Source organism: Streptomyces sp. NPDC020489 (assembly GCF_044386545.1).
Taxonomy (GTDB): Bacteria; Actinomycetota; Actinomycetes; order Streptomycetales; family Streptomycetaceae; genus Streptomyces.
The window spans coordinates 686,648-774,613 of sequence record NZ_JBIRUZ010000002.1 but is presented as its reverse complement, the minus strand read 5'-3'; the positions used below and the strand labels follow the sequence as shown (position 1 = coordinate 774,613).

Below are 87,966 nucleotides of genomic sequence, written 5' to 3'. Positions count from 1 at the left end.
ACGAACCAGTCGAAGTCCTCGATCGTGCCCAGATCCGGGTGCACCGCGTCATGACCGCCCTCGGGCGAACCGATCGCCCACGGCACCCCGGGATCCTCCGGACCCGCCGACAGCGTGTTGTTCGGCCCCTTGCGAAACGTCGTCCCGATCGGATGGATGGGCGGCAGATACACCACGTCGAAACCCATCGCCGCGATCGCCTCGAACCGCCGCGCCGCCGTCCGGAACGTCCCGTGCGCACGCTCCGGCGTGCCCTCCGAGCGGGGGAAGAACTCGTACCACGCCCCCACCAGCGCCCGCTCCCGCTCCACCAGCAGCGGCAACACCTCCGAAGCGGTCACCAGCTCCCGCAACGGATACCGGGCCAGCACCGCCTCCACCTCCGGGGACAGCGCCCCCGCGAGCCGTGCGGAGACCACCAGCAGGTCGTCGCGCAATGCGTCCGCGGCGGCCAGGACCAGGTCGCGCCCCGCGTCCTCGGGCACCCCGGCCGCCGCCCGGAGGTACAGGTCGGCGCCCTCCTCCAGCACGAGGCCGACGTCGATGCCGGCCGGGATCTTGATGCCGGCGTGGTGGCGCCAGGTGGCGATCGGGTGGCTCCAGGCCTCCACGTGATACGTCCACCGGCCCACGGCGTCGGGGGTGACGTCGGCGCCCCAGCGGTCGGAGCCGGGGGCCAGTTCACGCATCGGGGTCCAGGGGCCGGGGCGGCCCTCCGGATCCGTGAGTACGACATTGGCGGCGACCGCGTCATGGCCCTCGCGGAACACGGTGGCCGTGACCTGGAACGTCTCCCCAGGGACCGCCTTGGCCGGGCTGCTGCCGCCGTCGACGAGCGGCCGAACGTCCCGTACCGGGATGCGGCCGATGGTGGTGTTCGCGCTCATGGGTCTCACCTCCGCCGTGCTCGAGGCCGGGCCCGTGGCCCGGCCGGGGATCGAAGCTGCGCCGGAAGGGTCTACCTCCCCGCGGGGGTACGCACCGGCGTCACCGGCGGGCCCCGTCGGACCTCGGTGGTCGCGCAGAACTGTTCGTCCTGCTCGCGCAGATAGGTGACGGGACTCGTCCGCAGATAGCGTTCGGCGGCGTCGGCTGCCTCGCGCGCGCAGCGTTTCCCCATGAGTACGCACAGGGTGTAGCCCGCGTCCTCGAAGGTGGCCCGTGCCCCGCGGTCGGCGGGGGAGGCGAGCATCACGCGTTCGCAGGCGCGGTAACGCCGAAGTTGCCGGGCGACTTCGGCCTTGGCCGGTAGCAGCATGGCGCCGTTCACCTTCCATGGAGAGTTTCACTCATGGTGCACGGGTGACGACGTAGCGTCTTGTTGGATCTTCAACCACCTCGGTGGCCCCACCGCTCGCTCGTGTTGCACGAATGGCGTAGCACTCTCACTCTTGAGGTGACTCAGGAGCGATCACTGCTCACGCTGCGCGTTCGCCCCGCCGGGGCGAGGAGCGGCAGAGCTTCGCCGGTGAGGAGCCAACGACGATGAACACCGCAGTGCCCCGCTACTACCACCTCGACGTGGACGTCACCCCGGAACGGGTCGATCAGGTCAGCCGCATCCTGGCGGCTCACCTGCGGTACTGGGACCTCGACAACCTGGTCGAACCCGTCTGCCGCGGTGCCGAGTTGCTGCTGAAGGCCATCGACGAGCACGCGACCGACAAGTTCACCTCGATCGAGATGTGGTGGAACGGCCAGCACCTCATCACGGCCGTCGGCGACGACGACCGTGACCTGCGCCCGGACCAGGACCTGCGCGGCTGCCTGGAGCACATCGCCGCGATGAGCGACGGCTGGGGCTGCTGCGCCACGGAGACCGGCAGCAAGGTCATCTGGTTCTCGCAGCGTGCCCGCGCCGGTGAGCGCGTCCCGCTGGTGCCCACCGCGCCCGTGCCGAGCGAGCGCGAGGTGCTGCAAGTGCCGCGCGAGGAACCGGTCGTCGGCCGCGTCCTGGAGGACGCCCGGTGACCGCGGAACGCCGTCGCACGGCAGGGGTGCCCGTCTGGAGCGGGCACCCCTACCCGTTGGGCGCCTCCTACGACGGACAGGGCACCAACTTCGCGCTCTTCAGCGAGGTCGCCGAGTGCGTCGAACTCGTCCTCGTCGACGACGACGGCGGCCACCGCAGCGTCCCCCTCGCCGAGGTGGACGGCTTCGTATGGCACTGCTACCTGCCCGGCATCGGCCCCGGACAGCGTTACGGCTACCGGGTGCACGGGCCCTGGGACCCCGGGTTCGGCCACCGCTGCAACTCCGCGAAGCTGCTGCTCGACCCGTACAGCAGGGCCGTGGACGGACAGGTGGACCACGATCCCGCGCTCTACGACCCCGCCGCCGACAGCGCCGGACACACCATGCTCGGCGTGGTCACCGACCCGTTCTTCGACTGGGGCGACGACCGCCCGCCCCGCCGGCCCTACGCGGACACCGTCATCTACGAGGCCCACGTCCGCGGCATGAGCCAGACCCACCCCGACGTGCCGGCCGAACTCCGCGGCACGTACGCCGGGTTGGCCCACCCGGCCGTCGTCGAGCACCTGACGTCCCTCGGGGTGACCGCGGTGGAGCTGATGCCGGTGCACCAGTTCGTGCACGACGGGGTGCTGCGCGGGCGCGGACTGTCCAACTACTGGGGCTACAACACGATCGGCTTCTTCGCCCCGCACAACGACTACGCCGCCCACGGCACCCGCGGTCAGCAGGTCACCGAGTTCAAGTCGATGGTGCGCACCCTGCACGCGGCCGGCCTCGAGGTGATCCTGGACGTCGTCTACAACCACACCGCCGAGGGCAACGAGAAGGGGCCCACCCTCTCCTTCCGGGGCATCGACAACGCGTCGTACTACCGGCTGGTGGACGGCGACTGGGCGCACTACTACGACACCACCGGCACCGGGAACAGCCTGCTGATGCGGCACCCCTACGTGCTCCAGCTCATCATGGACTCGCTGCGGTACTGGGTCACCGAGATGCATGTCGACGGCTTCCGCTTCGACCTCGCGGCGACCCTGGCCCGGCAGTTCCACGAGGTGGACCGGCTGTCGGCGTTCTTCGACCTGATCCAGCAGGACCCGGTGATCAGCCGCGTCAAGCTGATCGCCGAGCCGTGGGACGTCGGCGAGGGCGGCTACCAGGTGGGCAACTTCCCGCCGCTGTGGTCGGAGTGGAACGGCAAGTACCGGGACACCGTGCGGGACTTCTGGCGCGGCGGCGAGCACACCCTCGGCGACTTCGCCTCCCGGCTGACCGGCTCCTCCGACCTGTACCAGCACAGTCGGCGCCGACCGCGGGCCAGCGTCAACTTCGTGACCGCGCACGACGGTTTCACCCTGCGCGACCTGGTCTCCTACAACGACAAGCACAACGAGGCCAACGGCGAGGACAACAACGACGGCGAGAGCGTCAACCGGTCCTGGAACTGCGGGGTGGAGGGCGAGACCGACGACCCCGCCGTGCTCGAACTGCGCGCCCGCCAGCAGCGCAACTTCCTGGCCACCCTGCTGCTGTCGCAGGGCATCCCGATGCTGTGCCACGGCGACGAACTCGGCCGCACCCAGGGCGGCAACAACAACGCCTACTGCCAGGACAACGACGTCTCCTGGATCGACTGGCGGCTGACCGAGGACCAGCGCGACCTCGCCGACTTCACGCGGTACGTCGTGGGCCTGCGCGCCGCCCACCCCGTGCTGCGGCGTCGGCGCTTCTTCCGCGGCGAGACCGTGACCCACGCCGGCCAGCCCCTGCCCGACCTCGTGTGGTTCGCGCCGGACGCGCGGGAGATGACCGACGAGGACTGGCTGCGCTCGGACGCCCACTCCGTCGCCGTGTTCCTGAACGGTGACGCCATCGCCGAACCGGACCCGTGCGGCCGGCCGGTGGTGGACGACTCCTTCCTGCTGCTGCTGAACAGCTACTGGGAGCCGGTCGACTTCCGGCTGCCGGACCCGGACTACGGCGAACGCTGGACGACGCTGATCGACACCGCCGAGCCGAAGGGCGCCCCGGACGAGACGGAGCACAAGGCGCAGTCGGTGCTGAGCGTCGAGCCGCGCAGCCTGGTCCTGCTGTCACGGCCCTCGAAGACGGCGTCCCCGCTCAGCGGGCCCGGCGCGCCGTCACGGTGAACCTGGCCCCGTCGGGATCGCGCAGCACGGCCTCGTCCTCGCCCTTGGACAGGACGCTCCCGCCGTGCTGCTCGGCGGCCAGGGCACAGGCGCCGACGTCCGAGACGGCGAAGTGCACCTGCCAGTGCGGCCGAATGGTGGGATCGGGCGCCGCTCCCAGTGCCCCCGACTCGATCCGGGCCACGACGTCCCCCTGGCTGCGCAGGACGACCTCGCCGCCCTCGTAGCGGACCTCGCAGCAGCCGGGCCGGTTGGAGGCCCAGTCCAGGACCTCGCCGTAGAAGATGGCCGCGTCGAAGGCGTCGCGGGTGTGCAGGCGGATGAAGGTGGGGGCGGCGCGGCGCCAGCTGCCCCAGTTGGAGACGAGCTCGCCCTCCCAGATCCCGAAGGTCGCCCCGTCCCGGTCGGCCAGCAGTGCCGCCCGTCCGGGCGGGAAGGACAGCGGCCCGACGGCGGCGGTGCCGCCCCGCTCCTGGGCCCGCGCCACGGCCTCGTCGGCGCTGGGCACGGCGAAGTACGGCGTCCACGCGACCGCCATCTGCCACATCGTGGCGACCGCGGCGATCCCGGCCACCGGGGTCCCGTCCGCCACCGCCATCCGGAACCGGTCGCCGAGCCTGGCCGGGCGCCACTCCCAGCCCAGTACGGCGGTGTAGAAGGCCTCGGCGGCCTCCTGGTCCCGGGTGGTGAGGCTCACCCAGCAGGGGGCGCCGAACACGGAGTGGGTGGAGACGACGTCCGTCGTACCACCGGGTCGTCTGATGTCGTGGTTCATGGCAGTCGCGTCCTGATCTCGCCGGTCGGCGGCTCCTGGTCTGCTGACAGTGTCCGACCGGAACCGTTCCCAGCGCCTGTCGAGTACCCGGCGGACATGACCGAAACGAGCGGGACGCACCCGGTGGCACTGGGCCGGTGGAGTGACGAGGATGGTGGGGTGACCACGGAACGGGACGAACCCGGCGACGAGACGGACCGTGTCTTCGCGCTCCAGGCGGAAGTGGAGCAGCTGAAGGAGGCGGTGACCGCGCATGCCGTCGTGGACCAGGCGATCGGCATGGTCGTCGCGCTCGGACGCGTCACCCCGGACGAGGGCTGGGCGGTGCTCAAGGAGGTCTCCCAGCACACCAACATCAAGCTCCGCAACGTCGCCGAGCTGATCCTGATCTGGGGGCGGAGCGGACAGATGCCGCCGGAGATCCGGGTCGCGCTCGAGGAGGCGCTCGACCGCCACGGCCCGACCCAGATCCCCGGCTCGACCACGGAGTGACCCGCCGGCATCACCGGACCTCGGCGAGCAGTTCCTCACGGATCTGGGCGAAGCAGCCGCTGAGCAGCCGGGAGACGTGCATCTGCGAGATGCCCAGTTCCTCGGCTATGCCGCTCTGCGTCATGCCCTGGAAGAACCGCAGGTAGAGGATGGTCCGCTCGCGCTCCGGAAGGGCCCGCAGACAGGGCCCGACGGCGACGCGGTCCACCACGATGTCGTAGCGCGGGTCGGGGCCGCCGATGGCGTCGCCGAGCGCGTACCCGTCGGTGCCGGGCATCTCCGCCTCCAGGGACAGCGCGGAGAAGCACTCCAGGGCCTCCATGCCGCTGCGCACCTCGTCCTCGCTGAGCTGGGCGAACTCGGCGATCTCGGCCACGGTGGGGGCCCGCCCCTGGGTCGTCTGCGACAGCTCCTTGAGGGCCGCGCGGACCCGGTTGCGCAGGTCCTGCACCCGTCGGGGCACGTGCAGCGTCCACAGATGGTCGCGGAAGTGCCGCTTGATCTCCCCGGTCACGGTCGGTACGGCGTACGCCTCGAAGGCGTAACCGCGCGCGGGATCGTAGTGGTCGACGGCCTTCACCAGGCCCAGTGCGGCCACCTGGTAGAGGTCCTCCAGGGACTCCCCGCGGCCCTTGAAGCGGACCGCGATGCGCTCGGACATCGGCAGCCAGACCGCTATGAGCTCGTCGCGGAGCGCCTTGCGTTCCGGGCCGTCGGGAAGGGAGGCGAGTCGTTCGAAGGACGCCGCGGTGTCGGGGGCGTCGTCGTGCGGGTGCTGCCTGGTTCTGGTGGTGACGCGCATCGCGCGCACCTCCCTCAGCGGATGCTGGGATGGGAAACAACCACGGGAGGCGCGCTCGGAATCCGAACGGAGGACACCGGGGACGGACTCCCACGGACGTGCCTCCTGTCCGAAGCACATAGCTGCGCATTCCCGGTGGCGCGCGAGTCAAAACAATCCGGGACATTTCGTTCAAAACGATGTACGCGCCGACACCCCCCGCACGCGGTGCGTGAGCGACCTCGACCTGCCCTGGGGGCGGCTGCCTCCGCTGCCCAGGGAATGGTCGGCAGCGACCCCCGCGCCCTCGGCAGGCGTCGTCGTCCCGGCTGCCAAGTCGGCGCCCCGCGCGGCCTCCTTCTCGGCATGCCCGCCCCTCTCGCACCCGACTTCGGGGTACTGTTCGGCGCCCCCACGCTCGGCATCGTGGCGGCCTCGTCACCGCTGGGTCGGCTCGCGCGCTGATCTTGGGCGGGACGTGATGTGCGGCACGCCCGCGGGGTGGTGCGCCCCCCGGTGTCGGGGAGTTCTTCCTGCGCACGGCTTGATCACTGATCAAAGGGGGTGAACCCGCTGGCCACAGCGCATTCTGCTCATTTGACAGTGCGCTGAGCACACAGATAGGAAGCAGCTCTCTGAGGGACAAGAGGTGGATTGTGTACGAGCCGAACGTGGTCGGGGACTGGCAGGAGTACGACGAGCGTGCCGGTCTGCGTGTCCGCGTCCACCGGCTGGAAGCCTCCGAGCCGCCACGCGGCCGGGACGACGCCGCCGAGGGCCTCACCTACTTCAGCGTCCGCGTGACCGTCGAGAACCGCGGCGACCGGCACTCCACCATCCACCTGGAGGACGGCCAGATCGACGTCCGGATCGGTCCCGACGGCGAGGCCGCGTTCATCGACTGGCGCAACTCGCAGTTCATCGAGGGCTTCGACGTCTACCCGCTGCGCCGCGCCACCGCCGTGCTGTACGCGGCGGGCCCGGAGGCGTCCCTGAGCCAGGTCGACGTGCAGATCCAGCTGCGGGTCGACGAGGAGTGGGCCGACCGCAGGCTGTGGGCGGGCGGCATCGGCCTCCAGGAGGGCGCCGTGAGCTGCGCCGCCGGACGGGACGGCCTGGCCCACCAGATCAGCACCTTCCTGCGGGACCAGGCCGAAGAGGGCAGCGCCTGACGGTCGTTGCCGGCCGCGGGCTCAGTGCGGGATGCCGTCGATGATCTCCCGGGCGCCCTGACGCAGCAGCGCCACCGCGACCGAGGTGCCGAGCGTGGCCGGGTCGAGCCGGCCCGCCCACTCGTGGGCGTTCAGGCGGGTCTTGCCGTCCGGGGTGAACACACAGGCCCGCAGCGACAGTTCGCCCCCGTGGTCCACGCGCGCGTACCCGGCGATCGGGCTGTTGCAGTGCCCCTGGAGCACATGCAGGAACATCCGCTCCGCCGTGGCCTCCCGGTGGGTGTCCGGATCGCCGAGCCCGCTGACCGCGTCGATCAGCTCGGTGTCGCCCTCGCGGCACTGGAGCGCCAGGATGCCCGCGCCGATCGGCGGCATCATGGTCTCCGGGGAGAGGACCTCGCTGATCACGTCCTCGCGGCCGATGCGTTCCAGGCCGGACACCGCGAGCAGCAGCGCGTCCGCCTCTCCGGCCGCCAGCTTCGCGAGCCGCCGGTTGGCGTTGCCGCGGAACGGCACGCACTCCAACTCGGGATGCGTGGCCGCCAGTTGTGCGACCCGGCGGACCGAGGAGGTGCCGATCCTGGTGCCGGCCGGCAGCTCGTCCAGGGTGAGCCCGCCCGGGTGGACCAGGGCGTCCCGGATGTCGTCCCGCTTCAGGAACGCGGCGAAAGTGGTCCCCGCCGGGAGCGGCCGGTCGGCGGGCACGTCCTTGACGCAGTGCACCGCGAGGTCGGCCTGTCCGGCCAGCAGCGCGGCGTCGACCTCCTTGGTGAAGGCGCCCTTGCCCTCGACCTTGGACAGGTCGCCCATCCACTTGTCGCCGGTCGTCCTCACCGGTACGACCTCGGTGCGCACACCCGGGTGCAGTACGGCCAACTCGGCGCGGACACGCTCCACTTGGGCGAGCGCCATGGGCGAGTCGCGGGAGACGATACGGATCAGCTCGGGCACGGACATGCGGGACACGATAGACCCTCGCGACCGAGCGGCGGTCCGGTACCGCTCTCCTCACGCGCGTCGCTCGGAGGAGTGGGAACCCCCGCGCCCGAGAGCGCGGCCGGGTCCGCCGGAAGTGCGCACCAGGCAGCGATGGCGCGGGAGTTCGCGCCGCGGCACCCGCTATCCGGCGAGCGGATCGCTCATCTCGACCGAGCGCAGCGCCGCCGCGAGCGCCAGGTCGTCACCGACGTCGAGGGCTGTGTCGGTGAGCTTGATGACGTGTTCGTCACCGTGGGCCAGGGCGCGTTCCAGGACCTCTTCGGGGGTGAGGCGGGCCGGTGGCGTGTACGTGACCCCGTCCGCGGGGCCGTACATCGCGGTGACCGCGGCGGAGGCGTTCCAGGCCGCGTGCAGGCTCGGCGCCCACAGGGTGCGGGGCAGCGCGTCCAGGGTGCGCAGGACGGCGTTGGGGGCGGTGGCCGCGTGGACGAGCATGGTCGGCTCGCCGTGGCCGTGGGTGGCGTAGCGGTGGGTGGCGGCGTGGACGAGCTCGGTGAGCCGGGCGCGGGCCGTGGCCGGGTCGCTCACGTCGTCGGCCCATGTGGGCAGGTGGCGGACGGCGCCGAGACGGTTCCGGAAGCCCAGGTGGCCCGGTTCGATAGCGGGCACGGCGTCCAGGGACTCGCGCGCGCTCGGCGCACCCGGCAGCGCGGTGAGGCCGGTCACCGGCTGGTGCCGGGCGGCCCAATAGCCCAGCGCGTGCGCGAGTTCGGTGACCCGGGGCGCGTTCTCGCCGGCCTCCAGGGCGCGGACGGCGTGGCCGACCCGGATCACGGTGTGGGTGGCACCGCCGTACAGGCCGGGCAGCAGTCGTGGCCACCACGCGGCGAGGACGGTTCGCCACGGGCGTTCGGCGAGGGCGCGGGCATAGAGGTCGGTCCAGTCGGTGACACGGCGTGGATCGCCCAGCGCCTCCCGCCAGTTGGCCTCCGTGACGGGCGCGACGCGGTCGGGGAAGTCCTCCAGCTTGTCCCGGTACTGGTCCAGCCAGCGGTGCACGGCGTTCGCCTGTCCGTGGGCGGCGAGCGCCTCGACGACCATGGGGGCGTGGTTGCTGAGCCAGCCCTCCCGCTCGGGGCCGAAGGCGTGGACGCGTTCGAGGGCCTCTTCCAGGTGTCCGCTTGTGTTCATGACAGGGACGGTATGCCGCCCGTCGGGGGGCGGGGATCGGGCGCGGGACCCAGACCCGTGCGTGCCTGGGTCCTAGGTCTCGCGCCCGATGCGGTCACCGGGTCACGCGTTGGGGTCGAAGGCGATCCCCGACGGCTTCGCGGATGCCAGATGGTTGGTGAAGTTGCCGTCCTTCAGACCGAAGTTGGCGCTGCCGAAGTCGTACGCGCTCAGCTTGTCTCGGACTCCCGAGGGGTAGCCGTTCCATCCGACGAGCGGCGGGTACTGCCAGGTGCCCTTTGCGTTCTCCGGCGGCTCGTCGTTGGAGTTGGCGAGCCGGAAGCAGTGGGTGCGGATGCCGTCCTTGTGGTAGACGACCTTCGCGTGGCTGCCCTCGAAGCGGACGCCGGAGGCGGCCGTGATGGTGAACGAGCCGTGGTTGGACGTCGAGACGTACTGGACCGCGCCGTTCTGCACCCAGATCACGACGTGCTCCCAGTCGTGCCGGTGCCCGCCGATGCTGCTGCCCGCGACGGCCTGGTCCTTCTCGAAGTACAGGCCGTACATATAGGCGCACCAGCCGTTGTTGCACTTGGAGCGCGAGTACGAGTTGGTGTTGTTCAGGTCCGCGAGGTCGTGGCAGTCGCCGCTGAGCGAACCGGTCGGCTTCAGACCGGCATTGACGGTCCCGTCGGGGCCGATCGCGGGCGTCGGGTAGCAGCCGTCGGTGTCGTAGTCGAATGCCGGCTGGTAGGTGTACTCGGCCGACTCGGCGTTGGTCGGCAGGGCGGTGGGCGGGGCGGCGAAGGCGACGCTGGGGAAGGCGACGACCAGGGCGGCGGCGCCGGCCAGACCGGTGAACCATCTCGCGCGGTGCCTCTTGAACGACGGTGACGACACTGCGTCCTCCTCCTGGTACGGGCGCAGCCGAACGGCTGTGGGGGAAAGGGAGGTTCAGCTTCCCCTTTTTTCATGTCCGCGCCAAGACTGTGCAAGCGACTCTCTGGTAAAGGCCGTTGGAACCTTGGGGTCCCTTGGATCCTGTGCGGGTTCTCAGCCGAGGTCGTCCGGCAGGTCGGCCGCCGACTCCTCCGGCGCGAGGTCCGGACGCAGTCGCAGCCAGGACGGCTGGCGCAGCAGACCCGCCCGGGTGCGGGTGGAGTAGCGGACCTCGCCGACGAGTCGGGGCAGGACCCAGTGGGCGCCCGCGACCGGGGGCGCGGGGGAGAAGGGGCACGCGTCCGTGGCGGCGGCGCGCAGGAGCGCGGCGAGCTGGGCGCGTTCGGTCTCGCTCCAGCCGGTGCCCACGCTGCCGACGTACCGGAGCCGTCCGGCGGCGCGCTGGCCGACCAGCACCGCGCCCGGCAGGCCGGTGAGCCGCCCCTTGCCGGGCAGCCAGCCGCCGACGACGACGTCCTTGCTGCGCATGTTCCGGATCTTGATCCAGGCCCGGGAGCGCACCCCGGGCTCGTACACCGAGTCCAGCCGCTTGCACACCAGGCCTTCGAGGCCGTGGTCGAGGGTGGCCTGGAGCGCCTGCCGGCCGTGGCCGACGAGGGCGCCGGGGGTCGACCAGTAGGGGCCGTCCAGGCCGAGTTCCTGGAGCCGGTCGCGCCGGCGGACGTACGGGAGCGCGGTCAGGGTGCGGTCGGCCAGGTGCAGCACGTCGAACAGCACCAGGTGGACGGGGACTTCGGCGGCCTTCCGGGCGGCCTTGCCGGGGGAGTGGGCCAGCCCCATGCGGGACTGGAGGAGCTGGAAGTCGGCACGCCCCTGCGCGTCGAGCGCCAGCACCTCGCCGTCCAGTACGGCGGGCAGGGAGCCGAGTGCGCTGCCCAGCGCCGCCAGTTCGGGATAGGCGCCGGTGATGTCGTCCCCGGAGCGGGCGCGCAGCAGCACGCTGCCGTCACCGGCGAGGTAGACCACCACACGCTGGCCGTCCTGCTTGGTCTCGTAGGCCCAGCGCGCGTCCTGTGCGGGGGGTGGCAGGGTGCCGGAGGTGGCGAGCATGGGCGGGATCAGGGGGAGCTTCACGGGTGAGGTGTCGACGGGCCCCGCCCTCGGCACGCGCGCGTGAGGGCGGTTTCGCCTGAACGGCGCTGCACGTACGGGCGGGGGTGGGGCCGCCCGCGAGGGCGTGACCGGGCCCGGGGGTGGGTGCGGCGCCGGGGTCGGTATGGCGCGGGGTGGGCCTCGCGCGATCGCCTCAGATGATCCCGCCGTTGGCCCGCAGCACCTGCCCGTTGACCCAGTGCCCGGCCGGGCCGACCAGGAACGCGACCACCGAGGCGATGTCCTGCGGCGTGCCCAGGCGCTCCAGCGGCGGCTGCGCGGCCAAGCGGGCCACGGTCTCCTCGTCCTTGCCGTCCAGGAACAGGTCGGTCGCGGTCGGGCCGGGGGCCACGGCGTTGACCGTCACGTCACGGCCGCGCAGCTCACGGGCGAGGATCAGTGTCAGCGCCTCGACCGCGCCCTTGCTCGCGGCGTAGGCGCCGTAGCCGGGGAAGGACAGGCCGACGACGGAGCTGGAGAAGTTCACCAGCGCACCGCCCGGACGCAGCCGTCGGGCGGCCTGCTGGTCGACGACGAAGGTGCCGCGGATGTTGGTGCGGTACAGGGCGTCGAGCTCGTCGAGGTCCAGCTCCGCGATCGGAGCCAGGGGCATGCGGCCGGCGGCGTGCACGACCGCGTCCACCCCGCCGTACGTCGTCTCCGCGAGGTCGAAGAGCGCGGCCACCTCGGTCTCGTCGCCGACGTCCGCGCGGGCGGCCACGGCCGAGCCACCGGCCGCCTCGATGCCGCGCACGACCTCGTCGGCCGCGTCCTTGTCGCCCGCGTAGTTGACGACGACGGCGAACCCGTCGGCGGCCAGCTGCCGGGCGGTCTGGCGTCCGATGCCGCGCGATCCTCCGGTGACGATCGCGACGCGCTGCTCTGTGCTCATGTCCGCTCCTCGTGTGCCTTGCGAGCTGGTGGGCTGTTTCCTTGTTAGCGGCGCTACGTACGTCGCGTAACGACGATAACACAGCTTCGTAGCGTTGCTATTCCCAACTCGTATCAGCGCTACGGATGGCGTACCGTGCGGAGCATGGACGCGAGGGAAAAGATCCTGGAAGCCGCCGCGGCGCTGCTCGCCGTGGCGCCCGCCGCCGATGTCTCCACCCGGGCCGTGTGCGAGGCGGCCGGAGTGGGCGCGCCGATGCTCTACCGGCTGTTCGGCGACAAGGCAGGGCTGCTGGCCGCCGTGGTGGACCGGGGCTTCGAGCAGTACCTCGCCTCCAAGCGGGCCGCCCTGCCCGGCGAGGACCCCGTCGCCGACGTCAAGAACGGCTGGGACAACCACATGCGGTTCGCGCTGGAGCACCCCCACCACTACCGGCTGATGTACTCGCCCGAGCTGACGGCCCCGCCCGGCGCCGTGCGCGAGGCCCATGACCTGCTGCACGCCATCCTCGAACGCTGCGCGGCGGCCGGCCGGCTGAGCGTCCCGCCCGCTCTGGCCACGCAGGTGATCATGTCCGCCAACGTGGGGGCGGCCCTGTCGATGCTCACCCGGCCCGAGCAGTACCCGGACCCGGGCTTCTCGACCCGTCTGCGCGACGCGGTGATCGACTCCCTGACCCGGCCGGCGGGCCCCGCGCAGGCGGGCGGCGTCCCCGTGGCGGCCGCCACCCTCGCCGCCCGGCTGCGCGCCGAACCGCCCGCGTCCTTCACGCCCGCCGAGTCGGGCCTGCTGCATCAGTGGCTGGGGGCGCTCGCCGGGAACTGAACCCCTCGGGGGTCGGGTGCGAGGGCCGCCCGGTTCGCGGACCACCGAAGCACCCCCGCTTTACTTGCGTTACGCAACGATAGGGTAAAGTGGCGGGCATGGCCCCTCCCTCAGTCCCCGAGCTGCCCGACGGCCCCGCGTCCCCCGAGGTGGCGGAGATCGAGCGGGCGCTGACGCGCATCACCTACCTCAGCACCCGCGCCCGGCAGCACGAGCGGCTGATGGCCCTGGCCGGGGTCCCGCTGGACCGGGCCGCCGTGGCACTGCTGCGGCAGATCGCCGACTCCGAGCCCCTGCGCCCGGGGGAGCTGGCCAACCGGCTGGGCGTGGAGGCCTCGCACGTGACCCGCACCGTGCAGCAGCTGCACAAGTCGGGCTACGTCACCCGGGTCCCCGACCCCGACGACCGGCGCGCCCAGCGCATCGAGCTCACCGAGGCGGGCCAGGAGGCCGTCCACCGGGTCCGTGAGGCCGGCGTGCGGGGCATGCAACTGGCTCTGGCCGACTGGGCGCCCGAGGAGCTGGGCCGACTCGCCACCCTCTTCCACCGCATGGTCGACGACTTCCTGGCCTACGCCGTCGACGACGACTCGGACCCGGCGACCACCGCCTGAGCCGTGGCGCCGGGCTCTCGCCCGGTCGGCACCCCGGCACCTCGGCAGCCCACGGCGCGGTCAGGGCGATGAGCGGCGACAGCGCGATCCGCGGGGACGTGGCGAGCACGTGCGACGCGATCGAGGCGAGCACATGCGACGCGACCGGGGTGAGCACGCGCGGCACGACCGTGCCGGCCGCCTGCTCGCCGCCGGCGCCCTCTCCGGCGTACGGCGAGCCGAAGGCGCTCAGCCGCACGAAAAACGATCGACGGGCGGACGAGCGCCCCCGCACGACCGGCAGGGGCGAGGCACTCGCGGATCTACCGTCCAGTAATATCCGGCGGCAGGCCCCCCATAGGAGGAACCGTGCCCCGGTCCGAACGTTCACCCCTGCTGCTCGCCGCCCTGCTGGCCGGCGTGGGGGTCACCCACTTCGCCTCGCCCCGCTCGTTCGACGCGACCATCCCGCGGTCCCTGCCGGGCTCGCCCCGGACCTGGACCTACGCCAGCGGCGTCGCCGAGTTCGCGCTGGCGGCCGGGCTCGTGGCGCCGCGCACCCGCAGGGCCGCCGCGCTGGCCTCCGCCGCCTTCTTCGTGGGTGTCTTCCCCGCCAACGTCAAGATGGCCGTGGACTGGCGCCACCGCCCCACCCCGCAGAAGGCCCTCGCGTTCGGCCGGCTGCCGCTCCAGGTGCCCCTGGTCCTGTGGGCCCGCAGCGTCGCACGGAACACGGAGGGCCGGTCATGAGCGCACGCGTCGGCGTCGGCGACAAGATCGACGACTTCGAGCTGCCCGACGAGACCGGCACCCCGCGCAGCCTGACCTCGCTGCTCGCCGACGGGCCGATCGTCCTGTTCTTCTACCCGGCCGCGATGACGGCCGGCTGCACCGCCGAGGCCTGCCACTTCCGTGACCTCGCGGCCGAGTTCGCGGCCGTCGGCGCCCGTCCCGTCGGCATCAGCGGCGACTCCGTGGAGCGCCAGCAGGAGTTCGCCGGCAAGCACACCCTCGGCATGCCGCTGCTGTCCGACGCCGACGGGACGATCCGGGAGCGTTTCGGCGTGAACCGCGGCTTCTCGCTGGCGCCGACCCGGCGGGTCACCTTCGTCATAGCCGAGGACCGCACCGTCCTGGAGGTCGTGCGCAGCGAGCTGCGGATGAACACCCACGCCGACCGGGCCCTCGCCGCGCTGCGCGCCCACCGCGCGTGACGGCGGAGTCCCGGATGCCGTACCGAGGTTGTTGCGGTGCGGTAATGGGACCATCCTGGACGATATGGAGCATGCCTCCGCCGCGGCGGTCATCGACGTCCACGGCACGGTGACGGGGTGGAGCGACGGTGCCCGGCGACTGACCGGATACCCGGCCGAGGAGGCCGTGGGACTCGCGGCCCGTGAGCTGCTCGCCGAGGACCCGCCGCCCGACGTCGTGGCGGCCCGGACCGGCACCGTCGTCCTGCGGCACCGGGACGGCACCCCGCTCGCCCTCCCGCTGCGGGCGTGCGAGGTGCTGGGCCCGGACGGCTCGCCCGGCGGGTTCGTGATCACCGCGGAGCAGCCCGGCGGGGCGGAGCCGACCCTCGCCGGGCAGGCCTTCCAGCAGGCCTCCATGTCCATGTCGGTCTTCGATCCCGGGCAGCGCTACCTACGGCTCAACAAGGCCGCCTGCCAGGTGATGGGCGTCCCGGAGGAGGCCCTGCTGGGCCGGTTCTTCCCCGAGACCGTGGAGGAGGCCGAGCACAGCCACGGCTTCCACTGGCATCTGCGCCGGGTCGCCGAGACCGGCGAGCCCCTGCGCTACGAGAGCTACACCCGCGCCCCGTCCGGCAGCCGCTACCACGCCTGGAACATCGAGATGTGGCCGGTGCGCAACGGCGTCGACGACGTCGTCGGGGTGGCCCTGGCCGCGTTCGACAGCACCGAGCAGCACTGGGCCCGGCAGCGCCTGGCGCTGCTCAACGAGGCCGCGGACGCCATCGGCACCACCCTCGACGTGGTCCGCACCGCGGAGGAACTGGTCTCGCTGGTGGTCCCGCGGTTCGCCGACTTCACCAGCGTCGACCTCCTCGAATGGGTCCTCGGGAGCGAGGAACCGCCGAGCGCCATGTCCCAGGACGTCGTCCTGCGCCGCGTCGCCCACGGCTCCGCCCACGAGGGCACCCCGGAGGCCGCAGTCCACCTCGGCGCGCTGGACGTCTACCCGCCCTACTCCCCGCCCGCCCGGGCCCTGCGCGAGGGCCGGGCCGTGCTCAGCCGGGCCGGCGAGCCCTCCTTCGACCGCTGGGTGCGCGAACGCAACGCCCGCGCACCCCAGGGACGCTCCTACCGCGAGGGCACCCACTCGATGCTGGCGGTCCCGCTGCGGGCCCGCGGGATCACCCTGGGCGTCGCCGTCGCCGTCCGCATCGGCCCCACCGACCCCTACGTGCCCGACGACGTCGCCCTCGCCGAGGAGCTGGCCAGCCGGGCCGCGGTCTGCGTCGACAACTCCCGCCGATTCGCCCGGGAGCGGACCACCGCGCTGGCCCTCCAGCACAGCCTGCTGCCCCGGGGCCTGCCGGGACAGGCCGCCGTCGAGGTCGCCCACCGCTATCTCCCCTCGGGGTCCCTCGCGGGCATCGGCGGCGACTGGTTCGACGTCATCCCGCTCTCCGGCAGCAGGGTCGCCCTGGTCGTCGGCGACGTCGTCGGACACGGCATCACCTCCTCGGCGACGATGGGCCGCCTGTGCACGGCCGTGCGCACCCTCGCCGACGTGGACCTGCCCCCCGACGAACTCCTCACCCACCTCGACGACCTGGTCACCCACCTGGCGGCCTACGACAGCGACGACGACATCGCGGAACTCGGCGCGACCTGCCTCTACGCCGTCTACGACCCGGTCTCGCGCCGCCTCGCCCTCGCCGCCGCCGGACATCCGCCCGCCGTCCTGGTTCTGCCCGACGGCACCTCCGCGCTCGTCCCCATGAACGCGGGGCCCCCGCTCGGCGTCGGCGGGCTGCCCTTCGAGGCCACCGAGGTGGAGGTGCCCGAGGGCGCCATCGTCGCCCTGTACACCGACGGCCTCATCGAGGACCGCGACCGCGACATCGACCACGCCAGCGGCGAACTGTGCCGCGCGCTCACCGCCCGCGCCAGCAGCCTCGACGCGCTGTGCGACTCGGTCCTCAAGGCCGTGCTGCCGGAGGAGCCGAGCGACGACGTGGCCCTCCTGCTGGCCCGCACCCGCGCGCTCGGCGCGGACCGCGTCGCCACCTGGGACGTGACGCCCGACCCCGTCCACGTGGCCGCCGCCCGACAGGCCGCCACCGAGCAGCTCACCGCGTGGGGCCTGGACGAGGCCGCCTTCGTCACCGAGCTCGTCGTCAGCGAACTGGTCACCAACGCCATCCGCTACGGCGCCCCGCCCGTGCAGCTCAGGCTGATCCGGGACCGCACCCTCATCTGCGAGGTCTCCGACGGCAGTTCGACCTCACCGCACCTGCGCCGCGCCCACGCCTACGACGAAGGAGGGCGTGGTCTGCTGCTGGTTGCCCAGCTCACGCAGCGCTGGGGCAGCCGACAGACCGGTGCCGGCAAGACGATCTGGGCCGAACAGCCGCTGCCCTGAGGCGCCTTGAGATGCCCCGGAGTGCGCTGGCTGCCCGGGGGGCCGATCACTGGAACGGGCACCCCGGGTTGGGCGCGTCCTCGGAGAACGGCGCCCCGTGCGGCAGCACGTACAGCACGTCCAGCACCAGCGGGGTGTCGCCCAGGTTGCGCCCGATGTGCACGTTCCCCGACCCTGCCGGCTCCTGGACGAAGTCGCCCTTGGCGTACACCCCGTCCGACGCGCAGGTGGAGTCGAAGTGGCTGAGCGTGCCCTGCTGGACGAAGGCGTACAGCGGGCCGTCGTGGTAGTGCCAGCCGGTCGCCTGACCCGGCGGGATCGTGATCTCTCTCAGGACGTAGTCCGTCTCACCCACGGTCCGTTGGCTGATGAGCTTCGCGGTGACGCCGGGTCCCGGCGGGGTCGCCTGAGCGGTGCCGCAGGTGAGGACGGTGGCCGCGGCCACCGCCCCGGCGATGCCGACACGGAACGAGGTGCGCATACGGGGCCTCCAGAGGCTTGAGCGGCCGATCGGACGCTTCGGCGGACGATCGAGGACGTGCCGCTGCGAACATAGAGGCACAGCTGGGGAGTTGGAACCGCATTCAACAGATCCGAGGGCCCCGGACGCGCCTCCTGCGGGCTCCGACCCGTCTCAGAACTCCTCGTGCACCTCCGGGTCCCCGCCCCTGCGCCGGTGCGCCCGGTCGCCGACGGCCGCCAGCTGGGCCGGGTCCAGCGTGAAGCCGAAGACGTCCAGGTTCAGGCGCTGCCGTTCCGGGTCCGAGGACTTCGGGATGGGCACCGCGCCGAGCTGCGTGTGCCAGCGCACGATCACCTGCCCCGGTGTCACCCCGTGGGCCTCGGCGACCCCGGCGACGACCGGGTCGTCCAGCAGGTCCGTGCCGGGGGCCAGCGGGCTCCAGCTCTCGGTGCGGATGCCCTTGGCGGTGTGGAAGGCGCGCAGCTCGTCCTGCGGGAACAGGGGGTGCAGCTCGATCTGGTTGACGCTCGGCAGGACGCCGGTCTCCTTCTCCAGCCGCTCGATGTGCTCCACCGTGAAGTTGGAGACGCCGATCGACCGCACCAGGCCCTCCTCGCGCAGCTTGATCATGGCCCGCCAGGAGTCGACATAGCGGTCCACGCGGGGCAGCGGCCAGTGGATGAGGTACAGGTCCACGTAATCCAGGCCGAGGCGGCGGCGGGACTCCTCGAAGGAGGCGAGGGTCTCCTCGTAGCCGTGGTGCCGTCCCGGGAGCTTCGTCGTCACCACGACCTCCTCGCGGGGGACGCCGCTGCGGGTGACGCCGAGGCCCACGCCGACCTCGTTGCCGTAGTTCGTGGCCGTGTCCACCAGGCGGTAGCCCACCTCCAGGGCCCGGGCCACCGCCCGTTCCGCCTCCGCGTCGTCCATGGGCCAGGTGCCCAGGCCGATCGCGGGGAGCCTCGTACCGTCGTTGAGCGTGTGTACCGGGGTGCTGATCACTGCCGGACCTTTCTCCTTGACCGTGTCGTCCTCCCAGCCTCACGGATAGGCTGAGCCGTGATCAAGCGGACGGGCGGGGGATGAGGGCGGCGGACGGCATGGGCGGCACCGAGGAGAAGCAGCGCGCGGGCGGGCGCCCCACGTCGAAGGACGTCGCCCGGCTCGCCGGGGTCTCCCACACCGCGGTCTCCTTCGTGTTCAACGGACGCGCCGAGGGCAACCTCTCGCCCGCCACCCAGGAGCGCATCCGGCAGGCCGCCGCCCAGCTCGGCTACCGGCCCGACCCCGTCGCCCGGGGACTGCGCAGCCGCCGTACGGCCGTGATCGGCCTGGTCACCGACGAGATCGCCTCCTCGCCGTTCGCGGGCCGGCTGCTGCGCGGCGCCATGGACACCGCCTGGGGCAGCGAGCACCTGGTGCTGACCGTCGACTCCGGCGGTGACCGGGCCAAGGAGGACGCGGCGGTCGCCGAGCTCCTCGACCGGCGGGTGGACGGCATCATCTACGCGGCGATGTCCCTGCGCCGGGTGCGGGTCCCCGAGGGCCTGCACCGCACCCATTCGGTCCTCGCCAACTGTGTGCCCGAGGACGACTCGCTGCCCGCCGTCGTCCCCGCCGAGCGCGCCGGCGGCCGCACCGCGGCCCGGCTGCTGCTGGACGAGGGGCACCGCCGGGTCGCCATGGTGGGCGGTCAGGACGACATGGCCTCCGTCGACCGGCTGCGCGGCTTCCGCGACGCCCTGCGCGCCGAGGGCGTCACCGTGCCCAGGGAGTGGGTGGTGCGCAGCGGGGGCGAGATCTCCGGCGGGTACGAGGGCGCGCTGCGCGTCCTCGACGGCGTCCCCGCCGACCGGCGCCCCACCGGGATCTTCTGCTACAACGACCGGGTCGCGGCAGGCGTCCTGCACGCCGCGACCCGGCTCGGCCTCGCCGTCCCACAGGATCTGTCGGTGGTCGGCTACGACGACCAGGAGCACATGGCCGCCTACCTCACCCCGGCCCTCACCACGGTCGCGCTGCCGCACCGGGCGATGGGCGAGGCCGCCGCCCGGCTCGTCCTCGACTCGATCGACACCGGCCGGACGCCGTCCGCGACGGTACGGCGCCTGGCCTGCCAGGTGATCACTCGTGCGTCGGTGGGACCAGCTCCCAGCCGGTGACCGCGGCCCCGGCCCCGGTGACGAGGAGTTCGGGCACGTCGTCGGGGAGCGGGTAGACCCGCTCGGTGACCGTGGCCCGGTCGCCGACGAACAGCTCCAGGAGTGAACCGTCCACGAGGATCCGCACCTCGTCGGCCGGTGCCCGGACCACGATCGGCGCCGACCCGTCGGGCCGTGCGCGCGTCCAGGCGGTCCGGTCGAGCGTGACCGTGCCCGCCCCCGGGTCGAGCAGGACGGTCAGTGCGGCGCCGGAGGCGGACCGCAGCAGACTCACCGTGGTACGGCCGGCCGCGGTGACGGTCAGGTCGTACGCCGACGGCAGCGGGGTTGGCCCGCCCGGCGCCGTGACGAACGGTTCGGCCGCCCGCAGCAGCGCGAGTTCCGGAGCCGGTACGACGCGCAGGGCACCGTCGGGATGGACGTCCACCACCCGTGGCGCCGTCAGGACACCGGCCCACCCGGCGCGGTCCACCTCGTCCTGCTCCCGGGCCTCCCACGACCAGCCCCACATGAGCGCCCGGTCGGGCTCCTGGAGGACCGCGGGCGCGTAGAAGTCGCGGCCCTGGTCCAGGCGCCCGGCGGCACGGGCCTCGAAGCGCAACCCGGCTTCCCCGCAAGGTTGGAGACGGCCCGTCAGATAACCGGTGGAGCACGGGTCCCCGTCCCACAGCGACACCGCCAGCACCCACTCGCCGCTCGCCGTCGTGTACAGCTGCGGGCACTCCCAGCCGACCGCCTTGTCCCCGAACGCGTCGACCGCGACTGGGTCGTTGCCGTCCAGCACCACCCCGGCGAACCGCCAGTCGGTCAGGTCCTCGCAGTCGTAGACGAGCACCGAGGGGGTGCCGTCGGCGTGGCCCGCGCCGACCAGGGCCCAACGGCGGCCGGCGGCGCGGAAGACGAACGGGTCGCGGAACATCACCACGTCCAGTCCGGCGGGCGGGCCGGTCACGACGGGGGCGGGCAACGGCCGCCAGTCGGTCAGCGTCTCGTCCTCCGGCACCAGGGCACGTGCCAGGCAGATGGAGCCGACGCCGGTGTGATGACGGTCGACGCCGGTGTAGACGGCGGTCGGCACGCCGTCGTCGTCGACCACGCACCCTGACCAGCAGCCCGCCTCGTCGGGACCGCCCGGGGTCGGGGCGAGCGCGATCGGATGGTGTTCCCAGTGCGCGAGGTCGGGGCTGGAGACATGGCCCCAGTGGACGTTCGCGTGGACCGGTGCCTCTGGGTTGTGCTGGAAGAACAGGTGATAGCGGTTCCGCCAACGGAACGGCCCGTTCGGGTCGTTGAGCCAGTTCGCGGGCGGACGGACCCGGAACCGGGGGGCGTTGGGCGTGTGGCTCAACGGTTGACTCCTGCGGAGGTGATGCCCTCGCGAAGAGGGCGCTGGCCGACGAGGAACACGGCGACGGCGGGGAGCATGGAGAGCACGACACCGGCCAGCACCACCGAGATGGAGCCGGTGCCGAGGTTGCCCTGGAGCGAGACCAGGCCCAGCGGCAGGGTGTAGTTCTGGCCCGAGGTCTCCAGGATCAGCGGCCGGAAGAACTCGTTCCAGTGGTAGTTGAAGGCCAGCACGCCGACGATCGCGAGGCCGGGCGCGGCCAGCGGCGCGTACACCGACCGGAAGGTCCGCCAGGGCCCGCAGCCGTCCAGCATCGCCGCCTCACCCAGGTCCTTGGGCATGCCGAGGAAGTACTGGCGCATCAGGAAGGTGCCGAACGCGGTCGGGAAGGCCGGGATGATCAGACCGAGCAGGGTGTCGGTCAGACTCATCGACTTGAGGACCAGGAACACCGGCACGATGGTGACCTGCAACGGCACCATCATGGTCGCCAGCACCAGGCCGAACAGCGGCTTCTTGAACCGGAACTCCAGGCGCGCGAAGGCGTAGCCCGCGAGACCGGCGGTGATCATCTGGCCGACGGCGATCAGCGCGGTCACCAGCGTGGAGTTGAGGGCCAGCAGCCAGACGTCGATCTGGTCGAACACCCCCCGGTAGGACTCGGCCGTGGGGTTCGTCGGGATGATCCTCGGGGGCAGGTCGAAGGACTCGGCCGGGGTGCGCAGGGAGGTGGAGACGGTCCAGATGACCGGGCCGAGGGTCAGCAGCGCGCACACCGCGAGGGCGGTGATCCGGGCCCAGGGCGCCAGGGAGTGGCGGGCTCGGCTCAGGTTCAGGGTCGCTTGGCTCATAGGGGGCTCACCCGGCTCACTGGTAGTGGACGAAACGCCGGCTGAGCCGGAACTGGAGGGCGGTGACGGCCATGATCAGCACGAACAGCAGCACGCCCACCGCGGAGGCCTCACCGAAGCGGAGCTGCTCGAAGGCGCTCTCGTAGATCACCATCACCACGGTCCGGGTGGCGTCCCCCGGCCCGCCGTTGGTGAGGACGTAGGGCTGCTCGAAGACCTGGAGCGCGTTGATGATCCCGACGACCGAGGCGACCAGCAGGGTCGGTGACAACAGCGGCAGGGTGATGTTCAGGTGCTTGCGCAGACCGGTGGCGCCGTCGAGCGAGGAGGCCTCGTGGATCTCCTTGGGGATGTTGTTCAGACCGCCGACGAACAGCAGGAACGAGAAGCCGAACTGCTGCCAGACGTAGACCAGGACGACCGTCGCCATCGCGGCGTTCTCGGAGGTCAGCCACGGCACGGGGGCGATCCCGACCGTGCCGAGCAGCCAGTTCACCACCCCGAAGTCCTGGTTGAACAGGTACTTCATCACCACCGAGATGGACGCGGCGGACAGCACCAGCGGGAAGAAGAACGCCGAGCGGAACACCGACCGCAGCCACACCGGCATCCGCCCGTTGACCGCGAGGGCCAGCACCAGGGCGATCAGCAGTTGGAGCGCGACGGCGAGCACCATGAACAGCAGCGTGTTGCGGAAGGAGACCAGCACGGTCGAATCCCCGAACACCTCACGGTAGTTGGCGGCCCCGGCGAAGCTCGGGTCGTCGATGACGTTCCAGTGGAAGAGGCTCAGCACCACCGAGCCGACGATCGGCACCACCGTGAAGACGACGATGCCGACGATCGTGGGTGCCAGGAAGAGGGCGGCCAGCAGCCGGGTTCCGCGGTCACGGGCCGCAGGCCGCGCGGGGACCGAGGGCGGCGCGAACGTCTTCGCGAGTGCCGGGATCTGAGTGTCCGTCATACCTCACGCTCCATGGCCTTCTCCAGGTCGACCTGCATCCGCCGCAGCGCGGGGGCCACCGCGCGCCGGGACGACAGCGCGGTGCCGGTGTGCTTGAGCAGCACCTGCTCGACCTCGGCCACCTGCGGCGGGGCGGGGATCGGCCCGGTGTCGGGGAACGCGTCGAGGGTGTCGTAGAAGACCCGCCAGTGGCGCGGGCCGATCTCCCGGTAGCGGTCGGCGGTGAGCATCGAACGGCGGGCCGGGGTGGTCTGGTTGGTCCGGAACAGCCGCATCAGGGTGTCCCGGCGGGCGGCGTACTTGATGAACTCCCAGGCCTCGTCCTGCCGTGTGGAGGTACGCAGCAGCGCGTAGCCCGCGGCGCCGAACTGCATGCGCTGGGTGCGCCAGCGCGGGAAGTACTGCACGTCGAAACTGTCGGTGTCCATGCCGGCCAGATGCAGACCGCCGGCCCAGAAGCCGCCGGCGGGTGTGACGCCGACCCGGCCGGTGGAGAACACGCCGATCAGGTTCTGGCCGTTGCCGCCCTCGGGGCGGGTGCACAGGTCCTCCTGGATGAGGGAGGCGAGATAGTCGTACGCCTCCTCCACCCGCTCATGGGTGGCCTGCGGGGTGGTCCACCGGAACCCGCCGCCGCGCCCCTGCCGCTGGGCGGCCGGGTAGAAGGAGTCCCACAGCCACCTGCCGCCGGGCGCCTTGGACTCGGCGAGGAGGTTGGTGTCGTTGGCGAACAGCCACGGCACCACGCCGCCCCAGAGGCGGTTGGTCCAGAAGTACGGCGTGAACTGCGAGCCGCTGGACCTCTTCATGTCCCGCAGGAGGGCGGTGAAGTCGTCCCGGGTCCAGTCGGCCGCCGGGAAGCCCGCGCCCGCCCGCTCGAGGACCTGGTCGTTGAGGTACATGTCGGCCGCGTTGAACTCGACCGGCAGCTGGTAGAGGCTCCCCTCGTACATCATCGACTCCACCAGCGAGGGATGGACGTCGGCGAAGTACTCGCGCAGCTCCTCGGCGTCCCGCTTCACCCAGTGGTCCAGCGGGACCCCGAGGCGCTGCGCGAACAACTGGACGCCCTCGGTGGCGACGTACACCAGGTCGGGGGCCGTGCCCGCCGCGATCTGGGTGAGGATCTTCGCGAAGAAGTCGGACCAGTCGACGGCCTGTACGGCGTTGATCCGCAGCTTGATGTCGGGGTGGAGCTCCTTGAAGCCCTCGGTGAGGGTGCGTACGGCCTCCGGGCCGTAGGCGGGGCCGAGCGTGGCGACGACGAGCGAGCCGTCGTCTCGGCCGGGGATGTCGGCTCCGGTGAGCCGTTCCCAGCTGGCGGCGGTGCCGGCGAGGGCGGCTGCGCCCGCGCCGTAGGCGCCGTACCGCAGCAGGGTGCGGCGGGTGAGGTGCGAGTGGGTCATCCAAGCGCCTAACTCGTGTTAGTCCAGCCTTGACGCCCCAGATGATGGGAAACGCGGGATGTCCGTGTCAAGAGTCGTGCACCCCTTGACCTTTAACGAGTTAGGTCCCACGATCCTGGACCCATGAGCCGCAGTACTCACGAGAGGGGCGTCGCGTGACGCACGGGGTGACCAGAAGAGCGTTGCTGGCCGGGGCTGCCGTCGGGACAGCGGCCGTGGCGGTGCCGGCGGGACCGGCCTCGGCACGGCCGGGGCGTCCGGCGCGGGCGGGCGCGAGCTACCGCGCCGGGTACCACCTCACCGTCCCCGACGGCTGGAAGAACGACCCGCAGCGGCCGGTCTGGATAGACGGCGAGTACCACTACTACTACCTGTACAACGCGGACTACCTCACCGGAGCCGTGGGCACGGCCTGGCGCCTGGCCACCAGCACCGACCTGGTCTCCTTCACCGACCGAGGGGTCGCCGTCCCGAAGGACACCACCCCCAACGGCGATGTCTGGTCGGGCTGCGCGGTGGTGGACACCGAGGGCACGGCGGGCTTCGGCGCGGGCGCGGTCGTGGTGCTCGCGACCATGGCGCCCGGCGACGGCCCCACCTCCCAGGCGCAGTACCTGTACTACTCCACCGACGGCGGCCGCACCTTCCGCGACCACGGCACCGAACCGGTGCTGCCCAACCCCGGTGTGCGCGACTTCCGTGACCCCAAGGTGATCCGCGACGAGGAGCGCGACCGGTGGGTCATGGCCCTCGCCGAAGGCACCAAGGTCGGCTTCTACCACTCCACGGACCTCAAGCGCTGGACCTACGCCGGCGGCTTCTTCAAAGAGGGGATCGGGACCCTGGAGTGCCCGGACCTGTTCCGCATCACGGCGACCGACGGCACGCGGACCTGGGTGCTGGGCGTGAGCGCGAACGGCAAGGGAGCCGGCCTGCCCAACACCTACGCCTACTGGACCGGCTCCTTCGACGGCGCCTCCTTCACCGCCGACACCGCCGACCCGCAGTGGCTGGACCACGGCTTCGACTGGTACGGCGCCGTCACCTTCGACAAGCACCGTGCCGACGGCTCCGTCGACCCCGGCACCCGGTACGCGATCGGCTGGCTGAACAACTGGGACTACGCCCACTTCACGCCGACGATCGACGGCGACGGCTTCAACGGCACCGACTCCGTCGTCCGCGAGATCGTCCTGCAGCGGGCCGCCTCCGGAACGCTGTACCTTGCCTCCCGGCCGGTCACCGCCCTGGACGACCACGTCTCCCGCACCGTCGACCTCGGCGACCTGGAGGTCGACGGCACCCGCGTCCTGGACTACCACGGCACCGCCTACGAACTGACCTGCACGATCACCTGGGAGCAACTCACCGGGGCCGGTGTGCAGGTGCGCCGCTCGGCGGACGGGAACCGGCACATCGACGCCGGCGTCTACCGCGACTTCGCCTTCGTCAACCGGCGCGGCGCCGCGAACCCGGACGGCTCGGGCCGATGGCAGGAGAGCCACACGCCCTTCGACCCGGCCGCGCGCCGGGTCCGGCTGCGGATCCTGGTCGACCGTACGTCGGTGGAGACGTTCGTGGACGACGGCCGTTACGTGCACTCCCTGGCCGCGTTCCCGTACCTGGCCGACACCGGGCTGGCGCTGTTCACGATCGACGGCAGGGCGGTGTTCCGGGACGTCGTGCTACGGGAGTTCACCATGTGACCGCGGAACCCGCCCCGACGGCAGGGGAGTCGGGGTGGTCGGTCGTGCGAGCGCGGTCGCTCTGCCGCGGCTCTGGTGGAGGCCGCCCCGGTGGCGCTGTCGCCAGGAGCCGGGATCGCTGTCACGATCTTCGTGGAGAACGGCGGACGACCAACGGAGCACGGATGAGCACGCACACGGGTACGGCGCAGGCGGAGCACCTCCCGGGGATCGAGGTGAGACCTGTCGCCGGGCACATCGGGGCGGAGATCACGGGCGTCGACCTGGCTGGGGAGCTCGACGACGCCGTGGTCGCCGCGATCCGGTCGGCGGTGCTGCGCTGGAAGGTGGTGTTCTTCCGGGAGCAGCGGCTGGACCACGCCGGGCACGTGGCGTTCGCGCGCCGGTTCGGCACCCCGGTGGTGCTGCGCAAGCGGGGCGGCGCCTCGCCGCCGGACTTCCCCGAGGTGGAGACGACCGCCGACCGGCTGGAGCTGGGCGGCAGGTTCGGGATGGAGCACGACGAGTGGCTCCGGCGCCGCCGGCACACCCTGCTGCGCGGCTGGCACTGCGACCACGGCGCCCGCGTCGACCCGCCGGCCGCCACGATCCTGCGAGCCGAGACCGTCCCGCCGTACGGCGGCGACACCACCTGGTCCAACCTGGCCGCCGCGTACGCCGGACTCTCCGCGCCGGTGCGGGAGTTCGTGGCAGGACTGCGGGCGGAGCACCGGCTCGGGGTCGGCTACCAGCCCCGCCCCGGCGACGACGCCTACGTCCGGCACCTGCTGGACCACCAGGTCGCCTCGCTGCACCCGCTGGTACGCGTCCACCCGGAGACGGGTGAGCGGATCCTCTACGTCAACGGCTACTACGTCGAGCAGATCGCCGGCCTCTCCCGCCCCGAGAGCACGGCGATCCTGGACATGCTTTTGGAGCAGGCGGTGCGGCCCGAGTACACGGTCCGCTTCCGCTGGGAGCCCGGCAGCGTCGCCTTCTGGGACAACCGCGCCACCATCCACCTGGCCCCGAGCGACAACGCCCACCTCGACTTCCCCCGGACCATGCACCGGGTCATGCTCACCGGCGACGTCCCGGTCGGTGTGGACGGCAGGCCGTCGGAGCCCGTGGTCGGCACGGAGGTGGGACGCTGGTGAGGCGGGGCCGACCCGCCCCTGCGCCCGCGACTCGGTGACCGGCGGTGCCGCACCCGCCGCCCGTTCCTCAGGCGGACGGCTGCCGGCCCAGGGCCGGGCCCAGCTTCGTCGCCATGTCGGTCAGGATCTGCACGTAGTCCTCGTGCTCGAAGGTGAACGGCAGCGCGAAGGCCACCTCGTCCACCTCGCGGAACGCGGCGTGTGCGTGCAGCCGCTCGGCGATCTCCGCCGAGGTGCCGACGAGGTCGGGGGCGAACATCAGCCGGGCCGGCCCCTGCGGGGACGCGGTACGAGGGGTGCGCTGGGCGGCGTACTCCTCGTACCGGGCCCGCTGTGCGGGGGTGGCCGAGTCGGTGGGGATGACGACGAGGCCCTGGGAGACGCGGGCGGCCTCGCCCTCGGGGTGGGCGGCGCGGAAGGCGCGGATGTGGGAGAGCTGGATCTCGGCGAAGTCGGTGGTCACGTCCGGGTTCTCGGCCTTGACGACACTGCTGGTCAGGAAGTTCATGCCGTGCTCGCCCGCCCAGCGCGCCGAGCTCAGGCTGCCGCCGCCGTACCACATCCGCCCGCCCAGGCCGGGGGAGTGGGGCTGCACCCGGTCCGAGAACACCTCGAAGCCCTCGACGCCGCTGAAGTCCGTGGCCGGCTTGCCGCGCACGAGGTCGAGCAGCCGCCGCACCCGCTCGTAGGAGAAGTCCTCGGCGTCGGCGGTGTCCGGGTACAGCGCGCCCTTGACCTGGTCGTAGTGCATCGGCGGGCCCACGCTCACGCCCGCGTTGACCCGGCCGCCCGAGAGGATGTCCACCGTCGCCAGGTCCTCGGCCAGGCGCAGCGGGTTCTCCCAGCCGAGCGGGATGACCGCGGTGCCGAGCTCGATGCGGCTGGTGCGCTGGGAGGCCGCGGCCATGACCGCGACCGGGGAGGAGATGCCGTACTGCAGGTGCCGGTGGCGCAGCCAGGCGCTGTCGAAGCCGAGCCGTTCGCCCAGCTCGATGATCTCCAGGGTGGACTCGTGTCCGCGGCCCGGGTCCGCCTCGTCGAAGAGGCCGATGGTGAGGAAACCCAGCTTGCGCAACGGGCGAGGGGTGGGGGGCACCGGCTCCTCCAGGTGAGCACCGATCGACGTCGTACGGCAGTGGCAACCCGATCGCGGTCCGTGGTGTTCCCGGGCCGCCGCGAACGGGACGCCGTCTCAGACCAGGGGGATCGTGACCTCGTCCTCGACCGGCGGGTCCAGCTCCTGCGCGCGGTTGCCGGTGGCCGCGTGACAGCGCAGCCGGATCGACTCCGGGGTGACGTCCAGGCGCAGGAAGCACTTGAAGAACGGCGGGCTGTACGTGGCCGAGCTCGGAGAGAAGAGCTGCGTGTAGATCTTGCGCACCGGGAGCCGGAACCGTGAGGTGCGGTCGGGTCGGCCGCCGGCGCCCAGGAGACTGGCGACCACACGCGTGCGGAACGTGACGCGTGCCGGCGCGCCCGGGGTGCGGGTCCGTGGGATGCCGAGGCGCTCGGCGATGACCGCCGCGGCCTGCGCCTCGGTGAGGGTGAAGAAACGACGCAGCCGCAGCCGGCGCCCGTAGAGCGTGCTGTAGAAGGCGAGGGAGTCGCCGCGCAGCGGGTAGCAGCGGAAGTCCCGCTCCGTGACGTTTGCGACCGAGACGCGCGGGATGGTGTGGGTGGCGTGCATGAAGGCCCCGCCGCCGCCCGAGACGACGTAGTGGATGGTGCGGCCGTCCACGTCGACCGGATAGCGCTGGTAGTTGTGGATGTCGCCGCCTATCGCCGCGACGTAGTGGTGCTCGGGGGCGCGGACGATGTCGTCGACGGTGCCGCCGCCCTCGATGGGACAGGGGTGGTGCTCGCCGTCGACGTACAGGGGCGATCCGGTGATGAGGATCTTCGGTCGCGGTCCCTGTGACACCTCGCGCAGCCACGCGCCCTGTTCGGCGTCGACCGTCCCCAGGAGGCCGGTGTCGATGCCTATGATCCGCACCGGTCCGGCGTCGATGGCCCAGTACGGGCCGGGTTGGGCGGCCTGTTGGTCCGGGGCGGAACGCAACCGCCGTGCCGCGTCGAGGCGTTGGCCGTCACGCGGGCTCGGCCGGTGCCACAGCAGGGAGCGCAGCCAGGCCCGGCCGAGCGGGCGGGGTCGCGGCTCGGGAGGCAGTGGCGGGGTGTCGTCGCAGAAGACGCGCATGAAGGCGCCGAGGTCCTCGTACCAGTCGTGGTTGCCCGGTATCGCGTAGATGGGCGCCCGGTAGTCCTGGTAGGGGCGGAAGAACTTGGTGTCGTAGTCGTCGGCGCTGCCGACCGGGTAGATCACGTCGCTGGCGAGGACCGCGAAGCGGGTGTCCTGACCAACCTTCAGAAAGCCCGGCACGACGGCGTACTGGGGTGCGTCGCCCTCGCCGGTGTCACCGATCACCATGAAGGAGAAGCGGTCCGGGTCGTCCCGCCGGATCACCTTGTCGGCGGGTGCGCCGGCCGCCGCTCGCTGCGCCACCCAGCGGGCGCGGGTCCGACCCGTGGGGTCCCCGAACCAGGAGGCGAGTACGCCGTTGCGGGCGGCCCACAGGGTCCTGGGGGCGAGCCAGGAGAGCTTGTGGACCGTGGACGGCATCAACCGCCGGTACGCGCCGCGTTCTGCGGCGCCCCAGCCGGCGCCCTCGGGGGTATCGCGTGAGGAGTCAGACACCGGTGCACCGTAACAACGCGCTGGTGGAGGTGGTACGGGGGGAGGGGGCCGCAACTCGTGTACGTGGCCTGGGCGCAGGGTCGTCGACGGTCGGGTCCGGTCACCAGTCGCCGGGGTGCTGCCGGGCGTGCGCAGGTGTCGCGGAGGCGTCGAAGACCGAGCTGTGGCGCGGTGCGGGCGACTCCTCGACGGGGGCGGTGCGGCGGCGCGAGGCGGTGCGGTTCTCGTGGCCGTCGCCGTCGCTTTCGCCGAGCACGAGCAGCGGGTCGAACATCACGACCACACCGGCCAGGACCAGGAAGATGATCGGCCCCAGCAGCATAGGCAGGAGCAGCGAGGAGGCCGAGTCGCCGGCCCAGGTGCCTCCGGTGGTGCCGTGCACATGGACACTGACGGCGGCCATCCCCGTGTAGTGCATGCCGGAGACGGCCACGCCCATGACCAGACTGGCGCCGAGGCTCGCCAGGAAGCCGCGGATGGTGACGGCCGCCCACAGGGCCGCGGTGGCGGCGACGATCGCGATCAGGATGGACAGGGCGACGGTGAACGGGTCATAGCGGATGGCGCCGTTGAGGCGCATCGCGTACATGCCCAGGTAGTGCATGGCGGCCACGCCGAGTCCGGTGACGACGCCGGCCAGGGCCAGGTTGCCGGTGGTGGCGCCACGGTAGCCGACGATGAAGACGCCGACGCCGACCACGACGACCGCCACGGCGAGGCTGAGGAGCGTGAGGCCCGCGTCGTAGCGGATCCGGGTCTCCTCGACCTGGAAGCCGATCATGGCGATGAAGTGCATGGTCCAGATGCCGCAGCCGATGGACGCGGCGCCGAGCGCCAGCCAACCGGGCTTCCACGACTGGTCGTTGAGCAGGGACCGGACGATGCAGCGCAGCCCCAGCGCCCCTCCCAGGCAGGCCATGAGATAGGCCGCCACCGGCGTCACGGCGCCGTAGCGGAACCCGTCAACGGTGCCGTCCATAAGCCAACTCCCCCCAGAGTCACGGCTGCTGATGGAGCAGGTCTACGGGTAATGACCGGGTAAAGCAAGCGCCTACCGGCGGTAACCAGCTAACTCTGAACCGTCATGGCTTCACTTTCGTCCCGAATCGAAAAGATTCAGCCATAAACCACTTGAGGACTCGCCAAGGGGCCGGCGACGGCACGGCGGGTAAGGACGCACCCGGGTTTCGGCGTGCGGTCCGCGGCGCCGCGGGGCGTGCCCCCTAGGCTCGCTCCCGGTACCCCGACGACCCGAGGAGCGCGCATGGAAGTCCCGTACCCCGATGGTCCGGAGCCCGGCGAAGGTCCTGTTCCGCACGCGCTGCTCGGGCCCGTCGCTTGGCTGCTGGGCGCGTGGCACGGGCGGGGGCAGGGCGAGTATCCGACGCTTGCCGAAGGCTTCACGTACGCGCAGGACGTCAGCTTCCGTCATGACGGGCGGCCCTTCCTCCGGTACGAGGCCCGGGCCTGGCTGATCGACGCCGAGGGCGTGCCGTTGCGGCCCGCCGCGCGGGAGAGCGGCTGGTGGCGACTTCAGCCGGACGGCCGGGTGGAGGCGCTGATCACCCAGCCGACCGGCATCGCGGAGATCGCGGTCGGGCATGCGGCGGACGGCGCCGTAGAGCTGTCCACCCACGACGTGGCCCTCACCCCCACCGCCAAGGACGTCACCGCCACCCGCCGCCGCTACACCCTGACCGACGACGACACACTCACTTTCGTCCACGACCTCGCGGCGGTCGGCCAGCCCCTCCCACACCATCTGTCGGCCACCTTGCGACGGACGCGATAGCCTCACCGCCGTTCGTGTGACCTGCACAGCCGAAGAACCGGATAGCAGCAAACCGGCGGACGGCGCCCCTGAACGCCGGGCACGACAACGCCCCAAGGGGCGCGGGGAACTGCGCGACCAGCCACGACGGCGCCGCAGCCGAAACACGACCCCGCGGCCGGCCGCAGACCTAGCCGCACCCGCCGGACGGGCGCTCCGCGCCCAAGGGGCGCGGGGAACTGCGCGACCAGCCCCCACGGCGCCGCAGCCGCAACGTGACCCCGCACGATCCCGTTGCCGGCCGCAGGCCCAACCGCACCCGCCGGACGGGTACTCCGCGCCCGAGGGGCGCCCCGCGCGGACTCAGTGCACCGACAGCCCGCCGTCGACGAACAGCGACTGCCCGGTGACGTACGCGGACGCGCCACTCGCCAGGAACACCGCCGCACCCGCGAAGTCCTCGGCCAGACCGTTGCGCCCGACCATCGTGCGCGCGGCCAGCTCCGCCACCTTCTCGGGGTCGGAGGCCAGGCGCGCGTTGAGCGGTGTCAGCACGAAACCCGGCACGAGCGTGTTGCAGGTGACGCCGTACGGCGACCAGGCCTCGGCCTGCGAGCGGGCCAGCGACTCCAGCGCGCCCTTGGACACGCCGTAGGCGCCGCTCTGGACGAACGCCCGGTGTGCCTGCTGGGAGGTGACGTGGATGATCCGCCCGAAGCCCCGCTCGGCCATGCCGGGCCCGAACCGCTGACCCAGCAGGAACGGCGCCTCCAGGTTCACCGCCATGGTGGTGTCCCAGACGTCCTCGCCCAGTTCCCCCATCGGCGGCCGCAGATTGATCCCGGCGCAGTTCACGAGGATGTCGGGCTCACCGAACGCCTCCACCGCCCGCTCCGCCGCCGCGCGCACCCCCGCGCGGGTGCTCAGATCGCCGCTCACCCAGGCGGCCCGGCCGCCCTCCGCGGTCAACTCGTCCACGGTCGCGGCCAGTTCGGCCTCCCTGCGGGCGACGACCACGACGCTCGCCCCCGCGCGGGCCAGCGCTCCGGCGATCGCCCGTCCGATGCCGGAGCTGCCACCGGTCACCAGCGCGACCCGGCCGTCGAGGGAGAACAGTGCGGAGAGGTACGTCTGCGAGCTCATGCCCCGCACCCTAAAGCCCCGCACGCCACAGGCCCCGCGCCCTGGGCGCCGTGATCGATGCGAGCGGGCGTCCGAGGTGCGGGGCGAAGGGCGCGGTCAGCTGAACGGGTCGAGCGTGAGATACGCCTGCTGCGGATTCCCGTCGTGCACCAGCGACTCGTGGTGCCCGACGTCGTCGAACGCGAACGCGTACGCCTTGCCGTCGGCCATCTGTGCGTGGATGAGCCGGGCGTAGTGGTTGGTCACCGCGTCCTTGTAGAAGCCCGCCGACGACGTGTCCGGCTGGTTGGGGTTGGTCAGGAGCGTGGAACGGTTGAAGCCCGCGCACAGGGTGCGGGAGATCGGGCCGCGCACCAGGTCGTTGGGGGCGTCGAGGAGCCGGTGGCAGCCGAAGACGCTGCTCGCGTCCGGCTTCTGGAAGCTGGTGACGGTCGCGCCGGAGGAGTTGGTGAAGTTCATGACCCCGCCGGAGACCCGGCCGTAGTACCTGGTGCCGGGCTGGTCGGCGAACGGCGTCACGGTGAGCGTGGTCGTGGCGTACTTCTGCCAGACGCGGTTGATGTAGTCGTCCAGGACGGAGGCCGGCAGCGCCCCGGTCTCCAGCCCGTACGCCGGGGACAGGGCGCGCAGCACCGTGCCGTCCGGTCGGGTCTGGATCAGGCCGCCCCAGCCGCCCGACTGTCCGCGCAGACCGTTGAACACGGCGTTGTAGCCACCGGACTTGAGGTGTCCGGTGTTGGCGACACTGCCGTCGGCACGCTGGACGCCCACCGCGTAGGGGGCCGAGAACATGTCGACCTGGGTGCTGTTGAGCCACAGGCCCGAGTCGTTGAGCGTGTACTCCGACCAGTTGAACAGGATGTTGCGGTTCGGGTCGCTCGGGTTCTGCACGGCGGGCTGCACCAGGCCGCCGGTCGTCAGCCGGAACACCAGCTTCTGGCCGTACGAGAAGTAGATGCGGCTGGAGAACTTCGGGATCCGGATCGTCGTGGACTGGCCCGCGGCCGGGCCGGGGATGGAGGCGTCCGGGGCCGGGGTGGGCGGGTTGCCGCCCGCGGGCCAGGCGTGGAAGGTGCCGCTGGCGTCGGCCCAGCCCTGCTGGCCGGTGGCGAGATTGGTGCCGAGGTTGTAGACGTAGACCGCGTCCGCGCGGCCGGAGTTGTTGGTCAGCTTCAGGGGGATCGTGGCGGGCACCGCGCCGCTCGCGGGAGACGGCGTCGCGAGTGTGAGCAGTGCGCCGAGCAGGGCCGACGCCCCGGCGGCGGCCAGGAGTTGGCGTTTGAGTCGTGCGAGCACGCTCCACCTCCGTGGGGGGAAGCAGGGAGTTGGGGAGTAGGGGAGCTGGGGAGTAGGGGGAAGATTGGTCCGTACCAGTTCTGAGAGCGCTCTCAGGGTTGCGCCACGACGGGGGCATGTCAATGCTGTGCGCAGAACTGAGGGCGGCGCCCACGGAGTTCCGCGGGCGCCGCCCGGTGGTTCACAAAACGCGCTTCAGAACGTCCGCGTCAGAACGTCCGCTTCAGCAGATCCAGCAGCGCCGCCCAGTGCCGCTCGTCGCCCTCGCGGTGGTACGCGGCGGTGTCGGCCTGGGTGAAGCCGTGGTGCGCGCCCGGGTAGACCTCGCAGCGGTGCCGTACGCCCGCCTCGGTCAGGGTGTCCTCCAGGAGCCGGATCTGCTCGGGGGGCAGCGAGGGGTCCTCGTCGGCGTGGCCGAAGTACAGCTCGGCGGTGACGTGTTCGGCCACCCGGTGCGGACTGTCCGGGGCGTCGGTCGCCAGGCGCCCGCCGTGGAAGCCGGCCGCGGCGGCGACCCGGTCCGGGTACGTGCCCGCGGTGAGCAGGGAGAGCCGGGCGCCCATGCAGTAACCCGTCAGTCCCACCGGTCCGTCGGTCACGAGCGGGCTCCCGGCCAGCCAGGCGAGACAGGCCCCCGCGTCACGCATCGCGAGTTCGGGGGTGAGCGACTGCATGACCGGGACGATCGCGTCCCACAGGTCGGGCCGGGTGTCGGTGTCGATGAACTCGGGCAGCTCGAAGACCGGCGCGCGTCCGTGGCGGTAGAAGAGGTTGGGCACCAGGACGGTGTAACCGGCCCCGGCGAGCCGGTCGGCCATCGACCTCAGATGCGGGCGCAGCCCGAAGGCGTCCTGGTAGAGGAGGACGCCCGGGCGGGGGAGCCCGTCACCGGGGTGGGCGAGGTAGGCGTCGGCGACGCCGTCCTCGGTGGGGATGTCCACGGCCGTGCCCTGTGCGGAGGTCATGGGGGTGCCTCTCTGTGCGGTAGACGGCGATCGTTCGCCGGCCCGGGGAGCGCGGGCCGCGCATATGGTTTCATGCACCATCCACCTGGCTCGCGACACCCCCGCGACCCCGCGGGCGCCGGTCCTACTCGAAGCGTGAGGTGTCGCCCGCCCCGTGCCGGACGACCTCCGCCTCGCCGTTGGAGAAGTCGATGACCGTCGTCGGCTCGGTGCCGCACTCGCCGGAGTCGACGACCGCGTCCAGCACATGGTCGAGGACGTCCTTGATCTCCCAGCCCTGGGTCATCGGCTCCTCCTCGTCGGGCAGGAGGAGGGTGCTGGACAGCAGCGGCTCCCCGAGCTCGGCGAGCAGCGCCTGGGTGACGACGTGGTCGGGGATGCGCACACCCACCGTCTTCTTCTTGGGGTGCTGGAGCATGCGCGGCACCTCCCTCGTCGCGGGGAGGATGAAGGTGTAACTGCCCGGCGTCGACGCCTTGATCGCGCGGAACACGTCGTTGTCGACCCGTACGAACTGGCCGAGCTGCGCGAAGTCCTGGCAGACGAGGGTGAAGTGGTGCCGGTCGTCCAGCTTGCGGATCGTCCGGATCCGGTCGATGCCGTCACGGCTGCCCAGCCGGCAGCCGAGGGCGTAGCAGGAGTCCGTCGGATACGCGATGAGGGCTCCCGCGCGGACACTGTCGGCGACCTGCGAGATGGTGCGCGGCTGGGGGTTGTCGGGGTGCACGTCGAAGTACTTCGCCATCCGTCGAGCTTATGCCGTCCCGGGGCCGTCGCCACGCAGGCCCCGTTCGCACCGGGCCGCGTTCCACCGTCCCGCGCGGGGGGACCCGACGCGGGGGTGGGGTAACGTCCCGGACCGTTGTGCCGAGGTCGAGACGACGAACGAGGAGAAGGGTGCCGTGACGGGCGGAGGGGACGACCGGGTGAAGGACGTCGGCGCGGCGTGGGCGCGGGAGCTGCTGGACCACCTGCGGCCCACCGGACGGGACGTCCGCCGGGTCGTCGCCTGGCTCGCGGCCGGTGTGCACGGCACGGCCGCCCTCCACGACGCCGGCGGTGCCCTCCTCGCCGGAACCCGGATCGCGCTCGACGAGAACCTGGTCGCCGACATCACCACCGGCCGGATCGCCTCCGCCGCCTGGGAGGGCGAGGGCCGCCACCAGCGCCTGGTCAGGGTGGAGCAACCGCACTCCGCCGCGGCCTGCGTCCTGGCCGTGTGCCGCGAGGCGCCCTTCGACCGGCGGTCCGCCCAGATGGTGACGCACACCGCCCAGGTCGTCGAACTCCTGCTCGCAGCGGACGAGAGGACCGCCGCCGGGCGCCGCCTGGAACGGGCCACCGCCGACCTGCGGCTGGCGATACTGCAACTGCTGATGGTGCAGGACATCGTCTCGGCGCGCCGGGTCGCCGCGGGCCTGTGGCCCGGGCTGCTCGACACGGACTCCGCGTGCGTCTACGTCGTGGAGGGCACCGCCGAGGAGCGCGACCGGCTGGCCGAGGAGCTGGTGACGGCCACCGAGGAACAGGCCCTGGTCGTGCGCTGCCCCGCGGTGGACCAGCACGTCATCGTCGTGGTCCCCGACGAGAGCGTCGCTCGGGAGCTGCGGGCCGTGACCGAAGGACGCTCCGGCACCTTCGTCGGAGGCAGCTCCCGGCAGAGCCTGGCCCGGACCGCCACCGCCTACGGACAAGCCGTCAGTGCCCTCGCCGTCGCGCACTTCCGGCCCGACAACGCCGCGGTCTACGCCGAGCGCACCCACCCCGAACGCCTCATGGACCCGGCGCTGCTGCACCGCTGGAGCGCCGGTCTGCTGCGCCCGCTGGACGCCCTGGCCCACCACACCCACGGCGAACTCCTCGCCACCACCCGGCTCGGACTGGAGTTCACGGCCGTCAACGCGGCCAAGGTGATGGGCGTCAGCCGCAACACCGTGCGGGCCCGGATGGAGCGCGTGGAGCACCTGCTGGGCACGGACTTCTCCGACCTCACCGTCCGGGCCCTGGTCCATCTGGCACTGAACACCCAGGTCGGCATGGAACAGGGACCCGGTGGGACGGAGCCGGAGCCGGTCCCGCTGGGCACTCTGCTCACCGGGCCCGCGCTGCGCACCTGGGCCCTGGACCTGCTCGGGCGTCTCGACCCGGACGCCCGCGACCTGCGCCGCACCCTGCGCACCTGGATCGTGGCCGGGGGGAACGCCGAACGGGCCGCGCAGACCCTCGGCGTCCACGCGCAGACGGTGCGTGAGCACGTGCGCAGTGCGGAGCCGGTCCTCGAACGCCAGCTGCTGGCCGGGGGCAGCGATCTCTACGAGGTCGTCCTGGCCCATCTGGCGACGGGCGAGCTGCGACCGCCCTCGCTGACCGCGTAGAAAACGCGCCATTCGGACTCACTTGTGCACAGGTGAGCCCTCGGAACCGCACAACGGGCATGAACGCGGTTCACAACCGCACTGTTGTTCACGTAAGTTCGACGGGTCACGGGGGCACGACCGGAACGGGGGACCGGTCGCGCCCCCTTTCCGTGCTGTCAGCCGCGCGGCCGCACCGGCACCTCCTGCCAGCCGAACGCGATGAACGACGGAACCTGCCGCAGTTCCTCCGCGGGGACGGCGAGCCGCAGGTCGGGGAAGCGCTCGAAGAGGGCGGGCAGCGCCGTGAGCGCCTCCGCCCGGGCCAGCGGGGCGCCGATGCACCGGTGCACGCCGATCCCGAACGCCAGATGGTCGTCCGCGCCGCGCGAGGCGTCGAAGGCGTGCGCGTGCGCACCGTAGTGAGCGGGATCGAGCCCGGCCGCGGCATACGTGGTGATGATGGCGTCGCCCGCCGGGATGGTGACGCCGCCGACCTCGATGTCCTCGACGGCGAACCGCAACGGCAGCGCGGCGATGGACGGCTCGACCCGCAGCGTCTCGTCGATCACGGCGTCCCAGCCGATCTCCCCGGCGCGCACGGCGGCCAGCTGCTCGGGGTGCCGCAGCAGGGCGACGGCCGCGTTGCCGATGAGGTTGACGGTCGTCTCGAAGCCGGCGCCGATGACCAGCAGCAGCGTGTAGAGCAGCTCCTCGTCGCTGAGCCGGTCGCCGTCCTCGTCGCGGACCCTGATCAGCTCGGTGGTCAGGTCGTCGCCGGGGTGCTCGGTGCGGTGCGCGATCAGTGCGGGCAGCACCGTGCCGATCTGCCGCTGCACCGAGGCGGCGTGCTCCGGCGAGGGGTCGGAGGTGTCCATGATGGCCGCTATCAGACGTGCGGTGTCGGGCACCAACTCTGCCGGGACACCGAAGAGTTCGCAGATGATCCGCATGGGCAGCGGGTGCGCGAGGGCGGCCCGCAGATCGACGACCTCGGCCTCCTCCGCCGCCACCGCGTCGAGCAGCTCCGCCGTGATCGCTTCGACCCGGTGCCGCATCGCCTCGGTGCGCCGGTGGGTGAAGCTCGGTGCCACCAGTTTGCGCAGCCGGGTGTGGTCGGCGCCGTAGGTGGAGAGCATGTTGACCACGCCGATCCAGCCCAGCACCCAGCCCCAGGAGGGGTGTTCGGCCAGTTCGGGCCAGAGCCGCCAGTGCAGCCGGGGGTCCCTGCTGACCCGGGGGTCGAGGATGAGCTCCTTGAGCGTGTCGTAGCCCGTGGGCGCCCAGGCGGGGATGCCGCCGGGCAGGTCGACGGGGACGATCGGACCGAGAGCGCGCAACCGGGCGCACTCGGCGGCGATGTCGGCGCCGAACGGGTCGAGGGCGATGCGGTCGGTGACGGTCACGACATGACTCCTGGCTGGTCGGGGGAGCGGGGGCTGAACCGGACGGGCAGGGCGGTCAGCGAACGGTGGAACGGGCCGGGCCGCCAGGTCAGTCGCTCACGGGGCAGGACGGGCGCGAGGTCGGGCAGCCACTGGGTGAGGCGTTCGATCGCCTCGGTCGCGATGAGCAGCGTGTGCTGCTTGACCGGGCAGGCGTGCGGGCCTGCCGACCAGGACAGATGCGAGGCGTCCTTGGGATGGCGGCCGGTGACCGGCTGCTGCTCGGCGACGGGCGCGCCCTCCGTGCCGTTCGGGCTCTGGGCGAGCGCGAGCGCCCCGTAGGAGATCACCACCGGCACCGCCGCCCTGATCCACGCCCCGTGGAAGGTGACCGGCCGGCGCGCGTAGTGGATGCCGTAGTTCGCCAACGGGGTCTCGTGGTGCAGCACTTCGACCACCGCGTCCATCACCGGGCGGGCACCGCTGGTGAGGGTGGAGTAGTAGGCCGGGTTGCCCAGGATGCGGGAGAGCGCGTTGGACACCAGGTTGGCGGTCGGCTCGTGGCCCGCGCCGAGGGTGAGGAACACCTGCCAGGTGACCTCCTCGGGGGTGAGGCCCGCCGGGTGGTCCAGGAGCCGGCTCGGCAGGTCGTCGCCGCGCCGCTCGGCCTTGGCCGCGATCAGCTCCACGACGTAACCGCCGAACTCCGCCTCGCCCGCGGCCGCCTGGGCGCCGCCTTCCATCATCTTGCCGAGCGCCTCGTTGAGCCGGTCGCTCTGGCTGTCGGGCAGACCGAAGAGGCTGTTGAAGACCAGTGCCATCAGCGGCCGGGCGAACTCGGCCACCAGGTCCGCCTCGCCGCGCGGCCCGATCCGGCCGACCAGCAGATGCACCGCGCGGTGCACCCGTTCCCGCAGATCGTGCGGCTCGACCAGGTCGAAGGTGTCGATCAGCGAGTCGCGATAGCAGACATGGGCGGCGCCGTCCGCGAACAGGGTGTTGGGCCGCCAGCGCATCATGCCCAGCACGGGGGAGTCGTCGGCGACCGTCGACTCCCAGGGCCGTGGGTCGTGCGAGAACGTCTCCGTGTCGTGCAGCAGGTCCAGCGCCGCCCGGCGGTCGGTGACGACGTAGGCCGGCACGCCCGGCGCCAACTCGGCCCAGCCGACCGGCCCCTGGGACCGCAGGTCGGCGTAGTAGCGGTACGGGTCGGCGGCGAAGCCGTCCTCCCACAGCCGTACCGGCGCGGAGCGGGAGAAGTCCTGCCGGGCAGGGGGATAGGTGGTCACCGGCTCTCCGAGGGGTGGCGGTCGATGAGGTGCTGGACGAGCGTGAGGAGCGCGTCGATGGAGGAGTCGGCGTCCCGTGCGTCGCAGGTCACCATTGGTGTGGCGGGCTCCAGGTCGAGGGCGGCCCGCAGTTGTTCGTCGGTGTGGTGGCCCGGCGCGTCGGGAAAGGCGTTGAAGGCCACCGCGTACGGCAGCCCCGTCTCCTCCACCAGGCCGAGCACGTCGAAGGAGGCGTCGATCCGGCGGGAGTCCACCAGGACGAGGGCGCCCAGCGCCCCGTAGGCGATGTCGTCCCACAGGGACCGGAACCGTTCCTGCCCGGGTGTGCCGAACAGGTACAGCACCACCCCGCCCGCCAGGCTGATCCGCCCGAAGTCGATGGCGACGGTGGTCGTCGACTTGTCCCGCACCCCCTCCAGGTCGTCCACCTGTGTCGAGGCCTCGGTGAGGCGTTCCTCGGTGTGCAGCGGCACGATCTCGGACACCGAGTCGATCAGGGTCGTCTTGCCGACCCCGAACGGGCCGGCGACCAGGATCTTCACCAGATCGCGGGCCGTGTCGGGCAGATGGACGCGGCTGGGGGCGCTGCTAGTCGTGCTTGAGGGCGCGGAGGCCATCGGCCACTCTCTTCAGCAGGTCGGGGTCGAACCGTTCGGCGGGCGGTACCGGGGCGCGGGCCACCACCAGCGCCCGGTCCAGGAGGGCACCGGCCAGGACCCGGACGGCGGAGACCGGCAGCCGCAGCAGGGCGGCGGCCTCCACCACCGTCAGCGAGCCCTCCTCCAGGGCGTCCAGGAGGGCCAGTTCGGCGGCGGGCAGGTCGGGAGGTGCAGGCGTGCCGCTGCCGGTGAGGACCGACAGCCGCTCCAGGGACGGCCGGCTGGGCCGGGCGACGCCGCCGGTCGACAGGTATGCCGGGACCAGGGGGCGGCCGGTCATGCCGGAGTGCCGTCGTCGCCCCCTCGGGGTGCGGCGGCCATGGCCTTCTCGCCGAGGCGGGCCACCTGGGAGTGGACGCGGTGAGCGAGCAGGTCCAGTCGCACGTCGCCGGTGCCGTACGCGGCCACGCAAGTGCCGTGGGCCGTAGGCACGATGAGGACGTACCCGTGGTCCGACTCGATGACGACCTGCCGCACCTCGGCGCGGTCCTGGTCGGCGAACGCGGCCGCGGCGGTGCGGCACGCGCCCTGCACGGTGCTGGTGATCGCGGCGACCCGTTCGGCCGAGGCCTGCTGGAGCGCGTCCGTGTACCCCGTGACGAGTCCGTCCCGGGTGAGCAGGACGGCGGCCACGACTTGCGGCACCTCCAGGATCGGTTCCAGCACCCAGGCCGTGTCGCCTGCCTCGCGGCTGGTCATCGGGCCGCTCCCCCTTCGTCGTGGGTCTCGTTCGCTGATACGTCGGACGCGGTGCTGTCCGCGCGGGCCGCGGCGGTGCCGGACTGGAGGGCGCCCAGCGCGGCGGCGGCGTCCTCGGGACTGCGTACCGGCGTCCCGGCCGCGGGTGTCTGCGCGGCGGCTGTGCTCCGGGTACGGCGGCGGCGCTGCGGCAGTTCGTCGTGGTGCCCGAGGAGGGCGGCGTCGTCCTCGGTGCCGTAGCCGTGGGTCGTGTCCGGCGCGGGCTTGCGGGTGGAGCGCGGGGCGCTGACGGCAGGGGGCCGCTCGACGGGGTCGATCCGGCTGAGCAGATGGCTCTCCACCCGCAGCACCGCCCGTACGCCCCCGTACGGGGACGGTGAGGAGAGGTCCACGCCGAGGTCGAACTGGCGGGTCAGCCGGCCGATCGCGGCCAGGCCCATGCGCGGCGGATCACCGAGGTCGGTGAGCAGGATCGGCTCGGAGCCGGCCACCATCCGCTGTGCGCGCGCCCGTTCGTCCTGGGTCATGCCGACGCCCGCGTCGTCGACGGTGACGCAGACGCCGTGGTGGACGTGCTCCAGGTTGACCACGACGTCGGTGTCGGGCGCGGAGTGACGCAGCGCGTTGTCCAGGAGTTCGGCCGCGATGATGGCGACCGGCTCGACGGCGTGCGACACCAGCGCGGTGCCCGCCTCCAGGTGGTTGTGCACCTTCACCCGGTGGTACCCCGCGAGCCGTGACTGGCCGCCCGTCACCGCCTCCACCAGGTGCGATTCCTGGCGGGCGAGCCCCACCCAGGCCCCGCAGACCACCGCGGCGACCTGCGCCCGGCGCAGCGACTGCTCGTTCTCGTGGTCCAGTTGGAAAAGGGTCTCGGTCAACTCCGGGTCGTCGTAGCGCTGTTGCAGCTGCCGCAGCGCGTCCTGGAGGCGGTACAGGGCCGCCTGGATCTCCCGGGTGGCGCCGCGCATCCCGGCCTGGGCGGCCGCGTCGATGCGGGTGCGCTGCGCGGCGAGTTCGGCGCGCACGCCCAGCAGTACGCCCTCCAGCGCGATCCCGAGGGGAGTTCCCGCGGTGTACGGCTGGAGCGGGCCCGGCACCACCACATGGGGATGGGCGAGTTGCCGGGCGGCGGCGGGCAGGCGCTGGGCGCTCAGGTGCTCGACCTCGGCCGTCAATGCCAGGAGGGTGGCGTCGAGCCGGGAGCGCAGGGCGGTCGTCTCCGTGCGCTGCCGGGCCAGTTGACGCCGTGTGCGCAGCAGCCCGCCGCCGAGGGCGAGCGCGGACAGTGTGCCGGCGGCGAGAGCGCCGGCGGCCACATCCGGTAATTCGATCATCGAATCGGTTTCCAGGGGGAAGGCGGGCAGGGCTGAGTCCGCGGCCCGGTGGCACGGCGCTCGCAGCACAGTACACACCGTCATCGACTCTTCTCGCACGGTTGATCGACACTTCGCGTCGAATCCGACAACCCTCTGTTCGCTTCTGTGCCGACTGTCTGAAATGCCATACGGTCAAGGCGAGTTGATCTCGTCCGCATCCCGCAGCACTCCCGGAGCAGCCATGGACCGCACCCGTGTGAAGCACCTCCTGACGCGCGAGAGCGCGGAGGCCGAACGGCGTTGCCCGCGCTCGAAGGACGCCTACCAGCGCGCCGGGCACCTCTTCGGACGGGTGCCGATGACGTGGATGAACAAGACCGCCGGCCCCTTCCCGCGCTACCTCGACACCGCCCGCGGCGCCCGGGTCACCGACCTCGACGGGCACACGTACATCGACTTCTGCCTCGGTGACACCGGGGCGATGGCCGGACACTCGCCCGCCCCGGTGGCCGAGGCGGTCCAGCGGCGGTTCGCCGAACAGGGCGGGGCCACCGCGATGCTGCCGACCGAGGACGCCGAGTGGGTCGGCGCGGAACTGACCCGCCGCTTCGGACTGGCCCGTTGGAGCTTTTCCCTGACCGCGACCGACGCCAACCGCTGGGCGATCCGGCTCGCCCGTGCCGTCACCGGCCGCCCGAAGATCCTGGTGAACAGCTACAGCTACCACGGCAGCGTCGACGAGTCGCTCATCGTCGTCGGACCGGACGGCCACGGCGTCAGCCGCCCCGGCAACGTCGGCGCGCCCTGCGACGTCACCCTCACCAGCCGCGTCGCGGAGTTCAACGACCTGGAACAGCTGGAGCGTGAACTCGCCCACGGCGACGTGGCCGCCGTCCTCATGGAACCGGCGCTCACCAACATCGGGATCGTGCTGCCCGAGCCCGGCTACCTGGCCGGCGTGCGGGAGCTGACCCGACGGCACGGCACGTTGCTCGTCAACGACGAGACCCACACCCTGTCCGCCGGGCCCGGCGGCTGCACGGCGGCCTGGGACCTCGAGCCCGACCTGCTCACCGTAGGGAAGGCCATCGGCGGCGGCATCCCGGCCGGGGCCTACGGGCTGACCGCCGAACTCGCCGACCGGCTGCTCGGCCGCGCGGACCTCGACCTCGTCGACATGGGCGGCGTCGGCGGCACCCTGGCCGGCAACGCGCTCTCGGTCGCCGCGATGCGCGCCACGCTGGAGCACGTCCTCACCGACGAGGCGTTCGCCCGGATGGCGGAGCTGTCCGAACGGTTCGAGGCGGGCGTCCGGGCGGGCCTCGACGCCCACGCGCTGCCCTGGTCGGTGAGCCGGCTCGGCGCCCGCACCGAGTACCGCTTCACCTCCCCGGCGCCCCGCACCGGCACGGAGTCCGCGGCGGCCGCGGACCCCGAGCTGGAGGACTTCCTGCACGTCTACCTCGCCAACCGGGGCATCCTGCTGACCCCGTTCCACAACATGGCGCTGATGTGCCCGGACACCACGGAGGCGGACGTCGACACCCACACCGAGGTCTTCGCCGCCGCCCTCGACGAACTGGCCGGATGACGCCCACGGGCCGCGCACCCGTTCGGAGTCGGTTGATTGACCCGCGTGGGGCGGGTACTCGGGCGGCCCGGAACGACAACCGCTGGAGGAGGCCCGCAATGACCAGCAGCACGGAGACCGGCGGCGTGACCGGTACGCCGGACAAGGACTACAACCTGATCTGGTATGTGGAGGCGTGCCTGAACAACGCGCTGCGTCTGGAGTCCTACATCCAGGACGCGGAGCGGAACAAGGACACCGAGGTCGCGGACCTGTTCCGCAAGGCGCAGGCCGACAGCCGCAAGGGCGCCGAGATCGGCAAGAAACTGCTGCGCGCCCGGCTGAACGGCGGCTGACCGCAGGCCCCGCGCGGACGCCCGGCCGGAGCTTTTCGGCCGGGCGTCCGCCTGTGCTCGGCCGGGCGTCCGCCTGTGCGAAACCCGGTTGCCCCTCGCGTACCGTCGCGCCTACGGTCGCGATCATGCTGCCTGTGGTGGAGACGGACGCCCAGTGGGACTCGGTCGTCGGGGACGAGCGCCTGATGCGGGCCGGCGCGGCCGACCTCTGCGCCCGCCTCGGGCTCGCCGACGCGCCGCTGGTCCGCTTCCCGGACGGAACGCAGCCGGTCTACGCGGTCGGCGCGCACCGGGTCCTGAAGCTCTTCCCCACCACCGCCGCCGAGGACGGCGTCGCAGAAGGTCGCGTCCTGTCCCATGTGCACGGGCGACTCCCGGTCCCCACACCGGCGGTGGAGGCCTTCGGACCGTACGAGAACGGCTGGCAGTACGTGCTGATGTCCCGGCTGCGCGGCGAGAACCTCGCCCGGGCCTGGGACCGCGTCCCGCGGTCCGACCGGGAACGGCTCGTCACCGAGATAGGCGAGACCCTCGCCGCCCTGCACTCCCTGGACCCGGCCCCGCTCCAGGACGTCCTCGGGCCCGGTGACTGGGGCGCCTTCCTGGACCGGCAGCGGGCGAACGCCGTGGCACGCCAGCGCGGGCACGGCCTCGCGGACGCCTGGCTGGAGCAGATCCCCGACTACCTCGCGGCCGTCCCCCTGCCGCGTGCCCCTCGGCGCTCGCTGCTGCACACCGAGGTGATGCGCCAGCACTTCCTGGTCGACCCCGACGGCTGGCGCCTGACCGGCCTGTTCGACTTCGAGCCCGCCATGATCGGGGACGCCGCCTACGACTTCGTGGGCGTCGGCGTCTTCGTCACCGGCGGTGACCCGCACCTGCTCGCCCGCCTCACGAGGGCCTACGGCGGCCCCCTCGACCCGGACCACGCTCTCGCGTACACGTTGCTGCACGTCTACAGCAACCTGCCCTGGTATCTGCGGGAGTTGCAAGCTCCCGCCGAGGGCACCCTGCCCGCGCTCGCCCGCGCCTGGTTCGGGACGGGCGGCCCGCCCTCGGTCTGACGGGTCCCCGAGTCGGGACACTGGGGGCGGTCGGTACCGGGCGAGCCCGCCGCCGCTGTGCGAGCGTTGCCCTGAGCACGCCGACAGAGGAAGTGAACGCGATGAGCGAGATCGTGGACGAGATCGACCGCGGCCGTCGAGAGGTCGGCGCCCGCGAGGTCGAGGCGGGGGAGGCCCAGGGGGTGATGCTGCGGCGGGCCTACGACGCCGGGATCGCCGAGGTCTGGGACGCGCTGACCGTGCCCGAGCGGATCGGGGCCTGGTTCCTGCCGGTCACCGGGGAGTTCCGGCTCGGCGGGCGCTACCGGCTCGAAGGGCACGCCGGGGGCGAGATCCTGGAGTGCGCGGCACCGCAGCGGCTGCGGGTGAGCTGGCTGTACGGGCCGGACCCGGGGTTCAGCGAGGTCGAGGTGCGGCTGACGGCGGACGGCACGGAGCGGACCGTGTTCGAGCTGGAGCACGTGGCCGTCGTGCCGGAGGACTTCTGGAAGCAGTTCGGACCGGGCGCGGTCGGCATCGGCTGGGACAGCATCGCGCTCGGCCTCGGTCTGCACCTCGCGGGGCGCGGGATGGGCCGGGAGGAGTCCGAGGCCTGGCAGCGCACGGACGAGGCCAAGGAGTTCTTCCGGCGCTCCGGTGAGGCGTGGGGCGCCGCGTACGCCGTCTCGGGAGCCGACCCGGAGACGGTGGCGGCCACGACGGAGGCGACCATCGCGGCCTATACGGCGTAGCTGCCGCCGCCGTCGAGGACGGTCGGTCCCGCCGCGGTGCCGCGGGACCGGCCTGTAGGGGTGTCAGGGCTTGGCGCCCCAGGAATGGGCCACGTCCACCACGACCCGGTCGTCCAGGCGCAGGACCCTGAACGGCAGCCGGGCGCGGACGCCGAGGCCGAACTGTGTGTCTCCTTCGAAGCTGCCGGCGAAGCGGGTGTCCCGGAACGTGCGGTAGCCGGTGAGGTCGACCCCCGGCAGGGTGCGGCCCACCCGGCCGGGATAGGTCGCGGCCCCCGTCTCGGGGTCGTAGGCGGGTGCCGTCACCCGGACCTCCAGGACGGCACCGCCGCCGACCGGTATGACATGGCCCGATCCGTCCTGCCGGATCCGGTCGACGTACCGGACGGAATAGCCGAGGCTGTCCTTGTCTGCGCCGGGGACCTCCACGACCAGCCGGTCGTAGCAGGCGTGCTTTCCGGTCCGCGCCTGCGTCAGGGGTTCCGCCGTGCCGACGGCGCGGCTCTTGTCGACGCTGCCCCAGCCGGTGGGGCAGGTGGTGGCGGCCTGCGCGGGTACCGCGGCCACGCCCAGCGTCACACCCATGAGGGCGACGGTGGCCCAGGTCGTTCTCTTGTGTCGCATGATGTCCCCCGGGATTCATGTGTCTGTTATCGGGTGAGACAGCCGGGTTGGCGAAAAGGTTGCACCTTGTCCGGGTATTAAATTTCGAAACGCTCGGGAACGCCGATCGAATGTGCGGCGGCACCCGCCCTCGGCTCCTGCACGGCGTCCTGACCACGGCGTGACGCCAGGCCACCGGCGCGGCGGAACGACCGTCGCGCCGGTACGGCTCAGACCGTCCGCAGGGTGTTCCGCGCCAGTTCGTAGGCCGGGACCATCTTCTCGTGCTCCTCGGTGTCCATACCGCCGAGGTGCACGACGACCGGGCCGCCCGGGGTGGTGACGGCGAAGGCGCGCTCCTTCTTCGTCTCCCCCAGCGCCTTGCTCGTGACGACGTACTCCACCTCGGCCCCCGAGAGGCCGCCCGACTCGAACGAGCCGTACGTCGCCTTGCTCGCCCCGTCCTCGGCCGCCACGAACTCCTCCAGCACGGTACGCGCGTCGTCGTCCCCCGGCTCACCGGTCCAGATCCGCAGGAAGCCGACGTACCCGGCGGGCTTGGCGTCGACCTCGCAGGCGGCGGTGACCGGACCCTGCCGGAGCAGGGAGTCGAGCACCTCCTGCGAGATCTCGTCCTCCAGGTCACCGGTGTCCGCCGAGGAGTCCTTGTCCTGGGCGGCCGCGGAGTCGATGGACTCCGGCTCCCAGTCCTTGGCCAGATCGAAGCTCACCGGCAGCTCGCACGCCGAACCGGCAGCCCCGAGGCTGCCACCCCTCTCGACCCTCTTGTCGGCGCTCGCCGACGCGCTCCCGGACGCCTTCGTGTCCGTGTCGTCGGCGGCCTCGGAACAGCCCGCCAACACCCCCACCAGCAAGGCCACCTGAGCCATCCGGCGCCCCGCGTTCCCCGCCCTGACCAGCACTGTCGTGTCTCCCCTCGGTTTCAGGGCGCACACACTAGCGAAAGGGCGCCGACACCGCGTACGCGGGCGTCCCCCTCGGTCGCTCCGGGCCCCCGAAAAACCCGGTGACGGCATTCGCGCAGGTCAGCACAATGGAGGGCCACGACCCCGACCCGAGAGGTGGCCGACGTGACCGTCCCGAACGTCCTGCTGTCCGGCATCGTCGGCTCCACGGCCTACGGGCTCGCCCACGCCGGTTCCGACGTGGACCGTCTCGGCATGTTCGCCGCGCCGACGAACAGCCTGCACGGTCTGCACGGGCCGAAGGAGTCCCATGTGACCACGGCCCCGGACCGCACCCTGCACGAGGCCGCCAAGTGGTGCCGCCTCGCCCTGGGCGGCAATCCGACCGCCATGGAACTCGTCTGGCTCCCCGCCGAGTTGTACGAGGTGCGCACCCCGCTCGGTGACGAACTCATCGCCCTGCGCACCTCGTTCCTGAGCGCCAAGAAGATCCGCGACGCCTATCTCGGCTATGCCACCCAGCAGTTCCGCCGACTGGAGAACCGCGGGGACGGCTCCTTCTCCGCGGACACCCGCAAACGCACCGCGAAGCACGCCCGGCACCTGAAGCGGCTGTGCCATCAGGGCCTGGAGCTGTACGCCACCGGGAACCTCACCATCCGGGTCGAGAACCCTGACGAGTACCGGGAGTTCGGCGAGCGCGTGGCCGACGACGCCTCGGTGGCACGGCCCCTGCTCGCCTTCTACGAGAAGGCGTTCGACGAGACCCGCACCGCGTTGCCCGAGCGGCCCGACGAGCCGGCGGTGGAGGCGTGGCTGCACCGGGTGCGCGCCCACTTCTACACCCCGGCCGAGGTACGGGCGTCCTGACAGGGCGGGTCCCGTCCGAAGCGGCAGGCGCTGCGGACGGGACCCGCGCTCAGGTCAGCGCACCTCCCGGGCGTACGGGGCGACGGTGAGCCGGTCGATCAGCGGCGCGTAGCGGGAGCGGAGCAGGACGCCGGGGAAGGTGTCCGAGGCGTAGGTGGTGCCGTCGAAGTTCGGCAGTTCCTCGGCGGAGAAGGCGACCTTGTTCCGCCCCTTCTTCAGGTGGACGGGGACGGTCAGCTCCCAGAAGTTGTTGCGGTGGAAGCTGTGCGGGAAACCCACGCGCCGCTTCTCGCCGCCGTTGACGGTGATGTCGGCGTGCCGGGCGAGCGGGTCCGGGTTGTAGTGCGTGGCCTCGGACTGCTCGGGGTTGGAGTAGCGGATGCGCAGCGCGTACAGGCCGGCCCGGTCGGCGGTGACCGTGAAGGTCGCGGTGTTGCCGTTGCCGGGTTCGCCGCCGATGCCGTCGATCGCCCTCCCGTCCGTCGCCAGGGACAGGGAGGTGAGCGCGGCCGAACCGGCGAGCGTGGCGTCCCGGGCCTCGTAGGTGCGCACCGGCAGCGTGCCCTCGGTCGGGGTGACGGTGAGACGGTCGACCAGGGTGGTGGCCGAACCGCCGGTCAGCGTCACCTTGTTGACACCGCCGGAGAGGGAGACCGCGACGCCGCTGCGGCCCTTGGCCAGGCGTCCGACGTCGTGCCCGTTGACGGCGAGCATCGCGCCGCTGCCGTCGAGGGTGTCGACCCGGACGGTGGCCTCGCGGTCGGCGGGGGAGTAGACCCAGAACGTGGCGGTCTGCCCCTTGGCCAGACGGGCGGCGCCCGATCCGGTGGTCGCCCGCTTCGGCAGGTCGTAGACCGGCCGCGCCCCGCCGCCCAGCCAGGCCAGCTCGCCCTCGTGGACCTGGGTGCCCGCCGAGGCGTCGGGCAGGGACAGCGTGAGGCGGTCGACGATGGCGTCGCCCAGGGTGGCGCGCCTGCCGTCGAGGCTCTTCGCGGCGAGCGTCAGGGTGTGCTTGCCCTTGGCGAGCTCCACCGTCGTGTCGGTGTGGTCCCACACCACCCACTTGTAGCCCAGCGGAAGATGCAACTCCTGCTCGCTGTCGGGCTTGCCGTCCACCCGGAGGAAGACGTTGGTGGGGCCCTGCTCCTTCACCCTGTCATAGGTGTTGAGGGAGTTGGCGAACACGCTGAGGTCGTAGGTGCCGTCCTCGGGCACGTCCACGGAGAAGTCCAGCGTGACGTCGGAGCCGGTCCGCAGGCCGCCCACGTCGTAGCCGCCCGAGGTGTAGAACTTCGACACGTTGCTCGGCGAGCCCTCCGGGCCGTTCCTGGAGTAGCCGGAGCCGGTGTGCGCGGCGTCCTCCGCCTCGTAGGAACCCTGCCAGCGCACCGGCGCCGACTGCGTGCCGGCCGCCTTCCCGGCCGGGCTGAGGACGATCTCGTACGCCGACGACTCCTTCAGCGTCGGCAGCGTGCCGTCACCGAAGTCGACGGTCACCGTGCCGTCGTCCGCGACCCTCAGGTTCGTCTCGGTGAGCAGCTTCGGGCCGGAGTTGTCGCCCACCTGACCGCTCCAGTCGATCTCGCGGACCCAGGCGTGCACGCGTGTGCCGAAGAGCTTCTTCGGCACCTTGGCGAAGGTGATGTGGCCCTTGCCGGTGGAGCCGCCGAAGAGCAGTCGCGCCTGCTTCTTCTTCTCGTCGAGCGTGGCCACGCCCTGCATGGTGTAGTTCTGGCCCGGGAACGGCGGGGCCACCTCGACCGTGTGTCCGCTCATCGAGGCGTACGAGTTGAGCAGCCACCACTGGCCGTTGCCCCGGTTGGACTGCACGGCCGAGTCGGAGAGGTTGCCGTCGATGTTCCAGTACGCGATGTCGGCGTCGACCTTGGACTCCTCGATGGCGGAGACCCACTGGATCATCTGGCCGGGTACCGAGGTGTGGTAGTTGAAGGCGTACTCGTTGATGTTGACGGGCAGTCGGGTGCCCTCGTGGGCGGTGCCCGCGAACAACTCCTTCTCCCAGCCCCGGTACTTGGCGACGCTCTCGCGCACCGCCTCGGGGTGGCTCAGCTCGTGCCAGGTGATGACGTCCGGGAGGGTGTCCGCGGCCAGGGCGTGGGTGAGGAAGCCCTTCACCTGGTCGTACAGGACGCTGGTGTTGGGGCCGGCTATCCGGGCCTCGGGCATCCTGCCCTTGATGAGCCGGTACGCGGAGTCCCAGGCGGCGAAGTAGGCGTCGGGGTCGCTGAGCCAGCTGACCTTGTCGTAGCTCCACTCACCGGTGCCGAACATGTTGCCCTCGGGCTCGTTGAACGGCACGAAGACGATGTTGTCCTGGTACTGCTTCGGCAGCTTCAGCACCTGCGCGACCTGCGTCGCGATCTTCTCCTCGTACAGCTTCAGCTTCTCGGCGGGTGTGTCGCCCGGCCACTGGTACGGGAAGCCGCGGTGGATGTCGGTCATGTAGATGTACACATCACCGTCGGTGGAGTCGGCCAGCGGCTTCACCACCTCCAGCGCGTCGGCACCCGGGTGCTGCGGACCGTCCTGCGCCTTCGTGGAGACCGTGCGCAGGCCCATGCCCTCGATCAGGTTGTTGGTGGGGACGTCCGGCCCGTACACGCCGTACAGGGTGCCCGAGGCGCCGCCGTGGAAGGCGCCGGTGTCCGAGCCGAGGTCGACGGTGAGCGCCCCCTCCCGGACCACGGTGACGGTCGCCTTCACGGCTCGTCCGGCCGCGATGCCCGCCACGGTGAAGGTGCCCGGCCGGGCGTACTTCTCGGCGGGCACGGAGTCCCAGGCGATCGGCGTGTCACGGTCGTAGCCGTCGGAGAACGAGGAACGCACACCGGTGGGAAGGGCCGGGGCGGTCCCGACCGTCGTACGGAGGTCGAAGGAGGTCTGCGAGAGGTCCTGGGCGGTGGGCACGGTCTCGACCGTACCGGCCACCTGCTCGGCGCTCAGGGCCGCGTGCCACACGGTGAAGTCGTCGATCGCGCCCTTGAGCAGCGGGTCCGGCCAGAAGGACTTGCCGATGTAACCGGCGGCGGTGGCCGAGGCGTCCAGCAGTTCCCTCGCCTTCATGGAGGTGGCGGTGGAGGAGACCGCGGCGCCGTCGAGGTAGGTGGTGAGCCGGCCGGCGGCGGTGTCGAGGGTGACGGTCACCGTCCGCCACTGGTCGGCGGGCAGCATCGTGTACCCGCGGACCTGCGCCTCCGCGCCGCCACCGCCGGTGGTCACGGAGGTCTGGAACACCCCGCCGCCGTTGTACGGGGTGCTGAAGAGGTATCTGTCGGTGTTGGTGCCCAGATCGAAGATCCGCTGCCAGGCCGACTTCTCGCCGCTCCACCGCACGCGGGCGGAGACCGTCAGGTCGGTCGCGTCACCGACCACCGCGCGGGGCAGGCGGACATAGGCGCCGTCGGAGGAGGGCGCCCCGCCGGGCAGGGACAGCGCCCGGCCTCCGCCGGTGCCGTCGACGGAGCGGGCGGTGGAGCCGTTCACCAGGGTCGCCGTCAGGCCGTTGCCGGAGCTGTCGGTGATCCGGCCGGAGGCCAGGTCGTCCTGGTCGAAGGTGTAGCGGGCGGTGGGTTGGGGCGCCTCGGCCGCCTGGGCGGGGGCGGCGGGCACGGCGAGCAGTCCCGCGCCGAGGGCCAGTGCGACGGCGGCCGGGGCGTGGCGCCGGGCGGATCTGTCGGGGGATGACATGGATCGCGTCCTCAATCCTGGAGTAACGGCAGTGCGAACCGGTTCGAGGGCGCCGGGGCGAGGCCAGGACAACTCCGCGGGACTCCCTGTGACGACTCTGAGGGTCTCCCTGTCGAACCGGTTCGGCAAGCTAGCACCGGGGCATCGGCCGGACAATCCCCCCGGCACAAGGAAATCCCGATGACGTACGAGGTGTTGACAGTCGCTCCGGCCCTTCCTACCGTCACTTCACGCGAACCGGTTCGACGGCCGGTCCTCGCCCCTAGCCCAGCAAGGAGTCGCCGTGAACATCGGTGAGATCGCCCGGCGGGCCGGTGTCTCACGCAGCACCGTGTCCTACGCCCTCAGCGGCAAGCGCCCGGTGTCGGAGGACACGCGCCGGAAGATCCAGCAGGTCGTCGACGAGCTCGGCTACCGCCCCAGCGCCAGCGCACGCGCCCTGGCCAACGGACGGACCAGCACCATCGGCCTGGTGTTCCCGCCCGCCGGCAACCACTACACCGGGATGCAGCTGGACTTCATCGGCAGCGTGGTCGAGGCCGCGGCGGCCTACGACTACGACGTCCTGCTCTCCCCGAGCGGCGTCGACAGCGACCGTTCCTTCCAGCGGCTGCTGGGGGAGCGGCGGGTCGACGGCGCGATCCTGATGGAGATCAGGCTGGCGGACGACCGGGTCGATCACCTGGCCGCGCTGGACTTCCCCGCCGTCACCATCGGCCGCACCGCCCAGCCCGAGGGCAGCTGGTGGGTCGGCCTGGACCACACCGCCCTGGCGGCGGCCTGCGTCCACCACCTGGCGGACCTCGGCCACCGCCGGGTCGCCTTCGTCAACCGGCCCGAACAGCTGCTGCGGGCCGGGTACGAGTCCGCGCACCGCGGTCTGGAGGGCTTCACCAAGGCCGCGGCCGAACGCGGCCTGACGGTGCGCGGCTACTGCTGCGGGGACGACGCGGCCTCGGGCCAGAACTGCGTGGAACGGATCCTGCACGACGACCCGGCCACCACCGCCCTGGTCACCCTGAACGAGGCGGCCCTGGGCGGCCTGTACCGGGGGCTCGCCCAGGCCGGGCGCCATGTGCCGCGCGACTTCTCCGTCACCGGGGTCGTGGCGGGCCGCTGGGCGGAGACGGTGACCCCGCAGCTCACCGCGGCGGACGTACCGGCGGCCGAACTGGGCCGACTGGCCGTGGAGTTGCTGGTGGAGCGACTGGACCAGCCCGACGCCCCGCCCCGGCACCATCTGCTCACGCCGCCCATCTCCCTGCGGGCCAGCACCGGCCCGGCGGGATCGGGCGGCGCCTGACCGTACCCGCGCACCCGCCCGGCCCGGCGGACATGACCGCCTGACCGCACCGACCGCCCGTGCCCGCCCGGACCGGCACGACCGCCTGACCGTACGTACGACCCCGTTCCGCACGCCCCGTCACGGCGAGCCGCCCCGCGGCGCCGTTCGCCGTGCCCGGATCCGGCTCCCCTCCCCGGGGGCCGGACTCTCACCTCCTCGCAAGCCGACGCCTCGGCACCCGCATGCCGAAAACCGAAGGAAACCCGCGATGAACAGCTTCTCCGGACGACGCCGTCTGGCCACCGCCGCCCTCACCGTCCTGGCTCTCGCCGGTACCGCCACCGCCTGTGGCTCCGGCTCGGGCGGCGGCGGGTCCAACGCGGCCGACAGCGGGACGTACACCCTCTGGGACCCCTACCCCCAGTTCGACAAGAGCTCAGCGTGGGCGAAGCTGCTGGACTCCTGCGGCAGCGAGGCCGGGGTGAAGGTCAAGCGGACCGCCTTCGACACCAGCGACCTGTCCAACAAGGCCCTGCTCGCGGCCCAGCAGGACAACTCCGCGGACGTCCTCATCATCGACAACCCTGTGGTGTCGACCCTCGCCGAGGCCGGGGTGCTCACCACGACCGACGACAACAAGCTCGACACCTCCACGGTCGACGCCAACCTGCTGGCGGCCGGCCAGACCGACGGCAAGACCTACGGCACCCCGATCGGCGCCAACACCCTCGCCCTCTACTACAACAAGGAGGTCCTGAAGAAGGCCGGCGTCGACACCGCCTCCATCAAAGACTGGGCCTCCCTGACCGCGGCCCTGGAGAAGGTCGACAAAGCCGGCAAGAAAGGCATCACCTTCTCCGCGATCGGCACCGAGGAGGGCAGCTTCCAGTTCCTCCCCTGGTTCTGGGGCTCCGGCGCCCGGTTGACCGACCTCGACTCCACCGAGGGCGTCGCCGCGCTGCGGCTGTGGACCGACTGGGTGAAGAAGGGGTACGCGCCCAACTCGGTCATCAACAACACCCAGACGACCAGCTGGCAGGAGTTCGCCGGCGGCGACTACGCCTTCGCCGAGAACGGCACCTGGCAGCTCGCCAACGCGAAGAAGGCCGGCTTCGAGTACGGCGTGCTCCCGATTCCCGGCGCCGAGGGAGGCAACGCCGCGGCCCCCACCGGCGGCGAGTTCGTCACCGTCCCCGTCCAGGGCGACACCGAGCGGTACGCCACCTCGCGCAAGCTGGTCGCCTGCCTGACCAACACCACCAACCTCTACGACACCGACACCACGCTGTCCTACGTCGCCCCCACCACCGAGGTCCAGGACAAGCAGGTCGCGGCGAACGCCGAGTTGAAGCCGTGGGTCGAGGCGGTCAAGGCGGCCAAGGGCCGCACCAGCGACGACCTCGGCACCACGTACCCGAAGATCTCCGAGCAGATGTGGAAGGCCGTCCAGTCCGCCCTCAGCGGTTCACAGTCTCCCAAGGACGCGCTCACCGCCGCCCAGTCCGCGGTCAAGTGACCACACGACAGGGCCCGTCGATGAGCCACACCACACACGTGCGACCCCGCCACCAGCCGGTGCCCGGCCCCGGCGCAAAAGCACCCGCCGCCCCGCCCGGGGCCCGCCCCCGCTCCCCGCAATGGGCCGCCTGGGCCTTCCTCACCCCGGTGACCCTCTACCTCCTGCTCTTCTACGCCTATCCGCTCTACCGCAACATCGACCTGAGCCTGCGCCACTACACGGTCCGCTCCTTCGTGCAGGGCGACGCGCCCTTCTCCGGCCTCGCCAACTACCGCACGATCCTCGACGACCCGACCTTCGCCCCCGCCCTGCTCCACACCGCGGTGTTCACGGTCGTGTGCCTGGCCTTCCAGTACGCCCTCGGCCTGGCGCTGGCGGTCTTCTTCCACCAGCACTTCCGGCTCTCGACCACCCTGCGCGCCCTGTTCCTGGTGCCCTGGCTGCTGCCGCTGATCGTGTCGGCGTCCACCTGGTCGTGGATGCTCAACAGCGAATCGGGCGTCATCAACGCCCTGTTGGGCGGCCTCGGCGTCGACCCGGTCAACTGGCTGACCTCGCCGACCTGGTCACTGACCTCGGTGATCATCGCGAACATCTGGATCGGCGTCCCGTTCAACCTGGTCGTGCTCCACAGCGGTCTGCAGTCCATCCCGGCCTCGCTGTACGAGGCGGCGGCCCTGGACGGCGCGAACGCCTGGCAGCGGTTCTGGCGGATCACCTTCCCCCTGCTGCGCCCGGTGTCCGCGATCACCCTGCTGCTGGGCCTGGTCTACACGCTCAAGGTCTTCGACATCATCTGGATCATGACCAAGGGCGGTCCCGCGGACTCGTCCACCACCTTCGCCACCTGGTCCTACCAACTGGGCTTCGGCAACCTGGTGCCCGCCTTCGGCCCCGGCGCGGCCGTCGGCAACCTGCTCGTGGTCGCCGCCCTGGTCTTCGGCCTGGTCTACGTCCGGGTACAGAGAAAGCAGGCGCTGTCATGAACCGTCGCGCCCCGCGCACCTGGGGAAAGACCACGATCGGCGTCGTCCTGACCGCGATCATGCTCTTCCCGGTCTACTGGATGCTGAACGTGTCCCTCACCCGCGAGCAGGACATGCGCAAGAGCCCGCCTGACCTGCTGCCGATCCACGGCACCCTGGAGGGCTACCGCACCGTCCTGGCCGACCAGTTGCCCTACCTCGGCACCAGCCTCGTCATCGGCCTGGGCACCGTCGCGCTGACCGTGGCCCTCGCCGCACCCGCCGGATACGCGCTGGCCAAGCTGCGCCCACGCGGCGGCGGCGCACTGAGCTTCGTCCTGCTGGCGGCCCAGATGATTCCCGGCATCATCATGGCGATGGGCTTCTACGCCATCTACCTCCAGCTGGACATGCTCCAGTCCGTCCCCGGGCTGATCGTCGCCGACTCCACCCTGGCCGTGCCCTTCGCGGTCCTCATCTTCACCGCGTTCATGTCGGGCATCCCCGGCGAACTCCTCCAGGCGGCCAGGACCGACGGCGCGGGGCCCCTGCGCACCTTCTGGTCCGTCGTCCTGCCGATGAGCCGCAACGCCGTGGTCACCGTCTCCCTGTTCGCGTTCCTGTGGTCCTGGTCCGACTTCGTCCTCGCCAGCACCCTCGTCAACGGCGGCGCCCACGAGCCGATCACGCTCGGGATCTACCACTACATCGGCAACAACAACCAGGAGTGGAACGCCATCATGGCCACCGCCGTCGTGGCGTCCCTGCCGGCCGCGGTCATCCTCGTCCTCGCCCAGCGCTATGTCGCCGCGGGCGTGACCGCCGGTGCCGTCAAGGACTGAGTTCCCCCCGCCACCGACCCGTCTTCCTTCCCTCTGTTCGAGTCCCCGTGCTCGAGAAACGAGTTGCACGTCATGACCGCCGCCTCTCCCGGCCCGGCCTTCTCCGTCCACGACATCCCGTTCAGCGTGTCCGGCTCCTGGTTCGACATCTCGCCCGTGGTGGCGGAGAAGACGTACGCCGAGGACCTGCACCTCGTCTCGCACCAGAACGGCATGCACGCCGTGCTGCGCCTGGTCCCCGCGGACCCGGCGACGGGTGTCCGCGCCGAGACCCGCGTCGAGGCCACCCCGGGCCTGCTGCGCTGGACCGGCACGAGCGGCCAGGTCGACCTCGCCTACGAGACCCCGGATACCGTCCGGCTGCGGGGGAGCGGCGGGCTGGGCCTCGCGGTGTCCGCCGCCGCGCGGACCCTGACCCCGTTCAGCGGCACGTACTTCTTCCGCGACCCGGCCTCGGGCGGGCACGTGTTCACGTCGTACGAGACCGGCCGCCGCTACCGCGTCACCGTCCTGTCCGGGACGGTGACGGCGACGGCCGGGGACCAGACGCTGGGCGGTGCGGACCGAGGCCTGACCGTGAGCGCGGGGGAGGGCACGGATGCGACGGCCGAGGAGGGTGGCGGCTGGGAGGTGGCGATCGAGGAACTCGACACCGCGCGCCCGCCGTTCGCGTCCTCGGCGGCCTTCGACGAGGTCGTGGCGGCCGCGCGGGGCGCGTTCGCGGACTTCGTCCAGGCCGTGGCCCCCTGGCGCTCGGCCGCCACCCCGGCCGCCGAACTCGCGGCCTACGTGGTGTGGTCGGCGACCGTACGACCGGCGGGACTGGTCTCCCGGCCCGCCGTGCTGATGTCCAAGCACTGGATGGACAAGGTCTGGAGCTGGGACCACTGCTTCAACGCCCTCGCCCTGGCGCCCGGTTGCCTCGACCTGGCGCTGGACCAGTATCACCTGCCCTTCGACCACCAGGACGACAGCGGCGCGCTGCCCGACTCGGTCACCCACTCCGAGGTTCTGCACAACTTCGTCAAGCCGCCGATCCACGGCTGGGCCTTCGGCCACCTGCGCCGCCGCCTTCCCGCACCGCTCGGCACGGCCGAACTCACCGAGGTCTACGACCGGTTGGCGCGCTGGGCCGACTTCTGGCTGACCGCGCGGCGGGCCCCCGGTGACCGACTGCCCTACTACCAGCACGGCAACGACAGCGGCTGGGACAACGCCACCACCTTCGACCCCGAGCGCGTGGTGGTCACCGCCGACCTCGCCGCCTTCCTCATCCTGGAACTGCACGAACTCGCCTCCCTGGCGGCGGAACTGGGCAAGGAGGGGGAGTCCCGCAGATGGGCGGGCGTGGCCGAGGAGACGCGGTCGGCACTGTTCGAGGAGCTGTGGGCGGGCGACCGGTTCGTCGCCCGGGGCGCCGCCACCGGGGACACCTGGAGCAGCGCGAGCCTGCTCGACCTGATGCCCATCGTGCTGGGCGAGCACCTGCCCGCCGAGATCGGCAGCACGCTGGCCGACCACATCAAGGCCCACCTGACGCCGTACGGCCTGGCCACCGAACTGACCACCTCACCGCACTACCTGGCCGACGGCTACTGGCGCGGCCCGATCTGGGCGCCCGCCACGGTCCTCGTCGAGGACGGTCTGCGCCGCGCCGGACACCAGCGGCTGGCCGACGACATCAGCGCCCGCTTCCGCGCCCTGTGCGAGACGCACGGCTTCGCCGAGAACTTCGACGCCCTCACCGGCACGGGCCTGCGAGACCGCGCCTACACCTGGACGGCAAGCAGCTACCTCCTCCTGGCCGAGGCCCACGTACGCCGGGACGGCCACTGACCGACGAGAAAAGAGGATGCCCACGACCGCGTCCGTCGCTACGTGCGATGGCCGTCGGGTACGCCTGTCCAGCGGGACGGACGCCAGCTCCCTGAAGAACGTCCTCGCGGCGGAGGCCGTCGGTCTCGACGTGCGGGCGGGCCGGGGCGTCCGGCCCGCCCCCTCCGGGTCTACCCGTCCTGTCCCTGGAGGGTCATGACCAGGTCGCGTGGCAGGCCGTGGGTGTCGTGGAGGTAGTCGTAGTCCTGGTCGGTCAACTTCCCCTGGTAGCGGGGGCGGGAGAGGAGGCGGCGGCCTCGGTCGAGGAGTCCGGTGAAGCGGCTCTCCTCGGCCAGGAGCACCTCGCGCACGTGGTCGGTACCGCCGGGCATGCGGAAGCGGTCCAGGGTGTGTTCGACGAGGTCCGGTGGCAGATCGGACAGTGTGCGGGTGGGGTCGTGCTGCCAGAGGGTGGTGAGGGTGCGGCGGACGAGCCGGCGCAGGACGTAGCCGCGGCCGGTGGGGGAGGGCCGTACGCCCTCGCCGATCACGACGATCCCGGAGCGCAGGTGGTCCGAGAGCAGGCGCAGCGACGGCTCGTCGAGGTCCCACAGCGGTCGGAGCAGGCGCGTCCAGGGCTCGAACAGGTCGGTGTCGTAGACCGAGTTGTGGCCCTGGAGGACGGTGACCAGGCGTTCCAGACCCATGCCCGTGTCGATGGAGGGCTGTGGGAGCGGGGTGAGGCTGCCGTCCTCGTGGCGGCGGTAGCGCATGCTGACGTGGTTCCAGACCTCGACCCAGCGCGGGTCGGTGGTGGGGGTGCCCCGCGGTGGGGTGTCGCCGGCCCACAGGAAGATCTCCGAGTCGGGGCCGCACGGGCCGACGGGGCCGTTGGACCACCAGTTGTCCTCGCGGGTCCGCTCGACCGGCACGCCCAACTCCCGCCAGGTCTCCAGGGATTCGGAGTCGGGGCCGACCTGCTCGTCCCCGCCGAAGACCGTGACGTACAGCTGCCCGTGCGGGATGCCGAAGCCGTCGCGCAGCAGTTCGTACCCCCAGCGCAGGCTCTGCGGATGGCCGTAGTCGCCGAGCGACCAGGAGCCGAGCATCTCGAAGACCGTCAGATGGGTGGAGTCCCCGACCTCGTCGAGGTCGGTGGTGCGCAGACAGCGCTGGACGTTGACCAGGCGGCGGCCTCGGGGGTGCGGGCGGCCCTCCAGGTACGGGGTGAGGGGGTGCATGCCGGACGTGGTGAACAGCACCGGGTCCGAGGGCGGCGGCAGAAGGGTGCCGCCGGTGATGAGGTGGTGTCCGCGCTCGACGTAGAAGTCCGTGAAGGTGCGCAGGATCTGGTCCGTGTTCATGGCGGTGTTCCTTCGGGTCGGGGGACCGGAGAGGGACCGCGGGGGCAGCGGGGAAGTAGCGCGCACGGAACCGACGGTCCGTTTCCGGCCGCCGGGAGGGGTGAGGTGAGGTCAGGCGTCGGCAGCCGGGGAGCTGGTCGCTCGCGCGGCTGCGGTGTGGGTGTGCTTGCTGACCTCCATGGATCAACGGTAACGGCGATCCCGGCAGGACGTCTCCCGGATTTTCAGTCGGCCGCGCCCGGAGTGATCAGCCCGGTCTCATAGGCCAGGACGACCGCCTGGACCCGGTCGCGCAGATCCAGCTTGGACAGGATGCGTCCGATGTGGGTCTTGACCGTGGTGGGGCTGAGGAAGAGGCGGTCGGCGAGCTCGGCGTTGCTCAGGCCCGTCGCGAGCAGGCGCAGCACCTCCGTCTCGCGCGGGGTGAGCTCGGACAGGTCGCGCCGGAGGCCCGCCGCCGGGCGGGCCTCCTCGCGCTGCGCGAAGCGTTCGATCAGCCGGCGGGTGATGGCCGGCGCGAGCAGGGCGTCCCCGGACTGCACCAGGCGTACCGCGGCGACCAGGTGCTCGGGGGTGACGTCCTTGAGCAGGAAGCCGCTGGCGCCCGCGCTGAGCGCGGCGTACACGTAGTGGTCGAGGTCGTAGGTGGTCAGGATGATGACCCGGGTGCCCGCCGCGGCGTCGTCGGCGAGGATGCGGCGGGTGGCCTCGATGCCGTCCATGGTCGGCATCCGGATGTCCATCAGGACCACGTCGGGCCGGGTGCGGCGGACCGCGGCGACCGCCTCCGCCCCGTCGGCGGCCTCGGCCGTGACCTCGATGCCGTCCGCGGCGAGGATCATCCCGAACCCGGTGCGTACGAGCGCCTGGTCGTCGGCGATGACGGCGCGCAGCCCCGATCCGCTCATGCCACTTGGTCCGCTTCTGTCGCCGGGCCCGTTCATGCCACCTGGCCCGTTCATGCCGCCCGACCCGTTCATGCCGTCCGGCCCGTTCATCCCACCTGGCCCGCTCATGCCGCCCGACCCGCTCATGCCACCTGGCCCGCTCATGCCGCCCGACCCGTTCATGCCGCCCGACCCGTTCATGCCACCCGCCACGGGAGGTGCGCCTTGACGCGGTAGCCGCCCGCGAGGGTCGGGCCGGCCGTCAACTCGCCGCCGTAGAGCGCCAGTCGCTCCCGCAGTCCGATCAGACCGCGGCCGTTGCCGTCCGCCCGGGCGGCGTCGCGGACGGCGCCGGTGTCGGTGATCTCGATCTGGAGGACCTCCTCGGCGTATCCGATCACGACCGAGGCGTTCGCGCCGGGCGCGTGTTTGATGGTGTTGGTCAGCCCCTCCTGCACCACGCGGTAGGCCGTCAGGTCGATGCCCGGCGGCAACGGGTCCGGCGGGAGCGACACCGCGACCCCGACCGGTGTCCCCGCGGCGCGGACCCGCTCGATCAGGGCGTCCAGCTGCCCGAGACCGGGCTGGGGCTCCAGGGCGTCCGGCTGCTCGGCGTCCGGGGCGGCCAACAGGCCCATCACATGGCGCAGTTCGGCCATCGCGGCCCGGCCGCCCGCCTCCACCGCCAGCAGCGCCTGTCTGGAGCGCTCCGGCGCCACGTCCATCACCTTGCGTGCCGCCCCCGCCTGAATGACCATCACGCTCACATTGTGGGTCACGACATCGTGCAACTCGGCGGCGATACGCGCCCGTTCCTCCTCCACGGCCCGGCGCATGGCCGCCTCCTGGTCCTGCCGGAGCCGGGCGAGCTGCTCACGGTCGGCGGTCAGCCGGCGTCGCCAGTAGCGGACGAGACCCGCCGTGACTCCGGCGATCAACAGCACCACGGCGGGGCTCGACCAGCCCGGCAGGATGGGTTCGGTCTCCCGGAACGCGAAGCCTGCCAGCACCGCCGCGACGACCATCGCGGCGGTCGCCACCGTCCGGTGGCGGCTGTGCATGACGGCGCTGTACGCGGCGAGCACACAGGTCAGCACATTGATCCAGGAGGCGTCGTCACCAATGGCCAGCACCGCGCACATCAGCAGCGCGAACGCGGCGAGTGGGTACGTGCGCCGCGCGGCCAGGGGCAGCGCCGACAGCACGACCAGCGGCCAGGACGGGGACTGCGGTTCCCCGCTCCCGAAGTCCGGACCCGGCGGCACGGGCGGGCGAGGTGGCTCCGGCACGCCGTACGTCACCTTCCCGAGGCTCGCCGGACCGTCCCCGGGATAGCGCGCCGCCACGACCAGCGCCACCACGGTCAGCACCGCCGCCAGGGCGACATCGCTCCAGACCGCACGCCGCGACAGCGGGGCTCGCCGGGGCTCCGGCCGCAGCGCCGCCCGCACCTGACGCAGCCGACGGTTCACGGTCTCCATCGGCACATTGTGCTGCCCCGCTCACGGCGGGCGCGTCCGTCTGCGCGGTCGAGCGACCGTCCTGAAGGCGTACGCCGCGAGGACGACCCCGCGATCGGCTCCTCCTCGGGAAGGGCCGCATGTCGGTGCCCCGGGCGACGCGGCGGACACACCCCCGCCCCTAGCTTTCGCTGAGCCGAAGACCCTTCGACCGCGAGGACCCCTCCCCATGACTGATGTGATCGCGCTGACAGGCGTGGCCAAGCGCTACGACCACACGGGCGCCCCCGCGCTCGGACCGATCGACCTCGGCGTCGCCCAGGGCGAGGCCCTCGCCGTCACCGGCCCCTCCGGCAGCGGCAAGTCCACCCTGCTGAACCTCGTCGCGGGCCTCGACAAGCCCACCACCGGCACCGTGACCGTGGCCGGCGAGCGCGTCGACCGGTTGAGCGAGCACGCGCTGGCCCGGTTCCGCCGGGAACGGATCGGCATGGTCTTCCAGTTCTTCAACCTGCTCGACGACCTCACCGTCGCCGACAACATCCAGCTCCCCGCCCAACTGACCGGCACCGCCCGGCGCACGGCCGCCTCCCGCGCCGAGGAGCTGATGGAGGTGCTGGGCATCCAGAAGCACGCCCGCGCCTACCCGGGCCGGCTCTCCGGCGGCGAGCGTCAACGGGTCGCGGTGGCACGGGCGTTGGTCAACCGTCCCGCGCTGCTGCTGGCCGACGAGCCGACCGGGGCCCTCGACAGCGCCTCGGGCCAGGACGTTCGGGACCTCCTCGTCGACCTGCACCGCGGCGGTCAGACCATCGTGCTCGTCACCCACGACCCCGCCCTCGCCGCGGCGTGCGCGACCCGCACCATCCACCTGGTCGACGGACACCTCGCCCTCGACACCCGCGCGGAGGCCGTCCGATGAGCGCCCTCACCCAGGTCGTACGGTCGGGGGTGAGCCGGCGGCGGGTGCAGACCCTGGTCATCGCCCTGGCCACGATGATGGCCGTCGCCTCGGCCGTGGTCGCCGGATCCCTCATGGTCGCCGCCGACGCTCCCTTCGACCATGCCTTCGCCCGGCAGAACGGCGCCCATCTCACCGCCGACTTCGACCCGGCGAGGGCGAACGCCGCCCAACTGAAGGCCACCAGTGGGCTGGACGGCGTCACCGCCACCGCCGGGCCGTACCCCGCCGCCACGATCCACGCGGTCGACGACCAGGGCCGGCAGACCCCGGCGATGACCTTGGTCGGCCGGTCCGACCCGGACACCGACGTCGACCGGCTGGAGCTGACGTCCGGGCGCTGGCCGACGAGACCCGGCGAGATCGTGCTCTCGGCCGGTTACGAGGGTCCCGCCTTCGACCTGGGGTCCACGCTGAAGACCTCCGACGCCGCGGGCAGCCCGGCGCTGACCGTCGTCGGTTTCGCGCTCTCCGTCGGCAGGACCGCCGACGCCTGGGCGACACCCGCCCAGGTCACGGCTCTCTCCGAGGACACTCCGGTCACCAGCCAGATGCTGTACCGCCTCCAGGACGCGGACACCAAGGGCGACATCGCCGCCGGCCGCGACAGACTGGCCGCCGCCGTCCCCTCCGGAGGCCTCCTCGGCACGCGGTCCTACCTGGACACCAAGCGCGCCGCCGACCAGAACGCGGCGCCCACCATCCCGTTCCTGGTCGCGTTCGGGGTGCTGGGCATCGTCATGTCGGTGATCATCGTGGGCAGCGTCATCAGCGGCGCGGTCGGCACCAGCCTGCGCAGGATCGGCATCCTGAAGGCCATCGGCTTCACCCCGCGGGAAGTCGTCCGCGCCTACGTCGCCCAGGCTCTCGTCCCGGCCACCGCAGGCATCGCCCTCGGTGTCGTCCTGGGCAACCTCATGGCCCTGCCGCTCCTTGAGGACACCGAGACGATCTACGGCAGTGCCTCGCTGTCGGTCGCCTGGTGGGTGGACGTCCTGGTGGTGGCGGGCACGCTGCTCGTCGTCGGGGTCGCGGCCCTGATGCCCGCGCTGCGGGCCGGGCGGCTGCGCACCGTCGAGGCCATCGCCGTGGGCCGGGCGCCCCGCACCGGGCGCGGTCAGTGGGCGCACCGGGCCGCGGGACGGCTGCCGTTGCCCCGCGCGGTGACGTACGGCCTCGCCGGCCCCTTCGCCCACCCGGTGCGCACCCTGGCGATGGTCCTCGCGGTGGCCTTCGGGACGGTCGCGGCGACCTTCGCGCTCGGGCTGGTCTCCTCGCTGAACGCGGTGAGTTCGGCACTGGACCCCGAGAGCCGTACCGACGTCAGCGTGTTCGGTGGCGGCCCCAGCATCGCCGAGGGCGAGCATGTCCCTGCGGAGAACACCACCCAGCCCGCGCCGGCCGACCCCGCGAGGCTGAGGGCCGCCATCGAGGCGCAGCAGGGGACGGCCTCGTACTACGGGATGACCCAGGAGGAGGCCACCGTGCCCGGTGTCTCCGGCACCGTCGAGCTCAGCCTCTACGAGGGCGCCGCCTCGGGCGCCTACGAGATGATCACGGGCCACTGGATCGACGGCCCCGGCCAGGTCGTCGTGCCCTCCCGCTTCCTCGACGTCACCGGCACCGAGATCGGGGACACCGTGCGGGTGCGCACGGGTGAGGACACCGCCACCCTGAGGATCGTGGGCGAGGCCTTCGAGACCTCGGACGACAACCTGGAGATCTACGCCGGTCTCACGGACTTCCCGCACGCCGTCGCCAGGGTGTTCGCCGTGGAGGTGAAGGACGGTGTCTCGCCGAGCGCGTACGCCGAGAAGCTCGCCGCGGTCGTACGGCCCCTCGGGGGCGAGGCCTTCGCCAACTCGCCCTCCGAGCAGGACAACCTCCTCGTCCTGCTCGATGCGATGGCGGCGCTGCTCAGTCTGATGCTCGTGTCCGTGGCCGGGCTTGGGGTGCTCAACTCCGTGGTCCTGGACACCCGCGAACGCGTCCATGACCTCGGTGTGTGCAAGGCGCTCGGGATGTCGCCGCGGCAGACCGTGAGTCTGGTGCTCGCGTCGGTGGCCGGGATCGGCGTGCTCGGCGGCCTTGTCGGTGTACCGGTCGGATACGCGCTGCACGGCCTGGTGCTGCCGGAGATGGGCGAGGCCGTGGGGACCGGGCTGCCGCCATCCGTCCTGGACGTCTTCGACACCTCCGAACTGGTCCTGCTCGGAACGGCCGGAGTCGCCATCGCCCTCCTGGGCGCCGCGCTCCCGGCGGGATGGGCGGCCCGGGCCCGTACGGCGACGGCGCTGCGGACGGAGTGACGGACCACGTCGTGATCCCGGGGCCGGTTCCCCAACGCGGTGCCATTTCCCACCGGCAACACGGTTTCATCACGGCGATGTCACCTGGGCGTCCCCCGAGTGATCATTGAGCACTCAACAGCACCATCCCTGGGGGGACCATGAACCACGACAACACGCCACCGCCCATGCCGGGCCACACCCCGCCGCCCGCGCCCGGTTATCCGCCGCCGCCGCAGCCGCCCAGGAAGACCAACACGGTCCTCGTGGCCGCCGCTGCCGCGGTGGTGGCCGCGGTCCTCGCCGCCGCCGTCACCGCGAGCGTCACCCGCGACGGCGACGGCAAGGCCGAGGCGGCACCGACCGTCACCGTCACCACGACGGTGCCGGCCGACGCGGAGGACACGGTCGTGGACACCGCGTCGGACGAGCCCACCGAGGAGGCGGGCGACGACTCCTACGGCTTCGACGACACGATCGTCTACGACAACGACGTCGAGATCAGTCTGTCGAAGCTGTCCCGCGCGGTCTCCAGCGACTACGCCTCGCCCGAGAACACCCCGTACGCCAAGTTCACCATCAAGATCGTCAACAACTCCGGCAAGAAGGTCGACGCCGGCATGATGACGGTCAACTGCGCCTACGGCGACGAGGGCAAGGAGGGCGAGTCCGTCTACGACGACGGGCTCGACGGCCTGCCCGACACCAGCATCCTCGCCGGCCGCTCGCTCTCCGTTCCCTGGGGCTGTGAACTGCCCAAGGGGGAGACGTTCCTCCAGATCGAGGTGGCCCCCGACTACGAGTCCGAGACCTCCATCTTCACCGGAGAACTCAAGAAGTAGCCACGGTTTGCGCGGGACGGGGGACCGGCGGCAGGGTTCGGGGTGTGGCTACCTTGCTGATCGTGCATCACACCCCCTCGCCCCACTGCCAGGCGATGCTGGAGGCCGTCGTCTCCGGTGCCACGGCGCCGGAGATCGAGGGCGTCCAGGTGGTGCGGCGGGCCGCGCTGGCGGCCACCGCGTCCGACGTACTGGCCGCCGACGGCTACCTGCTGGGCACCCCGGCGAACCTCGGGTACATGTCCGGCGCCCTGAAGCACTTCTTCGACCAGGTCTACTACCCGTGCCTGGACGAGACGCGGGGCCGGCCCTTCGGCTACTACGTGCACGGCGGCAACGACGTCACCGGCGCGGTGCGGGGCATCGAGTCGGTCACGACCGGACTCGGCTGGCGGCGCGCAGCGAACGCCGTGACCGTGACCGGGGAGCCCGACAAGGCCGCCGTCGAGGCCTGCTGGGACCTGGGCGCCACCCTTGCGGCCGGGCTCATGACCTGACCGGAGCCGCCGTGCCCACGCGCCATGCCATGCTGGCCCCATGGGTGATCACGCGCAGCACGACGCCGTCCGCCGCAGCTACGACACCGTCGCCGCGGAGTACGCGAACCGTCTGCACGCCGAACTCGACGACAAGCCGCTCGACAAGGCGCTGCTCACGGCCCTGCTGGAACAGACGGAAGAGGGGACCGTGATCGGTGACCTGGGCTGCGGCCCCGGTCATGTGGCGGCCCGCCTCACCGAGCAGGGCGCGCGCACCGTCGGGATCGATCTGTCGCCGGGCATGGTCGCGGAAGGGCGGCGCCGGTTCCCGCGGGTGGAGTTCCGCGAGGGGGACCTGCTGGAACTGCCCGCCGCGGACGCCGAGTTCGGGGCGGTGACCGCCCTCTACACGATCATCCACCTCGACCCCGCCGAACTGCACCGCGCCTTCGCGGAGATGGCACGGGTCCTGCGCCCCTCGGGCCTGGCGCTGCTCTCCTTCCACATCGGCGAGGAGGTCCGGCACCTGGACGAGTGGTGGGGGCACGAGGTGGACGTCGACTTCCGCTTCCTGGACCCCGCGCACATCGCCGGGCTGCTGGAGGCGGCCGGGTTCACCGTGGAGATGCGTCTGGAGCGCACCCACTACCCCCACGAGGTGGAGACCCGCCGCGCCTATCTGCTGGCCCGCCGCGCGGTGAGCACCGGCTGATAGAACCCCGTGGCCTCCGGGGTGTGCCAGGTGACGTCGGTGAACCCGGCAGTGCCGACGAAGCGCGTGAGCCGGGCGCGGGTCAGCGCCCAGTACGTGGTCCGGCGGGTGCGGACCGTCCACGTGCCGCCCGCGGGGATCAGTTGCAGGTGCTCCAGGTCGTAGCGTTCGCCGTCGTCGTGCCAGTGCCACAGCTGAAGGGTGATGACCCGGCCCTCGGGCGTCTCCGCGATCTGAGGCGGTGGCGCGGAGGGCCGGACCGCGAGGATCTCGTCGTAGTCCCGGACGGTCAGCACCAGCAGCCCGTCCTCACCCAGCACCCGCCGCATGCTCCGCAACGCCGCGGTGACGTCCTGCTCGCGGAGCAGGTGCGGCAGCGAGTTGTCGGCGGCGAGGACGACGTCGAACGCGGCGTCGGCGAAGGGGAGTTGCCGCATGTCCGCGACGGCGACCGGCAGGTCGAGCCCCCGTGCGGCGGCCTCGGTCGCGGCGCGTGCGGCGGCCCGGGCACTCAGGTCGCCGCCGACCACGCGGTGCCCGGCCCGGGCCAGTCCGATCGCCTGGGTGCCGATGCCGCAGGAGCAGTCGAGCACACGCCGTGAGCCGGGACCCGGATGGCCACGCAGGAGCGAGTCCAGCACCGTCGCCTGACGGGCCATGCTCGCGTCCCAGTCCGCGAAGATCAGGTGGTAGTCGGCGGCGAGTTCGTCGTAGAAGCGCCGCACCGAGGAATCCGACATGCCCGCACGGTAGTGCCGGGGCAGGCAACGTTCGCCCGTCACGGGGTGTGCCGGGCGGCGCGCCGGGGCCTGCCGCGGCACTGGGCCCTCTGGTAGCCCTCCCGCCTGCCGCGTGAGGCCAGGGCGTGGGCCGAGTACCCGCGCGCCGCGCTCAGTCGAGCATGACTTCCCAGGTGTCCACGGCGTAGTGCAGCGTCATACCGCTACGCCCGTACAGCTCCGGAGCGCCCGTGGCGTTGGCCGTGTCCACGCCCAGCCCCACCGTGTCCCGCCCCCGTCCGGCGAACGCGGCGAAGGCGTGCCGCAGGAGCAGTCCGCCCAGTCCCCGCCCGCGGGCCTCACGGAGCACCCCGATGCTGCGGATCCACCCCATGGCCGCGCGGTCGTCGCGGGAGATCAGGAACCCGGCGTCCCCCGTCTCCTCGGTGCCGGCGATCCACACCAGGGACCAGTCGAGCGCCGCGGCGTCGACGTCGTGCAGCCACTGCTCGTAGGTGCGCGGCTGGAAGTCGAAGTGCTCGGCGAAGCTCGCCTGGTAGAGGCGGTGGACACTCTCCCGGTCGGCGTCGGTGGTGCAGGGCCGTATCCGCACCCCGGCGGGCGGCTCCGGGACGAGGTCCTGCGCCGGGTCCAGAGCCCGTCGCAGTACGTGGTAGCGGCGCACGACCCGCCAGCCCCGGGTCTCGATCAGCGAAGTGTCCAGCGTGGGCCGGGTGTTGAGGTGCAGATGCACCACGGCCCGGGCCGCGCCGTTCGCACGGGCCTTCTCGAGCGCCCGCGTCTGCATGGCGTCGAGGAGTCGTGCGCCGACCTCCTGATGGTCGGGCAGGACGTAGTGGTCGATGTCGATGCGCTCCGACCCCGAGTCGTCCCACAGCAGCCCGTAGGCCACCAGCAGGTCCCCGTCGAAGGCCAGCCAGGAGTCGCGCACGAGATCGATGTCGGGGCGCTTGAGGTCGGCCTCCACGGTGGGCAGGTCGGTCTCGCGGCGGCCGATCTCGATCTCGTCGACGGTGTTGAGGAGTTCGGTGATGGCGGGACCGTCGGCGACGAGGGCCGGGCGCAGGAGGTACGGCATGGGGGACAGGTTCCCGGCAGACCACCGCCGGCCGCAACGGGATTTCGGCCCGGTGGCTCCGGGTCACCAGCCGGTGCGCAGGAGATGGTTCAGCAGCAGGGCGAGCACCCCCTGTGCGGCCAGCCAGACACGCGGACGGGTGAGGAACGCGCAGGCCGGGAGCAGCCACAGGGCGAAGGGGAGCCAGATCCGTTCGGTCTCGGCCTTGCTCATGCCGGACAGGTCGGCGGCGAGCAGGGCGAGGAGGGCGGCGGCCACGAGAAGGGCCAGGCGGGTGCCGCCCCGGCGCCGGATCAGCACGACCCCGGCCCGCCGCAGCCCCGCCGCCGTCGCCAGACCCGTGATCAGCACCGTGCAGGCCAGGTTGGCCCAGACCCAGTAGCCGTACGGGCGGATGCCACCGGCGCCCTGGTGGTAGCGGGTGACCAGCAGCCGGTACGCCTCCCACCAGTCGAACCCGGCGAACGTGAACAGGGCCGGCACCACGGCCAGCCCGGCGAGCAGCGGCACCCACAGCACCGGCCGCTCCCGCACGCCCCGCCGGCCGAGCAGCAGGACCGTCGCGCCCAGGAGGGCGAAGAGCGTCAGGCCGTAGGAGAGATAGCAGGTGAGGCCGAACAGCAGACCGGAGCCGGCGCCCCACCACAGCGAGCCTCCCGTGACCGCGAGCGCCAGCAGGGCCACGGCCCAGGCGGCGACCGCCGCGAAGTACGCGTCCGCCGAGGTGCCCATCCACACCGCGGCCGGCGCCAGCACCAGGAAGGGCGCCGCCCGCCGCGCGAGCCGCTCCTCCGCCAGCGCGCGGACGGCGACGAGCACCGCCACGCATGCCGTGGCGCCGACGAGGACGCACCACATGCCCGCCCAGCCGCCGCCCCGCAGGCCGAGCCGGTCGAGGAGGACGAAGGTGAGCGTGGCGGCCGGGGGATGTCCGGCGACGTGGGCGGGCCAGTTGTCGGGGGAGTCGAGAAGGATGTGGCCGGTGAAGCCGCGCAGCGCGGCCGGGATGTCGTGGAAGCGGTCCACGACGCGCAGGTACTCCTGGCGGGTGGTGAGCTGTTCGGCGATGCCCCGGTGCCAGCCGTCGATGAGGGCGAGGGAGAGGATCCAGGCCGTGGCCGTCCCCCAGGCGCTCACGAGCAGGGCCCGCCAGGGCAGGCGGTCGGCCAGTGCGGGCCCGTACGCCACGGTCGCCGCCGCCACCAGGACGGCGGCCGGGGTACCGGGACCCGGATGGGGGTCCCAGTTCGCCAGCAGCGGGGGCCAGTCGACGAACAACGTGTGGTGGGCGTGCTGGATGCGGTGGCCGACGAGCACGGCCGCGGTGACGAGCAGCGCGGCGGCCAGGGCGGCGTACACATCGCGAAGGAGGGCGCGGTTCACACCGGAACGCTAGGCCGGGCAGCCGGGTGGATACCGCCGTCCGGGCCGGACGTCAGCGTTTCGTCATGGGTCGTGGCCCCTTTCCGGTGCCGGTGCGGACCTACGGTCGAGCCATGACATGGTCTCCTTCCTCGCCGGGCTTCTGGCGCAGTCCCCTGCGCGGGCCCTGGTTGACCTCCGTGCTCGGCGTGGTGCTCCTCGGCGGGATCACGGTGCTGTTCGTGACGGGTCTGGTCTCCTACGCCGCCTACAACCCGAACCTGGCGGCGGTGAACGACAAGACCCCCGACAAGGGGCTCCTCGGCTTCTACCTCTTCTCCTGGCCGACCCGTCCGCACTGGCTCTACCGCCTCGACCAGGGGGTCCACGTCACCCTCGGCGTCACCCTGATCCCCGTCCTGCTGGCCAAGCTGTGGTCGGTGGTGCCGAAGCTGTTCACGCTGCCGCCGGCCCGCTCGCTCAGCCACGCGCTGGAGCGGCTCTCCCTGCTGTTGCTGGTCGGCGGCGGGCTGTTCGAGTTCGTGACGGGCGTCCTCAACATCCAGCTGGACTACGTCTTCCCGGGCTCCTTCTACCCCTTGCACTTCTACGGCGCCTGGGTGTTCTTCTCCGCGTTCGTCGCCCACGCCGTGCTGAAGACCCCGGCGGCGCTGCGCAATCTGCGCCGAATGCGGGAGGCGGGAGGCGAACTCCCTGTGCAGGCAAGCGAGTTGGTCTCCCCGCGCCCGGCCGCGCCGACCGTCTCGCGCCGAGGTGCCCTGGGGCTGGTCGGCGGCGGTTCGCTGCTGCTGTTCGCTACCACCGCCGGTCAGTCCTTCGACGGCCCACTGCGGCGCACCGCCCTGCTCGCACCTCACGGCGGCCCCGACCCCGGCAGCGGCCCGAACGGCTTCCAGATCAACAAGACGGCCGCCTACGCCGGGATCGACGCGGCACGCACCGGTGCGGACGCCTGGCGCCTGACCGTGACGGGACGCTCCGGAACCGTCCGCCTCAGCCGCGCCGACCTGGCCCGACTCCCCTTGCACGGCGCGGCGTTGCCGATCGCCTGCGTCGAGGGCTGGTCGACGTCCGACCAGCGGTGGCGCGGGGTCCGGCTGCGCGACCTCGCCGCGCTGGTGGGTCACGAGGACGGCCCCCCGGACGTCCTGGTGGACTCCCTCCAACTGCACGGCTCCTTCCGCCGCGCGGCGCTGCGCGCCAACCAGGTCGCCGACCCGCGCTCCCTGCTCGCCCTGTACGTCAACGGCGAGGACCTGTCCCCCGACCACGGCTACCCCGCGCGGATCATCGTGCCCGCCGCGCCCGGTGTGCTCAACACCAAATGGGTGGCCCGGATGACCTTCGGAGACCTGTGATGCGACCGCGGATCCCTGTCGGCGACCCCTTCCACCTCCTGCTGCTCGCCGCCTCGTTCGCCCTCGCCGCCTACGCGGGGGTGCGGCTGCTCGCCGACGACTGGTTCGGCGTGGCGCTGTGGTGGGTGGGAGCGGCGCTGCTGCACGACCTCGTCCTGGTGCCCCTGTACGCGGGGGCGGACCGGGCGGCGCTCCGAGCGCTGGACGCGGCCGGCCACCGCACCTGGGCGATGTACGTCCGCGTCCCGGCGGTCCTGTCAGGGCTGCTGCTCCTCGTGTGGTTCCCGCTGATCAGCGGGATGACGGCCCGGCGTTACCGGTCGGCCACCGGACTCTCGCCGGACGGCTTCCTGGCCCGCTGGCTGCTGATCACCGCCGCGCTGTTCGGGGCCTCGGCCCTGCTGCTGGTGCTGCGGTCGCGCAGGAGGACGAAACGCCGGGCACCGGCCGCCCACTGATCGACGGCACGCCACCCCGCCCGGTCCGCGTACCGGAGGAGGGCCGGCGTGCCGAGCCGCGCCCAGGGGAAGGTGCCGCCCGCCATCCCGGTGTGGACGACGTCCACGACCTGCACCTCGGCCCGCTCGTCGATGTCCAGCGGCGCGGTCTCGGCGATCAACAGGCCCCCGGGAGCGAGCAGTTCCGACATGCGGTGCAGCAGCGCTCCGGGGTCGCCGCCGATGCCGACGTTGCCGTCCATGAGCAGCACGGTGCCCCAGCGGCCCTCGCCGGGGAGCGGCTCGAACACCGAGCGCCGCAGCGCCGGACCGCCCAGCCGCACGGTGTGGTCGACGGCCGTGCCGCTGACGTCGATGCCGAGGGCCGTACGTCCCCGGGCGGCGAGTTCCGCCACCAGCCGGCCGGGGCCGCAGCCGACGTCCAGGACGGTGCCCTCGCAGCGGTCCAGCACGTCCCGGTCGACCCTGTCGGCGCGGGCGCACCAGCGCTCCACCTCCAGCGGCAGCAGCCAGCCGTCGGCGCGGCGCAGGAACAGCGGGCCACGGCCGGCGCGCAGGGCGGTGGCGTAGGGGTCGGCCGTGGCCCAGGCCGTCGTGCTCATCGGTGCCCCGCCGTGGCGTACCGGGCCAGCCGGGCGGCGAACCGGCCGTGCGGGGCCAGCGCAGCGACCGCGTGGGCGTCGTCCGCGGTGTCCACGTCCCGCAGCCGCGGCAGATCCCGCACCCGCAACCCCGCGTCGACCAGCCGCTGCCGCTGCACGGCCCCGGTGACCGGCGTCGACATGGGAACGCCCAGCAGCAGGCCCGGATCGGGCTCGGCCAGCCCCAGCGCCCAGAAACCCCCGTCCTCGGCCGCCCCGAAGCGCGCGTCACAGCCGGCGAAGTCGACCGTCAGCAGCTCCGGCGTCACCTGCGGGGTGTCCATGCCGATCAGCAGGGCGGGCCCGCAGCAGTGCGCGAAGGCCGCGGCGAGCCGCTCGTCCAGACCGCCCGGACCCTGTCGTACGACGTCGAAGCCGGGCGGCAGCCACGGGCCCGGAGCGCCGTCCAGGACCAGCACGCGCCGGGAGGCCGGGGTCGCCGCCACGGCCCGCAGGGTGTCGGTCAGCGAGGCCGCCGCGAGCTCCGCCGCCTGCCGCGGGGTGAACGGCGGGGTGAGGCGGGTCTTCACCCGGCCCGGCAGGGGCTCCTTGGCGATGACGAGCAGGGTGGTCATCGGGACACCCCCTCGCCCAGGACCCGGCTCATGTCCCGGGTCGCCTGCCAGGTGCCACGCCAGGTGCCCGTCACCTTCGAGGCGCCGGTGCGGGGCAGATAGGGCACGTCGTGCTCGGTGACCCGCCAGCCCGCGTCGGCGGCACGCACCACCATCTGCAAGGGGTAGCCGCTGCGGCGGTCGGTGAGCCCCAGGCCCAGCAGCGGCTCGCGGCGGGCGGCCCGCAGCGGCCCCAGGTCGTGCAGCCGCAGGCCGGTGCGGCGGCGCAGCAGCCGGGCGAGGACCAGGTTCCCGGCCCGGGCATGCGCGGGCCACGCACCCCGGCCCAGCGGCCGCCTGCGGCCGAGCACCAGGTCGGCCGTCCCGGCGCGGACCTCGGCCACGAAGGCCACCAGCAGGGCCGGGTCCAGGGAGGCGTCGCAGTCACAGAAGCAGACGACGTCCGCGGTGGCCGCGGTCAGCCCGGCATGGCAGGCGGCGCCGAAACCCCGGCGCGGTTCGTGCACGACGGTCGCGCCGAGCGCGCGGGCGACGTCCGCCGAGCCGTCCGTGGAGCCGTTGTCCACGACCAGGGCCCGCCAGCCGGACGGGACACGGGCCAGCACCCAGGGGAGCGCCTCGGCCTCGTTGAGACAGGGAAGGACGACATCAACGTCCGCTTCGGTGGTCACGGCTTTCACCCTACGAACGCGAACCGGGCATACCGGGCTTCGCCTCCTTACGAAACGCGGACGTCCGAGCCCCCGAAGGCCCTGGGACCGACGCCCGCGCGATCCCGGTGCGAGGCTGGAGGCATGCAGCAGTCCAACGCATCCGGCGGCACGGCCGGACGGGTCCTGGTCGTCGACGACGACCCCACGGTCGCGGAGATCGTCGCCGGCTACCTCGACCGGGCCGGGTACCTCGTCGACCGGGCCGACGACGGCCCCACCGCCCTGAGCCGGGCCGCCGCGCACTGGCCCGACCTGGTGGTGCTGGACCTCATGCTGCCGGGCATGGACGGCCTGGAGGTCTGCCGCAGGATGCGCGGCCAGGGGCCCGTGCCGGTCATCATGCTCACCGCGCGCGGCGACGAGGACGACCGCATCCTCGGCCTGGAGGTCGGGGCCGACGACTACGTCACCAAACCGTTCAGCCCGCGCGAACTCGTGCTGCGCGTGGAGTCGGTCCTGCGCCGCACCCGGCCCGCCACCGGCACCCGCCTGCTCGGCTCGGCCGGCCTGTCCGTCGACGCCGGCGCCCGCCGCGCCACCAAGAACGGAGCCGAACTCGCGCTCACCCTGCGCGAGTTCGACCTGCTCGCCTTCTTCCTGCGCAACCCCGGCAAGGCCTACGCCCGCGAGGACCTGATGCGCGAGGTGTGGGGCTGGGACTTCGGTGACCTGTCCACCGTCACCGTCCACGTCCGCCGACTGCGCGGCAAGGTCGAGGACGACCCGGCCCGGCCCCGGCTGATCCAGACCGTGTGGGGCGTGGGCTACCGCTTCGAGCCGGAGGGGGAGTGACCATGCGCGACACCCTGCTCATCGCCCTCTTCGCCTTCCTCGGCGCGGCCGCCGCCGGACTCCTCGGCGCCGGCACCCTGTGGCTGCTGCGCCGCCGCTCGCTCACCGCCTCCCTCACCGTGGTGGCCGCGGTCGCCGTGACCGCGATGCTCGCGGGCACCCTGGCCGTGGCGCAGGCGATGTTCCTGTCCCCGCACGACCTGAGCGTCGTGACGACGGTCGTGGCGATGGCCGCCGTGGTCTCCCTGCTCACCGCGCTGATCCTGGGCCGCTGGGTCGTCGCCCGCAGCCGTGAACTCGCCCGCGCGGCCCGCTCCTTCGGCGACGGCGGCGCCTTCACCGCCCCCGACGGGCCTGCCACCGCCGAACTGGAGGCGCTCAGCAGGGAGTTGGCGGTCACCAGCGCCAAGCTCGCTGAATCCCGTGACCGGGAGAGGGCGTTGGAGACCTCCCGGCGCGAGCTGGTCGCCTGGATCTCGCACGATCTGCGCACCCCGCTGGCCGGACTGCGCGCGATGTCCGAGGCGCTGGAGGACGGCGTCGCCACCGACCCCGACCGCTACCTCAGGCAGATCCGCACCGAGGTCGAGCGCCTCAACGACATGGTCACCGACCTCTTCGAACTGTCCCGCATCCACGCCGGCACCCTGCCCCTGAGCTGCGCCCGGATCTCCCTCTACGACCTGATCGGGGACGCCCTCGCGGGCGCGGACCCGCTCGCCCGCGAACACGGGGTACGGCTGGTCGGCGACCGGGTGGAGGCGGTGCCGGTCGAGGTCGACGGCAAGGAGATGAGCCGGGTGCTCGGCAACCTCCTCGTGAACGCCATTCGCCGCACCCCCGCCGACGGAACGGTGGCCGTCGCCGCCGAACTGTCGCCGGACGGCGTCGTGGTGTCCGTGACGGACGGCTGCGGCGGAATCCCCGAGACGGACCTGCCCCGCGTCTTCGACACCGGCTGGCGCGGCACCCACGCCCGCACCCCACCCGCCGGCGCGGGCCTCGGCCTCGCCATCGTGCGCGGCATCGTGGAAGCCCACCAGGGCCGGGCCACGGTCCGCAACATCCCGGGCGGCTGCCGCTTCGAGGTGACCCTGCCGGTGGCACCGGTGTGAGGAGGGGACCGGACGGGGACGGGGCCCGCGGTGTCCGGCCCGGGGCTCGCCCTCACGCTGCCCGGGCGTGACGCCGCCCCGGCCACGCCTGGCCCCGCCGGTCACTCCTCGGCGAACTCCCGCATGCCGTCCTCGAGGCGGACCTGGGGTTTCCAGCCCAGTTCGGCGCGCAGCCGGGCGGAGTCCGCCGTGATGTGCCGGACGTCCCCGAGCCGGTACTCACCGGTGACCACGGGTTCGGGTCCGCCGGTCGCGGCGGCGAGAGCCCTCGCCATCTCGCCCACGGTGCGCGGCTCACCGCTGCCGGTGTTGTACACCGTCAGCACACCGGTCGGCCCGCCGTTCTCCAGCGCGGCCACGTTGGCGGCGGCGACGTCCCGTACGTGCACGAAGTCCCGCAGCTGCCGGCCGTCCTCGAAGACGCGCGGCGCCTCGCCCCGGGCCAGCGCGGACCGGAAGAAGGAGGCGACGCCGGCGTACGGGGTGTCGCGCGGCATGCGAGGGCCGTACACGTTGTGGTACCGCAGCGACACGGCCCGACAGCCGGTCACCCGAGCCCAGGCGCCGGCCAGGTGCTCCTGGGCGAGCTTGGTCGTGGCGTAGACGTTGCGGGGGTCGACGGGGGCGTCCTCCCCGACCAACCCGGGGGAGAGGGCGGCCCCGCAGCGGGGGCAGGGCGGTTCGAAGCGGCCCGCGGACAGGTCGGCGACGACCCGCGGTCCCGGCCGCACCACACCGTGCCGCGGACACGCGTACCGGCCCTCCCCGTACACGACCATCGACCCGGCCAGGACCAGGCGCCGGACGCCCGCGTCGGCCATGGCGGTGAGCAGGACGGCGGTGCCGAGGTCGTTGTGGGAGATGTAGTCCGCCGCGTCCGCGACACCGTTTCCGAGCCCCACCATCGCCGCCTGGTGACAGACCGCGTCCACGCCCGCCAGCGCACGGGTGACGGCCGCGGGGTCGCGTACGTCGGCGGTGGGGTCCTCCCGCACGTCGTAGACGACCGGCTCGTGCCCGTGCGCCCGCAGCGCGTCGATGACATGGGACCCGATGAATCCGGCACCGCCGGTGACCAGTACACGCATGGGGCCACGCTAGGTCCGTGACCGCGACGAACGCCCCGACCGGCGCGGCACGTCATCACTCCGTAAGACGACGGGGCGCGCGTCGCGGGCGGACTGGCCGGGGCGCGCGGGACGCCGCCGCGCGCCTTACCCCCGTCACCTTCGCCGGGGAAGACGGCCGTGGCGGCCTCGCCCACGGCGAGAAAGCGGGACCCGGCCCCTCGTACCTCGATCGCGGATCGGGCGGCCCCCCGAACACCGCTGACGTTCCCGACCGTTCGGTGTGTCGGGTGCGGTACACCCGGTAACGTCACGGTTCTCAGCGCGTCGGCGAGGGGATCGCATGCAGTACGACTACGACCTCGGCACCCACACCCGTACCGTCACCACGACGTCCCCGGAGGCCCAACTCTGGTTCGACCGGGGGCTGGTGTGGACGTACGGCTTTCATCACGAGGAGGCCGTCGCCTGCTTCGAGGCCGCCGCCGCGGCAGACCCCGACTGCGCCATGGCGTACTGGGGCCTCGCGTACGCACTCGGCCCCAACTACAACAAGCCGTGGGAGTTCTTCGACGGCGAGGACCTCGTGCGGACCGTCGAGCGCACCCATGCCGCGGTGGCACGCGCGCACGAGAAGGCGCAGGCGGGGGCGACGCCCGTCGAGCGGGCACTGATCGACGCGCTGCGCGCCCGCTACCCGCAGGCGCGGGCCGTCGAGGACTGCTCGGTGTGGAACGCGCCGTACGCGGACCGCATGCGCGCCGTCCACGAACTCGCTCCGGACGACCTCGACGTGGCCGCCCTGTACGCCGACGCCCTGATGAACCTGACGCCCTGGCGGCTGTGGAACCTCAGGACGGGTGAGCCGGAGGAGGGAGCCCGCACGCTGGAGGCCAAGGCCGTGCTCGACCGGGCGGTCGCCACGGACGAGGGCCTGTCGCACCCGGGCGTCCTGCACCTGTACATCCACCTGATGGAGATGTCCCCGACTCCCGAGGTGGCCCTGCCGGTCGCCGACCGGCTGCGCGGACTGGTCCCCGACGCCGGCCATCTCCAGCACATGCCCTCCCACCTGGACGTCCTGTGCGGCGACTACCGGCGGGTCGTCTCGGACAACAGCGCCGCGATCGTCGCCGACGAGAAGTTCCGCGCGCGGGCCGGGGCGATGAACTTCTACACCCTGTACCGCTCGCACGACTACCACTTCAAGATCTACGGTGCCATGTTCCTCGGCCAGTCCCGCGTCGCCCTGGAGGCCGCCGCGGAGCTGGAGGCCTCGATCCCGGAGGAACTGCTCCGCGTGCAGAGCCCGCCCATGGCCGACTGGCTGGAGGGCTTCCTCGCCATGCGGGTCCATGTGCTCATCCGCTTCGGCCGCTGGTCCGACATCCTCCGACTGCCCCTGCCCACCGACCCGGAGCTGTACAGCGTCACGACCGCGATGCTCCACTACGCCCGTGGTGTCGCCCTCTCGGCCACCGGCCGGGTCGAGGAGGCCGAGGCCGAACGCCGGTCGTTCCGGGCGGCGGTGGCCCGGGTGCAGGAGACCCGCACGCTGTTCAACAACACCTGCGTCGACATCCTCGCCATCGCGTCGGCGATGCTCGACGGCGAACTCGAGTACCGCAAGGGGAACGTCGACGCCGCCTTCGCCGCGCTGGAGCGGTCCATCGCCCTCGACGACACCCTGCCCTACGACGAGCCGTGGGGCTGGATGCAACCCACCCGGCACGCCTACGGCGCCCTGCTCCTGGAGCAGGGGCGGGTCGTGGAGGCCGAGGCCGTCTACCGGGCCGACCTCGGGCTGGACGACGCCCTGCCGCGTGCTCTCCAACACCCCGGCAACGTGTGGGCGTTGCACGGCTTCCACGAGTGCCTGGTCCGGCTCGGCAAGGCGGGTGAGGCGCGGATCGTGGCGCAGCAGTTGAAGATCGCCGTCGCGCTGGCGGACGTACCGATCGCGGCCTCCTGCTTCTGCCGGCTCGACGCGGTGCCGGGCGAGGGGTGCTGCTCCTGATCGAGTGCCGTCGGCGCGGCCGGGCTCCAACTGTGCATGCGCTTTCTATTGACGTGTACTTGACGTGGTGGCTTCATGGGAGCGCTCCCAACCTCAGTTCGTCCCTCCCTTCCCGAGCCTGAGTTTCTTGGCGCTCACTCCTTGGAGTCGCAGTGAGAAGAACAAGAAGCACGACAGCGAGAAGAACAAGAAGCACGACGACCATGAGCCTCCTGGCCCGTCTGGTGACCGTCCTGCTCGGCCTTGTCGTGGTGGGCGCCCTGTGCCCCGCCGCCGCCCAGGCCCAGGCCGAGCCGCCGGGCACCCAGGCCACCGGCCTGCACATCAGCAACGGCAGGCTGGTCGAGGGCAACGGCAACGACTTCGTGATGCGCGGCGTCAACCACGCCCACACCTGGTACCCGGGTGAACTGCAGTCACTGGCCGACGTCAAGGCGCTCGGCGCCAACACGGTCCGTGTCGTCCTCGCCGACGGTCACCGCTGGAGCGCCAACAGCGCCGCGGACGTTGCCAACGTTGTCAACCAGTGCAAGGCCAACCGGCTCATCTGTGTCCTGGAGGTCCACGACACCACCGGGTACGGCGAGGATGCCGCCGCCGGCACCCTCGACCAGGCGGCCGACTACTGGATCGGCCTGAAGAACGTGCTCGCGGGCCAGGAGAACTACATCATCATCAACATCGGCAACGAGCCCTGGGGCAACACCGACCCGGCGGGCTGGACCGCCCCCACCATCGCCGCGATCAAGAAGATGCGCAGTGCCGGCTTCGAGCACACGATCATGGTGGACGCCCCCAACTGGGGCCAGGACTGGCAGGGCGTCATGCGTGCCAACGCCCGGTCCGTGTACGACGCCGACACCACCGGCAACCTGATCTTCTCGATCCACATGTACAGCGTCTTCGACACCGCGGCGGAGATCAACGACTACCTCAACGCCTTCGTCACCGCCAAACTCCCGCTCGTCATCGGCGAGTTCGGCGGTCCCGCCGACCAGTGGGGCGACCCGGACGAGGACACGATGCTGGCCACCGCCGAGCAGCTCGACCTCGGCTACCTCGCCTGGTCCTGGAGCGGCAACACCGACCCCGTTCTCGACCTGTCGATCGACTTCGACCCCAGCCGGCTGAGCGCCTGGGGGCAGCGTATCTTCCACGGTGTCAACGGCATCGCCCAGACGTCCAAGGAAGCGACGATCTACGGCGGCACCCCGGGCGACACCCAGGCGCCCACCGCCCCCGGCACCCCGACCGCCTCCGCCGTCACGGCCACCTCGGCCAAGCTCGGCTGGGCCGCCTCGACCGACAACGTGGGTGTCGCCGGCTACGACGTGGTGCGGATCAGCGGCGGCACCGAGACGAAGGTCGCCGCCTCCACCACCAACTCGGTCACGCTCTCCGGCCTCACCGCCAAGACGACGTACACCTTCGCCGTCTACGCCCGTGACGCGGCTGGCAACCGTTCCTCCCGTTCCGCCACGGTGAACGTCACCACCGCTGACGCCCCCGCCGGCACCTGCTCCGTCGGCTACCGCGTCGTCGGCGACTGGCAGGGCGGCTTCCAGGGCGAGATCACCATTCGCAACACCGGCACGGCCGCCATCAGCGGCTGGACGCTGGGCTTCTCCTTCGCCAACGGCCAGACCGTCTCCAACATGTGGGGCGGCACACCCACCCAGACCGGCGCCGCGGTGAGCGTCACCCCGGCGTCCTACACCTCCACCATCCCCGCCGCCGGTTCGGTCACCGTCGGCTTCATCGGCACCAAGGGCGCGACCAACACCGCTCCGAGCGCGTTCACGCTGAACGGCAGCGCCTGCACGACCGCCTGACCGGGACCGCGGTCGGCCGACCGGCGGGGCAGCGTCCTCGCCGGTCGGCGGTCCCCATGGACGACGGGGCGACTTCCCGCCGGGCGGCTGTGCCGCGGTGGACGTCGGTCGACCGGGCGATCGGTTACGGTCGGGCGCCGGGTTCGAAAGACCAGCCGAGGGAAGTCGACATCACATGCCCTACGCCTTTGACCCCGAGCTGGCCCCCTGGGTGGAGCTGCTCCCCGCCCTGCCCTTCGACGACGTCGTCGCGGCTCGCGCCCTGGAGTCCGAGATCCTCACCCAGATGCCCGAGCGCGAGCTGTCGGTCCCCGTGGACGTACGGGACTCGACGGCGCCCGGTCCGGACGGGGCGGACGATGTACCGGTACGGATCTACACACCGCAGATCGGCCAGGCGCCCCGGTCCGCGCTGGTCTACCTGCACGGCGGCGGGTTCTGCCTGGGCAACGTCGCCCTCGCGCACGGGGGCTGCACCCTGTTCGCCGCGGAGACGGGCGCTGTCGTGGTCTCCGTGGAGTACCGGCTGGCCCCCGAGCACCCGTTCCCGGCGGGCCTGGAGGACGGCTACGCCGCGTTGGAGTGGACCGTCAAACACGCCGCCGAGCTGGGTGTGGACCCCACCCGGATCGGGGTGGGCGGGGACAGCGCGGGCGGTGGGCTCGCGGCGGCCCTGTCGTTGCTGTCACGGGACCGGGGCGGGCCGGTGCCGTGCTTCCAGTATCTGGGGATGCCGGTCCTGGACGACCGGCTCCGGACGCCGTCGATGCACACGTTCACCGACACTCCCGGGCTGCGCAGGTGCGACGCGGAGTCGTTCTGGGACCACTACCTCGGCGGTCCCGGCGTACGGGGCGGCGCGGACGTCTCGTGCCATGCCGCGCCCGCCCGCGCCGACGACCTCGCCGCACTGCCGCCCGCCTATGTGTCCGTCTGCGAGTTCGACCCCCTGCGCGACGAGGCGCTGGACTACGCCCACCGACTCGTCCGGGCCGGCGTCCCGACCGAACTGCACCTGTTCCCCGGCACGTTCCATGCCTCCACGGCGATCCAGGACGCGGACGTCAGCAGGCGCATGACCAGCGAAGCGATCGGCGCCATGCGGCGGGGGCTGCGGGTCGGGGCGCCCGTGGAGTGACGCACGGCAGGGGTGGACGGCCGTCGTGGCGGGGATCGGCCTCGACCAGGCCGACGCGCCCGCTGTGGCTGAAGAGCACGATCGTGGTGCGGTCGGGGCTTCTTCGACGGCGAGGCGTGGTGCCCACCGGGTCGCCGGTGGCCGGGGTGTCGGAGCCGGGTCGCGGACCGTCGTCCCTGAGTCTCGCGGAGACGTCAGCCGGAGCTGTCCTGGTCGACCAGGGTGTACATGACGGAACGCTGCTGCTTGTGGCGGCGGATACGGCCCTTGGCGACCAGGGACTCAAGGGTGTTGCGCACGACCTGCGGTGTGGGATCGCGGTCGGGGTGCTTCTCGATGAGTTCGTCCCGCAACTCCTTCGCCAGACGCGGCTCCTCGTACCGGCCGAGCAGCTCCGTCAGGAGGTCGCTGAGGAGAGGCTGCCCCGGCTTCTTCCTGGCGCCGGTCTTGGCACCGGCTTTGGTGCCGGTCTTGGCGTCGGGTTTGGCGCCAGTCTTGGCACCGGGTTTGGTGTCGGGTTTGGCGCCAGTCTTGACGTCGGTCTTGACGTCAGGTTTGGGGTCGGTCTTGACGTCGGGTTTGGCGTCGGTCTTCGCACCGGCCTGCGCAGCCGTCTTCGCGGCTTCGCCGGCGTTCGCGGCAGGGGGCTGGGCCGTCTTCGCGGCGGCCTTCGCCGCCTTCGGGGCGGCGGGCTCGTCCTGACGTTGCTCGGGCAGTGGGGACGCGTTCCCGGAACCCTCGTACTGCTCCGCGAGTTTGAGGATGTCCAGCAGGAGGGACTCCTCCTGTTTCAACACGGAGATCCTTTCCGTCAGCTGCTGTTGCAGCTGACGGTTTTCCTCCAGGTCCGCCGCGGCCTGTGTGACGTACCGCGATCGGAGCGTGGCGGCTGACTGGCTGGACACAACCGTTCACTCCCCTTGCATAAGGACGACGTTCGCGCATGGTACCCACGTCGAAGCGTTCTGTGTGGACAAAGGTCATGGACGCAGGACACCGCCCACTTCCGACACATGATGGCGCTCGCGTGCGCACGCGCGACGGGAGCGGCTCACATGTGTGACTCCTGTGTGTGCTGTTAGTGGCGCCGGAACGGTTGATGCGCGCCCGCACGTCCCGCGCACCGCGTCACACGTGTGAGCCTTCCCCAGTCCTGTACGGTCCTCCTCCGCGGCCGGCTCCGCTCCGGAGGCGGACCCGCTCTCGGCGCGGGCCCACCGGGATCTCGGTCCGGCCGTGGCGCGGATCGCGGCCTTCTGTACAAAGCCGAACCATTTCCTTGGCGATCCGGACGGAGTCACGGTGTTCCGCCGCGGGGTGAGGCGTCGCGCGGCCAGCATGGTGAGAGCAGGGGATGACTTTTGTTCGCAGAGTGGACTAGTTTTCACCGCAGTGTCGCGCTGAGCCCTTGAGGAGTCGTCGATGAGCAGAACCGAGTTTCCCGAGGCCGCGCCGGCGGCGGGTCCCGTACGCGGCCGCCGGGAGGGTGCCCTGTCGGTGTTCCGCGGCATCCCCTACGCGCAGCCTCCGGTGGGCGACGCCCGCTTCGCGGCCCCGCGGCCTGTGGACCGGTGGGACGGGGTGCGGGACGCCTTCGCGTTCGGTCCGCCTCCGCCGCAGGAGCCGATGGGTCCCGAGGCACCCGGGCACGCCGCGGCCGGTGACGACTGGCTGACCGTGAACATCTGGACCCCGGACGCCGACCCGGCGGCACGCCGCCCGGTGATGGTGTGGCTCTACGGCGGCGCCTACAAGTTCGGTTCCTCCGACGACCGTGCCTACGACGGCGCCCGTCTGGCGAGCGAGGGTGGGCTCGTCGTGGTCACCCTCAACTACCGGGTCGGTGTCGAGGGCTTCCTGCGCATGGAGGGCGCTCCCGCCAACCGAGGTCTGCTCGACCAGGTCGCGGCGCTGGAGTGGGTGCGTGAGAACATCACCGCCTTCGGGGGAGACCCGGAGCAGGTCACCGTTTTCGGCGAGTCGGCGGGCGCGGGGTCCCTCGCCGCCCTGATGGCCATGCCGAGGGCGCGGGGCCTGTTCCGGCGGGCCATCGCCCAGAGCGTGCCGGGCACGTACTTCTCGGACTCGCTCGCCGCCGACATCGCCGAGGCCCTCGCCGGCGGGATCGGACTGCGGCCCGGCGTGGCGGACCTGGCCGGTGTGGACCCGCGCAAGCTGCCCGAGGCGGGGGCGATCCTGACCGCCCGGATGCGCGAGTACCTGCCGCGCTGGGGCGCGGTCGCGCTCACCCCGACGCCCTTCTCGCCGGTGGTGGACGGCGAGGTGCTGCCCACCGCGCCCTGGGAGGCCCTGGCGGGCGGCGCGGCCGCGGACGTGGAGCTGATCGTCGGGCACAACCGCGACGAGTACCGCCTGTTCCTCCTGCTCGGCGGGCTCCTCGGCCGCGTGGACGAGGAACTGTGCTCGCTGGCCCTGCGCCTGTTCGGTCCGGCGCCGGACGCCGAACAGGCCTATCGGGCCACCTTCCCGGACGCCGGCGCGGAGCAGCTCTTCGAACTCGTGCAGTCCGACTGGCTGTTCCGCATGCCGTCCCTGCGTCTGGCCGAGGCGCAGGTGGCCGGCGGAGGCCGCGCACACGTCTACGACCTCACCTGGACAGCCCCCGCGAACGGTGGCGCGCTCGGCGCCTGTCACGGTCTGGACGTCCCCCTGACCTTCGGTGTGTTCGACGGCAACGGACTCGGCGCGATGCTGATCGGACCCACTCCCACGCCCGCGACCGAGGCGCTCTCCGCCCATGTGCGCTCCGCCTGGGCCGCGTTCGCCACCACGGGCGATCCGGGCTGGCCCGCCTACGACCCCGAGCGCCGTCTCGTCCAACTCCTCGACGAGGAACCGACGGTGGCCGTATACCCGGAGGAGGCCTCGCGCCGCCTGTGGGAGCGGCACACGTTCACGGCGCTGCCGTTGGTGACGGACTGACCTGGCCGGCGGGTCTGGCGGGGTCGACGGTCCTCGCCGAGGGTCGCCTGACGACCGGTCTCGGGGAGCCGCCCGACGACGGTTGCCGGGAGCCGCCGGTCGCCCCGCGCCGGGACCCGCCGGACGTCCGGTCTCAGGGAGCCGTCGGGCGACCGTTGTCGGGATCCGCCGGACGCCCCTCGCCGGGACCCGCCGGGCGACCCGTGCCAAGGAGCCGTCGGACGACCCGTGCCAGGGACCCGCCCGTCGCCCCGCGCCGGGAGCCGGGCGCACCACCCTTGTCCGGGGTACTGACAGCGCGAAGTAGGGCGTGTAGATTGCGGCCGTCTCGAAAACGCACAAAATAAGCCGGGCTGTCGAGCCGCACCACGCACCAGGGCAGCCGTGGTCTCTTCCCCACCCCTTCCCCCTGGAGGAGCCCATGCGAAGGCGCGTACTCGGGCTTGGCGCAGCGCTGATCGTCCTCGTCGGTGTGGCCGGATGCGGCTCCTCGGACTCGGGGACGAGCGGTCCGTCGACCACGGGCGGCGGCGGGACCACCACGGTGAAGGTCGGCATCGTGCCGATCGTCGACGTCGCCCCGCTCTATCTGGGGCAGCAGAAGGGCTTCTTCAGCAGCCGCGGCATCAAGGTGGAAATGATTGCCGCCCAGGGCGGTGCCGCGATCATCCCCGGGGTCGTGAGCGGCCAGTTCGAGTTCGGGTTCAGCAACACGACCTCGCTCATGGTCGCCCAGGTCAAGAAGGTGCCCGTCAAGTCCGTCGCCAACGGCGCCGCCTCCAACGGCAAGGTGGGCGCCGACGTGACCGCCGTGATGGTCAGGAAGGACAGCCCCGTCAAGACGGCCAAGGACCTGGCCGGACGGACCGTGGCGGTCAACACGCTGCAGAACATCGGCTCCACCACCGTGCGCGAGTCGGTCCGCAAGGCCGGCGGTGATCCCTCGAAGCTGAAGTTCGTCGAGATCCCGTTCGACCAGATGCCGGCCGCCGTGGACGACGGGAGGGTGGACGCCGCCTGGATGGGCGAGCCCGCGCAGACCGTCGCCAAGGCCCAGGGTGCCCGTGTCGTGGCCTCACCGTTCGCCGAGACGGACCCGCGGCTCACCGTAGCGACGTACTTCACCTCGACCCAGCTCGCACAGCGGGACCCTGACCTGGTGAAGAGGTTCGCCGAGGCGATGGCCGAGTCGCTGCGGTACGCCTCCGCGCACCCGGACGAGGCCCGGCAGACCCTGACCACCTACACCAAGATCAGCGGCGACGTCCTGAAGAAGCTCATCCTCCCCGGCTGGCCCACCGAGGTCGACATGGCCTCCCTGGAGAAGTTGGCCGGCCTCAGTGAGCAGGACGGTCTGTTCGGCGACCAGAAGCCGGACCTGGCCACCCTGTTCTCATGACCCGCCCGCACCGCCGCCGGGGGAGCGCCGCTGCCCGGCGTCGGTGACCACCTCGCCCTGGATCACCCGAGGGGGCGCCGTTTCTCCGGCCGCCTCTTCCCGCATGGCGCGCTTCTCCGCCTTCAGGATGCGCGCCGACTTGCCCGCCGAGCGGGCCAGTTCGGGGAGCTTCTTGGCCGCGAGCGCGGCGATGACGACGAGCAGGATGACGGCGAGCTCGCTCATTCCGAACATCGGGGTCCCTCCGGATCGAACGGTGACGCCGAAGTCGCAGGCGATCCCGGCCAGGCGGGCAGCGTACCTCCGCGGTTCGTGACCTGCTCGGACGGGCAGGAGCGACGGGGGCGACCGAACCGCCTACGATCTGCACCAACGTGGAAACAGGCGGACGGAGGGCCGGCTCCCAGTGCTTCTCGGAGGTCTCCTCGG

Annotated in this window: 80 protein-coding genes; 37 read left to right on the top strand and 43 right to left on the bottom strand. The window is 72.1% G+C overall.

Annotation, left to right across the window (positions count from 1 at the left end):
• Both ACH41F_RS07205 and ACH41F_RS07200 read right to left on the bottom strand, forming a co-directional pair.
• Positions 1-887 (bottom strand): maltotransferase domain-containing protein (locus tag ACH41F_RS07205; RefSeq protein WP_398833628.1); only part of this gene is annotated, 887 nt, incomplete at its 3' end.
• Positions 888-958: 71 nt separating this feature from the next.
• Positions 959-1,258, bottom strand: a complete 300-nt coding sequence (locus tag ACH41F_RS07200; protein ID WP_391231901.1) for a DUF5133 domain-containing protein — start codon at positions 1,256-1,258, stop codon at positions 959-961.
• Between the two features lie 227 nt (positions 1,259-1,485).
• Here ACH41F_RS07200 and ACH41F_RS07195 point away from each other — a divergent pair, with 227 nt between their 5' ends.
• A complete protein-coding gene (locus tag ACH41F_RS07195; protein WP_391231902.1) occupies positions 1,486-1,971 on the top strand; it encodes a pep a2 in 486 nt (161 codons plus the stop codon).
• Between the two features lie 26 nt (positions 1,972-1,997).
• Positions 1,998-4,127, top strand: coding sequence for a glycogen debranching protein GlgX (gene glgX, locus ACH41F_RS07190; RefSeq protein WP_391232340.1), 2,130 nt, complete (start codon positions 1,998-2,000; stop codon positions 4,125-4,127).
• On the opposite strand, the gene ACH41F_RS07185 is transcribed toward glgX, so the two are convergent.
• Positions 4,099-4,902: a VOC family protein gene (locus ACH41F_RS07185; RefSeq protein ID WP_391231903.1), complete on the bottom strand. Its 804-nt coding sequence runs from the start codon at positions 4,900-4,902 to the stop codon at positions 4,099-4,101. The genes glgX and ACH41F_RS07185 overlap by 29 nt on opposite strands.
• A gap of 159 nt (positions 4,903-5,061) precedes the next feature.
• On the opposite strand from ACH41F_RS07185, the gene ACH41F_RS07180 reads away from it, so the two are divergent.
• Positions 5,062-5,394: an ANTAR domain-containing protein gene (locus ACH41F_RS07180; RefSeq protein WP_391231904.1), complete on the top strand. Its 333-nt coding sequence runs from the start codon at positions 5,062-5,064 to the stop codon at positions 5,392-5,394.
• 10 nt (positions 5,395-5,404) lie between these two features.
• Here ACH41F_RS07180 and ACH41F_RS07175 read toward each other — a convergent pair whose 3' ends face one another.
• Complete coding sequence (locus ACH41F_RS07175) at positions 5,405-6,196, bottom strand: SigB/SigF/SigG family RNA polymerase sigma factor (RefSeq protein WP_391231905.1); 792 nt, start codon at positions 6,194-6,196, stop codon at positions 5,405-5,407.
• A 635-nt stretch (positions 6,197-6,831) separates the two neighbouring features.
• Here ACH41F_RS07175 and ACH41F_RS07170 point away from each other — a divergent pair.
• A complete protein-coding gene (locus ACH41F_RS07170; protein ID WP_391231906.1) occupies positions 6,832-7,347 on the top strand; it encodes a hypothetical protein in 516 nt (171 codons plus the stop codon).
• A 21-nt stretch (positions 7,348-7,368) separates the two neighbouring features.
• On the opposite strand, the gene hemC is transcribed toward ACH41F_RS07170, so the two are convergent.
• From hemC to ACH41F_RS07145, 5 genes are all read right to left on the bottom strand, one after another.
• Complete coding sequence (gene hemC, locus ACH41F_RS07165; protein ID WP_391231907.1) at positions 7,369-8,304, bottom strand: hydroxymethylbilane synthase; 936 nt, start codon at positions 8,302-8,304, stop codon at positions 7,369-7,371.
• Between the two features lie 162 nt (positions 8,305-8,466).
• The gene (locus tag ACH41F_RS07160; RefSeq protein WP_391231908.1) at positions 8,467-9,477 is read right to left on the bottom strand and encodes a questin oxidase family protein; all 1,011 of its coding nucleotides are present in this window, start codon (positions 9,475-9,477) and stop codon (positions 8,467-8,469) included.
• A 102-nt stretch (positions 9,478-9,579) separates the two neighbouring features.
• The gene (locus tag ACH41F_RS07155) at positions 9,580-10,356 is read right to left on the bottom strand and encodes an NPP1 family protein (RefSeq protein ID WP_391231909.1); all 777 of its coding nucleotides are present in this window, start codon (positions 10,354-10,356) and stop codon (positions 9,580-9,582) included.
• Positions 10,357-10,509: 153 nt separating this feature from the next.
• Positions 10,510-11,490: a non-homologous end-joining DNA ligase gene (gene ligD / locus ACH41F_RS07150; protein WP_398833622.1), complete on the bottom strand. Its 981-nt coding sequence runs from the start codon at positions 11,488-11,490 to the stop codon at positions 10,510-10,512.
• 172 nt (positions 11,491-11,662) lie between these two features.
• Positions 11,663-12,400: an SDR family oxidoreductase gene (locus tag ACH41F_RS07145; protein ID WP_398833620.1), complete on the bottom strand. Its 738-nt coding sequence runs from the start codon at positions 12,398-12,400 to the stop codon at positions 11,663-11,665.
• Positions 12,401-12,544: 144 nt separating this feature from the next.
• Between ACH41F_RS07145 and ACH41F_RS07140 the strand changes: the two genes are divergently transcribed.
• From ACH41F_RS07140 to ACH41F_RS07120, 5 genes are all read left to right on the top strand, one after another.
• Positions 12,545-13,225 carry a TetR/AcrR family transcriptional regulator gene (locus ACH41F_RS07140; protein WP_398833618.1) on the top strand — a complete coding sequence of 227 codons (681 nt, stop codon included), beginning with the start codon at positions 12,545-12,547 and terminating at the stop codon, positions 13,223-13,225.
• A 98-nt stretch (positions 13,226-13,323) separates the two neighbouring features.
• Positions 13,324-13,839 carry a MarR family winged helix-turn-helix transcriptional regulator gene (locus tag ACH41F_RS07135; RefSeq protein WP_398833616.1) on the top strand — a complete coding sequence of 172 codons (516 nt, stop codon included), beginning with the start codon at positions 13,324-13,326 and terminating at the stop codon, positions 13,837-13,839.
• A gap of 348 nt (positions 13,840-14,187) precedes the next feature.
• On the top strand, positions 14,188-14,568 hold the full coding sequence (locus tag ACH41F_RS07130; protein ID WP_398833614.1) for a DoxX family protein: 381 nt from the start codon (positions 14,188-14,190) through the stop codon (positions 14,566-14,568).
• Positions 14,565-15,032 carry a peroxiredoxin gene (locus ACH41F_RS07125; protein WP_398833612.1) on the top strand — a complete coding sequence of 156 codons (468 nt, stop codon included), beginning with the start codon at positions 14,565-14,567 and terminating at the stop codon, positions 15,030-15,032. The genes ACH41F_RS07130 and ACH41F_RS07125 overlap by 4 nt, the downstream gene beginning before the upstream one ends.
• A gap of 64 nt (positions 15,033-15,096) precedes the next feature.
• Positions 15,097-17,430, top strand: coding sequence for a SpoIIE family protein phosphatase (locus ACH41F_RS07120; RefSeq protein ID WP_398833610.1), 2,334 nt, complete (start codon positions 15,097-15,099; stop codon positions 17,428-17,430).
• 46 nt (positions 17,431-17,476) lie between these two features.
• On the opposite strand, the gene ACH41F_RS07115 is transcribed toward ACH41F_RS07120, so the two are convergent.
• Together ACH41F_RS07115 and ACH41F_RS07110 are read right to left on the bottom strand one after the other, a co-directional pair.
• Positions 17,477-17,911 carry a cupin domain-containing protein gene (locus tag ACH41F_RS07115; protein WP_391231917.1) on the bottom strand — a complete coding sequence of 145 codons (435 nt, stop codon included), beginning with the start codon at positions 17,909-17,911 and terminating at the stop codon, positions 17,477-17,479.
• A 153-nt stretch (positions 17,912-18,064) separates the two neighbouring features.
• Positions 18,065-18,895 (bottom strand): aldo/keto reductase, encoded by an 831-nt coding sequence (locus ACH41F_RS07110; RefSeq protein ID WP_398833607.1) that lies wholly within the window; start codon positions 18,893-18,895, stop codon positions 18,065-18,067.
• A gap of 98 nt (positions 18,896-18,993) precedes the next feature.
• On the opposite strand from ACH41F_RS07110, the gene ACH41F_RS07105 reads away from it, so the two are divergent.
• Positions 18,994-20,055, top strand: a complete 1,062-nt coding sequence (locus tag ACH41F_RS07105; protein ID WP_398833670.1) for a LacI family DNA-binding transcriptional regulator — start codon at positions 18,994-18,996, stop codon at positions 20,053-20,055.
• Here the strand turns inward: ACH41F_RS07105 and ACH41F_RS07100 are convergent.
• From ACH41F_RS07100 to ACH41F_RS07085, 4 genes are read right to left on the bottom strand one after another with little or no spacing between them, the layout of a single operon-like run.
• Complete coding sequence (locus ACH41F_RS07100) at positions 20,018-21,403, bottom strand: glycoside hydrolase family 32 protein (RefSeq protein ID WP_398833605.1); 1,386 nt, start codon at positions 21,401-21,403, stop codon at positions 20,018-20,020. The genes ACH41F_RS07105 and ACH41F_RS07100 overlap by 38 nt on opposite strands.
• Positions 21,400-22,254 (bottom strand): ABC transporter permease subunit, encoded by an 855-nt coding sequence (locus ACH41F_RS07095; protein WP_391231920.1) that lies wholly within the window; start codon positions 22,252-22,254, stop codon positions 21,400-21,402. The genes ACH41F_RS07100 and ACH41F_RS07095 overlap by 4 nt, the downstream gene beginning before the upstream one ends.
• A gap of 16 nt (positions 22,255-22,270) precedes the next feature.
• Positions 22,271-23,218, bottom strand: a complete 948-nt coding sequence (locus tag ACH41F_RS07090) for an ABC transporter permease subunit (protein WP_391231922.1) — start codon at positions 23,216-23,218, stop codon at positions 22,271-22,273.
• Entirely contained in the window at positions 23,215-24,624 is a 1,410-nt protein-coding gene (locus ACH41F_RS07085; protein WP_398833602.1) for an extracellular solute-binding protein, read from the bottom strand. The genes ACH41F_RS07090 and ACH41F_RS07085 overlap by 4 nt, the downstream gene beginning before the upstream one ends.
• A gap of 215 nt (positions 24,625-24,839) precedes the next feature.
• On the opposite strand from ACH41F_RS07085, the gene ACH41F_RS07080 reads away from it, so the two are divergent.
• Together ACH41F_RS07080 and ACH41F_RS07075 are read left to right on the top strand one after the other, a co-directional pair.
• Entirely contained in the window at positions 24,840-26,330 is a 1,491-nt protein-coding gene (locus ACH41F_RS07080) for a GH32 C-terminal domain-containing protein (protein ID WP_391232342.1), read from the top strand.
• Positions 26,331-26,494: 164 nt separating this feature from the next.
• Positions 26,495-27,466 (top strand): TauD/TfdA dioxygenase family protein, encoded by a 972-nt coding sequence (locus ACH41F_RS07075; protein WP_398833600.1) that lies wholly within the window; start codon positions 26,495-26,497, stop codon positions 27,464-27,466.
• A gap of 67 nt (positions 27,467-27,533) precedes the next feature.
• On the opposite strand, the gene ACH41F_RS07070 is transcribed toward ACH41F_RS07075, so the two are convergent.
• From ACH41F_RS07070 to ACH41F_RS07060, 3 genes are all read right to left on the bottom strand, one after another.
• Positions 27,534-28,562: an LLM class flavin-dependent oxidoreductase gene (locus ACH41F_RS07070; protein ID WP_391231926.1), complete on the bottom strand. Its 1,029-nt coding sequence runs from the start codon at positions 28,560-28,562 to the stop codon at positions 27,534-27,536.
• Between the two features lie 96 nt (positions 28,563-28,658).
• Positions 28,659-30,161, bottom strand: coding sequence for a metallophosphoesterase family protein (locus ACH41F_RS07065; RefSeq protein WP_398833598.1), 1,503 nt, complete (start codon positions 30,159-30,161; stop codon positions 28,659-28,661).
• Between the two features lie 100 nt (positions 30,162-30,261).
• Positions 30,262-31,140 carry an MHYT domain-containing protein gene (locus tag ACH41F_RS07060; protein WP_391231928.1) on the bottom strand — a complete coding sequence of 293 codons (879 nt, stop codon included), beginning with the start codon at positions 31,138-31,140 and terminating at the stop codon, positions 30,262-30,264.
• Between the two features lie 285 nt (positions 31,141-31,425).
• Between ACH41F_RS07060 and ACH41F_RS07055 the strand changes: the two genes are divergently transcribed.
• Complete coding sequence (locus ACH41F_RS07055) at positions 31,426-31,953, top strand: FABP family protein (RefSeq protein ID WP_398833596.1); 528 nt, start codon at positions 31,426-31,428, stop codon at positions 31,951-31,953.
• A 342-nt stretch (positions 31,954-32,295) separates the two neighbouring features.
• Here ACH41F_RS07055 and ACH41F_RS07050 read toward each other — a convergent pair whose 3' ends face one another.
• The 4 genes from ACH41F_RS07050 to ACH41F_RS07035 all read right to left on the bottom strand — a co-directional run bounded on the left by ACH41F_RS07050 (position 32,296) and on the right by ACH41F_RS07035 (position 36,081).
• Complete coding sequence (locus ACH41F_RS07050; RefSeq protein ID WP_391231931.1) at positions 32,296-33,075, bottom strand: SDR family oxidoreductase; 780 nt, start codon at positions 33,073-33,075, stop codon at positions 32,296-32,298.
• Between the two features lie 96 nt (positions 33,076-33,171).
• Positions 33,172-34,371, bottom strand: coding sequence for a glycoside hydrolase family 64 protein (locus tag ACH41F_RS07045; RefSeq protein ID WP_398833593.1), 1,200 nt, complete (start codon positions 34,369-34,371; stop codon positions 33,172-33,174).
• 209 nt (positions 34,372-34,580) lie between these two features.
• Positions 34,581-35,336 carry a dienelactone hydrolase family protein gene (locus ACH41F_RS07040; RefSeq protein ID WP_398833591.1) on the bottom strand — a complete coding sequence of 252 codons (756 nt, stop codon included), beginning with the start codon at positions 35,334-35,336 and terminating at the stop codon, positions 34,581-34,583.
• Positions 35,337-35,460: 124 nt separating this feature from the next.
• Positions 35,461-36,081, bottom strand: a complete 621-nt coding sequence (locus tag ACH41F_RS07035; RefSeq protein WP_391231934.1) for an L-threonylcarbamoyladenylate synthase — start codon at positions 36,079-36,081, stop codon at positions 35,461-35,463.
• A 157-nt stretch (positions 36,082-36,238) separates the two neighbouring features.
• Between ACH41F_RS07035 and ACH41F_RS07030 the strand changes: the two genes are divergently transcribed.
• Positions 36,239-37,711: a helix-turn-helix domain-containing protein gene (locus ACH41F_RS07030; protein WP_391231935.1), complete on the top strand. Its 1,473-nt coding sequence runs from the start codon at positions 36,239-36,241 to the stop codon at positions 37,709-37,711.
• 158 nt (positions 37,712-37,869) lie between these two features.
• On the opposite strand, the gene ACH41F_RS07025 is transcribed toward ACH41F_RS07030, so the two are convergent.
• From ACH41F_RS07025 to ACH41F_RS07000, 6 genes are read right to left on the bottom strand one after another with little or no spacing between them, the layout of a single operon-like run.
• Positions 37,870-39,096 carry a cytochrome P450 gene (locus ACH41F_RS07025; RefSeq protein ID WP_398833589.1) on the bottom strand — a complete coding sequence of 409 codons (1,227 nt, stop codon included), beginning with the start codon at positions 39,094-39,096 and terminating at the stop codon, positions 37,870-37,872.
• On the bottom strand, positions 39,093-40,364 hold the full coding sequence (locus ACH41F_RS07020) for a cytochrome P450 (protein WP_398833586.1): 1,272 nt from the start codon (positions 40,362-40,364) through the stop codon (positions 39,093-39,095). The genes ACH41F_RS07025 and ACH41F_RS07020 overlap by 4 nt, the downstream gene beginning before the upstream one ends.
• A complete protein-coding gene (locus ACH41F_RS07015) occupies positions 40,361-40,981 on the bottom strand; it encodes an ATP/GTP-binding protein (protein ID WP_391231938.1) in 621 nt (206 codons plus the stop codon). The genes ACH41F_RS07020 and ACH41F_RS07015 overlap by 4 nt, the downstream gene beginning before the upstream one ends.
• Positions 40,953-41,303 (bottom strand): DUF742 domain-containing protein, encoded by a 351-nt coding sequence (locus ACH41F_RS07010; RefSeq protein WP_391231939.1) that lies wholly within the window; start codon positions 41,301-41,303, stop codon positions 40,953-40,955. Before ACH41F_RS07010 ends, ACH41F_RS07015 begins: the two co-directional genes overlap by 29 nt.
• Complete coding sequence (locus tag ACH41F_RS07005) at positions 41,300-41,722, bottom strand: roadblock/LC7 domain-containing protein (RefSeq protein WP_391231940.1); 423 nt, start codon at positions 41,720-41,722, stop codon at positions 41,300-41,302. Before ACH41F_RS07005 ends, ACH41F_RS07010 begins: the two co-directional genes overlap by 4 nt.
• Positions 41,719-43,059: an ATP-binding protein gene (locus tag ACH41F_RS07000; protein ID WP_398833583.1), complete on the bottom strand. Its 1,341-nt coding sequence runs from the start codon at positions 43,057-43,059 to the stop codon at positions 41,719-41,721. The genes ACH41F_RS07005 and ACH41F_RS07000 overlap by 4 nt, the downstream gene beginning before the upstream one ends.
• Positions 43,060-43,282: 223 nt before the next feature.
• Here ACH41F_RS07000 and ACH41F_RS06995 point away from each other — a divergent pair, with 223 nt between their 5' ends.
• From ACH41F_RS06995 to ACH41F_RS06980, 4 genes are all read left to right on the top strand, one after another.
• On the top strand, positions 43,283-44,632 hold the full coding sequence (locus tag ACH41F_RS06995) for a transaminase (protein ID WP_398833581.1): 1,350 nt from the start codon (positions 43,283-43,285) through the stop codon (positions 44,630-44,632).
• A gap of 98 nt (positions 44,633-44,730) precedes the next feature.
• Entirely contained in the window at positions 44,731-44,967 is a 237-nt protein-coding gene (locus ACH41F_RS06990) for a hypothetical protein (protein WP_391231943.1), read from the top strand.
• 125 nt (positions 44,968-45,092) lie between these two features.
• Positions 45,093-46,031 carry a phosphotransferase gene (locus ACH41F_RS06985; RefSeq protein ID WP_398833579.1) on the top strand — a complete coding sequence of 313 codons (939 nt, stop codon included), beginning with the start codon at positions 45,093-45,095 and terminating at the stop codon, positions 46,029-46,031.
• A gap of 101 nt (positions 46,032-46,132) precedes the next feature.
• Positions 46,133-46,762: an SRPBCC domain-containing protein gene (locus tag ACH41F_RS06980; protein ID WP_398833577.1), complete on the top strand. Its 630-nt coding sequence runs from the start codon at positions 46,133-46,135 to the stop codon at positions 46,760-46,762.
• 63 nt (positions 46,763-46,825) lie between these two features.
• On the opposite strand, the gene ACH41F_RS06975 is transcribed toward ACH41F_RS06980, so the two are convergent.
• The gene (locus ACH41F_RS06975) at positions 46,826-47,386 is read right to left on the bottom strand and encodes a hypothetical protein (protein ID WP_398833575.1); all 561 of its coding nucleotides are present in this window, start codon (positions 47,384-47,386) and stop codon (positions 46,826-46,828) included.
• A 209-nt stretch (positions 47,387-47,595) separates the two neighbouring features.
• Positions 47,596-48,255 carry a lipoprotein gene (locus tag ACH41F_RS06970; RefSeq protein WP_398833573.1) on the bottom strand — a complete coding sequence of 220 codons (660 nt, stop codon included), beginning with the start codon at positions 48,253-48,255 and terminating at the stop codon, positions 47,596-47,598.
• Positions 48,256-48,456: 201 nt separating this feature from the next.
• Here ACH41F_RS06970 and ACH41F_RS06965 point away from each other — a divergent pair, with 201 nt between their 5' ends.
• Complete coding sequence (locus ACH41F_RS06965; protein WP_398833572.1) at positions 48,457-49,161, top strand: DNA polymerase beta superfamily protein; 705 nt, start codon at positions 48,457-48,459, stop codon at positions 49,159-49,161.
• Positions 49,162-49,215: 54 nt separating this feature from the next.
• Here ACH41F_RS06965 and ACH41F_RS06960 read toward each other — a convergent pair whose 3' ends face one another.
• A complete protein-coding gene (locus tag ACH41F_RS06960; RefSeq protein ID WP_398833570.1) occupies positions 49,216-52,869 on the bottom strand; it encodes a LamG-like jellyroll fold domain-containing protein in 3,654 nt (1,217 codons plus the stop codon).
• A 283-nt stretch (positions 52,870-53,152) separates the two neighbouring features.
• Between ACH41F_RS06960 and ACH41F_RS06955 the strand changes: the two genes are divergently transcribed.
• The 5 genes from ACH41F_RS06955 (at position 53,153) to ACH41F_RS06935 (ending at position 59,316) form a co-directional block, all read left to right on the top strand.
• Positions 53,153-54,172 (top strand): LacI family DNA-binding transcriptional regulator, encoded by a 1,020-nt coding sequence (locus ACH41F_RS06955; RefSeq protein WP_398833568.1) that lies wholly within the window; start codon positions 53,153-53,155, stop codon positions 54,170-54,172.
• Positions 54,173-54,422: 250 nt separating this feature from the next.
• On the top strand, positions 54,423-55,670 hold the full coding sequence (locus ACH41F_RS06950; RefSeq protein WP_398833566.1) for an extracellular solute-binding protein: 1,248 nt from the start codon (positions 54,423-54,425) through the stop codon (positions 55,668-55,670).
• Positions 55,671-55,690: 20 nt separating this feature from the next.
• Positions 55,691-56,659, top strand: coding sequence for a carbohydrate ABC transporter permease (locus ACH41F_RS06945; RefSeq protein WP_398833564.1), 969 nt, complete (start codon positions 55,691-55,693; stop codon positions 56,657-56,659).
• Entirely contained in the window at positions 56,656-57,480 is an 825-nt protein-coding gene (locus ACH41F_RS06940) for a carbohydrate ABC transporter permease (RefSeq protein WP_398833562.1), read from the top strand. Before ACH41F_RS06945 ends, ACH41F_RS06940 begins: the two co-directional genes overlap by 4 nt.
• Before the next feature lie 72 nt (positions 57,481-57,552).
• Positions 57,553-59,316 carry an amylo-alpha-1,6-glucosidase gene (locus ACH41F_RS06935; protein WP_398833560.1) on the top strand — a complete coding sequence of 588 codons (1,764 nt, stop codon included), beginning with the start codon at positions 57,553-57,555 and terminating at the stop codon, positions 59,314-59,316.
• Between the two features lie 170 nt (positions 59,317-59,486).
• Here ACH41F_RS06935 and ACH41F_RS06930 read toward each other — a convergent pair whose 3' ends face one another.
• The 3 genes from ACH41F_RS06930 to ACH41F_RS06920 all read right to left on the bottom strand — a co-directional run bounded on the left by ACH41F_RS06930 (position 59,487) and on the right by ACH41F_RS06920 (position 63,027).
• Positions 59,487-60,659 carry an alanine--tRNA ligase-related protein gene (locus tag ACH41F_RS06930; protein WP_398833558.1) on the bottom strand — a complete coding sequence of 391 codons (1,173 nt, stop codon included), beginning with the start codon at positions 60,657-60,659 and terminating at the stop codon, positions 59,487-59,489.
• A gap of 224 nt (positions 60,660-60,883) precedes the next feature.
• On the bottom strand, positions 60,884-61,567 hold the full coding sequence (locus ACH41F_RS06925; protein WP_391231960.1) for a response regulator: 684 nt from the start codon (positions 61,565-61,567) through the stop codon (positions 60,884-60,886).
• A 176-nt stretch (positions 61,568-61,743) separates the two neighbouring features.
• Positions 61,744-63,027, bottom strand: coding sequence for a sensor histidine kinase (locus ACH41F_RS06920; protein ID WP_398833555.1), 1,284 nt, complete (start codon positions 63,025-63,027; stop codon positions 61,744-61,746).
• Positions 63,028-63,235: 208 nt separating this feature from the next.
• Here ACH41F_RS06920 and ACH41F_RS06915 point away from each other — a divergent pair, with 208 nt between their 5' ends.
• From ACH41F_RS06915 to ACH41F_RS06895, 5 genes are all read left to right on the top strand, one after another.
• On the top strand, positions 63,236-63,928 hold the full coding sequence (locus ACH41F_RS06915) for an ABC transporter ATP-binding protein (RefSeq protein ID WP_398833554.1): 693 nt from the start codon (positions 63,236-63,238) through the stop codon (positions 63,926-63,928).
• On the top strand, positions 63,925-66,276 hold the full coding sequence (locus tag ACH41F_RS06910; protein ID WP_398833552.1) for an ABC transporter permease: 2,352 nt from the start codon (positions 63,925-63,927) through the stop codon (positions 66,274-66,276). The genes ACH41F_RS06915 and ACH41F_RS06910 overlap by 4 nt, the downstream gene beginning before the upstream one ends.
• A 140-nt stretch (positions 66,277-66,416) precedes the next feature.
• Entirely contained in the window at positions 66,417-67,097 is a 681-nt protein-coding gene (locus tag ACH41F_RS06905; protein WP_398833550.1) for a hypothetical protein, read from the top strand.
• A 44-nt stretch (positions 67,098-67,141) separates the two neighbouring features.
• Complete coding sequence (locus ACH41F_RS06900; RefSeq protein ID WP_391231965.1) at positions 67,142-67,594, top strand: NAD(P)H-dependent oxidoreductase; 453 nt, start codon at positions 67,142-67,144, stop codon at positions 67,592-67,594.
• A 40-nt stretch (positions 67,595-67,634) separates the two neighbouring features.
• Positions 67,635-68,288 (top strand): methyltransferase domain-containing protein, encoded by a 654-nt coding sequence (locus ACH41F_RS06895; RefSeq protein ID WP_391231966.1) that lies wholly within the window; start codon positions 67,635-67,637, stop codon positions 68,286-68,288.
• On the opposite strand, the gene ACH41F_RS06890 is transcribed toward ACH41F_RS06895, so the two are convergent.
• From ACH41F_RS06890 to ACH41F_RS06880, 3 genes are all read right to left on the bottom strand, one after another.
• A complete protein-coding gene (locus tag ACH41F_RS06890; RefSeq protein ID WP_391231967.1) occupies positions 68,252-69,028 on the bottom strand; it encodes a methyltransferase domain-containing protein in 777 nt (258 codons plus the stop codon). The two genes, ACH41F_RS06895 and ACH41F_RS06890, sit on opposite strands and share 37 nt — an antisense overlap.
• Positions 69,029-69,179: 151 nt before the next feature.
• Complete coding sequence (locus ACH41F_RS06885; protein ID WP_398833547.1) at positions 69,180-70,106, bottom strand: GNAT family N-acetyltransferase; 927 nt, start codon at positions 70,104-70,106, stop codon at positions 69,180-69,182.
• A gap of 63 nt (positions 70,107-70,169) precedes the next feature.
• A complete protein-coding gene (locus tag ACH41F_RS06880; RefSeq protein ID WP_398833545.1) occupies positions 70,170-71,489 on the bottom strand; it encodes a hypothetical protein in 1,320 nt (439 codons plus the stop codon).
• A gap of 113 nt (positions 71,490-71,602) precedes the next feature.
• Between ACH41F_RS06880 and ACH41F_RS06875 the strand changes: the two genes are divergently transcribed.
• Positions 71,603-72,847 carry a molybdopterin-dependent oxidoreductase gene (locus ACH41F_RS06875; RefSeq protein ID WP_398833543.1) on the top strand — a complete coding sequence of 415 codons (1,245 nt, stop codon included), beginning with the start codon at positions 71,603-71,605 and terminating at the stop codon, positions 72,845-72,847.
• A 313-nt stretch (positions 72,848-73,160) separates the two neighbouring features.
• Here ACH41F_RS06875 and ACH41F_RS06870 read toward each other — a convergent pair whose 3' ends face one another.
• Genes ACH41F_RS06870 through ACH41F_RS06860 form a run of 3 tightly spaced genes read right to left on the bottom strand, consistent with a single transcriptional unit; the run spans position 73,161 to position 75,201 of the window.
• Positions 73,161-73,907: a class I SAM-dependent methyltransferase gene (locus ACH41F_RS06870; RefSeq protein ID WP_398833541.1), complete on the bottom strand. Its 747-nt coding sequence runs from the start codon at positions 73,905-73,907 to the stop codon at positions 73,161-73,163.
• The gene (locus tag ACH41F_RS06865; RefSeq protein ID WP_398833539.1) at positions 73,904-74,521 is read right to left on the bottom strand and encodes a DUF2064 domain-containing protein; all 618 of its coding nucleotides are present in this window, start codon (positions 74,519-74,521) and stop codon (positions 73,904-73,906) included. Before ACH41F_RS06865 ends, ACH41F_RS06870 begins: the two co-directional genes overlap by 4 nt.
• A complete protein-coding gene (locus ACH41F_RS06860) occupies positions 74,518-75,201 on the bottom strand; it encodes a glycosyltransferase (RefSeq protein ID WP_391231976.1) in 684 nt (227 codons plus the stop codon). The genes ACH41F_RS06865 and ACH41F_RS06860 overlap by 4 nt, the downstream gene beginning before the upstream one ends.
• Before the next feature lie 114 nt (positions 75,202-75,315).
• Here ACH41F_RS06860 and ACH41F_RS06855 point away from each other — a divergent pair, with 114 nt between their 5' ends.
• Positions 75,316-76,026 carry a response regulator gene (locus tag ACH41F_RS06855; protein WP_391231977.1) on the top strand — a complete coding sequence of 237 codons (711 nt, stop codon included), beginning with the start codon at positions 75,316-75,318 and terminating at the stop codon, positions 76,024-76,026.
• A gap of 2 nt (positions 76,027-76,028) precedes the next feature.
• Positions 76,029-77,141: an ATP-binding protein gene (locus ACH41F_RS06850; protein WP_391231979.1), complete on the top strand. Its 1,113-nt coding sequence runs from the start codon at positions 76,029-76,031 to the stop codon at positions 77,139-77,141.
• Between the two features lie 101 nt (positions 77,142-77,242).
• On the opposite strand, the gene ACH41F_RS06845 is transcribed toward ACH41F_RS06850, so the two are convergent.
• Positions 77,243-78,229, bottom strand: a complete 987-nt coding sequence (locus ACH41F_RS06845) for an NAD-dependent epimerase/dehydratase family protein (protein WP_398833536.1) — start codon at positions 78,227-78,229, stop codon at positions 77,243-77,245.
• A 322-nt stretch (positions 78,230-78,551) separates the two neighbouring features.
• Here ACH41F_RS06845 and ACH41F_RS06840 point away from each other — a divergent pair, with 322 nt between their 5' ends.
• The 3 genes from ACH41F_RS06840 to ACH41F_RS06830 all read left to right on the top strand — a co-directional run bounded on the left by ACH41F_RS06840 (position 78,552) and on the right by ACH41F_RS06830 (position 83,195).
• Complete coding sequence (locus ACH41F_RS06840) at positions 78,552-80,225, top strand: tetratricopeptide repeat protein (RefSeq protein ID WP_398833534.1); 1,674 nt, start codon at positions 78,552-78,554, stop codon at positions 80,223-80,225.
• 203 nt (positions 80,226-80,428) lie between these two features.
• Positions 80,429-82,057 carry a cellulase family glycosylhydrolase gene (locus tag ACH41F_RS06835; protein ID WP_391231984.1) on the top strand — a complete coding sequence of 543 codons (1,629 nt, stop codon included), beginning with the start codon at positions 80,429-80,431 and terminating at the stop codon, positions 82,055-82,057.
• 175 nt (positions 82,058-82,232) lie between these two features.
• Complete coding sequence (locus ACH41F_RS06830) at positions 82,233-83,195, top strand: alpha/beta hydrolase (protein ID WP_398833532.1); 963 nt, start codon at positions 82,233-82,235, stop codon at positions 83,193-83,195.
• A gap of 194 nt (positions 83,196-83,389) precedes the next feature.
• Here the strand turns inward: ACH41F_RS06830 and ACH41F_RS06825 are convergent, their stop codons facing one another.
• Positions 83,390-84,100: a hypothetical protein gene (locus tag ACH41F_RS06825; protein WP_391231986.1), complete on the bottom strand. Its 711-nt coding sequence runs from the start codon at positions 84,098-84,100 to the stop codon at positions 83,390-83,392.
• 517 nt (positions 84,101-84,617) lie between these two features.
• Here ACH41F_RS06825 and ACH41F_RS06820 point away from each other — a divergent pair.
• Entirely contained in the window at positions 84,618-86,138 is a 1,521-nt protein-coding gene (locus tag ACH41F_RS06820; protein ID WP_391231987.1) for a carboxylesterase family protein, read from the top strand.
• Between the two features lie 421 nt (positions 86,139-86,559).
• Positions 86,560-87,537 carry an ABC transporter substrate-binding protein gene (locus ACH41F_RS06815; protein ID WP_398833529.1) on the top strand — a complete coding sequence of 326 codons (978 nt, stop codon included), beginning with the start codon at positions 86,560-86,562 and terminating at the stop codon, positions 87,535-87,537.
• On the opposite strand, the gene ACH41F_RS06810 is transcribed toward ACH41F_RS06815, so the two are convergent.
• Entirely contained in the window at positions 87,532-87,771 is a 240-nt protein-coding gene (locus ACH41F_RS06810; RefSeq protein WP_391231989.1) for a twin-arginine translocase TatA/TatE family subunit, read from the bottom strand. The genes ACH41F_RS06815 and ACH41F_RS06810 overlap by 6 nt on opposite strands.
• Positions 87,772-87,966 lie beyond the last annotated feature (195 nt).

Coding starts and splice junctions, on each gene's coding strand:
- ACH41F_RS06915 (WP_398833554.1), top strand. CDS start 63,236: ATGACTGATGTGATCGCGCTGACAGGCGTGGCCAAGCGCTACGACCAC.
- ACH41F_RS07050 (WP_391231931.1), bottom strand. CDS start 33,075: ATGAGCTCGCAGACGTACCTCTCCGCACTGTTCTCCCTCGACGGCCGG.
- ACH41F_RS06980 (WP_398833577.1), top strand. CDS start 46,133: ATGAGCGAGATCGTGGACGAGATCGACCGCGGCCGTCGAGAGGTCGGC.
- ACH41F_RS06910 (WP_398833552.1), top strand. CDS start 63,925: ATGAGCGCCCTCACCCAGGTCGTACGGTCGGGGGTGAGCCGGCGGCGG.
- ACH41F_RS07085 (WP_398833602.1), bottom strand. CDS start 24,624: ATGACCCACTCGCACCTCACCCGCCGCACCCTGCTGCGGTACGGCGCC.
- ACH41F_RS06850 (WP_391231979.1), top strand. CDS start 76,029: ATGCGCGACACCCTGCTCATCGCCCTCTTCGCCTTCCTCGGCGCGGCC.
- ACH41F_RS07115 (WP_391231917.1), bottom strand. CDS start 17,911: ATGCGCACCTCGTTCCGTGTCGGCATCGCCGGGGCGGTGGCCGCGGCC.
- ACH41F_RS06840 (WP_398833534.1), top strand. CDS start 78,552: ATGCAGTACGACTACGACCTCGGCACCCACACCCGTACCGTCACCACG.
- ACH41F_RS06865 (WP_398833539.1), bottom strand. CDS start 74,521: ATGACCACCCTGCTCGTCATCGCCAAGGAGCCCCTGCCGGGCCGGGTG.
- ACH41F_RS07090 (WP_391231922.1), bottom strand. CDS start 23,218: ATGACGGACACTCAGATCCCGGCACTCGCGAAGACGTTCGCGCCGCCC.
- ACH41F_RS07015 (WP_391231938.1), bottom strand. CDS start 40,981: ATGGCCTCCGCGCCCTCAAGCACGACTAGCAGCGCCCCCAGCCGCGTC.
- ACH41F_RS06855 (WP_391231977.1), top strand. CDS start 75,316: ATGCAGCAGTCCAACGCATCCGGCGGCACGGCCGGACGGGTCCTGGTC.
- ACH41F_RS06945 (WP_398833564.1), top strand. CDS start 55,691: ATGAGCCACACCACACACGTGCGACCCCGCCACCAGCCGGTGCCCGGC.
- ACH41F_RS07010 (WP_391231939.1), bottom strand. CDS start 41,303: ATGACCGGCCGCCCCCTGGTCCCGGCATACCTGTCGACCGGCGGCGTC.
- ACH41F_RS07195 (WP_391231902.1), top strand. CDS start 1,486: ATGAACACCGCAGTGCCCCGCTACTACCACCTCGACGTGGACGTCACC.
- ACH41F_RS06960 (WP_398833570.1), bottom strand. CDS start 52,869: ATGTCATCCCCCGACAGATCCGCCCGGCGCCACGCCCCGGCCGCCGTC.
- ACH41F_RS06820 (WP_391231987.1), top strand. CDS start 84,618: ATGAGCAGAACCGAGTTTCCCGAGGCCGCGCCGGCGGCGGGTCCCGTA.
- ACH41F_RS07175 (WP_391231905.1), bottom strand. CDS start 6,196: ATGCGCGTCACCACCAGAACCAGGCAGCACCCGCACGACGACGCCCCC.
- ACH41F_RS06890 (WP_391231967.1), bottom strand. CDS start 69,028: ATGTCGGATTCCTCGGTGCGGCGCTTCTACGACGAACTCGCCGCCGAC.
- ACH41F_RS06845 (WP_398833536.1), bottom strand. CDS start 78,229: ATGCGTGTACTGGTCACCGGCGGTGCCGGATTCATCGGGTCCCATGTC.
- ACH41F_RS07185 (WP_391231903.1), bottom strand. CDS start 4,902: ATGAACCACGACATCAGACGACCCGGTGGTACGACGGACGTCGTCTCC.
- ACH41F_RS07000 (WP_398833583.1), bottom strand. CDS start 43,059: ATGATCGAATTACCGGATGTGGCCGCCGGCGCTCTCGCCGCCGGCACA.
- ACH41F_RS07125 (WP_398833612.1), top strand. CDS start 14,565: ATGAGCGCACGCGTCGGCGTCGGCGACAAGATCGACGACTTCGAGCTG.
- ACH41F_RS07060 (WP_391231928.1), bottom strand. CDS start 31,140: ATGGACGGCACCGTTGACGGGTTCCGCTACGGCGCCGTGACGCCGGTG.
- ACH41F_RS07040 (WP_398833591.1), bottom strand. CDS start 35,336: ATGACCTCCGCACAGGGCACGGCCGTGGACATCCCCACCGAGGACGGC.
- ACH41F_RS06985 (WP_398833579.1), top strand. CDS start 45,093: ATGCTGCCTGTGGTGGAGACGGACGCCCAGTGGGACTCGGTCGTCGGG.
- ACH41F_RS07095 (WP_391231920.1), bottom strand. CDS start 22,254: ATGAGCCAAGCGACCCTGAACCTGAGCCGAGCCCGCCACTCCCTGGCG.
- ACH41F_RS07075 (WP_398833600.1), top strand. CDS start 26,495: ATGAGCACGCACACGGGTACGGCGCAGGCGGAGCACCTCCCGGGGATC.
- ACH41F_RS06870 (WP_398833541.1), bottom strand. CDS start 73,907: ATGAGCACGACGGCCTGGGCCACGGCCGACCCCTACGCCACCGCCCTG.
- ACH41F_RS07140 (WP_398833618.1), top strand. CDS start 12,545: ATGGACGCGAGGGAAAAGATCCTGGAAGCCGCCGCGGCGCTGCTCGCC.
- ACH41F_RS06830 (WP_398833532.1), top strand. CDS start 82,233: ATGCCCTACGCCTTTGACCCCGAGCTGGCCCCCTGGGTGGAGCTGCTC.
- ACH41F_RS07135 (WP_398833616.1), top strand. CDS start 13,324: ATGGCCCCTCCCTCAGTCCCCGAGCTGCCCGACGGCCCCGCGTCCCCC.
- ACH41F_RS06970 (WP_398833573.1), bottom strand. CDS start 48,255: ATGGCTCAGGTGGCCTTGCTGGTGGGGGTGTTGGCGGGCTGTTCCGAG.
- ACH41F_RS06815 (WP_398833529.1), top strand. CDS start 86,560: ATGCGAAGGCGCGTACTCGGGCTTGGCGCAGCGCTGATCGTCCTCGTC.
- ACH41F_RS06875 (WP_398833543.1), top strand. CDS start 71,603: ATGACATGGTCTCCTTCCTCGCCGGGCTTCTGGCGCAGTCCCCTGCGC.
- ACH41F_RS06950 (WP_398833566.1), top strand. CDS start 54,423: ATGAACAGCTTCTCCGGACGACGCCGTCTGGCCACCGCCGCCCTCACC.
- ACH41F_RS06895 (WP_391231966.1), top strand. CDS start 67,635: ATGGGTGATCACGCGCAGCACGACGCCGTCCGCCGCAGCTACGACACC.
- ACH41F_RS06925 (WP_391231960.1), bottom strand. CDS start 61,567: ATGAGCGGATCGGGGCTGCGCGCCGTCATCGCCGACGACCAGGCGCTC.
- ACH41F_RS07105 (WP_398833670.1), top strand. CDS start 18,994: ATGGGCGGCACCGAGGAGAAGCAGCGCGCGGGCGGGCGCCCCACGTCG.
- ACH41F_RS07035 (WP_391231934.1), bottom strand. CDS start 36,081: ATGGCGAAGTACTTCGACGTGCACCCCGACAACCCCCAGCCGCGCACC.
- ACH41F_RS07160 (WP_391231908.1), bottom strand. CDS start 9,477: ATGAACACAAGCGGACACCTGGAAGAGGCCCTCGAACGCGTCCACGCC.
- ACH41F_RS06920 (WP_398833555.1), bottom strand. CDS start 63,027: ATGGAGACCGTGAACCGTCGGCTGCGTCAGGTGCGGGCGGCGCTGCGG.
- ACH41F_RS07055 (WP_398833596.1), top strand. CDS start 31,426: ATGGAAGTCCCGTACCCCGATGGTCCGGAGCCCGGCGAAGGTCCTGTT.
- ACH41F_RS06905 (WP_398833550.1), top strand. CDS start 66,417: ATGAACCACGACAACACGCCACCGCCCATGCCGGGCCACACCCCGCCG.
- hemC (WP_391231907.1), bottom strand. CDS start 8,304: ATGTCCGTGCCCGAGCTGATCCGTATCGTCTCCCGCGACTCGCCCATG.
- ACH41F_RS06975 (WP_398833575.1), bottom strand. CDS start 47,386: ATGCGACACAAGAGAACGACCTGGGCCACCGTCGCCCTCATGGGTGTG.
- ACH41F_RS06810 (WP_391231989.1), bottom strand. CDS start 87,771: ATGTTCGGAATGAGCGAGCTCGCCGTCATCCTGCTCGTCGTCATCGCC.
- ACH41F_RS06990 (WP_391231943.1), top strand. CDS start 44,731: ATGACCAGCAGCACGGAGACCGGCGGCGTGACCGGTACGCCGGACAAG.
- ACH41F_RS06995 (WP_398833581.1), top strand. CDS start 43,283: ATGGACCGCACCCGTGTGAAGCACCTCCTGACGCGCGAGAGCGCGGAG.
- ACH41F_RS07005 (WP_391231940.1), bottom strand. CDS start 41,722: ATGACCAGCCGCGAGGCAGGCGACACGGCCTGGGTGCTGGAACCGATC.
- ACH41F_RS06930 (WP_398833558.1), bottom strand. CDS start 60,659: ATGAACACGGACCAGATCCTGCGCACCTTCACGGACTTCTACGTCGAG.
- ACH41F_RS06835 (WP_391231984.1), top strand. CDS start 80,429: ATGAGCCTCCTGGCCCGTCTGGTGACCGTCCTGCTCGGCCTTGTCGTG.
- ACH41F_RS06940 (WP_398833562.1), top strand. CDS start 56,656: ATGAACCGTCGCGCCCCGCGCACCTGGGGAAAGACCACGATCGGCGTC.
- ACH41F_RS07200 (WP_391231901.1), bottom strand. CDS start 1,258: ATGCTGCTACCGGCCAAGGCCGAAGTCGCCCGGCAACTTCGGCGTTAC.
- ACH41F_RS06935 (WP_398833560.1), top strand. CDS start 57,553: ATGACCGCCGCCTCTCCCGGCCCGGCCTTCTCCGTCCACGACATCCCG.
- ACH41F_RS06885 (WP_398833547.1), bottom strand. CDS start 70,106: ATGCCGTACCTCCTGCGCCCGGCCCTCGTCGCCGACGGTCCCGCCATC.
- ACH41F_RS07145 (WP_398833620.1), bottom strand. CDS start 12,400: ATGAGCACAGAGCAGCGCGTCGCGATCGTCACCGGAGGATCGCGCGGC.
- ACH41F_RS07120 (WP_398833610.1), top strand. CDS start 15,097: ATGGAGCATGCCTCCGCCGCGGCGGTCATCGACGTCCACGGCACGGTG.